Genomic DNA, 112,315 nt, shown 5'->3' on the forward strand with positions numbered 1-112,315 from the left:
TTGGCGAAAGCGGGGGTCGCGAGCATTGCGGCGCTCATCCCGGCGAGTAGCATCAACTTCGTCATACACACCTCCTGTTGGGGCTGTGTCGCTAGGGACGAATGCGCGCGGACACTTTGATCGCGCGCAATAAAGTCGGCTAAGTAAATCTCCGGATGGCCACCATTGGCGGCATGATCGATTAGGGGACCAACACGATATGCATATGATCGACCCCCAATCGCGCGACGCCTCGCTCGACTTCGAACTCGCGTTGTTCGTGGAAGGCGCGACCGACCGCGCGCTCTTTCTGACGTCGCCCGATGGCATAATCGCAAGTTGGAATCATGGCGCCGAACTGTTGACGGGATGGCAAGCGGACGAGGTCAAGGGCCGATCGGTGGCGCTCCTCTATACGCAGCAGGACGTTGCGGCTGGCCGGCCGATGAGCGATCGGGCTGCCGCGGCGGCGGCCTCTGCCCCTCGGCGGATGGAGGCATGGCGCATCCGCAAGGACGGGTCCGAATTCCTCGCCGACGTCACCATCTTCGCGCTGCGCAACAAAGATGGATCGATCAGGAGCTTCGGTCAGAGCGTTCATGACATCACCGCGCGCAAGGCGATCGAACAGGGCCTCGCCGAGCGGGAGATGCACGTCCGGTCGATCCTGGCGACGGTGCCGAGCGCGATGGTGGTGATCGACGAGATGGGGGTGATCGTGTCGTTCAGCGCCGCTGCGGAGCGGCTGTTCGGCTATACTGAGGCAGAGGTTGCCGGCCGCAACGTCAGCATGCTCATGCCCAATCCGGATCATGACCGGCACGACGACTATATCGCGCGCTACAAGGCGACCGGTGAGCGCCGCATCATCGGCATCGGACGGATCGTCGTTGGGCAGCGTAGCGACGGCAGCTCGTTTCCGATGGAATTGTCGGTCGGCGAGGCCAATGCCGACGGGCACCGCATCTTCACCGGGTTCATCCGCGATCTGACCGCCGAACAGGAGGCGGAGCTCAGGCTCAAGGAACTGCAATCCGAGCTGATTCACGTGTCGCGGGTCAGTGCGATGGGGACGATGGCGTCGACTTTGGCACACGAGCTCAACCAGCCGCTGACCGCGATCGCCAATTACATGGAGGCAGCCTGCGAGCTGCTCGACCGGCACGATCAGACGAACGAAGAGTTCGTCAGAGAGGCGGTCGAGGAAGCCGCGAAGGAAGCGCTCCGCGCCGGCCAGATCGTGCGGCGCCTACGCGATTTCGTGGCGCGGGGCGAAGTCGCGCAGCATATCGAAAACCTTCCCGCGATGATCGAGGACGCCAGCCGGCTGGCATTGGCGGGCGCGCGCGAGCGCGGCGTCCGCGCCTTCTTCAAACTGGATCCGAGAGCGAGCGAAGCCTTTGTCGACCGCGTCCAGATCCAACAGGTGCTGGTGAACCTGATCCGCAACGGCGTGGACGCGATCGCCGATCGCGCCGTTCGCGACATCACGGTGTCGACCGTCTCCGAGCCCAATGGCATGATCCGCGTGTCGGTCGCCGACACCGGCGGCGGACTCGATCCGGCGCTCGCGCCCCAATTGTTCCAGGCGTTCGCGAGCACCAAGGAAAGCGGGATGGGCCTGGGGCTGTCGATCTGCCGCACGATCGTGGAAGCGCATGGCGGTCGCATCTGGGCAGAAGACAATGTCGGGGGCGGCACTATATTCCATTTCACCATCCAGAGCGGGGAACCCGAAGATGAGTGACAGACGGCTGGTTCATATCGTCGATGACGAAGACGCGATCCGCCGTTCAGCGAGCTTCATGCTGCGTACCTCCGGCTTCGATACGCGCACCTATCAGTCGGGCGTCGAGTTCCTGAAGGAAGCCAAGCACGCCGACCCCGGCTGCGTGCTGCTCGATGTCCGCATGCCCGGTATGGACGGGCTGGAAGTGCAGCGCGAATTGAACGAGCACGGCATCGTGCTCCCGGTGATCGTGTTGACCGGCCACGGCGACATCTCGATCGCTGTGCAGGCAATGAAGGCGGGTGCGGTCGACTTCCTCGAAAAGCCGTTCGAAAAAAACCAGCTGATGGTCGCGCTCGATGCGGGTTTCGCCAAACTGGAACGGCGCGAAGACGCCACCACGACCGCGCACGACGCCGAAGTCAGGATCGCCGCGCTGACCGCGCGCGAGCAGGAGGTCCTGCAGGGGTTGGCGCGGGGGCATCCCAACAAGACGATTGCCTATGATTTGGGCATTTCGCCGCGCACGGTCGAGGTGCATCGCGCCAATCTGATGACCAAGCTGGAGGTGCGCAGTCTGTCGGAAGCGCTGCGCATCGCGTTCGCAGCGGGCCTGGAGAGCTGATCTTCGGATCATTACGTAACGACGCACCTGAACGGCCGTGCGACGAGAGCGTCATGAGCAATGGCGCACTCCCACAACCAGACCCAGCGGTCGAAGCCCAGCGTGTCGTATTGTTGATCGAAGACGACGAGGCCGTCCGCCGCTCGCTGCAGATGCTGCTCCATTGGCGCGGCTATGATGTGCGCTCGTTCGCCGGCGCCGCTCCCGTGCTCGAAGGCAATATGATGGACGATGCCGACGTGCTGATCGCCGACTATCGTCTTCCGGACGGCGACGGGATCAGCGTGCTGCGTGCGCTTCGCCGGGCGGACTGGAAAGGCAAAGCGATTCTGATCACCGCCTTCCCTTCACCGACGCTGGCCGAAGCGGCGCGCGCCGCCGGATTCGACGCGGTGCTCGAAAAGCCGCTGCGCCAACACGAACTCATCCGAGTGCTGGCAGGTTAACGCCATGTCGGCCGTTGCGCTCGCTTGGCCCGACACGCGGAGCCGTGCCGTCCCGGCGCCGGAATCGGGTTGCGCGCAATGCGCCGGCCGGCAGCAATCGATCTGCGCCGACCTGCCGCCGGACGTCCTGGGCGAGATGGCACGCATCGGGCGCGTGCGCCGATTGCGGCGCGGGGAGGTGCTGTCGTGGGAAGGCGACGAGACCTATGACGTCGGCAATGTGCGCGACGGCGCGCTCAAGCTCACCGCTTCGCTGCGCGACGGACGCGAGCAGATTCTGGGCGTTGCCTGGCCCGGTTCCTTCGTCGGTGAATTGTTTGCCGACCAATGGACCCATCGCGCGACCGCTTTGGCCAGCACGACGGTCTGCGTCTACCGGCGCGCGGATCTGCATGCCTTGGCTGTCTGCTATCCCGAGATCGCCACATCACTCTTGCGGCGATTCTCGAACGACCTGGACACCGCGCGACGATCGATCCTTTCACTAGGCCGCAAGACTGCCGAAGAACGTGTCGCATCACTGCTGGTCGATATGCGTCGATCAACGCCATGCGATATGACCGGGGCTACCCCCATGTCGCTCAACCGCCAGCAAATGGCCGACCTGCTCGGCCTGACGATCGAGACGGTGAGCCGGAAAATCCGCCGGTTCGAACGGGCTGGCATCATCCAGCTCGTCGGGACCCGTCTGTTCCAGGTGCTCGACGATGTCGGACTGGCCCGATTGGCCGCCTGAAGAATGATCTAAATCCGGGAATCTACGCATCGTCGCGGACGCCGGGCAGGTGCAGAGTCGCCGGCATGACCTGGTACACCATCCGCCTCGACCTCGCCCGCAGCCAAGCCTTTCCCGACGGATCGGCGGCGCATTGCTATCTCCTCCGCGCTCCGCTTTGCGATGACGGAACCATCGACGCTGCGGCGATGCGCGCTCACCCCGATCGGACGACCATATTGCGATCCTGGCCGGACGAGCCTGAGCGGAACGGGTATCTGATCCACAACGGCGCGAGCTGGCGTTTTTCCTATGCTCCGGGCGACGCCGACGACGAACCGATCTTCCACCTCGAAACGCATCCGCTCGCTGTCGGGGCCTATTTGACGGTGCGCGAGCAGGACGGCGAGGATCTCTGTTTCAAAGTGACGCGACGCGACGAGATTTCCCTTCCAGCCTGAGGATGATGCCATGACCGGAACGATGTTGGCGGTGCTGGATGACGTCGAGAGTGGCGCCGGGTTCGTCCGCACCATTTTGGCCCAGGCGGAGCGCATGGATGCGCGCCTGGTCGTCTATCTGCTGACGCCCGGGCCGCTCGCCGCGCCCGATCTCGCGCCGTTTGGCGTATTGTATCTCCCCGACCAGATTCTGCAGGCCGATTCCGAGAAGCAGGTCGAAAAGCTTCGCGCCATGCTGGGTGGAACGACGGTCGACGTCGACATACGCGGTATGTTCGACGATGTTGCCTGGCTCGCCGGCGACGTTCGACGGGCGCGACCAATTTCCGACCTGTCCGTCGTCGGTTCGCACGAGACCTGGGCAATCCCTTATCTGCACCGCCGCGTCACCGAAATGCTCGCGCTAGCCTCGGGCGGTCCATTGCTCATCCTGCCACCGGGGCGCTCGCTGACCACGGTCAATCATGCGGTTCTGGGCTGGAAATCCTGCCCCGAAGCCGTTCGCGCGCTCCACGATCTGGTGGGCCTGCTCGCGCCGGGCGCTCGCGTCGATGTGGTAAGCTGCGGCGACCGGCCGGCGAGCGAGGATGACCCGCATGGGCACGGAGCGGTTGCTGCTTATCTCGGCTATCGTGGGTTCGAAGTGGGATCGGTGTGGCTGGAACGGCGTCACGATGTCGCCGAACAACTCCAGACCCATGCCCTCGAACTGGGGGCCGATCTGCTCGCTGCCGGCGCGTTCGCGCACAGCCGACTGCACGAACTGGTGTTCGGCGGCGTCACCGCCGGGCTGATCAACCAGACACGGATCCCCGTCCTGCTGTCGCGATAGCGATGCCCGACCCCGCTCAATCGCTGCTGTCCCTCGGCTATGCCGGGGCGATCGGCCTGCTGGTCGGCCTGGAAAGGGGCTGGACCGGGCGCGATGCCGATGATGGTCACCGTGTGGCAGGCATCCGGACTTTCGGGTTGCTGGGGATTGCAGGCGGCGCGGCCGCGCTCGTCACCGGACCGATCGGGGTAGCGCTCGTGTTGTTGTGCGGCATCGTGCTGATCGTCGGCTATACGCGCCAGGCGCGGGCACGCGACGGTCAGAGCGCGACCAGCGCGATCGCCGGTCTGCTCGTCCTGGGCCTGGGTGCGCTGGCGGCTTCCGGCCAGCCCGAGGCGGCGTTGGCCGCTGCCGCTGTCGTCATGTTCCTCCTGTCGTCGCGCCAGCGGCTTCACAAATTAGTCGGCGATCTTACTGCTCAGGAGATGCGCGCGGCAGCGGAGTTTGCCATCGTCGCGCTGGTCCTGTTCCCGCTTGCGCCCGATCGCGGCATGGGACCGTTCGGCGCGATCAATCCGCATCGTCTGCTGCTCGTCGTGGTGCTGGTGAGCGGCATTTCGTTCGCCGCCTATCTTGCCGGCCACCATGTTTCGCGCGGGAAAGGCCCGATGCTGACCGCAGCCGTCGGGGCGCTGGTATCGTCGACCGCGGTAACCGCCGCTCTTGCCCGGCGGATGCGGAGCAATCTCGGTGAAACGGGTCCCCTCAGGGTCTCCTTGCTGATCGCCTCGATCGTCGGCGGGCTGCGTGTCCTGGTGCTGATTGCCGTTCTGGCGCCGGCTGCGTTCGCCAATTCTGCCTATGCGATACTGCCCGGCCTGGCGGTACTCGCCGCGGCGGCGGTTTGGGCGGGCAAGGGCGGTGTACCCGCCGGCGAGGAATGGACGCCTGTCGGCAACCCGCTCGAACTCGGCGCGGCGGTGACCTTCGCCGCGATCGCCGCGGTCGCGACGCTTGGCGCGCGACTGGCATCGTCCGCGTTTGGCTCGTCCGGCTCGCTGATCGTGTATACCGCGACCGGCATGGCCGATGTGGATGCCGCGATTCTCGCTTTCTCGTCATTGACGGTCGGTGAGCAGGCGATGTTGGCGACCCCGGCATTGGCCGCGCCCGTCGCCGCCAACATGCTGTTGAAGGCAGTCGTCACCATTGTCCTGTCGCGCAATCGGGCTGGCGCGGTGGCGGCGTTATCGCTCTTCGCCTGCGCCGCGGTCATCGTGTTCGCGGCGACCGTCATCTGGTTTCGCGCCTGATCGATGCATGAGGCGACGACGTCGCTTCAGCCGCCGCCTGTTCCCAGGACGAACATGTTGTCGAGCCACCGCTCGCGCTTGGCCGCATTCTGTTCAACGGCGCCGTATAGAATGTGATGCACCGGCCCGATCCCGACGAACTTCAGGATGTTGCGCTCGAGGCTTTTCACGCTGTGCGAGCGGAACCACAGGGCATAGAAGGCGGCCGGCATTCCCATCGTCACGACCACCGTGGCCGACTTGCCGCGTAACAGGCCGCCGCCCAGCGATCCCTGGTCATTCAGCGCGAATCCCGGCCGCATGACCTGTTCCAGGAACGCCTTGAGCAGCGCCGGCACGTCGCCGAGCCAGAGCGGATAGAAGAAGACGATATGGTTGGCCCAGGCGATCGACGCCTGGGCATCGGCGATCGCTGGCGAGGGCTGTTGCTTCGCCCATTCCTCCCTCGATCGCAGGATCGGGATCTCCGTCGTTGCCAGATCGATCCGGCGTACCTCATGCTCCCAGGCAAGGGCGCCCTTGGCATAGCGGTCCGCCAGCGCATGGATCAGCCTGGCCCGATCGGGATCGGGATGACCGTCAATCACCAGGATGCGGCGCTTCATTCGGCCGGTTCCATCTCCGCCGCGTCAGGCTGCCGCAACGTGCGGCGCAGCAATACTTCCGATCCAAGATCGGTGCCCGGCACCGGCACGAAGCCCGCTTCGCGTTCGAGCGTCAATGCGGCCCGGTTTTCGCAGCTCTCGACCGCCTCGATCGCGCCGATACCCTCGGCCTCGGCGTAGCGGACGACGTGCTCGACCAGGGTCCAGCTGACGCCCTTGCCCTTGAAATCGCTGCGGACCGAAACCGCCAGTTCGGCGCGTTCGCGATCCGGATCGCACGCCAGCAGCGCCGACGCGATCGCGGTGCCGTCGGGGGCGAAGGCCAGGAAGTGCATCGTCCGCCAGTAATCGATCTGGGTCATCGCCACGAGCCGGTCGCGGCCGACATCGCGCAGGCCAGTCAGGAAACGGAACCGCAAATCGTCGGTGGTGACATGGTGGAAGAGATCGGCCAGCGCTTCCTCGTCGTCGGGCAGGACCGGCCGCACGTGCATCGTCACGCCGTCGCGCGTCGTCAAATCGGCGGTCCATTCCATCGGCGCCGGCCGGATGACGAGCCGCGAACCGGTGTCGTCGAGCGACAGGCCGATCCGGGCGTCGAGCGCGATCGCGCCATGTTCGTCGACGAGCAGTGGATTGATGTCGAGCTCGGCGATTTCGGGCAGGTCGATGACCAGGGCCGACACCGCATTGAGCACACGCAAGACGGCGTCGATGTCGACCGCGGGCACGTCGCGATAGGCGCCGAGCAGGGTCGCCACGCGCGTTCCTTCGATCATTTCCCCGGCCAGCACGCTGTCGAGCGGGGGCAGCCCGAAGGCGACGTCGCGTGTCATCTGGACCGCCTTGCCGCCGGCGCCGAAGGCGATCACCGGCCCGAAGGTCGGATCGCGCGCGACGCCGATCAGCAATTCGCGGCCCGATGGGGAATTGACCATGGTCTCGATCTCGAATCCGGTGATCGACGCTTCAGGATGCTCGTGTCCCAACCGGGTCGCCATATCCGCCGCGACGCGCTGCGCGTCTTCGACGGTGGCGACGTTGAGCGCGACACCGCCGACATCGGACTTGTGCGGTAATTGCGGGGAGACCACCTTCACAGCATAAGGCGGCGGAAGGTCGGCGCAGACGCGGGCGATGGTATCGCAGTCGCGGGCGAGCATGCCTTGGACCACCGGAATGCCATAAGCGCCGAGCACGGCTTTGGCCTCGGTTGCCGAAAGTTGCTGGCGGCCCGCATTGCGGGCCCCGACGATGACGGCACGCGCCCGGGCGCGATCGCTGGCAGGGACGAGCTGGTGCGCCGGCGCGCGCATCAGCGCTTCGCGGACGGCGCTGGCCTTGGCAAGATAACCGAAAGCGCGGACGGCATCGTCCAGATTGTCGAAGACGGGAATGCCGGCGGCGTCGAACAGCGTCCGCGGCGCTTCGGCATTGCGTGGCCCCATCCAGCAAGCGATCAGCGGCTTGGCGGCGCCCGCGTCGGCCCGTGCGGCGATCACGCCCCTGGCGATCTCTTCGCCTGTCGCAACCGCGGTGGGGCAATGGATGATCAGTGCCGCATCGACCGCCGGATCGGCGAGGACCGCGCGCGTGGCGGCGGAGAAACGCTCGGCCCGCGCGTCGCCGACGACATCGATCGGGTTGGCGCGTGACCATCCCGCCGGCAGGTCGGGGTCGAGCGCGGCTATCGTATCGGCGGACAACGCCGCCAGGCTGGCACCGACACCGGGCAATGCATCGGCCGCGAGCACGCCCGCGCCGCCGCCATTCGAAACGATCGCCAGCCGATCACCGTAAGGCGGACGGTAGCGTGACAGGATCTGCGCCGCGTCGAACAACTCGCCCAGCGTGTCCACCAGGATGATGCCCGCGCGGCGGAAGGCGGCGGCATAGACGTCGTAGGACCCGGTCAACGCGCCGGTATGTGAGAATGCCGCCTTGCCCGCAGCCGCGGTCCGGCCGGCCTTGATCGCGATCACTGGTTTGATGCGCGACGCGGCGCGCGCCGCCGACATGAACTTGGCCGGGTTGGTGACCTGTTCGACATAGAGCAGGATGGCGTCGGTGTGCGGGTCTGCCGCGTAGAAGTCGATCAGGTCGCCGAGGTCGACATCGGCCATGTCGCCCAGCGATACCACGCCCGAAAAGCCGACACGGCGGTCGGCCGCCCAATCGAGCATCGCCGTGATGAGCGCGCCGCTCTGCGACAGGAAAGCGAGCCGTCCGGCGGTCGCATTGCGCGGCGCGAACGAGGCATTGAGCCCGGCATGCGGTAACAGCAATCCCAGGCAATTGGGCCCGATCAGGCGAACGTCGTGCGGCCGCGCGGCGTCGAGCATCGCCTGGCGCGCGGTGGCGTCGTGGGGGACGGACGAAATGACGGTCACGACCCGCGTGCCGATCGTTCCCAATTGATCGATGATGGCGGGGATGGTCGCGGCGGGCGTAACGACGATGGCAAGATCGGGCTTGCGCGGCAGGTCGGCGATCGACGCCACCCACCAGACGTCATCCAGCTCGACCTTGTCTGGGTTCACCGCGAACACCGTTCCGGCGAAACCGCCGTCGATGATATTCTCCAGCACGCGCGTGCCGAGCGAGCCGGCCTTGCTCGATCCGCCGATGACGGCGATCGATTGCGGGTGGTTGAGTGCGTCGAGATGTCGGATCGTCATGGTGCAATTTCCGCCCAAAGCCAGAGTATCGGGCGGACTGTGCCGGGCGGATCAATCGATCTCCATCCGTATTGCCCCGGATGCCGGCCGACCCGTTCTACGGGTTACTACGCATTTGGATTCGACCGGAATTCGCACATGTCACGCCGGCACGGGGAGAGCGGATTTGCTGTACCAAAAACTATTCACCCAGGCGATCGACCGGCTGCATGCCGAAGGGCGGTATCGCGTGTTCATCGACATATTGCGCAACAAGGGGGCCTTCCCCAATGCGCGGTGTTTTGCCGGGCATAACGGACCGATGCCGATCACGGTGTGGTGCTCGAACGATTATCTGGCGATGGGCCAGCACCCCAAGGTGATCGCGGCGATGGAAGAAGCGCTGCACGATGTCGGCGCCGGCTCGGGCGGCACGCGCAACATCGGCGGCAACACACATTACCATGTCGATCTCGAGGGCGAGCTGGCCGACTTGCATGGCAAGGAAGGCGCGCTGCTGTTCACCTCGGGCTATGTCTCGAACGAGGCGACCTTGGCGACGCTCGGCAAGATCCTGCCTGGCTGCATCATCTTCTCGGACGAGCTCAACCACGCCTCGATGATCGCCGGCATCCGCAATTCGGGCTGCGACAAGCGGGTGTTCCGCCACAATGACCTTGCGCATCTCGAGGAACTGCTCGCCGCCGAAGACCCCAACGCGCCCAAGCTGATCGCGTTCGAGAGCGTCTATTCGATGGAAGGCGATATCGCCCCGCTGGCGGCGATCTGCGACCTGGCCGACAAATACAATGCGCTGACCTATCTCGACGAGGTCCATGCCGTCGGCATGTACGGACCGCGCGGTGGCGGCATTTCGGAGCGCGACCAGGTCGCCGACCGGATCACGATCATCGAAGGCACGCTGGGCAAGGCGTTCGGGGTGATGGGCGGCTATATCGCGGCCGACCAGACGATCATCGATGTCATCCGCAGCTATGCGCCGGGCTTCATCTTCACGACCTCGCTGTCGCCGGTGCTGGTTGCCGGCGTGCTGGCGAGCGTGCGCCACCTCAAGGCCTCGACCGCCGAGCGCGACGGCCAACAGGCATCGGCCAGGATGCTCAAGGCGATGCTGGCCGAAGCGGGGCTGCCGGTGCTGCCAGGCGACACGCATATCGTGCCGCTGATGGTCGGCGACCCGGTCAAGGCGAAGCGGATCAGCGACATCCTGCTCGCCGAATACGGCGTCTATGTTCAGCCGATCAACTACCCGACCGTGCCGCGCGGCACCGAGCGTCTTCGCTTCACGCCCGGCCCCGCACATGACGAAGCGATGATGCGCGATCTCACCAAGGCACTGGTCGACATCTGGAACCGGCTCGAACTGGAAAGTGCCGTTCGCCTCGCGGCGTAATGGCGATCAGCAATCGGGACAGTCTTCGCCGTCGCTGGCCAGCTTCCGGCTGCAAACCGCGTGGCACCCCGTAGGCGATTCCTCGCGCGGGGCTTTTTTGCGATCGAGCAGGATGGCGATGCGGTGACTGCTATCGCCGCAGATCGACAGCGTCAGAACCTGTGAAGGCGGGCAGCAGGCAATAGCCAGCGCCAGCCGAGTAACCGCTGCAATCCCCATCCAGGCCGCCGCGCCCTCAATCATCCCGATCATCCTCGATCAGAATACGCATGGAGGCGCCGTCGAGATCCTCGAACTGGCCATCGCGAACCGCCCAGAAGAAGGCCGCGAGACCAGCGAGGCCGAGGCCAAGCGCGAATGGGATGAGCAACAGGATGCCGTTCATCGTACCGCGCCCCTCAACCGCAGCGCATTGGCGACGACCAACAGCGACGATCCCGACATCGCTGCCGCGGCAATCAACGGCGTCACGTGCCCCAGGATGGCGAGCGGCACGGCGATCGCATTGTAGCCGATCGCCAGCGCGAAGTTCTGGCGCACGACCGACATTGTCCGCCGCGCGGCCGCGATCGCCAGGGGGACGGGCATCAACCGGTCACCGAGAAAGACGATATCGGCAGCGAGCGTGCCGACATCGCTCGCGCTTCCCGGGGCCATCGCGACATCCGCGCTCTTGAGCGCCGGACCGTCGTTGAGCCCGTCGCCGACCATCAGGACGTGGTGCCCCGCAGCTTGAAGCTTGCCGACGTGATCATATTTGTCGCCCGGCGACATCCGCGCCTGGGCGGCGACGCCGAGCGTCGCGGCGAGTTCCGCGACAGCGGCGGGCGTGTCGCCTGACAACATCTCCACGGTCAGTCGCGAACGATGCAGGCGCGCGATCGCCTCCGCCGCATCGGGCCGGGTTTCGTCCCTCAGCACGACCATGCGGGGTGGCTGTTCTCCGACGCGATAGGCGATGGCGGTGCGATCATAGTTCAGTTCGCTGTCCTGGGCGATCCAGTCGGGCCGCCCCAGCCGGCAGCGGACCCCGGCGATTTCCCCTTCGAGCCCCAATCCGGCCTGTTCGATCAGATAGGCGGAGGGCAGCGCCACCGCGCCGGCTCGTTGCGCCGCCGCCGCGATGGCGCGCGACATCGGGTGCGTGCTGCCGCGTGCCAGGGTGTACAGGATCGACAAGGTGGCGACGTCGTCAGGCATGCCGCTGACTGGAGCGAAGCGTCCCAGCGTCGTCGTTCCGGTCTTGTCGAGCAGCACGGTATCGACGCGCGACAGGCGCTCGATCGCACTGCCGTCCTTGACCAGCATGCCCGCACGCATCAGCGCACCCGAGGCGACGACATGTGCGATCGGCACCGCCAGCCCCAGCGCGCACGGGCAAGTGATGATGAGCACGGCGACCCCGATCGTCGCCGCGTGATGAACGCCGGCACCGGCGATCAGCCAGCCGAGGAAACTGAGCGCAGCCAGCGTATGGACCGCGGGTGCATAAAGGCGCGATGCGCGATCGGCGATCCGTACATAGCGCGATTTGACCTGGTGCGCCGTTTCCATCAGCCGCGCGATATCCGCAATCGCCGTATCGTCGCCCGTTCGTGTCACACGGATTACCAGCGGGGCGGCGACATTGATCGTGCCGGCGAGAACCTCGCCATCGGCCTCCACCGGGTCGGGCGCGCTTTCGCCCGTCACCAGCGATCGATCGACCAGGCTGGTGCCGGTCTCGACGATCCCGTCGACCGGGATCCGCTCCCCGGCGGCGACGAGCACGCGGTCGCCGGGGCGCAGATCGGCGATCGGCCGCCGCGAGGACGATCCATCGACAGCAAGGACCAGCGCGTCGGCGGGAACCTGGTGCAGCAAGGCCGCGACGCTGTCGCGGGCGCGGGCGCGCATGACGCTGTCGAGAAAGCGCCCCGCGAGCAGGAAGAACAGCAGCATGACCGCGCCGTCGAAATAGGCATGCTCGCCGCCGGTGGCGGTCTCGTACACGCTCATCAACGTGGTCAGCACGACGCCGATCGAGATCGGCACATCCATGTTGGTGCGGCCGCGGCGCAACGCGCTCCACGCATTGATGAAGAAGGGCCGGCCGGCAAAGCCTACCGCCGGGATCGCGATCAGCGCGGACAGCCAATGGAACAGGCCGCGCGTCGTGTCGTCGGCGCCCGACCAGACCGATACCGACAACAGCATGATATTCATCGCCGCGAACCCGGCCACGCCGAGCGCGAGCAACAGCCGGCGGCGTTCGCCGTCCTCGCTTGCGCTTTCGGCGGCAGCGAACGGATGCGCCCGAAAACCCATCCCCTCGACCGTGCGGACCAGCGTCGCCGCATCGATTGCCGGAACATGGGCGACACGCAGCCGATGCGTCGAGAGATTCATCCGGGCTGTCGCGATCCCGGGCAGGGCATGCAGGCCGCCCTCGATCTTGGCGATGCACGAGGCGCAATGCACGCCCTCGACGGTCAGATCGGTCGTCGCCAGACTATCGTCGCGGCGGATGACGACCGGCGCGTTCATACCCTGATCTCATCGTCGAACGCGGCCTTCTCGGCGCCGGTATCGACCTCGATGCGCACCAGCCACCGGCCATGCGGCAAGCGGTCGACCGAGCGGTACATCCCGTCCCCGATTGACCGCAGACGAACCTTCCGCTGCGCAACCAACCCGACGGGATGGTTGGCGACGATGCTGACCATCGCGCCCTCGACTGGCCGGCCGGCGCGCGACAGGCGCAGTGAGATCGTCCCGGCGGAATCGGCGGTCGGCGCGGCTTGCCACCCCTGGCGCTCCTGCTGGCGGCCCTCTGCCAGCCAGCGATTGTAATGCGTCGTCGCGACATAGGAATTATCGACGACCAAGCCGCCAAACGTGCGGATCGCGTCGCTGGCCATCACCATGTTGACCGCGATCACCACGCCGAAAAAGCCGATCATGATCGCCAGCATGTGCCAGCCGGTAAAGCGTGCGGTCATCATCTACTCCGGGCGTTCGAAGACACTGGACACGGACGCGACGCCGCCTTCGCGATCGAGCGCACGCGCGGTGAAGGTGATCGGCGTATGCTCTTCCTCGGCTGCGGGCGCGGCCACGAACAGCGGCACTTTGGCAACCTGATCGGCCGGGACGGTCAGGCGGATCGTGCGGGTGGCGGCCTCGCGTGACCCTTGTTCGGTCCAGATCACGGCATCGACTCCCTGCAGATGCAGTTCGACGCTGCGCGGGCGACCTTCCATATTGCGCACGTTGATCGAATAGCTGTTGCGGATGCTGCCGTCCGACAGCCGCACCCACATCGGATTGCGGTTCTGCAGCGCCTCGACCGTCAGCCGCGTGCGCGTGCCGAGCGAGAAGAGCATGGCGAGCCCGACCGCCGACCAGGCGGTGAGATAGATCAGCGTGCGCGGCCGCAACAGCCGGCGCAGCGGCGGCAATGCCGGCTTGCCCGCGGTCTCGAGCTGCGCATCGACCTCCGTCGTATAGCCGATCAGCCGCGGTGGTCGTCCGACCCGCTTCATCACGTCGTCGCACGCGTCGATGCACAGGCCGCAAGTGATGCAGCCGATCTGCGGGCCTTCGCGGATGTCGATCCCGGTCGGGCAGACCGCGACACAGGCATTGCAGTCGATGCAATCGCCGATCCGCGACGCACCGGTCGCGAGGTCGGCCAGTACGATATTGCCGTCGCGCGCTTCAGCAGCACGCTTCACGCCATGGCTACGCGGTTCGCCGCGCCAACTCTTGTAAGTCACCGCGAGCGTGCGCTCGTCCATCATCGCGCCCTGGATACGCGGCCACGGACACATATAGATGCATACCTGCTCGCGCATCAGGCCACCCAACGTGAAGGTGGTGAAGGTCAGGACCCCGATCGTCGCATAAGCGACGAATGGCGCGGCGCCGTCGAGGAGTTCGCGGGCGAGGGTAGGCGCATCGGTGAAGTAGAAGACCCAGGCGCCACCCGTCGAAACGGCAATCGCCAGCCACAGGACGATCTTGCTCGTCCGCTTGGCGATCTTGGCTGGTCCCCAAGGCGCGCGATCGAGGCGGATCTGCGCGTTGCGGTCCCCCTCGATCATGCGCTCGACATGCACGAACAGATCGGTCCAGACCGTCTGAGGGCAGGCATAGCCGCACCAAGCGCGGCCGACCGCCGAGGTCACCAGGAACAGTCCGATCGCCGCCATGATCAGCAACCCGGCCACATAATAGAATTCGTGCGGCCAGATCTCGATCGAGAACATGTAGAACCGACGATGCGCCAGGTCGATCAGCACCGCCTGATCGGGAGCGTAGGGCCCGCGGCCCCAGCGCAGCCACGGCGTGACGTAATAGATGACCAGCGCGACCGCCATCACCGCCCATTTCAATCGGCGGAACGTCCCGTCGATCTTCTTGGGAAACACCTTGCGGCGCGCGGCGAAGAAATGTTCCTCGCCCTTGGTCAGGTCGCGTGGGTCCGACATCTCACTTGGCCGCGACGGTCGTGGCCGGTGCCGCGGCTGGGAGCGCTTCGCCGCCACCGAGCGAGTGGACATAGACCGCAAGCATCTTCAGCGTGATCGGGTCGAGCTTCTTTCCCCAGGCCGGCATGATCCCGTAGCGCGCGTTGGTCACCGTTTGGGTCAGGCTGTCGCGATCGCCGCCATAGAGCCAGATCTTGTCGGTCAGGTTCGGCGCGCCGAAGTCGCGGTTTCCCTGGCCATTGGCGCCATGACACGCCGCGCAATTGTTGGCGAAGATCGTGCCGCCACGCTTGGCCGACGGGCTCATCGCTTCCTGGTGCGAGATGAAGCGCACATAGGAAACGGCATCCTGAACCTCTTCGGGCTTGAGGATCTCGTCCTTGCCGAACGCCGGCATCTGCGACATGCGCGTGCTGTCGTCGCCCGGGAACCGTACGCCGTCGAGCAGGGTCCGCTGGATCGACTTGATGTCGCCGCCCCACAACCAATCGTCGTCGTTCAAATTGGGATAGCCCTTGCTGCCCGCGGCGCCCGATCCGTGGCACGCCGAACAATTGATGCGAAACGCCGCGCGGCCACCGTCGATCGCCGCGTGCATCAAGGTCGGGTTCTTCTCGATTTCCTCGATCGGCAGACGATCGATCGCCGCGAGCGTGGACGCCTTGGCCTTTTGATCGGCGGCGAGTTCCGCCTCCAGCTGGCCCTTGCTGGTCCAGCCCAGCACGCCCGGCGTACCGCGCGTCAAGAGCGGCCAGGCCGGATAGGCGATGCAATAACCGATCGCGAAGACGATGGTCGCGTACAGGATATACAGCCACCACCGCGGCATCGGCGTGTCGAGTTCTTCGATCCCGTCCCATTCGTGACCGACAGTCGGGGTGCCGGTCGCCTGGTCGATGCGGCCTTTCTCAGACATCGGCCTGATCCTCTTCGAAAATGCTGGTGGCGGCGCGGCGCGTGGCCGCACTCGAATTCGGGCGGAAGGCCCAGCCGACAAAGCAGAGGAAGGCCACGCTCATCAGCACGAGCCCCCAAGAGTCGGCGAATTCGCGGAGCGCATTATAGCTCATCGTGCCTGCTCCCGTGCCGCCGCCTTCTTGAAGTCGACCTGGGTGCCGAGCATCTGGAGATAGCCGACAAGCGCATCCATCTCGGTCAGCCGGCCGGGATTGCCGTCGTAATCGCGCGATTGCGCGCCGGGATAGCGCTTGGCGAGTTCGGCCTTGTCGCCGTCGCCGAAGTCGCCCTGGGTCAGGACGTCGGCGACCGCTTTCTTGACGTCGTCGTCGCTGTACGGAACCCCGACGTCGCGCAACGCGGTCAGGTCGCGGTCGATATTGGGCAGCTTCAAATCGCGCTCGGCGAGGAAGGCATAACCCGGCATGATCGATTCCGGCACGACCGAACGCGGATCGGTCAGATGCTGGCGGTGCCATTCGTCCGAATAGCGTCCGCCGACGCGGGCCAGATCGGGGCCGGTGCGCTCAGATCCCCATAGAAACGGGTGGTCGTACATGCTCTCCGACGCCAGGCTGTAATGGCCATAGCGTTCGACCTCGTCGCGAAACGGGCGGATCATCTGGCTGTGGCAGAGCGAGCAGCCTTCCCGGATGTAGATGTTGCGCCCAGTGAGCTCGAGCGGGGTGTACGGCCGCACGCCGTCGACCTTGGGCACCGTCTCCTTGATCCAGAACAACGGCGCGATTTCGACGATGCCGCCGATCGCGACGACGAGCAAAGAGAGCACCAGCAGCAACATCACGTTGCGTTCGACGACCTTATGCTTCTGAAGGAATGAAATGGCCATTGCTGCTTACTCGGCGGCAAGAGGAAGAGGAGCGGCGGTGGCACCGTCGGCGGGCGTCCGGACCACCGGACGGTCGCTGGCCGGGTCGAACGCGGCATCGGCGAGTGGGGCTTCGCTGCGCAGCTTGCCCGCGATGGTCATCCAGATGTTCCAGACCATGAACAGCGCGCCGACGAAGTAGAGCAGGCCACCGGCGGTACGGATCACGTAATATGGATGCAGCGCGGCGACGACTTCGGCGAACGAGTAGACGAGATAGCCGTCCTGGCCATATTCGCGCCACATCAGGCCCTGGGTGATACCGGCGACCCACATCGACGAGGCGTAGAGGACGATCCCCAGCGTCGCGCACCAGAAGTGCCAATTGACCATGCGCAGCGAGTAGAGCCGCTCGCGACCCCACAAGCGCGGCGTCATGTAATAGAGCGCGCCGAAGGTGATCATGCCGTTCCAGCCGAGCGCGCCCGAATGGACATGGCCGATGGTCCAGTTGGTGTAGTGCGACAGCGAGTTGACGCTCTTGATCGACATCATCGGGCCTTCGAAGGTCGACATGCCGTAGAAGGCGAGCGCGAAGACCATCATGCGGATGATCGGGTCGGTGCGGATCTTGTCCCAGGCGCCGTTGAGCGTCATCAGGCCGTTGATCATGCCGCCCCAGCTCGGCATCCACAGCATCACCGAGAACACCATGCCGAGCGTCTGCGCCCAGTCGGGCAGCGCGGTATAGTGAAGGTGGTGCGGACCCGCCCAGATGTAGAGGAAGATCAGCGACCAGAAGTGAACGATCGACAGGCGATAGCTGTAGATCGGCCGCTCGGCCTGTTTGGGCACGAAATAATACATCATGCCGAGGAAGCCGGCGGTCAGGAAGAAGCCGACCGCGTTATGGCCGTACCACCATTGCGTCAGCGCATCCTGAACCCCGGAAAAGGCCGAATAGGATTTCGATCCCAGCCATGACGGCGGCACCGAGATGTTGTTGACCAGGTGCAACATCGCCACGGTGATGATGAAGCCGAGATAGAACCAGTTGGCGACGTAGATGTGCGGTTCCGACCGCTTCACGATCGTGCCGACGAAGACGATCAGATAGCTGACCCAGACAATCGTCAGCCAGATGTCGACATACCATTCGGGCTCGGCATATTCGCGGCCCTCGGTGATGCCCAACATATAGCCGGTCGCCGCCAGGACGATGAACAGCTGGTATCCCCAGAACACGAAGCGGGCGAGGGCGGGTGCGAACAGCCGCGCGCGGCACGTCCGCTGCACGACATAGAAACTGGTCGCGATCAGCGCGTTGCCGCCGAATGCGAAGATGACCGCAGAGGTGTGGAGCGGACGCAGGCGCCCGAAGGAGGTATATTCGATGCCGAGATTGAAGATCGGCCATGAAAGCTGCGATGCGATCAGGATGCCGACCAGAAATCCGGCGACGCCCCAGAAGACGGTCGCGATGACGCCCCAGCGTATCACGTCGTCATAATAACGGTCGGGACGTACCGCTTCCGGCGCGCGCCCGATCTGCCGCAGCGTATAGAAAGCCGCGATCGTCGCCGCGGCGGCGGAGATCATCATGTGCACGGCAAAGCCGGTATCGGCCGCAAAGCCCGCTGCGCTCACGCACAGGAACATCAATAGGAGCCAACCCCCGGCTCTGGTCACGACGTCGTCCAAATCGACCCCCCGAAAAGCGTTGTCACCCCGGTTCATGGGGGTGGCGGCGGCTTAGCCGGGGGGATCGGCGCGGCTCTATGCGTAGTTTCCCCAAGGCCTTGCCGGCGCGATGGGCCGGTGGTCGTCAATGCCGGCGAATTCCTTGACCACGATCAAATCCAGGCCGTGGAGCAGGGGTTTATGGGTTTTTGTGACGAGGCGGCAGAGGGGGCAATCGGGTCGCCTCGTCACTTTCCATCAGCCGAGGCACGACCCGTCATGCAGACCGACGAAATGCTCACCACGCCGTTCTGGCGCCGATCCCACTATCTTGATCGCATGACGTTGCGCGATCTCGCCGGCGCCTATTTCCGTCATTACGCGATCGTCACCTATCTGCTGCTGGCGGCGGCGATGCTGGGCCTGTACGGCTACCGGCCGGCCTCGCCGATCCAGACCGCCGCGGCGATCGCGCTGGTCGTCCTGGCCTATCCGCTGGTCTGGTATTCGCTCCATCGCTGGGTGCTGCACAGCAACTGGATGTTCAAGGTCCCGTTCCTGGCCGCGGCATGGAAGCGCATCCATTATGACCACCACCAGGATCCCAATCACCTGGAGGTGCTGTTCGGCGCGCTCTACACGACGCTGCCGACCTTATTGCTGGTCGCGGCATTGCCCGGGTGGCTGATTGGCGGGACGGGCGGGGCTGCCGCCGGGTTTGCCGCCGGCCTGCTCGTTACCTGCTTCTACGAATTCGCGCATTGTATCCAGCACCTGTCCTACAAGCCGCGGCTGCGGTTTCTCGCGGTTATGAAGGCGCGCCATCTCGAGCATCATTTCCACGACGAACGCGGCAATTTCGGCATCACCAATTTCGTCTGGGATCACCTGTGCGGGACCTATTACACGCGGCCGCAACGTCCCGCCAAAAGCGCCACGGTTTTCAATCTCGGCTATGACGACGGGATGGCCCGCCGCTATCCCTGGGTCGCGCGCCGGTCGGGCGGCGTCGCTGCCGGCCATCCGCGATATCGGGCCGGCGCGTATGACTGAGCCATGGCCGATGCTCGACCGATGGTTCGCCGACGCCGCGGCAACCGATCCAGCCTTCTACAACGCCGCCGTCCTGGCGACAGCGGACCGAACGGGTCCGTAATTCCCCGAATATCGCGGTCGCAGCCGGCGCAATAGGGTGAGCGCCGGCTATTTCGCGGGGACGGCGATGAAGAATATCCTGGTATTGATCCATGACGACCCGGGGCAGGAGGCGCGCCTCCAGCTGGCATTGGATGTGACGAGGATGTTCAACGGGCACCTGATGTGCCTGGACGTCGCAATTCCTTCGATCGCGCTCGCGGACGAGGCATTCGGCGGTGGGGTCGGCGCGATCCTGCTGGCCGAAGAGGTCACCCATGAGGCCGCCAATCGCACCCGATTGGAACAGCGGCTGAAGATCGAAGGCGTTTCCTGGGAATGGGCTGACGCGACGGGCCGGGTTGCCCCCAGCCTGCGCGCTGCGAGCCAGTTTGCGGACCTGATCGTCGTCAACCGGCGGCTGGACGATTTCCCGAGTTCGGACATGCGCGCCGTCGCCGGCGAAGTGATCGCGCGATCGGGCAAACCCGTATTCGCCGTTCCGGAGAGTCTGCGCCGATTCCGGCCAGCCTGTGCCATGATCGCCTGGAACGGATCGACCGGCTCGATGGCGGCGGTGCGGCACGCGCTTCCTCTTTTACAGCACGCCGACCGCGTGTTCCTGACCGAAGTGGAAGGGCGCGGTGAAGGGTCCGCCGAGGCTGCGGCCAGCTATTTGTCGCGATACGACGTGCATGTCCGCGTCGAGCGACTGGCGCCCGAAAACGGCGACATCGGCCGCACGTTGATCAGCCGCGCAGTAAGACACGACGCAGGCTATATGATTGCCGGCGGATTCGGGCACTCGCGGTTGACGGAAGCGCTGTTCGGCGGCGTCACTCGCGACTTGCTCACGCACGCTCCATGTCCCGTGTTCATGGCGCACTGACGGTAATCATATCCTGCGCGCGAGCATCGTCCTTGACCGGAGAGAGCGCAAAGGAAAGCAGCGGGAGCGATAGCGCATAGGCATATTGCGTGAGCGAGACGCCGATGTTGAACGGGAACCAGATAGTGGGAACCCCAAGCCGGGAAAGCTCATTGATGAACAGCGCTACAGCGACCACCGCCATCGTTGTCAGTGCTAGCAATCTGCGTTCGCCGCGCGCGATGATCCGCACCGCAATCACCACGAACAGGACGGCGAAGACGGCGCGTCCAACGGCGACCAATGCATCTGCATGTGTAATCGCTCCGACGACTCTTACCACCCAGGCGGCTATACCGGTCAGCAAGACGATCCGCCTATCGCGGCCGTCCGCCCAGTCGTTCCAGGCAGCCGTCCATGCCAGCATGGCGAGTGGCGAGAGCAGAATGGCGTTCTGCCGATCCAGTGTCGAAATACCGATCAGGTCGGTCCAGGAGGCGACCGCGTTTCCCAGCCTGAGGCAAGCAGTCGCAACGAGGGCGATCGATAACCACCGGGCAAAGCCTGGCCTGGCCATCGAGGGAGCCACGACGAGCGCGATCCCGGCGAGCAGGAACATCATGATCGGCAGCGCGATTTCGACGATGTAGCCGGCAATGGTTCGATGCCATTGGGCATTGTACAATGTGTCGCCGAACGAGGCCGCGGCCAGAGTGGGCACGCTCCTGAGTCCACCGCTCTGATTGTCCCGACCAAGTCCCGGTTGCATGAAGGTCCTGATCGCCAGCAACGCGGAATGCTCGCTCGCCGATGGCGGAAGCTTGACCAGGAACGGCCGGGCACCGACCACTTTCGGATCATGGCCCAGCCTGCCGATGCCGCCGATCGGCTTGCCATTCCAGAACATCTCATAACCGTCATCGACCATCGTCGGGCCAAGCAACGCCAAGTCGCCCTGCGCGGGCAAGGCGACGCGGCGGCGATACCAGCCATAACCCTCAAGATCGGGATGGCCGCGCGCGTGCCAACCGGCGAGATAGCCGGGAAGGCCGACGTCGAAATCGTGATTGCTCGGTAGCGAAACCAGGTCGATCCGATCCCAGTTGCGATCGTCGGTCCGCGGGTCGGCCCATCGTGGATCGTCGCCCGCGTGGAAGCGCCACGACCCGTCCAGCACCCTCGCCGGGCCAACCGGATCGGGCCGGCCGCCGATCGCGAGCATTGCGACGACCGAGAGCAGCATCACCAGACAGAGAGAGCAGAACCAGAACCGCAGCCGCTGAGACAATTCGCTTCCCCTACAAGCTGCCCGAACGAAGGTGCATTTGGAAACTGGAGCAGGTAGACCTGACTGCACCAGTTAAGTGTGTTTCACTGGTGCAGTCAACGGAGTGCAGGTTGGATGGCCATTTCCTCTCCCCGTCCGGTTTCCGCGATCCGCCTGGATGGCGGCCGCTTGTCCATCGATTTCGCCAACACGATCCACGACCGGTTCGCGGCGGACGTGGAGGATTATATCGCGACCCCCGAACGCTATGTGGAATGGGCCAGGCGCTCGGGCGCGATCGCTGCCGACGAGGCGATGGAGGTGTCGCGACTGGAGGGAGAGGGCGAACGTCTCCTGGCGGAGGTTCGCTCGCTGCGGGACGCCGCTTATCTGCTCTTGTCCGCCTGCATCGACGGGGTCTCTCTTCCCAAAGACCCGCTGCTCGTTGCAAATCACTGGCTGCTACGAGCGCGCCAGAGCCAGTCGCTGGAGGAAAACGGGCTCCTATTTCTGCACGCGGACCCGGCGGATTTCCGGCTTCCGCTCAAGCGGATCGCCCTGGACGTCGTGGATACGCTCGCAGAGGCGCGCGCCGGCAAGTTCACGCTCAAACATTGTGCGAACCGGAGCTCTTGCGGGTGGATATTCGCGGATACCAGCAAGAACGGACGACGGCGGTGGTGCGCGATGCAAACCTGCGGGACCGCCAGCAAAACCGAGACTCGCCGGAACAAGGGCTAAGGCCTGCGACACGCCGCAAGCAGGAACCAAGCAGCTGGAATGAGCAGAGCCGGATCATAACTCCGGGTTATCGGCGCAAGACGTAATTGCGATTGATTCCTCGCCCCCGCTCACGGACGTTGCAGTGCCCGGTCAGCAATAAGACCGAGAGCAAAATAACATCAGGGGAAAATCATGGGGCCTCATTCGTGTTCCAATGCCGCACGTCTGCGCTACGCGTACCTTGCTGGTTGCGCCGCGATCTTGCTGGTATCTCCGCCCGCATTTGCCGCGAGCGCCAATAACGAGGCGCCGACCGGACAGGAAACGCCCCCTGTTACTCAGCCGAGTGACGACCAACCACAAAAGGACATAGTCGTCACCGGTTCGCTGGTCCGCAGCACCGGTTTCACCGCACCGACGCCGGTCACGGTGATCGATGCCGACGCCTTGGCGCGGGTCTCCGCGCCCAATGTCGCCGACGCGATCAACCAGATGCCGGCGCTGCGTCCCTCGCTCACCCCGACCAGCGCGGTGAACGCCGGCGGCGGCACGCAGATCGGCGGTAACTATCTCGACCTGCGCGGTCTCGGCTATGCCCGTACTCTGGTGCTGCTCGATGGCCGGCGCTACGTGCCGTCCAACCCGACCGGCGCGGTCAACCTCAACAACATTCCCCAGGCGTTGATCGATCGCGTCGACATTGTGACGGGCGGGGCCTCCGCCGCCTATGGCGCCGATGCCGTGGCCGGTGTCGTCAATCTGCAGACCAAGGCGAAGCTGGAAGGCCTCAAGGCGACGCTCCAGGCCGGCGAGGCGGGAGCGGGCGATTATCGCAACGTGCTGATCTCGGCAGCGGCCGGATTGAAGCTGACCGACAGCATGCATCTGGTACTAGCCGGCGAATATTCCGACAATTCCGGTATCGCCCGCTTGGCCGCGCGGCGCTGGGCCGCGGCCGGCGCCGGTCTGCTCGCCAACCCCAATGCCGGCAATGGCGGGCTCGGCACGCCGAGCCAACCGCGTCAGTTTCTCGTTACCAGCGGTCTGCGCAACAGCAATTCCACGGCCAATGGCGTGATCACCGGCGTGACCTTCCGGCCCGGGTCCGGCTCGCCGATCAACACCATCACCGGCCTGCCATCCTATTTGAAAGGCGTGCAGTTCAACGATGCCGGCCAGGCGGTACCGTTCTCGCTCGGAACCTTGACGACCTCGGGTACGATGCTCGGCGGGGACGGCGTGAACGGCATGGCCGACCAGGTCGGGGCGACGCCGATCACGCGCTATACCGCTTATGGCAAGCTGAGCGGCGACGTCGCGCCCGGTTGGACGGCGTTTATCGAGAGCTCCTACAGCCATTTCCATTCGCTGCAGGACGGTATCCCCTCGACCTTCAGCTACACGATCGCGGCGGACAATTTCTATTTGCCGACCGATCTGGCCGCGACGCTGGCGGCCAACAAGGTGTCCGCCATCACCGTCAACAAGCTCGCCGATCAGAATGCGCGGACGCTGACCAGCTACAATACCGACGTCTATCAGATCACGCTGGGCGTGCATGGCGATCTCGGCAAGAGCTGGTCGTTCGACGGCTATTACGGCCACGGCCGCAACTACAACGACAATATCAGCCGGAACAACCGCATCCTGGCCAATTACGCTTTGGCGATCGATGCCGTGGCCGATCCGGCGCATCCGGGCTCGGCGATTTGCCGATCCACTCTGACCAAGCCGGGCAACGGCTGCATCCCGCTCAACATCATGGGCAAGGTCGATCCCAACAATCCGGCATTGGGCTACGTCAACGGCGTCGCCGAAACGATCAACGACATCGAGCAGGACGAGCTTTCGCTCACGCTGCGCGGCGAACCCTTCTCGACCTGGGCCGGCCCGGTGTCGCTGGCCGTGGGCGGCGAATATCGCAGTCAGTCGCTAAGGGTGAATTTCGACAGCGCCTCGCGGGCAGGCGCCTATTCCGCTCCTGCGCTTCCTTATTCCGGCAGCGTCGACGTCAAGGAAGCATTCGGCGAGCTGCTGATTCCGTTGCTGGCCGATTCACCTTTCGGCAAGAGGCTGAGTGTCGACGTTGCCGGGCGCATCACCAACTATACGACTTCGGGAACGGTCGAGACCTGGAAGGCGGGCGTCGATTACGCGATCAACAAGTCGATCCGCCTGCGCGCGACCGAATCCCGCGACATTCGCGCGCCCAACCTGACCGAATTGTATCAGAAGAGCGGCAGTTCCTTCCTGACCGTCACCGATCTCGACCCGCGCTATCTCGGGCAGAGCTATCTGGTCACGGCGCTGACCGCGGGCAATCTGAACCTGAAGCCGGAAGTCGCCAGGACCTTCACCGGCGGCGTGGTGCTGACGCCGAGCTTCGTTCCGCGGCTGAGCATCTCGGTCGACTATTACAATATCGACATCAAGAAGGCGATCATCCAGCTGACGCCGGCGACGATCGTCCAGCAATGCTTCACCACCAACACGGCGGCTTGCCAATATATCACCCGGGACAATAGCGGCCTGATCACCACGGTGTTCAGCGGCCCGACCAATCTCGCTTATGCCAAGACTCGCGGTATCGACGTTGAGATGAGCTACGTCCTGCCGGTCGGCAGCGATCGCGTCGTCTTTCAGGGGCTGGTCAATTATCTGATCAAGACCGAGACCTATGACGGGACCGTCCACGTCCGATTGGATGACAGCGTGGTCCAGCCGACCGTCGCCGGCATGGGCGGCAACCCGCGATGGAAGGCGAACGCCAATGTCAGCTACATCGCCGGCGACTGGCGTCTGAGCGCCACCGCGCGCTATGTCGGCGGCGGTTTCATCGACCGCACCCTGACCGCCAGCAATATCGACAAGCTGACCGTCAACGGGCGGCTCTATGCCGACCTGTCGGGTGAAGTGACGATCTTCCGCCCGCGTGGCGCGGGCAGCAAGGTCGCGCTGTTCGCCGCCGTCCAGAACCTGTTCGACAATGATCCGCCGATCACCGGCGCCGGCGGCTATGGCACGACGCGCGCGCTGTACGACACGATCGGCCGCCAATTCATGGGTGGGCTCCGCGTGAAATATTGAGGCTGATTGCCGAAAAAAGGGGAGGGTAGCGTGACTCGGATTGGATATCTGCCGCTGGTCGCGCTCATCGCGATGTCACTGATGGCGCCCGCGGCAACGTCCGCCACGCCGGCCGAGCCGACGGCGGAGAAGGCGGCCGCGGTCAAAGCCGCGCTGGCCGTGCCCGCCACCTCGGCCGCCCCCGGCTGCGCGGTCGGGCTGTTTCGCGGCGGCAAGACCGAATTGCAGGTCAATGACGGCTATGCCGATGTTGCCACCGGACGCCGGATCGACGCCGACACGCAATTCTATGCCGCCTCGGTCTCCAAGCAATTCACCGTCGCCGCGCTGATGCAATTGGTCGTCGCCGGCAAGGTGCGGCTCGACGCTGATGTCCATCGCTACCTACCTGATTTGCCGTCCTATTCCGATCCGCTGACGATCCAGAATTTGTTGAACATGACGAGCGGCGTGCGCGATTCCCTCGTCCTGCTGCAGCTCGACGGGATCGAACCGCTTTCCCGCGCGACCCGGGCGCAGGCGCTGGCCGAGGTGTTTCAGCAACGCGATACCAAATTCAAGCCCGGCACCGCCTATGATTATACCAATGGCGGCTATCTGCTGCTGTCCGAAGTGGTCGAACGCGTCTCCGGCGAAAATTTCGAGACTTATGTCGATGCGCATGTGTTGAAGCCACTCGGCATGACCCGCAGCTTCGTCATGCTGGGCAGTCGCACGTCGGACGCCAATGCCGCGCGGGGCTATACCATGCCCGGCGGCAAGGCGGTGCTGACCGACGAATTTCCGTTGTTCGGCGGGAGTGGCGGGTTGATCACGACGATCAACGATCTCGCCAAATGGTATGCCGATATCGACGGCGGACATAAGGTCTGGACCCCCGAGGTCACGCGGCTGATGACCATGCCGGGGCGGTTCACCGATGGCAGCCCGGTGCGCGACCACGGCCAAGGGCCCGTCTATGGCAATGCCCTGCTGATCGGTCCGCACTGGTTCCACCACACCGGTTCCGCGGGAGGATTCAAGACCCTGTTCGGCTATAATCGCGAGCAACGCTTCGGCGTGGCGCTGCTGTGCAACAATGGCGACTATAACCCCGACAAAGTGGCCGATGCCGTGCTTGCCGCCTATGATGGAAGCGTGCCGCGCGTGAGCGAAGGCGCACCGCCTTCATCGCTCAACGGCAGCTACGGCAATCCCAACCTCAAGGCGGTCTATTCCATCGCCCTCACCGAAGCCGGCGGCACACTGACCATCACCGATCGCACCGGCAAGCCGCGCGCGCCGCAATCGCTGACGGCGACCGGGCCCGGCCAATATAAGGGCCCGGGCTACACGCTGAGTTTCGACGACAATGCCAGAGGCTTCACCCTGACTATCCCGCGCGTGGTTCTGCACTTCACCAGATTACCCTGAGGCAATGTTGTCCAGCGAGTCGACGGCTCGCCAAGCAGGCGAACCGACCGCGCCACGGCTTGTCTAGCCCGGCTCAGCCGGTAAAGGCGGTGCGATGAGCACCGAGCTACCCAAGACCTTCGACCCTGCGGAAATCGAGACGCGCTGGTATGCGCATTGGGAGGAGAGCGGGCAGTTCCGCCCCGATCGCCCCGGCGCCGAGCCCTGGACGATCGTCAATCCGCCGCCCAACGTGACGGGTTCGCTGCATATCGGTCACGCGCTCGACAATACGTTGCAGGATGTGCTGGTCCGTCATGCCCGTCTCAAGGGCAAGGATGCCTTGTGGGTGGTCGGCACTGACCATGCCGGTATCGCGACGCAGATGGTGGTTGAGCGCCAGATGGCCGAGCGCCAGCAGAAGCGCACCGATTTCACCCGCGAGGAATTCGTCGCCAAGGTGTGGGAATGGAAGGCCGAAAGCGGCGGCGAGATCACGCAGCAGCTGCGCCGGCTCGGCTGTTCGATGGATTGGGCCAACGAGCGCTTCACGATGGACGAGGGCTTTTCCAAGGCCGTCCTCAAGGTGTTCGTCGACCTCTACAATCAGGGCCTGATCTATCGCGACAAAAGGCTGGTGAATTGGGACCCGGGTCTCGGTACCGCGATCAGCGACCTCGAGGTCGAGACCAAGGAGGTCAAGGGCAGCTTCTGGCAGATCCGCTATCCGCTGGCGGATGGGTCGGGATCGATCACCGTCGCAACGACGCGGCCGGAGACGATGCTCGCCGACATGGCGGTCGCGGTGCATCCCGAGGATGAGCGCTACAAGGCGATGATCGGCAAGCAGGTGAAGCTGCCGATCACCGGCCGCCTGATCCCGGTGATCGGCGACGAGCATGCCGATCCGACGCTCGGTACCGGCGCGGTGAAGATCACGCCGGGGCACGATTTCAACGATTTCGAAGTGGGCAAGCGCGCCGGGTTCAAGGCGGGCGAGATGCTCAACATGCTCGATGCCAAGGCGCAGGTTCAGCAGACCGCCGACGGGCTGATCCCCGACGACCTGCTCGGCATCGACCGCTTCTGGGCGCGCAAGCTGGTGGTCGAGCGGCTGAAGGAAGGCGGCTTCCTGGTCCCGCACATCGACAAGGACGGCGTCGAGCATGACGCCGAGCCGCGCACGATCCAGACGCCTTATGGCGACCGCTCGGGCGACGTGATCGAGCCGTGGCTGACCGACCAATGGTATGTCGATGCCGAGACGTTGGCGAAGGCGCCGATCGAGGCGGTCCAGTCGGGCGCGATCAAGATCGTGCCGAAGAGTTGGGAGAAGACGTTCTTCAATTGGATGGAGAACATCCAGCCGTGGTGCGTCAGCCGGCAATTGTGGTGGGGGCATCGGATTCCGGCGTGGTTCGCCGACGATGGACGCATATTAGTTGCCCAAGATGAGCAGGCGGCTTTGCTGCAAGCGATTGGGGGCGATAACGCCGGGCTCGACCTGATGGGAGGGTCGGCGATCGTTGTGGAGGATGAGCGCGCCGCGCAGGCGCTGCGCGAGACGCTGGCCGACGATGATAAGACGCTTATCCTGTGGCAGGACCCCGACGTCCTCGACACCTGGTTCTCCTCCGCGCTCTGGCCCTTCGCGACGATGGGCTGGCCCGAGGACGCCGATCCAAAGCTCCACGGCCGCTATCCTAACGACGTGCTGATCTCCGGCTTCGACATCCTGTTCTTCTGGGACGCGCGGATGATGATGCAGGGGATGCATTTCATGAAGGACGTGCCGTTCCGCACGCTCTATTTGCATGGCCTGGTGCGCGCCGCCGACGGGCAGAAGATGTCTAAGTCGAAGGGCAATGTCGTCAATCCGCTCGGGCTGATCGATCAATATGGTGCCGACGCGCTGCGCTTCTTCATGGCGGCGATGGAAAGCCAGGGCCGCGACATCAAGATGGATGAGAAGCGGGTCGAGGGCTATCGCAACTTCGCGACCAAGCTGTGGAACGCCGCGCGCTTCTGCCAGTCGAACGGCATCGGCGCGTCCAAGACGCTCGAGGCGCCCGAAGCGACGCTAGCGGTCAACAAATGGATCATCGGCGAGACGATCCAGACGGTGCAGGCGGTCGACCTGGCCCTGGCGGACTATCGTTTCGACGGTGCCGCCAACGCGATCTACCAATTCGCCTGGAGCCGGTTCTGCGACTGGTATCTCGAACTGATCAAGCCGGTCTCTAGCGGCGACGAACGCGGCGCGATCGACGACGAGAGCAAGGCGGTCGCCGGCTGGGTGCTCGACCAGATCCTGGTCATGCTCCATCCATTCATGCCGTTCGTGACCGAAGAGCTTTGGTCGAAGCTCGGCGCGCGCGACGACGACCTGATCGTCGCCAAATGGCCGATCGCCGATGCGCGCGCGATCGATCCCGAAGCGGGCAAGGAGATCGACTGGCTGATCCGGCTGGTCAGCGAAGTGCGGTCGAGCCGCACCGAACTCAACGTGCCGCCAGGCGCGCGGCTTCCCGTCTATCTTCGCGATGCCTCGGCCGAGACGCAGGCGCGGTTCGAGCGTCTGGCGCCGGCGATCGCACGGCTCGCGCGGATCGATCGCGCGGAGGGCGAGGCGTCGGGCGGGGCGGCGCAGGTCGTGGTGGACGAGGCGACCTTCGTTCTGCCGCTCGAGGGCGTTATCGACCTCGCCGCCGAACGCGCCCGCCTGACCAAGGCGATCGAAGCGGCGGCTAAGGAGCGTGACAGTCTGGCCGGTCGGCTCAACAATCCGAGTTTCGTCGAGCGCGCCAAACCCGAGGCGGTGGAGAAGGCGCGGGCGGATCATGCCGAGAAATCGGCCGAGGCCGAGCGGCTGACGGCGGCGCTGGCGCGGCTGGGTTAGCCACACTTACAACGTCACCCCGGCCTTGTGCCGGGGTCCACTCCTCCTCTTGCGCAGGCAGGAGTTGTGGCACGGTGGATGCCGGGACAAGCCCGGCATGACGAAGTGACTGCCGACTCCGGGCGAATGCCACTCGCCGCCCAATAACGCCAAGGAACATCTCTCCCGCGAACGGATTATGTTGCGCCTTGGGCTAGGCGAACCGGCGCCCATTCCCTATCGAACCGCACGACAGCGAAACGACCAGCGAATCCGGCCGTCCGGGCCGAAGAAAGGCAATCCACCGTGGCGCAGCCGCCGCAACAGCCTCAGCACCGGGGGCCGGGAGGCCGACGCGATCTGACCGTCGGACCGATCGGCTCGACCTTGCTGGCGTTCGCGCTGCCGACGCTGGCGTCGAACATCCTCCAGTCGCTCAACGGCTCGATCAACTCGATCTGGGTGGGGCGTTTCCTCGGCGAAAGCGCGCTCGCGGCGACCTCCAACGCCAATATCATCATGTTCCTGATGTTCTCCGCCGTGTTCGGCTTCGGCATGGCGGCGACGATCCTGATCGGCCAGTCGGTCGGGCGCCACGATATCGAGGGCGCGCGGCGCGCGTTCGGATCCGCGGTCGGGCTGGTGATCGGCGGTGCGGTCGCGATCTCGATCCTCGGCTGGCTGTTCGCGCCGCAGATATTGCGGCTGCTGGCGACGCCGGGCGAGGCGCAGAACATGGCGCGCGATTATCTGCGCGTGATTTTCCTCGGCCTGCCTTTCTCGATGCTCGGCGTGCTCATCTCGATGAGCCTGCGTGGCACCGGCGATTCGGTAACGCCGCTCTGGTTCATGGGGTTGAGCGTCGCGATCGACAGCAGCTTCAACCCGCTGTTGATCGACGGCATCGGCCCATTCCCTAAGATGGGGATCGCTGGGTCGGCGACGGCGACGTTACTCGCTGGGATCGTGTCGTCGGCGGGCATGCTCATCTATGTCTATTGGCGCGACCTGCCGATCCGCCTGCGCGGCCACGAACTGCGCTATCTGATCCCCGAAACGGCGCTGGTGAAGACGATTCTCGCCAAGGGTCTGCCGATGGGCGCGCAGATGCTGGTTATGTCGACCGCCGGTCTCACGATGATCGGCCTCGTCAACCGCCACGGCGTGGAAACCGCTGCCGCTTATGCGGTGTCGCAGCAGCTGTGGACCTATATCCAGATGCCGGCGATGGCGATCGGCGTCGCGGTCAGCTCGATGGCGGCGCAGAATATCGGCGCGGGCAAATGGGAGCGGGTCAACGCGATCACGCGCTCGGGCATCGTCTACAACACGATCATCACTTTGGTCGTCATCACCGCGATCATCCTCTTCGACCGTCAGGTGATGACCCTGTTCGTCGGCAGCGGCAGCCCGGCGATTCCGATCGCGCGGCATATCCAGCTGATCTCGAGCTGGACCTTCGTGATGTTCGGCGCGACGATGGTGTTGTTTTCGACCGTGCGCGCCAACGGCGCGACGGTGCCGCCGCTGATCATCCTGGCGGTCGCTTTCTATCCGGTTCGTCTCGGCTTCGCGATCTACGGCCAGCGATTGATCGGTCCCGATGCGCTCTGGTACGCCTTTCCCCTCGGTTCGCTCGTCTCGCTGGTGTTGGCGGCCTGGTATTATCGCAACGGGCGTTGGCGCGACCAGCTGTTGATCGTCCCGCCAGAACCCGAAGGCGAGGAACATGCCCACGCCACGGGCGAGCCGGCCGGGCGGTTGCATCCGACCGGCTAACCTGTCGCTCCGCCCTCTTGCGCGGCGCGGCACGGGGGCTCAAATGCGCCGTCATGAGCCATTATCCCACGATCCGTCTCCGCCGCCCTCGCGCCTCGGCGTGGAGCCGTCGAATGCATGCCGAAACGACCCTGACTGCCGCCGACCTGATCTGGCCGCTGTTCATCGCCGAAGGGCAGGGGGTCGAGGAACCGATCGCCAGCCTGCCCGGCGTATCGCGCTGGTCGGTCGACGGCATTGTTGCGCGCGCGAAGGAAGCGCGTGACCTCGGTATCCCGTGCATCGCGCTCTTCCCCAACACGCAACCCGATCGCCGCACCGACGACGGCAAGGAAGCGCTCAATCCCGACAATCTGATGTGCCGCGCGATCCGCGCGCTCAAGGACGCGGTGCCCGATATCGGTGTGCTGACCGACGTCGCTCTCGATCCCTATACCAGCCATGGGCATGACGGCCTGCTCGACGATAGCGGCTATGTGCTCAACGACGCCACGGCGGACGTGCTCGTTGGTCAGGCGCTCAATCAGGCCGCGGCGGGTGCCGATATCATCGCGCCGTCGGACATGATGGACGGCCGTGTCGGCCTGATCCGCGAAGCGCTCGAGGCCGCTGGCCATGTCAACGTCCAGATCATGTCCTACGCCGCAAAATACGCCAGCGGCTTCTACGGCCCGTTCCGCGACGCGGTCGGCTCGCGTGGGCTGCTCAAGGGCGACAAGAAGACCTATCAGATGGACCCGGCCAATGCCGAGGAAGCGCTGCGCGAAGTCGCGCTCGACCTGGCCGAGGGTGCCGACAGCGTGATGGTCAAGCCGGGTCTACCCTATCTAGACATCATATTGCGTGTGAAGGACCGCTTCGAAGTGCCTGTATTCGCTTATCAGGTGTCGGGCGAATATGCGATGCTGGAGGCGGCCGTCGCGGCCGGAGCGGCCGAACGCGACGCGGTGGTGCTGGAGACGCTGATGGCATTCAAGCGGGCCGGCTGTTCCGGCGTGCTGACCTATCACGCGCTCCACGCGGCCAAGCTGCTGGCAAAATGATCGAGACGGCTCGCCTGATCCTCCGCCCGTGGCGCGAGGACGACAAACCTGCGTTCGACGCGATCATCAACACGCCGGCGATGATGAAGCATTTCGGCGGGGTCGCGCCGCGCGAGCGGATCGACACGCTGATCGACAGCCAAATCGCTAAGCAAGACGCCGATGGCCATTGCATGTGGGCGGTCGAGACCAGGGCGGATGGCGCGTTGGCGGGAATTTGCGGGCTCAGACTGGGCGGGCATCCCGATACGCCGGTCGACGGCATGTACGAACTCGGCTGGCGGATTGCCGAGAAGCATTGGGGGCAGGGCATCGCGCGCGAAGCGGCTGAGGCGAGCCGCGACTGGGGCTGGGCGAATACGCCGGCCGAGACGATCGCGGCGTGGACCAATCCCGACAACGCGCCGTCCTGGGGGCTGATGATCCGGATCGGCATGACGCGCCGTCCCGAGCTCGACTTCCGGCATCCGCGCTATCTCGATAATGACGACGTGATCGGCGACATGATCGTCTACGCGATCGATCGACCGCGATGAGCGCGATCGAGACCGAACGACTAATCCTGCGCGGCTGGCGCGAGAGCGACGTCGCGCCGTTCCATGCCATGTGCAACGATCCGGAGGTCATGCGCTATCTCGGACCGCCGCTGAGCCGCGAGGATGCCGAAGCAGCCGCGGCCCGCCAGAACGGGTTCATCGCCAGCCATGGCTATTGCTTCTGGGCGGTCGAGCGAAGAGCCGATGGCGCGTTTCTCGGCTTTTGCGGCCTCAAGCCTGGACCCGAGGGCACGCCGCTCTTCCACCAGGTCGAGATCGGCTGGCGGCTCGCGCGGGACGCCTGGGGCCGGGGCTATGCGCGCGAAGCGGCCGAGGCGGCGATCGCCTGGGGTTGGGCGAACACCGATGCCCCCGGTATCGCGGCGATGACGAATATTGAGAATGTGCGCAGCTGGGGCCTGATGGAGCGGCTCGGCATGATGCGCGATCATGCCGCCGATTTCGACCATCCGGCGGTGCCGATCGACGATCCGTTAAGGCCGCACATCGTCTACCGGATAGCGCGGCCTTAGTCCCACAGCGTGCCGTTGAGGCGCTCGACCACATAATCTGCACCCGATTCCGAAAGGTGTTGTTGGTCAATGAAGAACGGAATCTCTCCGTCATTGGTTCGGCACCGATCATTGGGGCACAACAGATCGCGCAGTTGCGCGAAACGAACGCCGCGGACGGCGTGAGCGCTCTCTGCGACGATCGCATTGCCGCGATCGACCAGCGGGTCGAAGAAGCGATCGTCGACTGATCCGTCCATCTCGCTCAGCCCCGGCGTCGTGTAGCCCTCGATGAGCCCGCGCAACGGCAGCGCTTGCGCCCAGACATGGCGCGCCGGGTCGAATCGCAGCCAAGGCACGTCCCCCAGCAGAACGACCTTCTTGCCGGCGTCACGGAGGCGAGTCAGCGTTCGGCCGAGCGCCGAGCGCAGTTCGATGTCGCTTGAGCTGTCCGTATTCGTCCCGTTGGCGGGTATCACCCCATCGCCGATGGCAATGGCACGAGCGCTGAAAGGCGACTGCCAGAATGCCGTCAGGACGACGATCTTGATGCGGGGATCCCGGGCCGCCTTTTCGATCGCGGCAATGTTGAAATCAGCGCAGGCCCGCGATGCGCCGGGATGCTCGCGCAGCCTGAGAGTCGCGCCGAGCAACGGTGGGCAGGAACCCGCCGTCATCTGGATCAGCCCGTAACCGTGCGCACGGGCATCCTCGCGCAGCGCGTCGCCGAGCGACGATGCATGGCTATCGCCAAGCAATGCGACAAGCGGGCCATTGCCGGGCGGCGCGCAGAATGGGCTGGGGTTCGGGCGATCGACGCCATAGCCGGTCAGGCAAGAGCTCCTGCTCTTGGTCAGGATTCTCTCTATGCGCCGTGACGATGCGCCGGTTCGGTCGGGAATGCCGCCGGACAGCGCGATACCACCGAACAGCGCGAGACTCGCCGCAAGCGCGATGCCGTAGCGCCGCAGGGTGGCCGGATTGGTGCGGCCATGCCGGGGGTGGCGCCAAGGCCGTTCGATCCAACGCCAGCAGCAATAGGCAGGAACGATCGACCCGATCGCCGTTGCCGCCAGCAGCAGCGGCGGTACCGGACCAGCAGCGGCGACGCGGAGGAAGGCGAGCGGCGGCCAGTGCCAGAGGTACCAGGAATAGGAGATGAGCCCGATCGCGACCAGCGGGCGGCTGCCGAGCAGGTGGCGGTTGATGCCGCTTTCGGGTGCCGCAATCATCATCGCCGTACCGAGGGTCGGCAGGAGCGCGGCATAGCCCGGAAAGCGCACCTGTTCGTCGAACAACCGCAAAGACGCGGCGATCGCCACCAGCCCGGCAACGGCGATCCATTGCTGTACGGCAGCCGGGAGCCGGAAGCCCGCGCGGTGGGCGATCGCCAGCGAGACGCCGATACCGAGCTCCCACGCACGCGTCGGCAATAGGTAGAAGGACGCGACCGGCTCGATCGGTGTCGCCAGCAGGCCGAGCAAAAGCGATAGGCCCGTAATGGCGAGCACCGCCCATAACGTGCTTCGGACGCTCCATCGGCGAAGCACCAGTAACAATGGCGGCAGGAGCAGATAGAATTGTTCTTCGATGCCGAGCGACCAGGTCATCAGGAACGGCTCGAGCACCGCGCTTGGCGTGAAATAATCGGTTGTGTGGAAGAACCAGAAATTGGAGATGCCGAGCAACGCGGCGACCGCCGAGATCGCGAACCGCGCAAGTTCGCTCGGCCCCAGGATCAGCACTCCCGATCCCAGCGTCGCCAACGACACGGCGATGAGCGCCGGCAGGATGCGCCGGGCGCGCCGGGCGTAAAAGGCGGCAAAGCTGAATCGGTGATCGGCGATCTCGTGATGGACGATTCCGCCGATGAGAAATCCCGAGATGACGAAAAATATATCGACGCCGGCGAACCCGCCGGGCAGCCAGCCGAGGCCGGCGTGAAAGAGCACGACGGAGGTAACGGCAATCGCGCGCAGCCCATCGATATCTGGACGATAGCCGGCACGCGCTCCGGCCAGAGCCGATCGGTCCGCAATTTGCCCGGTCGCCATATCCATCGCCGCGATCTAGGCGATAGAAGTTGAAAGAAGCTGAAATCCGATAAGCTTAGCGATCAAACTTTGATTGCAAGGTTGGATTATTGATGTTCTCCTTATGTTCCAGCGCAGTGCGTTGGACGGATCCCAGAGGAGAATTGCATGCAAATCAATGGCCCCAGCCAAATCGTTTTTCCGGACGGTTCGGCACAGCAGAGCTTGGCGCTGACTACCAGCGGCACTACCGGTACCGTCGGCTTCAGCGTCACTGAAATCCCTGCGCAGGTTGCTTCGGTGCGCCTGTCGGCCACCGCTTCACCGCTGGCTGTCGGCGCCGCGCTAACGCCAGCGCAGGCCGGAGCACTTGTCGTAACCCGTACCGCCAGTGGCGGCACCGGTTACGGCCCGACGATCGACAAGTCGGCGATCGTCGGCGTCCGCTCGCGTGTCTACGCGACCGGCACCGCCGCGCCCGCTTTCACCACCGGCGATTCGACGGCGGTCACCGCGTGCAAGAATGGCAACTATTTCATCCCGGACTTTCCGACGGGCGGCAGCGGCACCTTCACCGTCGACATGCTGTTCGATATCGGTACGGCGATCACGCTAGGTAAGGTGGTCGATACGCTATTGAGCCTGGGGTACACCACGGCGACCAGCGATCAGTGGACCGGCGTCTCTGCCACGACTTTGGTCAGCAGCGATGGCACGACCATATCGGTGCTGAACGCGCTGACGATCACCGCCGACAGCACCAATCCATTCAACCAGAAGAAGCTGAATGCGACTGTCACCGGCGCATTGTCGGGCCGCTGGGTCGGTGTGCGGCTGACCGCTGTCTCGCCGAGCCGCTACCCTTGCGTGTTCGGCGGCCTTGGCGTGCAGGCAAGCACCGGGTCGGGCTCGACCTTCACGCCATTGCCGTCGCCGGTCTATTTCGGCGTTACCGCGACCGACAGCGGGTCGGGATCGGGTGCGCTCATCGACCAGTCGTCGATCGTTGGCGTACGTACGCGCGTCTTTGCCAGTGGGACGACCGCGCCGTCTTTCACGATTGGCGACGCCAACGCCGTGACCGCATGCAAGGACGGCAACTACTTCATCCCCGGCCTGCCGACGAGCGGCACTGGAACCTATACGATCGACGTGTTGCTGGACATCGGCACCGCAATCACGCTGGCCAGTGTCGCTGACACGAAGGCCAGTTTGGGCTACACCACGGCGACGACCGATCAATGGACCGGAGTCACCGCCAACGCGATCGCAAGCAGCGACGGCACGACATTGTCGGTGCTCAATGCCCTGGCGATCACCGCGGACAGCGCCAGTCCGCTCAACCAGAAGAAGTTGAACGCGACCGTCTCCGGTGCACCGACCGGTCGCTGGGTCGGATTCCGCCTGCTTGGCGTGTCGCCCAGCCGTTATCCGTGCGTATTCGCCGCGTTGGGCGTGCATCCGGCCAGCGGCAGCGGATCGTCCGCCACCTATCGCGTGCCGATCGGCGACACATCGACCGATTTCGGCTCCACTCCGCCGCCGACTGGTAATCCGGTGGTCTATGGCGATCCGGGCACGCGTTTCCCGCTCGGCATCTATCTTCCGTCCCCGGCGGCGAGTTATGCACTGACGATCCCCGTCGGGCTGTCGCTCGTTGTGCGCTCGACCAGCCCGACGACCATCACCGTAGGTTCCGCCTATAGCCTCACCAGCGCCACCGGGCCGTTTGCTCCCACCCAGACCGCAGGGGGTGCGAGCAGCGTATCGCTGCAGATTGTGGGCAGCGGCAAAAGCTTCGACGGCACCAACCTTAACCTATCGGCCGGCACCTATCTCGCCTCTCCAGCGCTCGGGCTGAGCTTCGCGAGCAGCAGCGACGCGAGCAAAAGCCAGACGCCGCCGGCCTTCACCCTGTCGTTCAAGGGGGTCATCCCGACCGACAAGAACGTCATCGCCGCGGTCTACGAATATGGCGAAGGCGGCATCGTGCTACTCGGCAACTGGGCGACCAACAACGTCATCGTCCGGATCGAGCGCGACGGCACCGTCGAGGAGTTCGAGAGCCCGAGTGTGTTCTCGAACACCGCGGTCGAGGACGTAGCGGTGCGTTATGTCGACAATGCCTCGGGGGCAGGCGGGACCATCAGCTTCCTCCGTGCCGGGACACAGGTGGGGACGGCGCAGACAACGACGATCAAGCCGCGTGTCGTCCCTGACGCTCCGCTGGAAAGCAACGCGCTATCGGGCAACACTGCCGGCGGCGGTGCGCTCAAGGTGCAAAAACTCGGCGTCACCGTTGATCTTCCCTCGCAGAGCGAAAGCTTCACGCCGGTTTCGGCGGGCAACGTGACCGCCACGCAGTTGCAGAACCTCTATATCGATGCGCTGGCGGTAATGGCGCCGCAAAGTGCGCGGACGGTGACCTATCAACCGACGGGTGGATCGGTCCAAGCACTGGATGTGGTCATCGGCCCCCTGACGGTGCCGGCAGGCGCTCCGTATCGAGCAGTGCTCGAGGACTGGTCGAGCGGCTCGGCTGTCAGCCATGCCAACGTGCTCGTCATGACCAGACCGGTCAGGCAGAATTGCGTGTTCGAGGATGCGCAATTGGGGGCGGTTCCGCCATGGATCGAGTGTCTGCCGCAAGGCGCGGTACCGGTGATCGGCGGCATCGCCTATTATTGCGAAGCCGTGCGCATCGGGAGCTACGCGACCTTCCAGTTCGGCTATGACTGGACGACCGCGACGATGCCCAACAACCCGTTCGGCGATCCCAGTGGCAAGAACAGCTACATGGTGCCGCACAAATGGCGAATCGAAGATTCCTCAGGCAATCTGCTCGGCAAGGTCGAAAGGCCCGATGGCGGCCCGCTGAACGGCACTGACATCCCGAGAATCTTCGCCGGCAGCTATGACGGCAACGGTGTGGCGATCACTAACGCCACCGATAGATGGTATCCGCACGGCACGGTCCGCGCGGCGGTGATCTGGCGCTCGGCAACGCCGACGGCACAGAGCCAATCATTCATCAACGCCAATCTGCCGCGGTACGACATCACCGTGCCGTATGCGTCGCACACCCATTTCTCCAACAATGGCGGGGACATGCGCTTGTGGAGCGACGGACAGGCCAACGGGTTTGGCAATACGCGCGTCATGCCGTGGCAACCGACCACTTATGCTGCCCTGGTACCGCAGGCGGGTGTCACGCAGGATCCGTACAAGGCGTCGCTCTACGCCGACGTGTCGCTCGCGTCGGTGGCATCGACGTGGCTTAAATATACGCCGTTCAATCAAGCCGGCCGCAGCCCGGTGACGGGGCCGGGCGGTGCTCGTGACGATCGCGCCGGCATCGCCGAGCCCGTTGCCCAATATATGTACGACGTGACCGCCACGCGGCCGCACGACGGCACGCTGTTCGCCGCGATCGCGCTGGATTATTGTTCGAGTTACGCCAGCGATCCCTATCATTGTTTCGAAGGCGGGCGATGTGTGCCCCTGTTCAAGGGGCCCAACGCTAATCGTACGATCACCCTGCGGAATCACTATTATGGTGCGGGTGACGGCGCGACGCCGCCGGAAAGGGCCTATTACATCCAGGGCGGCCAGCCTTATGTGTTCGCGACGCAATACAGTCCGTTACGGGTCACGGTGCCCTATGCCGGTTCTGCGGCGGACAAGCCCTATTTCGGGACGAACGAAATCGATTCGCTGCATGCGCATCAGTTCCCGCACTGGGGCTCGTTGCTCTGGAAAACGCCCGAATTCGCGTTCCTTGGGCACAAACTCTGGGATCAGACCCGTCTCTATCTGAACGTAATCATCAACGAATCGTCGGCCCAGCGCTGGGCGGTACGCGATGGTGCGTGGTCGTTCCTCCATGCCGCATTGGCGTGGAAGACGGCATCGGCGAATTCCGACCGGCTCTATAGTCGGGCCGAGGTGATGGCATTTGCTGTCGCCGATTTCGAAGCGTTCAGCGACATGCACAAGACGGCCACGCCCGGCTTCGACCATCCGCCGGCCAACCTGTTCACCGGCGGCGCAATTGATCCGGTCAAAGTCGCCTATGCCGGTGCGAGCAAGTTCGGCATCATCATCCCGATCAACGACGACTATGGCCAGCACGATTTCTATGCGGGCTACTGGCTAAGCGCGCTGGGAATCGGCGAGAAGCTGGGCTTCAATGCCGCGTTGCGCAGTGCATCCGCGAAGGCAGGGGCCGTGCTCGACTGGCTGATCGCCCAGCATCGCAAGCGGATCGTCGGGCGCATCAACTCGGCACCGCGTGCCAATCTGGCCGACAACAATTATCTGTTCGTGTTATGGAAGACGGCGTCGATCAACGCCGCGAGCGGGAATGTTGCCAGCCTGCCGCAAACCTTTGCCGCAGTCGCGACGCAGAACGGCAATGCGCCGAGTTGGGATTATTCGACCGCCAACGGCGTCACGGATATCCGAGATGGCCAGGCGACCGACCAGCTGCTGGCCGGCCCGTCAATCCTGAAGAACCAATTGGCGCAGACGGGCACCGATCTCGACTCGGCGCTCACCACTGTCACCGGTTGGCGCAACCAGAAGAAAAGCGAGCAGTTGGCGCTGGGCTCCAACGCAGGGCAGAGCTGGTTCCGATATCTGAATGCGATGAACAATCCAGCCATAAGCTGAACTGAATGACGGCGCTCAGTGGCTGAGCGCCGTCACCCTCCGTCCGTTTCGGCTCATTTCTCGCCGAGGATCGCCTTGATCACGGCGATCTTCTTCTGCTGAGTTTCCATCTGTGTCTGCGCCTTGGCGCGCGCGTCGTCCAGCGCTGGATAGGGGGGATCGCCGGCCACGCCGCGCTCGCTGGCCAATTGGTCGAGATCGCTGACCGCCCCCAGCGTATCGACGCGGAGCGAATCGAGATCGGCGAGCGCCGATTCGGCGCGCACCCATTCGTTGCTGCCCACCGCCTGCGCGGCCGGGCTGCGCGCGGCGCTCTCCGCGGTGGCGGCGCTGGCGGCAAACGCCGCGTCCGACGCGCCCAGCTTGGCGGCGATCGCCGCGATCTTCTTGTCGAGTTCGGAATCCGGGGCTGCGACTGGCGTCACCACTTCCGGCTCGGCGTCCGAGCGCGATTCGATCGGCCGTAACGCGAGCGACGGATAGGTGCCCGGTGGTTCCGTGCAGCCGACCAGCCCGAGGGTAAGGAGTATCGCGATCCGCTTTGACATGACGCTGCTCTAGGCGGCGAAAAACTATGGCGCAACGCACTTGCGCTTCCCGAAACACCCCTCTATGTGCCGCGTCTCCCAGGCGCCCGTAGCTCAGCTGGATAGAGCATCAGACTACGAATCTGAGGGTCGGACGTTCGAATCGTTCCGGGCGCGCCATTTCCATTCACAGGCACAAATGCCTATCGCCGCCGCCTCTATACCAGAGGCGGCGGTTCGCGTTCTGCGCCAGCTCGCCGCGCATTGTCGTGGGGCGACGGCAGCTGTACCGGCCGGCGGCACCTGCCGCTCGCAGACCCACATCCGGAATTACGACGATGATGATGAAACTCTTCTTCAGTCGAAATCCAAATCCGCGGCTTGCGGTCGCGGTCGCACGCTACCTGAATTCGGCGATCGACTTTGAATATGCTTCGCCGTTCGCGCCGGGCGAATCCGAGAAGTTCCGGGCTTTGAATCCGAACCTTTCCCTGCCCATTTTCGTGGGCGGCGAACGGGTCCTCTGGGAAGCGGACGCCATAGCATGCCGGCTTTCGCGTGACGCAGCGTCGGACTTCTGGCGCACAGGCGATGACGAGCCGGAAATGATCCGTTGGCTGAGCTGGGGAAAAGAGCATTTCATGCGGGCGTGCGATATGGTCCATTTCGAGCGTGGAACGAAGCAGCGTTACGCCCTCGGACCGATCGACGCCGAAAAGGTTGCGGAAGGGCTGGCGCGTTTCCACGACGCTGCCACCATCCTTGAAAGCGAACTCGCGGCGCGAGAGTGGCTTGTCGGGGAATCGGTTTCCTACGCCGACTTCCGAATGGCCGCCTTTCTGCCGTTCAACGACGTCGCTTGTCTGCCCATCGACGAGTATCCGCGATTGGCCGGTGGTATGATCAACTCGAACATATCGAGGCATGGCGGGAGCCCTTCCGGGGATTGGATGCTCCCGGCCTGCCACCAATAACACCACCGCGATAGCGCTCGACTAGCACTCGGAGGGAAGTGCTCTCGCAATGGGTGTCGAATAGCGAACTGACGCTGCTTGCCGCCGATGCCGATGTCAGTCGCAATGCCGATGGCTGGAATGTCGCAGCCGCCAATTGGCGATATGCGCCCAGGCGAGGCACAGGCTGCCGAGGATCGTCACCGGTGTCTCCCAACGCCCGCCGAGCAGGAACAGCGCGCCGGTCGCGAGCAGAATCAGCCCTGCTGCGCCAATCATCAAGGGATGGGCCCGTCGATGATGGTGCCGGCCGGTAAACAGGGCCAGCGCCGAGGTCGGAACGGCGAAGGCCAGGACCCAGACGTGGAAACTCTCGGGAATGGGAAGGAACGACGATAGAGCGGGCAGGGCAGCCAGCAAGAGCGGCAGGCCGATACAATGGATCAGGCACAGCGCCGACGCACCGACCGCGGCGCGCTCCACCCAGTCGATACCTGGCGCCCCCGCGGCGGGTTGTCGGTGGGACATGCGATTCTCCAATGTCGATGCGCCTTTGACGATGTTGGTCGGGAAGGCTCGCGGCTAGCGGCCACCACGGGCGCGCCGCGGCGGCTGGCCAACCCCAGCGGGGCGCGCCACCGGCACGCCCCGATCCGTGCTCAGAACTTCTTGCTGATGCCGGCGAAGAATCCGCGCCGCGCGCCATATTGCGGCGCGCCGACGCCGACCCCCGATCCGTCGCGGATCAGGTAGCTCTTGTCGAACAGGTTCACGACGTCGAAGCGGATCGACAGCCCTTTGAGCACGCCCGGCCCTTCGAGATTCTGCGCGATCCCGATATTGGCGGTGACGTAGGAGGGCAGCTTGCCGCCATTGGGGACGATTCCCGCAGGATCCTCCGCGCGCAGGCCGTCGCCGTAGAGGAAGTCCACCGCCGGAACGAGCGTGCCGATCCCGTCATGGATCGTGACGCTGGCGCCGCCCGACGCCGTCCAATTCTGCGAATGGTCGGTGAAGATATAATGGTTGGAGATGTAGGCGAGTTCGTCCGGCGCGAAGAAATATTGGCTCGAGACGATGTTGCGTCCCTTCTCTTCGCCGCGCGCAACGTTGGCGTAGAGATCGACCGGCCCCTTGGTGTAATTGGCGCTGAGTTCGACGCCCCAGGCATAGCCCTTGGCGTAGTTGAACGGCGACAGCACCAGCGACGTGCCGAACTGCCCCTCGTCGAGCAGGTTGCGCTTGATCTTGTAATAAGCGTCGAGCCCGATCTTGAGGCCCGGCAGCAGCTTCTGCTCCAGTCCGGCATCGAAATAATGTTCGCGCTCGGCACGGACCGGATCGGCGGTCGCGATCTCGGGTTCCTTGGTCGTGCCGTTGAACAGCGCCAGCGTCGGTGCCGCGATCAGTTCCTGCGGCGGCGGCGTGAAGTTGCGCGCATAGCCGAGATGGAAGGTGGTGCCGTCGCTTGGCTTCCAGACCAGATTGACGCGTGGGCTGACCTGTTGCTCGCGGGTATAGGCCCGCACTGCGTCGAAGCGGACGCCATAGTTGAGCGTCAGCCTTGGAGTCAGCGACCATTCGTCCTGGAGATAGATGCCATAAAGCTGGCCGTTGCGGCCGCCCTTGTCGGTGATCGTGATCGGCACGTCGGAGGTCTGGTTGCCGTCTCCGTCGACGGGGAACACGCGCGAGGTCACCAGCGACCGCGTCCGCTCGTTCTGGACGAACAGCCCGAAGCGCAGCATGTGCGTGTCGGATAACTTGTAGCTTCCATCGGCCTGGACCCCAGCGGTCAGGCTCGACAGGCGCGACCGATCGGCGACGCCGGTGAAGATGAGGTCGCCGCCCTGCGGATCGGGCGTGAAGCGGGTCTGCGAATAACGCACGAACGGCGCGACCTGAAAATTGAGCGCCCCGCCGGCATATTGGTAGGCGAGCACGCCATAATGTGTGATCTCGCGCTGGTTCTGGTCGAGCTTGGCCGAATCGAAAGACGACTGCCCATTGAGAATGAAGGCTGGCGTCTGGCCCGGGTTGTTGGGAATCTGGAAATAGCCGATCGACGTGCCGCCGAACGCGGTGATGCGGCTGGTCGAGGAGACGATGTCCGAAACATAGGCGAACGCCCGGTACTGACGCGTGCGGTCGTGGATCGCGTCGCGCGTCGCAATCGGGTTTTCGACGCCAAGATCGTTCTGCAAATAGCTGCCCGAGGCGAAATAGCTCAGCGATCCATCCGATCCGTGAATCGACGCGCTGGGATTGAGCGTGTTCCGGCTGCCGCCGTAAAAGCCGACATCGCCGCCATTGTTGAACCCGCCCGTGCCGGTCTTGAGGCTGACCACGCCCGACGTGCGATAGCCATATTGCGCCGGCAAGGTACCGGTGATGAGCTCGACCGAGTCGGCGATCCGGGGGTCGAAGGTCTGGCCGAAGCCGGAGATGCTTTCCGGCACGATCACGCCATTCAGCCGGTATTGCAGGTTACCATGCTCGTTGCGGACGTGCACCGCGCCATAGCTGTCGAGTGTCACGCCCGGAGCCTGCGACAGGATCTGGACCAGGCTGACGTTGACGCCGCCGGGCTGCTTGGCGAGCATCGCCTTGTCGACCGTATAGGCGCTGGCGCCGAGCGATGGCAGGATGGCGTCGCGCGCGGCGTCGAGCCGCTGCGCGGTGATCACGATGTCTCCCGGCTGAGCCGACGACGTTGGGGTGGGGGCAGGGGCAGGGGCAGCCGGTGACGGGTTGGCCGGCGCGTCCTGGGCCGAGGCAAGTGCGGGAAACAGCGCGACGGATGCCGCGCCCAGCAGGAAGAGATGTCGCATTCTAATAAACTCCGGGAACCTTGGTCGCGGATTCACGGTGGAATCCGCGGGACGCGACCGGGCACGGTGCCGTGCCTTCGCGTCGCGGCGATACAGTCAGGCCTGGAGTTGGATCGGGGGTGCGCGGCTATGCCAGCCGAGCGAGCGCCGTTGGAGGATCAGCCCGAACGCTAGCCCGGCGACGAGCCAGACGAGCATTGGTTGGGGCGCCGGCAGGACGATCGGCGCCGGCGGCAGATAGGCGGCGCTTTGCGCGATTTCCCGGCAGATCGGACAATTTGCCGGGGAATCGAAGGGGGAGTTTCTGTCCGACGAGGACGCCGCGGCGACATTTGTCCCACCAGCGGCGGTCGAGATCGGTGCGCTGGCGAAATGGTTGTGGGTCTGCGCAACGAAGCTCTGCCACGAAAAGGCCAGCAGCATGGCCAGCAGCACGGCGACCCAGCCAGCACCCAGCCGCCGCCCCGAACGGGGCGGGCGCGACGTGCTGCCGATGCGCCTTGCTTTAGTCGCCATAGTCTCCGGCCGGTCGTTCGACGAACGGGTTGCGGCCGCCCTGCTATGTTGCATTGTTACATGAATCAAGCCCGTTTCGTTGCGGTGCACCATTCCGCTGGGTTATAACCGTGGCGCAACGGTGATGAACCGGGCGTTTGCGTGCGCATGGTTTCGCGCTACGCCGCTAGCCATGATCGACGACGACAAGAGGATCGCCGCCGAGGCCGCGGTCGCCGAGGTTCGTAACGGCATGCTGGTCGGCATCGGTACCGGATCGACCGTGGCGTTTGCGATCGGCGCGATCGCCGCGCGCCTGCCCGAGCTGCGCAAGACGATATTTTTCGCCACGTCGATCGCTACCGAACAGGCGGCGCGCGATGTCGGCATTCCGATCGGGCGATTCGCGCTCGCGGCCCGACTCGACCTGACGATCGACGGCGCCGATGAGATCGACCCCGCATTGCGCGTCATCAAGGGCGCGGGCGGCGCGTTGCTGCGCGAAAAGATCGTCGCCGAGGCGTCCGAGCGGATGGTGGTGATCGCCGATTCGTCGAAACGGGTCGATCGACTAGGCGCCGCGCCGCTGCCGGTCGAGGTGTTGCCCTTCGCCCGCAGCTTCGTCGCGGCCCGCTTGGCGGCGCTGGGAGCAGAACCTATCCTGCGTATGGCAGACGAAGGCGCGTGGCGCAGCGATCAGGGCAATGTCATTTTCGACTGCCATTTCGCGTCGTTCCCGGACCCCGCTGGCCTCGCGGCAGCGTTGCAGGCGATCCCGGGCGTGATGGGACATGGCCTGTTCCTGCGCGAAATCGACGCCGCCTATGTCGCCGATGGGGGAACCGTTACGAAAATGGAACGCAATACCACCTGACGGGTGGCAAGCGCGCAAGGCTCCCCATATAGGGCGTGGAAATGGCGCAACCGCGATGCGGCCTGCGCGTTCGTCCACCCGAAGCGGGAGCCTGAAAGAGAATGTCCGATACCCAGACCGCCGACGTGGATCAGCTCAAAGAGGATGGCTCGATCGAGCGCCTGACCATCGACACGATCCGCACGCTGTCGATGGACGCAGTGCAAAAGGCCAATTCGGGGCATCCCGGCACGCCGATGGCGCTGGCGCCGGTTGGTTACACGCTCTGGTCGCAATTCCTTCGCTACGATCCGTCGACGCCGACCTGGGCCAATCGCGACCGGTTCGTGCTGTCGGTCGGCCACGCTTCGATGCTGCTCTATTCGCTGATCCACCTCGCCGGGATCGAGGAAGTCGACGGCACGGGAAAGAAGACCGGTAAGGAAGCGGTCAGCCTCAACGATATCGAGAATTTCCGTCAGCTCGGCTCGAAGACGCCGGGCCATCCCGAATATCGTCACACTACCGGCGTCGAGACCACGACCGGTCCGTTGGGGCAGGGCTGCGGCAATTCGGTCGGCATGGCGATCGCCGAGCGCTGGCTCGCGGCGCGCTATAACAAGGACGGGTTCACGCTGTTCGATCACGACGTCTATGCCTTGTGCGGCGACGGCGACATGATGGAAGGTGTCTCGGCCGAGGCGGCGTCGATCGCCGGGCACCTCAAGCTCTCCAACCTCTGCTGGATCTACGATTCGAACCACATCTCGATCGAGGGCGACACCGCGCTCGCCTTCGACGAGGACGTCGGCAAGCGCTTCGAAGCCTATGGCTGGAACGTCATCCACGTGAATGACGCTAATGATTGCGCGGCAATGGCGCAGGCGCTGGCGGCGTTCCGCAACACCGACGACCGCCCAACCTTCATTGTCGTCCACTCGGTGATTGGCTGGGGGTCGCCGCGCGCCGGCAGCGAAAAGGCGCATGGCGAGCCGCTCGGCGTTGACAACGTCAAGGCCACCAAGGAGGCCTATGGCTGGCCGCAAAAGGACTTCTATGTCCCCGACGGCGTCGAGAAACATTTCAACCAGGCGATTGCCGGCCGCGGCCGCCCGCTGCGCGAGGAATGGGAAGCGAGCTTCGTCAAGTATAAATCGGCTTATCCCGATCTCGGCAAGGAACTCGACCTGATCCTGTCGGACCGGCTACCCGATGGCTGGGATGCCGACATCCCGACTTTCGACGCCGACGAAAAAGGTCTCGCGACCCGCGATTCGAGCGGCAAGGTGCTCAACGCGATCGTTCCCAAGGTGCCGTGGCTGCTCGGTGGCTCGGCCGACCTTGCACCGTCGACCAAGACCGACATCAAGAACGCACCGTCGTTCGAGCCGGACAATTACGGCGGCACCAATTTCCATTTCGGCGTGCGCGAACACGGCATGGGCGCGGTGGTCAACGGCATGTCGCTGTCGCATCTGCGCGCTTACGGTTCGACCTTCTTCGTGTTCCTCGATTACATGCGCCCGCCGGTGCGCCTGTCGTCGCTGATGGAATTGGGCTCGATCTGGGTGTTCACCCACGATTCGATCGGCGTCGGTGAGGACGGCCCGACTCACCAGCCGATCGAGCAATTGGCGATGCTCCGCGCGACGCCGGGGATAGACACGATTCGCCCTGGCGACGCCAATGAGGTTGCCGCGGCGTGGCGCGCGCTGATGACCGATGGCCGGCACCCGACTGCGCTCGTTCTGTCGCGTCAGGCGATGCCGACGCTCGATCGATCGACCTATGCCAGCGCCGACGGCGTTGCGAAGGGCGCCTATGTACTGGCCGACAGCGATGATCCGCAGGTGATCCTGATCGCGAGCGGATCGGAAGTCAGCCTGGTGACCAAAGCCTATGAGCAGCTCATAGCCGAAGGTATCGCGGCGCGCGTCGTGTCGATGCCGAGCTGGTTCAGGTTCGAATTGCAGGATCAGGCGTATCGCGAAAGCGTGCTGCCGTCGGGCGTTACCGCGCGTCTCGCGGTAGAGATGGGCGGCGAAATGGGCTGGGACCGTTATGTCGGCCCGAAGGGTTCGACGATCACCATGTCGACCTTCGGTGCCTCGGCCCCGCTCGCCGGTCTGCAGGACAAGTTCGGGTTCACCGTCGAGAATGTGGTGAAGAGGGCGAAGGAACTGATCGGCAAATAACAGGCCGTCATCCCAGCGAAAGCTGGGATCTCGTGCCGCATGAGACCCCAGCTTTCGCTGGCGTGACGCAGAAGGAAAGACACATGGGACGGATCAACGATCTGGAAAAACTCGGTCAGGCGATCTGGCTCGACTTCATCGACCGCAAGCTGCTCACCGAGGGCGGTTTGAAGAAGCTGGTCGAGGAAGACGGCGTCACCGGCGTGACCTCCAACCCGTCGATCTTCGAGAAGGCGATGGGCCATGGCAATGCCTATGACGCCGAGCTCGCCGAGTTCGACAAGGCCCATCCGGGTGCATCGGCGATGGCACGCTACGAGCATCTCGCGATCGAGGACATCCAGGCGGCCGCCGACACGCTGCGCCCGGTCTATGACCGACTGGGTGGCAAGGACGGCTATGTCAGCCTCGAAGTGTCGCCCTATCTCGCCAACGACACCGATGAGACCGCCGCCGAAGCCGAACGGCTATGGAAAGCGGTCGGCCGGCCCAATCTGATGATCAAGATCCCCGGCACCGCCGCGGGCGTCCCCGCGATCGCGACGTCGATCGACAAGGGCATCAACATCAACGTGACGTTGCTGTTCTCGATCGAGGCATACAAATCGGTCGCGCTGGCGTTCGTCGAGGGTCTCGAGAAACGCGCCGCGCGCGGCGAGCCGATCGACCGCATCGCCAGCGTCGCGAGCTTCTTCGTCAGCCGCATCGACACCAAGATCGACGATGCCATCGACGCGGGAACGGGCGGCGACGAGGCCAAGGCGCTGAAGGGCAAGGTGGCGATCGCCAACGCCAAGGCGGCCTATGCCTGGTATCAGGACTTCACCCAGTCGGACCGCTGGCAGGCGCTCGCCGCCAAGGGTGCGATGCCGCAGCGACTGCTCTGGGCGTCGACCGGTACCAAGAACGCCGATTATTCGGATGTGCTCTATCTCGATACGCTGATCGGCCGCGACACGGTCAACACGGTGCCGCCCAAGACGCTCGACGCGTTCCGCGATCACGGCACCGCCGCCGAGACGCTGACCCAGGATCTGGACGGCGCGAGGCATGTGCTGGCTGAGGCCGAACGGCTCGGGCTCGACCTGCAAGGCGTGACCGAAACTTTGGTCGAGGAAGGCGTCGCCTCCTTCTCCAAGGCGTTCGACGACCTGCTCGGCGCGATCGCCGCGAAGCATCCCGTCGAAGCGACCTGATTTCACCCTCATCATGCCGGGCTTGTCCCGGCATCCAACGGGCCTCACGCGATATCGCCCGTGGATAGTTGGACCCCGGCACAAGGTCGGAGTGACGCAGGAATAGATCAGCGCTTCAGGAGTTTCACATGAAAATCGGAATCATCGGCCTCGGCCGCATGGGCGGCAATATCGCGCGGCGGCTGATGCGCGGCAATCACGAGACCGTCGTCTATGATCGCGCGCCCGAAGCCGTGAAAGAGATCGTCGCCGATGGCGGTATCGGCGCCGGGTCGCTGGAGGAGATGGCGGGCAAGCTCGACAGCCCGCGCATTTTCTGGGTGATGTTGCCGGCGGGCGCGCCGACCGAGACGACGATCGAGACGCTGACCGGGCTCTGTTCGCCGGGCGACATCATCATCGACGGCGGCAATACCTTCTACAAGGACGATATCCGCCGCGCGAAGGCGCTGGCCGAGAAGGGACTGAAATATGTCGACGTCGGCACCTCGGGCGGTGTCTGGGGTCTGGAACGCGGCTATTGCATGATGATCGGTGGCGATGACGACGTCATGCGCCATCTCGATCCGATCTTCGACACGCTCGCCCCCGGTCTCGGCACGATCCCGCGCACGCCCAACCGGATGGCGCAGGAAGGCGAGGATCCGCGCGCGGAGAAGGGCTATATCCATGCCGGCCCCGCCGGTGCTGGGCATTTCGTCAAGATGGTCCATAACGGCATCGAATACGGCCTGATGCAGGCTTATGCCGAGGGCTTCGACATCCTCAAGAGCAAGGTTTCCGACCAATTGCCCGAGGATGAGCGTTTCGATCTCAACCTCACCGACATCGCCGAGGTATGGCGCCGCGGATCGGTGATCTCGTCCTGGCTGCTCGATCTGTGCGCACAGGCCTTGGCCAAGGACCAGGCGCTCGATCAATTTTCCGGCCGCGTTGCGGATTCGGGCGAGGGGCATTGGACGATCGAGGCGGCGATGGAAGAAGCGGTGCCCGCGCACGTGCTCACCGCGGCGCTGTTCGCGCGCTATCGCAGCCGCGTCGAGCACACCTATGGCGACAAATTGCTGTCGGCGATGCGCTTCGGGTTCGGCGGGCATGTGGAGATGCCGCAGTGACGCAAGCCGATCCGGCGGTCCGGCTGGTCATTTCGGATGTCGACGGCACGCTGGTGCGCAAGGACAAGTCACTCAGTCCGCAGGTCATCGCCGCGGTGCATCGCCTGCGTGAGGCGGGCGTCGCTTTCACCCTGATCAGCGCGCGTCCGGTGTCGGGCGTGTTGCCGCTGATCGCGCCGCTGGGGATCGATATCCCCCTGGCGGCGATCAACGGCGGCATCGTCTTCCGCCCGGACGGCAGCGTGATCACCAGGCATGGTATAGACCCCGAGGTCGTGCGCGGCATGTTCGCGTTGGCCGAGGGTGTCGCGGTCGATCGCTGGGTGTTCGCCGATGGTCACTGGTATGCCTCCAGCCTCGCGGGCGTCCATGTCGATCATGAGCGTGTCGCCTCGAACCAGCAGCCGATCCTGCGCGACGATTTCAGCGACCTTTACGATCGCGCCGACAAGATAACCTTCGTTAGCGACGATCCGCCGGTGCTAAAGGATCTCGCCGCTCGCGGCGTTGCGCAATTCGGCGCGCGCGCGACGATCGGGCAGAGCCAGACCTATTATCTCGATGTCACCGACACTCACGCCAACAAGGGCGATGGCGTGACGGAGCTCGCCGCTATCCTGGGCGTCGATCTCGCGCACGTCGCGGTGTTCGGTGATATGGACAATGACGTCGCCATGTTCGCGCGCGCCGGCATGTCGGTGGCGATGGGACAAGCGCCGGACACGGTGAAGGCCGCCGCCGATTTCGTCTCGTCGAGCAACGAGCAAGATGGCGTGGCGCATGCGATCGACGCGTTCGTGCTGGCGCGGGCGGCGGCATGAAGAAGCTGGTCGCGTTCGACCTCGACGGCACATTGGCGCTCAGCAAACAGCCGCTCGACGAGGATATGGCGGGACGGATCGCGGATCTGCTCGACGTCTGTCTGGTCGACATCATCTCGGGCGGCGACTGGCCGCAGTTCGAAAAGCAGGTCGTGTCGCGGCTACCGGAGCGGGCCAAGCTCGAGAACCTATTCATTCAGCCGACCACCGGGACCAAGCTCTATCGCTGGTCGGGCGAATGGAAGCCTGTCTATGCCGAATTGTTCTCTGACGGTGAGCGCCGTCAGATCGAGACGGCGCTCGACGACGCCGTCAAGGCCGAGGGTCTCGACGAGGGGCAGACCTGGGGCGACCGGATCGAGGATCGCGGCAGCCAGATCACGTTTTCTGGTTTGGGCCAGGACGCTCCTTTGGTCGCGAAGAACGCCTGGGATGCCGATCGCTCGAAGCGTGAAGCGCTGCAGAAAAGGCTGCGCGCCGCACTGCCCGATCTGTCGATCAATATCGGCGGATCGACCTCGATCGACATCACGCGCCAAGGTGTCGACAAGCAATATGGCTTGAAGAAATTGCTGCCGGTCGCCGGTGTCGATGCGAGTGAAGTGCTGTTCGTCGGTGACGCGATCTATCCGGGCGGTAACGATTACCCGGCCAAGGAAATGGGGCTCGATACGATCAAGGTCGATGAGATCGAGCAGACGCGGCTGGTGATTTCGACTGTCGCGACGGTGCTGAAGAGCTGAGTTTGGGGAGGGGCTGACGCCAGCCGTTACCCCCATCGTCATCCCGGCCTTGTGCCGGGATCCACCGCGCCATCCTCCCGATTAGGAGTTGTTGCACGATGGATGCCGGGACGAGCCCGGCATGACGATGGTCAGTTAATCGCGCAATGCGCTCTCCACCGCGTCATGGAACAGGCGAATCCCGCCCTCCATGCTCCCCAAGGTCAGCTGGTCGATCGCGCCCGACATCAGCCCTTCCTGGCACAGCGCCGCCGCGCGGAAATCCTCCGATCCGAACACCCCGCCGTCGAGCAAATTCCAGCTCTTCTCCCAATGCGCCAGCGCCTTGTCGGTGGCGGGCGCCTCGGGGATCAGCATAAAATCCTCGACCAGCACGCGGTCGACGCCGCGCGGCATCAAGGTCATCAGGTTCATGTAATCGGGGCTGACCACCAGCACCGTCGCCGGGAACATCTGATAGGTATAAGTGATCGCGCGGCGCAGGGTCGGCCAATCCTCCGCCGCGCAGTCGTCCGCCGACACGTCGCGACCGACCGCCGAGCGTTGGTGCGCGCCGATCATGTCGCCTGAGGCGACGCCATCCTTGAAGAACGGACCGATCGTCGCGGCATGGAGGCGCTGGACGTGATAGCTTTCCAGGAAGGCATCCATGATCTGTTTCCAGTTTGCCGCGACATCGTGGGTGCGGCGGCGGAACAGATATTGGCCGGCGAGATTGAAGGCGTCGAAATCATGACCTAGCGTCTCGGGCTCGGCGAAATCGGCGCCTTTGTCGAACGCGAACCAGATCAGACCGCCCGCTTCGCAGGTCGGTAGGCGGCGCAGACCGAACTCGCTTTTGTCGAGACCGGGAAAGGCGTCGGTGCGCGGCAGCGCGAGCAGCGCGCCGTCGAGTGCATACGTCCAGGCATGATAGGGACAGACCAGGCGCGCGGCACAGACCGGCTCCTGGCCCTCGACCAGCCGCGTGCCGCGATGGCGGCAGACGTTCATGAAGACGTGCGCCTTACCTTCACGGTCGCGCGTGATCAGCAGCGGCTTGCCATAGCCGTCATGCGGGACCGCCATGCCGGGGTCGGGCAGCAGCGCGGACGGCGCGATTACCAGCGGGCGCTTGGCGAAGATCGCCGCCCGTTCGGCCTCATACCTGGCCGGATCGGTATAGGCGGCGGCGTCGACATGGGTGATTCCGCCACCGCGCCGCTCGCCACCTTCGGCCAGTTTCTTCGCCAGCGCGAGCTGCCCCGCGGTCGGAGCGATCCTGGTCGCCACGTTCATGGGCTTCCTCTCCCGATTTTTGTGTTTAGTGTCTGCTTTAAGAGCATGGGGAGCAAGCCTGAATGAGCGGTACCGTGGTGACACGTCCCAAGGGGTGGCGGCTGTTCGTCGCTGCGCTTCGGACGCGCAAGTCGGCGTCGATGCTCGCGCTCGGCTTTTCGTCGGGGCTGCCCAATGCGCTGCTGATCGGGACGCTGACCGCCTGGCTGGGCGAGGTCGGGATCAAGATGGCGACGATTGGCGTGCTGTCGTGGATCGGCCTGACCTATGCCTTCAAATTCCTGTGGTCGCCTCTCGTCGATCGCCTGCAATTGCCAGTGCTCGGCAAGCTCGGGCGGCGCAAAAGCTGGATCGTGTTGTGCCAGACGCTGATGATCGTCGCTTTGTTGGGGATCGTCGTCACCGATCCTGCGCAGCAGATCGGCATTTTCGCGATGTTCGCCTTTCTCGGCTCGCTGGGCTCCGCGACGCAGGACATCGCGATCGACGGCTGGCGCATCGACGTGGCGGACGAGGATGCGCCGGTCGAATTGCTGTCGGCGGTCAACCAGCTCGGCTATCGCACGGCCAGCATCGTCGGCGGCGCGATTGCGCTCTACATGGCCGCGCGAATGTCATGGCCGACCGTCTATCTGGTGATGGCGGTGATCATGGGGCTAATGCTGCTGATCACGCTCGGCGCTCCCGATACCAAACGTGTGCCGAGCGAGGCAGTACAGGCGCTGTCCGAGCCGGGCGAGATCAGGCCGCGGACGCGTGCGATCGCATTGCTCGTCGTCGGAATCAGTTGGGTCTGGGCGATTGGCTCGCTGATCGGCTTCATGGTCTCGATGCTCGCCGACACGCCGCCGGGAGCAACCAAGCCGTCCCCGGCCGACTTCCTCAAATATCATGGTCCGGCGATCGTGATCGCGACTGTGCTCGTGCCGCTCGCCGTCGCCGCCATCCTCAACTGGCTGAAGACGCAGGGACGCCAGGTCCAGGCCGAGCGAGACACCACGGTTTCCGCATCGAGGACGGCCGCGAACCATCTCTATGGCGCGTTGATCGCGCCGCTCGCCGATCTCGTCGCGCGGCTCGGCTGGGGCGTGCTGATCGTGATCGGGCTGATCCTGACCTATGCGCTTTGCTACAATGTCTGGGGATCGTTCGCTTATCCGTTCTATCTGGAATTCATGCATTATTCGAAGGACGAGGTGGCCTTCGCATCGAAGATTTTCGGCATTATCATGTCGATCATCGGCGTCAGCCTGGGCGGCTATCTGTTCGCCAAGATCGGACGATTCCCCACCGTGCTGATCGGGGCGATCCTGCCGATCTTCGGCAATTTTCTGTATGCCGACCTCGCTGACGGATCGCCGCATATCGACCCCGTATTGCATTTCCTCCGGCTCGATTCGCTGGCAGTCGCACTAGGCAGCGACGAGCGGATGGCGCGCTTGCTGCTGACGATCAGCTACGAGAATATCTCGACCGGCCTGGCGCTGGCTGCGTTCGTCGCGTTCCTGTCGGGTATCGTCAGCAAGAAGTTCGCGGCGGTCCAATATGCGGTGCTGTCGTCGCTGACCTTCCTGATCGGCTCATTGGGCAAGGGCATGGCCGGCGAAATGATCGACAAATACGGCTATGCCGACGTGTTCCGCTATGTCGCCGCTGTCGGCGTGCTGGCGATCCTGTTCGTCCTGCTCGAATGGTGGCGCGCCTCGCAAGTTCCGACGGTGGTGGAGGCCGGCAATACCGGCAAGCCTGCCTGATGCTGTTCCTGATCCTGTCGGGCGGGACGATCGTCTGCCAGATCGCCTGCGTGGTGCATTGCGTGCGCAACAGCCGCAACACGTTCTGGATCTGGCCATTGGTGTTCTTTCCGATGGTCGGCTGCATCGCCTATTTCATCGTCGAAGTGCTGCCCGGCATGCAGGGCAATCGTCATGTCCGCACGATGCGCGCGCAGGCCGCCAAGGCGATCGACCCCGAGCGCGAAGTGCGCTCCGCCCGCGACGCGCTGGGGCTGGCCGATACGATCGCCAATCGCATCCGGCTGGCCGACGCCCTATCGGCAGTCAACCGGCCGGCTGAGGCGATCCCGCTCTACCGTGAAGCGATCGCCGTGCAGCCGCTGCCCGACACGCGCACGGAAACCAAGCTTGCCCGCGCGTTGTTCGAAGAAGGCAAGATCGACGAGGCGCAGCAGGTGATCGACGCGATCGCCAAGCCGTCGGGGCAAAGCGACCGCGACCGCCTCGATCTGCTCCGCGCGCGGATCTACGACCATCTCGAGCGCAAGGACGATGCCCTGGCGATCTATCGCGACATCGTCACACGCATGCCGGGTGAAGAAGCGCGCTGCCGCTATGCCGCACTGCTGATCGAACTCGGCCGCAAGCGCGAGGCGCTGGGCGTGCTGGAGGAAGTCGAGGATCGGATGAAGCGCCTCGATCGCCACCAGCGCCAGGCGGAGGGCGACATGTACCGCTGGGCGACCGACAAATTACGCGAGCTGCGCGCGGCGGGGTAGCGGGCTGCTTGGCCCCTTACAAATTTATTGAATACCGATTGGCAGCCCCGCATCCGCGAACGCCGTGGACAAGGCCGCCGCCGTCGCCACGATCGCATCGGCACGGCGTTGCGCCATCAGGTCAGCGAGCAACAGGCGGGCGGTTTCCGGGCGACGCTCGGCATGGGCGATCGCGGTGATCATCGTCTGCTCCGCCCAGGTCATCCGCGCGCAGCAGCACGGCGCGATCGGAATAGTGGTGGTCGAGGTCGCGGCGAGTTCGGCCATGAAGGCGCGTGCGAGCAATAGCGGCCGACGGAACCCCGCGCCGAATGCGCTCAGAAAGGTGTTCGCGGCGACCGCATCGTTGAGGCCGTGCGCTCCCATGCGACGGATCGCGAGCAGCAGGAGGCGTGCGGCCATTGTTTCCGGCAGGCTGTGCGGCAGGGCTTCGCTGACCAGCGACGCGGGCATTGGGGCAGGGGCCATCGGGCGACTCCATGGTGGGAGCCGCATAGTCGGTAAACCGCTATTGATAGTCAATCGCAATAATGCATCACTCTGGCGCTTCGCCGTTCGCCGCGAGCACTTCGCCTGCCAGATAGAGCGAGCCCAGGATCATCACCGTCACCGGTTTTTTGGCGTCGTCGGCGATCGCTTGCAGTGCCGCCTCCACCGTATCCGCAGATTGCGGCGCCATGCCGATATCGCGGGCGACCGCACCCAGCACTTCCGCGCTGTGGCATTCATGGCCGCCGACTGGAACGGCGTAGAAGCCCTTGGCCAGCCCGGCGAACGGCTGCAGTAACCCTGCGGGATCCTTGTTGGACAGCATGCCCACGATCATGTGCGCACCGTCTGTCTCGCGGTGATCCAGCACTTCGCGCAACGCCGCGGCGACGCTGGCGCCTGCGGCAGCGTTATGGCCGCCGTCGAGCCAGATCTCGCTGCCGGACGGCAATAGGCGCGTCAGCAGGCCGTCGCCGAGCAATTGCATCCGCGCGGGCCAGGTCGCGTGCTCGGCGGCGGCGACGAAAGCGTCGGGTGGGATGGTCAGCGTCTTCTGATGATGGAGCATGGCGATCGCCAGCGCGAGATTGCCCGGCTGGTGCGGCCCGGCCAGCACCGGCAGCGGCGTCTGCACCTTGCCGGCGGCGTCGCGATAGGTGAGCCGGCCGTCGTCCGCCGCCCAGAACCAGTTCCTGCCTTCGGGCGACACGGGCGCGCCGGCGGTGCGCGCGACGGCATTGACCCGCGCTTCGACCGATGGCGGATAACGCATGGTGACGAGCGGCACTTGCGGTTTGGCGATGCCAGCTTTTTCGGCGGCGATATCCTCGATGGTCGTGCCCAGGAATCGTTCGTGGTCGATGCCGAGCTGCGCGATGCCGGTGACGATGGGTTGCGCGATGACATTGGTCGCGTCGAGCCGCCCACCGAGCCCGACCTCGACGATGCTGGCGTCGGCGGGCGTGCGGGCGAAGGCGAGGAATGCCGCTGCGGTCGTGACCTCGAAAAAGCTCGCGCCGATATCGCCGCCGGCGTTGAGCACTTCCTCGAGCAGCGGTGCCAGCTCGGCATCCTCGATCAGCGTGCCGGCGAGCCGGATGCGCTCGTTGAAACGCACGAGATGGGGGCTTGAATAGACATGCGTCGTGTAGCCCGCCGCCTCGATCGCCGCGCGCAGGAAGGCGCAGGTCGATCCCTTGCCGTTGGTGCCGGCGACATGGAGTACCGGCGGCAAGCGTTCGTGCGGATTGCCGATGCGCTCGAGCAATTCGGTGATCCGCTCGAGGCCGAGAATATCGGCACCGGGGGAAAGAGCCCATAATCGGTCGAGCTGGCGCTGCACCGCGGGATCGGAAGAGGTGGCGTGGTCAGGCATCTTAGTTCCCCTCCCATTCATGGGAGGGGCTAGGGGAGGGCGTGTTGGTCACCACGAACGGCACATGCCCTCCCAACTCGCGGTCTGCAACTGGCGGAAATGCGCCCCGCGCATTTCGCAATCATGCCGGGGGCATGATTGACCAGTTGTAGACCGTGAGTTCCCTCCCACAAGCGGGAGGCGAGAATCCGTCACGCCGCCTTACGCTGCCCACCGACATAATCGATCAGCCGCGCCAAGGTCGGGCGCAGTTCCGCACGCGGCGTCACCATGTCGAGCATGCCGTGGTCGAGCAGATATTCGGCGCGCTGGAACCCTTCGGGCAGCTTTTCGCGGATCGTCTGCTCGATCACCCGCTGGCCGGCAAAGCCGATTAACGCGCCGGGCTCCGAAATCTGCACGTCGCCGAGCATCGCATAACTCGCGGTGACGCCGCCGGTGGTCGGGTCGGTCAGCACGACGATATACGGCAAGCCGACATCATGGAGCATCTGGATCGCAACCGTGGCGCGCGGCATCTGCATCAGGCTCAATATGCCTTCCTGCATCCGCGCGCCGCCCGCCGCAGTGAAGATGATATAGGGTGCGCCTTCGCTGATCGCCGCCTCGACGCCGCGGACGAACGCCTCGCCCACCGCGAGCCCCATCGATCCGCCCATGAAGGCGAAATCCTGGACGCCGACCACGGCCTTGCGGCCCTCGATCGTCCCGGTCGCGTTGATCAGCGCGTCGCTCTCTCCGGTCGCGGCGCGCGCCGCCTTGATGCGGTCGGTATATTTCTTCTGATCGCGGAACTTGAGCGGGTCATCCTGAACCTTGGGCGGAGTCAGCGTCGCGAACGAACCGGCGTCGAAAATCTGCGCGAACCGCACCTCTGGCCCAATCCGCTCGTGAAACGCGCAATTGGGACAGACGTAGAGATTGTCGGCCAGTTCCTTGGCGAACACCATCTGCCCGCACCCCTTGCACTTGTGCCAGAGGTTGTCGGGGCTTTCCTTCTTGGGGATGACGTACGACAGCGCGTTGCGGACGTTGGTCAGCCAGCTCATGCCATTTCCTTTCTGGCGGCGCGGATCGCGCCAGCGAGACTCGCGATATAAGCGCGCACAGGCTCGGCCGCATCCTTGCCATGCTGCCCGACCAGTTCGACGATCGCCGAGCCGACCACGACGCCATCGGCGACCCGCGCTATCGCGGCGGCCTGATCGGGGGTACGGACGCCGAAGCCGACCGCCACGGGCAGCTTGGTGGCGGCCTTGAGGCGCGCCACGGCTTCCTCGATCGAGGCCTGCACCGCCTGTTGCTTGCCGGTGATGCCTGCGACCGAGACGTAATAGAGGAAGCCGCTGGCGCCTTCGAGCACGGTCGGCAGTCGCGCGGCGTCGGTCGTCGGGGTAGCGAGGCGGATCAGGTCGACGCCGTTGCCGCGTAGCGCCGGCCCGAGCGAATCGTCTTCCTCGGGCGGGATGTCGACACAGATCACGCCATCGACACCGGCTTCCTTGGCGCGCTCGGCGAACCAATCGGCGCCGCGCCGCGTCATCGGATTGGCATAGCCCATCAGGACGAGCGGGACGGTCGGATGACGCTCACGGAACGCCGTCGCGATGGCGAGGATGTCCGCCGTCGTTGTGCCCGCCGCGAGGCTCCGCAAATTCGCTGCCTGAATAGCGGGGCCGTCCGCCATCGGATCTGTGAATGGCATACCGAGCTCGATCACGTCGGCGCCGCCCTCGACGAGGGCGTCGAGGATCGGCCCGGTCGCGAACCGACCGGGGTCGCCGGCGGTGACGAAGGCGACGAGGGCGGGATGGCCCTTGGCAAAGGCTTGGGAGAGGCGGGTCATATCGTGGTCCGCTTGTCGCGTCGGCGCAGGGCGATCAGGTCGATGAATATAGCGAACGGCGATCCAATGATGATCGCAACCATCTGCTCCCAATGCCATCTTTCGAATGCCATTCCGTGCCACGCTAAATTGGCTAACGCCGTACCCCCGCAGAACAGCGCGGCGAAACGGAGGCGTTGACGAAACGCTTCTGAAAGCGATGCGGGGGGTTCGTATCCCGTGATGACCGCAATAGCGTAAGGAACCCCAACGACGAGCAAGAAGAAGAGGATCGCGAGGGCGGTCATTGGGTCGATCATATCTTCACTCCCAGCGCTTCGGCGACGGTGAAGATGTCCTTGTCGCCACGCCCGCACAGGTTCGCCAAGATGATCTGATTCTCGTTCATTTCCCGCGCCTTCTTGGTCACAGCTGCGATCGCATGTGAGGGTTCGAGCGCGGGAATGATGCCTTCGGTCCGACAGAGAAGCTGGAAGGCGTCGAGCGCTTCCTCGTCGGTTGCCGAGGTATAATCGACCCGGCCGATTTCCTTGAGCCATGCGTGCTCGGGACCGATGCCCGGATAGTCGAGCCCTGCCGAGATCGAATGCGCCTCGGCGATCTGGCCGTCATCATCCTGGAGGAGATAGGTACGGTTGCCGTGAAGGATGCCGGGGAATCCACCGGCCAGGCTCGCGGCATGCTTGCGCTCGAGTCCTTCGCCCGCCGCCTCGACACCGAGCATGCGCACGTCGGGATCGTCGAGGAACGGATGGAACAGCCCGATCGCGTTCGATCCGCCGCCGATCGCCGCAACCAGCAGGTCGGGCAGACGGCCGATCCGCGACAGCATTTGCGCGCGCGCTTCCTTGCCGATCACGCTCTGAAAATCGCGAACCAGCTCGGGATAAGGATGCGGACCCGCTGCGGTGCCGATGATGTAGAAGGTGTCGTGGACGTTCGCGACCCAGTCGCGCAGCGCCTCGTTCATCGCGTCCTTGAGCGTGTTGGCACCGCTGGTGACGGGGATCACCTCGGCGCCGAGCAACTTCATCCGGAACACATTGGGCTGCTGCCGCTCGACGTCCTTGGCGCCCATATAGATGACGCAGGGCAGGCCGAAGCGCGCGCAGACGGTGGCGGTGGCGACACCGTGCTGGCCGGCACCGGTTTCGGCGATGATCCGCGTCTTGCCCATGCGGCGCGCGAGCAGAATCTGGCCGATGCAATTGTTGATCTTGTGCGCGCCGGTATGGTTGAGCTCGTCGCGCTTGAACCACACTTGCGCACCCTTGCCTGGCTCCGACCCGGCGCGGATCGCAGCGGTCAGCCGTTCGGCGAAATAGAGTGGGCTGGGCCGGCCGACATAATGTTCGAGCAGGTCGTCGAATTCCTGCGCGAACGCGGGGTCGACCTGCGCCGCGCGATATTCGCGTTCGAGGTCGAGGATCAGCGGCATCAGCGTCTCGGCGACGAAGCGGCCGCCGAACGCGCCGAAATGCCCGCGATCGTCGGGTTGGGTACGATACGAATTCGACAAAAGATCAGGGTCAGACATTACCGTTATTTCCTCGTCACAACATTAGGTCCAATCGCTTCGAACAGCGATCAGCGCCATCGTTGCGGGATGCGCAGGGCAGGGAGGATCGGCATCAGCATTGCGCCACCGCTTTAAGGAACGCGGCGATCTTGTCCACATCCTTGACGCCGGGCGCGGATTCGACCCCGGAGGAAACGTCGACCATGCGGGCGCCCGTGATAGTGACAGCCGGAACCACGTTTTCCGGCGTAAGGCCTCCAGCGAGCGCCCACGGACTCGAATGGCGATGTCCCTGCAGCATGGTCCAATCAAAGCGCAATCCCATGCCGCCTGGCAGCATTGCGTCATCCGGCGTTTTGGCGTCGTAGAGCACGCGGTCGACAGGGATGCTGGCATAGCGCTTGGCTTCGTCGATATCGGCGGCCCGCCTGACAGAGATAGCCGGCCAGACCGAATAGCCGCGCGCGTCCAGCTCTGCGACGCGAAGGAAATCCGTCGAGTGGAGCTGGATTGCCCACAGATTCGCGGCCTCCGTGGCGCGCGCGATCAGATCGTCATCGGGATCGACGAACACCCCGACCTTTCCGATACCGTCGGGAACACGGGCTGCCAGCGCGCGCGCTTGGTCGAACGTAACGTTGCGTGGCGAACGCTCGAAGAACACGAACCCAACATGACTCGCCCCGCCGGCAATCGCGGCGTCGAGCGTTTCGGGCGTGCTGAGGCCGCAGATCTTGGCGGTAACGCGGGACATGGCGGCGCTATAGACGCGGTGAGGGGCGGATGACCATGGGAGTGGCTTGACGCGAACGGACGGCGATGAGGAATTCAGCCGAGCGGCTTTTCCAACACCACCATGTGAAGCGGCGGATCGACCACGATTGGAAAATCGCGCGTGCCGACCTGCGCGTAGCCCCGGCGCTCGTAGAAGGCGATCAACTCGGCGCGCCGATCGATCACCGTCATTTCGATCCGGTCGGCAGAAAATTCCCGGTGCGCGGCCGCTTCGGCCGCGGCGATCAATTGTTTGCCATAGCCGCCGGTCTGCAATAGCGGATCGACGCACAGTAGCCCGAGATAGGCGAGTCCGCCGCCCGAATTGGCGACGCGGACGCAGCCGACCATGCGATCATCATCGAACCCGACCAGCAAGCGTTCCGCCGGATCGGCGATCATCGCCTCCAGTTCGCCGACGCCGATCCGCTCGCCGTCGAGCAGGTCAGCCTCATGCGTCCAGCCGGCGCGCGCATCGTCGCCGCGATAGGCGCGCTGAATCAGCGGTTGAAGCGTGGCGAGATCGTCGCGTCGCGCGACGCGAACCGATAAATCGGACATGACAAGAACCTAAAGCGTCGCGCCGATCTCGCGCGCGGCGAGGTCGGGATCCTCGGCGGCAGTGATCGGCCGGCCCACCACCAGAATCGAGGCGCCGGCGTCCATCGCGGCGCGCGGCGTCACCACGCGCTTCTGGTCGCCTATCGCACCGTTGGCGGGGCGAACGCCCGGCACGACGAAGAAGCCCTTGGGCCACAATTTGTGTGCCGCCCGGACTTCCTCGCCCGAACACACGATGCCGTCGACCCCGGCGTCCATCGCCAGTTCGGTCAGCCGTAGCACCTGGTCGTGCGACGACCCGTCGACGCCGGTGGCGCGCAAGTCGTTCTCGTCCAGGCTGGTCAGCATCGTTACCGCGACGACCTTGGTATTGCTCGGCGCGGCGGCTTTGGCATCCTCCAGCATCGAGCGGCCGCCGCTGGCATGGACGGTCAGCACCGCTGGCTCGAGCCCGCGCAGTGCCTGGATCGCCTTGCCGACGGTGTTGGGAATGTCGTGTAGCTTGAGGTCGAGAAAGATCGGCAGGCCCAGCTCGTGCATTTCCAGCACGCCATGGCGGCCATTGGCCATGAAGAATTCGAGGCCTAGCTTGATCCCGCCGACATGGTGGCGGACCCGCGTGGCGATCGCCTTCGCCTTGTCGATATCGGGTGTGTCGAGCGCGACGTAGACGCGGCTGGTCATGGCGTCAGCTCGAGCGGCGGCTGTTTGGGCGGCTTGGGCGGTGCCGGCGGCGTGGTCGCGGCGATCGGCGCGGCAAGCACCGGACCGGGATCGGCGCCCATCGGCACTACCGGTTTCAGATCGGCGATCACGCGCTCGGCGGTCGTCAGCCGCTGCGTCAGGCGCCAGCGGATCGTCCGGTAATAGAGCCAGGTCGGGACCACTCCGGCGAGAAACATGAACAACATCATGAAGGGAAGGTTCACTTCCGCGACCAACCCACCCCACAGGTTGATCGTCACCCAGCTCCAATTGCCATAGGTGAAGATCGCCGCGACGAAGCTGATCAGGCACCAGAAAAGGATCTTGAGGAATTGCATGGAGCGGGACGCTAGCGGGGCCGGTCAAGTTTGGCCAGACTTCCCGGCAATCCTCCCCATAAGCGATGGGGAGGGCCGGAGCTGTCCGCCGAGCCTCAGCGAATCGGCGAGTTCGGGTCGAGCCGCATATCCAGATACTTGTCCACGCTGCCCATCAGCTCGCCCATCTCATGTTCGAAGAAATGGTTGGCCTTGGGAATCGTGTCGTGGTGAATCGTGATGTGCTTCTGGGTGCGCAATTTATCGACCAGCTTCTGGACGGCGATCGGGGTCACGACCTCGTCATTCTCGCCCTGGATGATGATGCCCGAGGCGGGGCAGGGGGCGAGGAACGTGAAGTCGAACATGTTCGCCGGCGGCGCGATCGAGATGAAGCCGCGGATTTCCGGGCGGCGCATCAGCAACTGCATGCCGATCCACGCGCCGAACCCGAACCCGGCGACCCAGGTGGTCGAGGCTTCGGCATGGAAGCTTTGCACCCAGTCAAGAGCCGAGGCGGCGTCGCTCAGCTCGCCGATGCCATTGTCGAACACGCCCTGGCTCTTGCCGACGCCGCGGAAATTGAAGCGCAAGGTCGCGAATCCGCGCCGCTGGAACGTCTTGTAGAGCTCGATCACGATGCGGTTGTTCATCGTGCCGCCCGACATCGGGTGGGGATGCAGGATCATCGCGACCGGTGCGCGCGGCTTGGGCGCGGGGGCGAAACGACCTTCGAGGCGGCCCTCGGGGCCGGGGAAAATGACTTCGGGCATCGTGTCCTGTTCTTTTAGCCGCAGAGGCGCCGGTGTGGCGCTAAAGGTTGCGCGCTATATAGGCAGCAGGCCCCAACACGCAATTGGAACGAGTCGGACCCATCGTGAGCCAGCGCATCTATCTCGATCATGCCGCGACCACGCCGCTGCTGGCCGCCGTGCGCGAGGCGATGGCGGAGGGGTATGCGCGCTGGGCCAATCCGTCATCGCCGCATGCCGAAGGGCGCGCGGCCAAGGCGATGCTGGAGAAGGCGCGGACGCAAATCGCGGCGGCCTATGGCTGGCCGGGCGAAGTGCTGTTCACCAGCGGATCGAGCGAGGCGCTGGCGATCGCGTTGACTCGCTCGGCAGTGACGCGCCGATTGGCGAGCGCGGTCGAGCATGATGCGGTGCTTCGCGCGGCCTATGACATCGCGCTGGTTCCGGTGGATTCGGCCGGGCTGGTCGATCGCGCCGCGTTGGACGGCGCGATGGCGAGTGAAGGGCGCGCGGTCGTCGCGATCCAATGGGCCAATAGCGAGACCGGAATCCGCCAGCCGGTCGCCGAGCTGGCCGAGCAGGTCCATGCTACCGGCCATCTGCTGCTGGTCGATGCCGCCCAGATGCCGGTCGGTGCCGATCGCGCGGTGGCGCTGCACGCCGATTTCGTCGCGCTGTCGGCACATAAGCGCGGCGGACCGATCGGCGTCGGCGCGCTGCTGGTTCGCGACCTCGCGACGCTCGATCCGACCGGTGGGCAGGAGCGGGGATATCGGCCCGGGACGGAGAACATGCCCGGCATAATCGGCTATGCGGCAGCGCTCGCCGAGCCCGAGGACATTGCCGGGTACCGAGCATTGCGCGCCCATTTGGACGAGGAGATCAAGGCGTCGGGCGGCGAGCCGGTCCTGGCCGGCGCGCTGCGCCACCCGGCGATCGGCTCGTACCGCATGCCCGGCGTCGCCGCCACGACCCAGCTGATTCGTTTCGACATGGCCGGGATCGCGGTGTCGGCGGGGAGCGCCTGCGCGAGCGGCAGCATGAAGCCGAGCCATGTGCTGTCGGCGATGGGCTGGGACATGCAGGCGTCCCAGGAAGTGGTAAGGGTCAGTTTCGGACGATCGACCACGCGCGCCGAGCTCGACGCCTTTGTCGCGACGTGGCGCGAGATCGCGGCGTCGCTGGCGCGCGCGGCATGATCTATCTCGATTACCAGGCGACCACGCCGCTCGCGCCCGAGGCGCTGGAGGCGATGCTGCCCTGGCTGCGCGACCAGCATGCCAATCCGCATTCGGCGCATGGTCCGGGACGGGCGGCTAAGGCCGCGATTGAAGTTGCGCGGGCGCAGGTTGCCGCGTTGCTGCCGGCCGGCGGAACCGTCAGTTTCACCGGCGGCGCGACCGAGGCGCTCAACTGGGCGATCAAGGGTGTCGGTGGTCCGATCGTGACCGTCGCCACCGAACATGCCGCCGTGCTTGATACCGTAGAGGCCGTGGGGGACGCGGTGGTGTTGTCGGTTGGACATGACGGCCTGGTCGACCTGGAGGTGGCGCGCGCGACGATCCGGCCAGGCGTGAAGCTGGTCGCGGCGATGCTGGTCAATAACGAGATCGGGGTGGTCCAGCCGATCGCGGAGTTGGCGGCGCTGGCGCACCAGGTGGGCGCTTTGTTCCTGTGCGATGCCGTGCAGGGCTACGGCCGCGTGGCGATTCCGGAGGGCTGCGATCTGATCGCGCTGTCGGCGCACAAGATTCACGGACCCAAGGGCATTGGCGCGCTGTGGATACGCGAGGGTATCGATCTGGCGCCGCTGCTCCATGGCGGCGGGCAGGAAGCGGCGGGGCGTTCGGGCACGCTCAGCCCGGCTCTGTGCGCGGGGTTCGGCGCGGCGGCGGCGCTGATGGCGGCGCGATGCGACCGGGACGCGGCTCATGTCGAGAGGTTATGGTCGGTAGGGCGGGCTGCCCTGAGCGCAGAATGGATCGTCAATGGGTCGATCGAGCACCGCTATCATGGCAATCTCAACATTCGGCGTGATGGGCTGGACGTGGCGCGGCTGATGTCAGATCTGCGCGACATCGCCTTTTCGGCGGGGTCGGCTTGCGCCAGCGGATCGGGAAGACCGAGCCATGTGCTCGAGGCGATCGGATTGAGCGATGCGCAGGCCCGCAACAGCGTCCGGATCGGTTTCGGGCGCTATACGACCGAGGAGGAATTGGTGACCGCGCTAGAGCGCATCGACGCAGCAGCCCGCGCGCAGAGAATCGCAGCATGACGAAGGTGATTTTCATCGAGCGCGATGGCGCCACGCGCGAAGTCGAGGCGCGGCCGGGCGATCGCCTGCTCGACCTGGCGCAAAATGCCGGCGAGCCGCTCGAAGGAACCTGCGAAGGTCAGATGGCCTGTTCGACTTGTCATGTGATCGTCGATGCCCAGGATTTCGCGAAATTGCCTCCCGCCGTCGAGGAGGAAGAAGACATGCTCGATCTTGCTGCTGGGGCCACGCGATACAGCCGACTCGCGTGCCAGATCTGGCTGAACGACACGCTCGAAACGCTGACCGTGCGCATCCCCTCCGAAGCCAAGAACATGCAGGGACGCTGACCTAAATTCTTAATGTCTTACAGTGACTAAGCATTATTTCGTTCGTGGAACGGCCGCTGCATGTTAGGCGTTTGGACGCGCCGGGGGGCGAAAAAAGCATGGAGAGATACGCCATGAAATTTCTCGCTGTAGTTGCTGCTGGAATTCTTGCCGCCTCCGCCCTCACACCGGTTGCTCCCGCCAGTGCGGCGCCTGCGCCGCAGCGCTGGGGCCACGGACATCATGGATGGAAGTGGAAGAAGGTGTGCACGGTGCGCTGGAACCATGGCCGCAAGGTGCGCGTGTGCCGCAAGGTACGCGTCCGGTGGTAGAAGCGGCACTCTAATGGCTTGAAAGCGCCGCCCGATCCCGCCATATGCGCGGCGGGAGTCGGGCGGACGCAATCGTCGCCAACCCGGTCAGGTCCGGAAGGAAGCAGCCGTAACGATTTCGTTGCGGGTCGTTCCGGCTCCCACCTGCCTCCATTGATATTATGGCCTGTCCACCTGCGTGACGGCGCGACACTTGGTCGCTTACCACGTGTCGGCGCGGACCGTTTTAGTATCGGCAGCGATCGCATCCGAAATGGATCAGGATCGACGCACCGGGGCGCTCCAATCCGATACGGAACGCGATAGCGCTTTCGTGCATTTCGACAGTGCCTCTGACCCACAAGGCAAGGAGTCCTGTATGCGTATCACTCGAATGTTCGCCGTCCTGCTGGCCGTTGCCGGCGTATCGGCGATTAATCCGGCTTCGGCCGAAACGTCGCTGACGCGGTCGACGACGATCGCCGCGCCGATCGCGGCACCCTCCGGCACCACCGCTACCGCGGACCAGTATCGCGATCGCGGCCGCCACAATGGCTGGCGCAACGGCAATCGCGGTTGGCGCGGCGACCGCGGCTGGCGGGGCCGCGGCTATGGCTATCGCGGCGGTTACGGCTATCGCGGCCGCGGTTATTACGGTCCGCGTTATGCCTATGGCCGGCCATATCGTTGGCGCGGACCGCGTCTCGCATGCCGCACGTCGTGGCGCTGGGGCCGGCCGCACCGCGTGTGCTTCCGCCGCTGGTAACAGGCTTCGACAATCGGGCTCGCCGTGCCTAGATAAGGGTCGATGTCCGACTCTTTCGATCTCGGCGAGCCGCCGCAGCCCAAGGAAACCGCGTACCGCGTGCTCGCGCGCAAGTACCGGCCGCAGAATTTCGATCAGCTGATCGGCCAGGACGCGATGGTCCAGACGCTGGGCAATGCGATCCGGCGCGGGCGGTTGGCGCACGCCTTCCTGCTGACCGGCGTGCGCGGAGTCGGCAAGACGTCGACCGCGCGCCTGATCGCCAAGGCGCTCAATTGCATCGGCCCTGACGGACAGGGCGGCCCTACGATCGATCCGTGCGGCGTCTGCGATCCCTGCGTGTCGATTGCCGAGGGTCGCAATATCGACGTGATCGAGATGGACGCGGCCAGCCATACCGGCGTCGACGACATGCGCGCGGTGATCGACGCGGCGCGGCTCGCCGCGTTCGGCGCGCGGTTCAAGATCTACATCATCGACGAAGTCCATATGCTGTCGAAGAATGCGTTCAATGCGCTTCTGAAGACATTGGAAGAACCCCCTGAACATGTGAAGTTTCTGCTGGCGACGACCGAGGTGCAGAAGGTGCCGGTGACGGTCCTGTCGCGATGCCAGCGATTCGATCTCAGGCGCATTCCCGCGGACAAATTGGCGGCGCATTTCGCCCACATCGTCGAGTTGGAGAGCGCGGAAGCGGAGCCCGAGGCATTGGCGCTGATCGCGCGCGCCGCGGACGGATCGGCGCGCGATGGCCTGTCGATCCTCGACCAGGCGATCGCGCATGCCGGCATGGAAGGCGGCGGCGTCACGGCGCCTGCCGTGCGTGCGATGCTCGGCCTGTCCGATCGCGCCGCGATTCGCGACTTGTTCGCGCTGTTGCTCGACAGCGACGCGCCCGGCGCGCTCGCGGCGTTGCGCCGGCAATATGATCTCGGCGTCGATCCGCAATCGGTGCTGCGTGGCCTGCTCGAAACCGTGCATGCGGTCACCCTGGCCAAGCTGGGCGGCGATGCCGATCCGGCGCAATCGGCGGAGGAACGCGACGCCTATCAGGGCTGGGCGCGGCTGCTGTCCTTTCCGGCGCTCCATCGATTGTGGCAATTGATGCTCAAGGGGTATGAGGAAGTTGCGCGCGCCGCGTTGCCGATCGAGGCCGGCGAAATGGCGTTGCTCCGCGTCGTCCATGCCTCCAGCCTGCCAGACCCTGGCGAACTCGCGCGTCAGATCGCGGCGGGCTCCGCACCATCGATCGCACCGCCCTCGACGAGCGCCGCTCCGTCCTCCGCTCCAGCCACGGTCCAGGCGCTGCCCGCCAGTTTCGATGCGATGGTCGAACTGGTCCGCGCCAATGGCGGCGGCGCATTGCTGTCGCACCTGACCGCCAATGCCCGGGTGGTACGCTATGAGGCGCCCGAACTGGTGCTCAGCACCTCGCGGCCCTTGCCCGCCGACTTGCCGACGACCCTTGCCGCACGGTTGGGCGAACTGACCGGCGCGAAATGGAAAGTGACGACCGAGGACGCCGAGGGCGAGGCAACGCTTGCCGAACGCCGCAAGGCCGAGGAAGAGGCCGAACGCGCCGCGGTCATGGAAACCCCCATCGTGAAGGCAGCGTTGGAGACTTTCCCCGACGCGGTGCTCGAACGCATCAACAAGGAAGCACTGGGATGAAGAGTCTCGAAGACATTATGGCCATGGCGCAGAACGTCCAGGCCGAACTGGCCAAGGCGCAGGACGGGCTCGACCAGATCGAGGTCGAAGGCGCGTCAGGCGGCGGCATGGTCAAGGTGAAGGCGTCGGCCAAGGGTCGGATCATCGGCGTCGACATCGATCCATCGCTGCTCCAGCCGTCGGAAAAGCAGATGCTGGAAGATCTGATCGTCGCCGCGTTCAACGACGCGCGGGCGAAGGCGGATGCGGCATCGAACGCGGAAATGGCCAAGATGACGCAAGGCCTGCCGCTGCCGCCGGGGTTCAAGCTGCCGTTCTGAGCCGATCGGAGCGGGCTGCCGCCACGGACCCAGCTGTGGCTCGGATGCGTTTTCCCGATCATGACGCCAAGCGGAATAGAAGGATTCGTCACCCGGGAAGTGACGACCGATCGCGGCATGGTCTTCTGCTACCAAGGCGGGAGCGGCCCCCCGGTTCTGCTCCTCCACGGCTTTCCGGAAACGAGCCTGATGTGGCACCGCATCGCGCCATTGCTGGCGAGCGATTTCGCCATCGTGGCAGCCGATCTGCCGGGCTATGGCCGCAGTGATTGCCCGGTCGATGGCGAAGGCCATAGCGCGATGTCCAAGCGGGCGCTTGCCGCGACTCTCGTCGAGGCGATGAAGGCGCTGGGGCATGAAGCCTTCGCGATCATCGGCCATGATCGTGGCGGCCGCGTCGCTTATCGCGCGGCACTGGATCATCCCGACAGAGTGACCGCCGTCGCGGTGCTCGACGTCATCCCCACCTACGAGGTCTGGGAAAGGGCCGATGCGCGGCTCGCTTTGTCCTTCTGGCCGTTCTCCCTGCTCGCTCAACCCGCTCCCTTGCCTGAGCGGCTGTTGCTTGCAGCGCCGGAGGCGATCATCGACAATGCCTTGTCCCAATGGGGTTCCCCGCCCGAGACTTTTCCGTCGTGGTTGCGCGAAGCCTATGTCGCTGCACTCAGCGATCCCGCCCACGTCCATGCGATCTGCGAGGAATATCGAGCCGCGGCCGGGATCGATCGCGACATCGATCGTGCCGACCTGGAAACGGGGCGCCGCATTCGATGTCCGTTACTGGCATTGTGGAGCGACAAGGGCGGATTGGCCACCTGGTACGACGACGCCGGTGGGCCACTCGGCATTTGGCGCCGTTGGGCGGAGGACGTTCGCGGACACGCCGTATCGGGCGGACACTTCTTTCCCGAGGAACAATCTGAGGCGACTGCACGCGCTCTAAGCGCGTTCCTGAGCGACCGCGCTACGGACCATTAAGCGGCGGTTACCTTGGTCCGTTCCGGAGGGGCAGGTCTCTCCGCGCTACCGCACGCAGCTGTCGAGCCCGTTGCCGCGCACGACATTGACGTACTTCGCCAGCGCATTGCCATGACGGCGCACGAAGCCGCGCGGATCGATCGCGGCGCGCTTCTTGGGGAGCGGCAGGACCGCCGCGATCCGTCCAGCCTCGGTTGATGACATGCGTGATGCGTCGTGGCCGAAATAGCGGATCGACCCGGCATTGGCACCATAGGTGCCGATTCCCGTCTCGGCGACGTTGAGATAGACCTCCATGATGCGTCGCTTGCCCCACAGATGTTCGATCAGGAAGGTGAACCACGCCTCGAACCCCTTGCGGACGTAGCCGCCGCTTTGGATGAGGAAGACATTCTTGGCGGTCTGCTGGCTGATCGTCGATCCGCCGCGGATGCGGCCGCCTTTCTGGTTGCGCTGATAAGCCTGGCGCAGCGCACCGAAATCGAACCCGTCGTGCAGGCAGAAGCGCGCATCCTCCCCGGCGATCGCGGCGCGCGGCATGTTGGGATCCATGCGGTCGATCGACATCCACTGTTTGGTGATCAACTGACCATGCAGCACATCACCCAGCATCGTGAAGGTGAAAGGCGGATTGATGAAGCGGTAGATGCCGACCCACAGCACGCTGACGACCACGAAGGCGAGCGCACCTTTCCAGATCCAGCTGAACAGGCGGCGGAGGAAAGGGCGGCGGGGTTTGGCTCTGGCGGGCATGGAGTCGGGATCGGCCTGTGTCGTCGCGATATCGGTCGGGTTGGGCGAGGGCGCCGTCATCAACGGCATGCTTGCCACTATCCGCGGTCGGCGGTCGGCGGCAAGAGCTTCTTCGGCGGCGGCGATGCCGGTCTCGTAGGCGCCATGCGCGGTCGAGAAATCGCTCGCCGAACAAGCCTCGCCGGCAAAGAAGATGCGGTCGTCGTGCGGCTGGGCAAGCACGCGGCGCTGGCCGGATTGCCCGATCCGGGCATGCGAATAGCTGCCGCGAATGAAGCGTTCGGCGCGCCAGCGCGTCCGCGCGAGCGGCTGGAGCCGCAACCGCCAGTCGTTGCCGAGCAGGCGGGCGAGTTCGCCGATCGCAAAATCGGCGGCGCCGAGGTCGCTTTCGCGCTCGATCGCCTCGGCGCAATCGCCGCCGAAGAATGCCTCGACCACTGGGCGACCGAGATAGCCGATCTGATAGCTTGCGGTGCACGCATTGCGCGGATTGCCGATCAGATGCGCATTGTGCGGATAATCGTCGCCGCGAATGCCGAGGAAGATCTTGTCGGCCAGCCCGAGCGGGAGTGCGACGGCGGCCTCGCGCTTGGCATCGATCGGCGGGTCGAATGCCAGGTCGCCATCGGCGATGATCGGGGTCGGCACCGCGACGATCACGCGGTCGGCCTCGATTAGCCCGTGCGGCGTCACGAGGCGCATGCGCGGGCCGCGATGGTCGATCAGCGAAACGGGACAATCGAGCCGGACGGGCAGGCGCTTGCCATGAGCGGCGATGAGCGTGCCATAGCCCTCGACCAGCCGCCAATTGTCGTCGCCCGCGGCGTCTTCATACGCCGCCCAGTCGTGCAGCGAGACGGCGCCGAGGTTGGCACCATTGGCATAGCCCGAAATCGCGTCGATCAGCGGGCGCCACGGATTGTCGGGCGGGATGAAGTCCGACAGCGGCCGGTCGGGGCCGCTGCGATAGGCCAAAGCGCGCTCGCTGAATTGCTGATATGCAGCCTGGAACGCGTCCTGATCGGCGGCGGGGAAACCGAGATCGCGCCATTGTTCGCGCCAGTGCGCGGGCGTGCGGTCAATCTGGAACCCCTCGGCGAGCGCGATCCGCGTCCAGGGGTTGCGGTCGGCCGAATGCAGCCAGGAACAGCCAAGATCGAGCGTTTCGCGACCGACGCGGACGCTATGCGCCCGCCCGCCGATCCGCCCGCTTGATTCGAGCAACAATGTATCGGCGCCCGAATCGACAAGGCGCCGCGCGGCAGCGATGCCGGCGGCGCCTCCTCCGATGACGACGAACTTGCTGCTCATCCGCCCTGTATAGGGCGAATCGTACGGCGGTCAGCCCGCAACGCGAGCGCAGGGCGTCAGAATTTCAGGCCGGCGACATTGAAGGTCATCTGAATGTTGCCACGCTGGAACACCTCAGCCTCGATCATAACCTTTTTGGCGGCCTTCAGCTTGCTGACAATCCGCGAACCCGGATTGATGAACGCAGTACCAAATTCATCGCCCACCGCTCCGGTGCAGCCGAACCGTTCGATTGGGCCATCGTCGAATTTGACAGACACCTGTTTGCTAGTGAGCGAATTACAGGTGAACTGCAGATTGGGGTTGATGATAACGACGTCGTATCCCTTGGCGGCAGTTTGAACCTGTAACGAGGTGGTTTGTTCGTCCGTACCGAGAACGTTCTGATATTTCTCTTCGCTTCGCGTGGCAGCGTACTTCGTCGATGTGCCCCGCATCGCATCCTTGTTCTCGCCATAGGTCCAGGGTGACGCAGGCGCCGCCGCCGCGCTCTGGCTGTTGCCATCGGCAGCAGAGCCGGAATCGACCGTTGCCGTCGACGTCGATTTGGTCTGGCTTGGCGCCAAGCTCGAGATACCGATGATGGCGCCCAGGATCGGCAGGCCGATGAAGATCGCTGCCCCGGTCGCAATGGCGCGGCCCCGCGTGGCATACATTGGCAGAGACGATGACGGCCGAATGATGAACCAGATCGATGCGACGGTTCCGACAAGCCAGATAATTGTAATTAGCGTACCCATGCTACCCCTCCGTTATTCAAGGGGAATATTCTTCAGTACAGGGAACGCGTCAAGAACATCGATCGATTTTGGCGCAATCGCCCCGGCCGCCGCGCACCGCGGCAGCCGGGGGTTGGACAATCAAGCCGCGATCAGCCGCTTTTCGCCGGCCAGCCGCATCATTACCTTCTGCAGCTTCTCGAACGCGCGGACCTCGATCTGGCGAACGCGCTCACGCGACACGCCATAGACCTGGCTCAGCTCTTCGAGTGTCTTGGGGTCGTCGGTCAGCCGGCGCTCGGTCAGGATGTGACGCTCACGCTCGTTCAGGCCGTCCATCGCTTCGGTCAGCAGGCTGTGGCGGACATCCGCCTCCTGCGCTTCGGCGACGACCGAATCCTGCAACGGTGCATCGTCCTGCAGCCAATCCTGCCACTGACCCTCACCATCCTCACGCATCGAGACGTTGAGCGACGTGTCGCCGCCCATCGCCATGCGACGGTTCATCGACGTGACCTCGTCCTCGGTGACGCCGAGATCCTTGGCGATCTTGGCGACATTCTCGGGGCTCAGGTCGCCGTCCTCGAACGCGTCGAGCTTCGACTTCATCCGGCGCAGGTTGAAGAACAGCTTCTTCTGCGCGGCGGTGGTGCCCATCTTGACCAGGCTCCACGAGCGCAGGATGAATTCCTGGATCGAGGCGCGGATCCACCACATCGCATAAGTGGCGAGACGGAAGCCGCGATCGGGCTCGAACTTCTTCACGCCCTGCATCAGGCCGATATTGCCTTCGCTGATCAGTTCCGAGACGGGCAAGCCGTAGCCGCGATAGCCCATCGCGATCTTGGCCACGAGACGCAGGTGCGAAGTGACGAGCTGCGCCGCCGCCTCGGTATCGCCATGCTCCGAAAAGCGCTTGGCGAGCATATATTCCTGCTCCGGGGTCAGGATCGGGAACTTCTTGATCTCGGCCAGATAGCGGTTGAGGCTTGCCTCTCCACCGAGAGCAGGAATCGTCGCGGGGACGTTGCTGCGATTTGCCATGACCTAGTCTCCCTTACCTTTCAGCCGGCCTGCCCCTTCAAAAGGCGGCATGCCGCACTGCAACAAAACTCAATCGCTGAGTGTATCGAAGAGTTCCCGCATGTCCGCTGGGATTTCGCTATCGAACGACAAAGCGTTTCTTGTGATGGGGTGGATGAACCCGAGATGCGCCGCGTGCAACGCCTGGCGGCGGAAATTCAGGGTTTCCAAAACCTTCCTGTGAACCTGTTTTGTTCTACCATAAACCGGGTCTCCAATCAAGGGGTGACCGATCGACGCCATGTGCACGCGCACCTGATGGGTGCGGCCGGTCTCGAGCTTGCACTCGACCAGATCGGCCTCATGCAAGCTCTTGAGCTTGCGCCAATGCGTCACCGCGCGCTTGCCGGTACGAACGATCGCGACCTTCTTGCGGTTCTGTGGACTGCGCGCCAGCGGGGCGTCAATCGTGCCGCTGGCGGTCGTCAGGTGACCCGAGACCAATGCGCGATAGCGTCGATCGATCGAATGGTCGGCGAACTGCTTGGCGAGGCCTTCATGGGCGCGATCGGTCTTGGCCGCGACCATCAGCCCCGACGTGTCCTTGTCGATGCGATGGACGATCCCGGGCCGCGCGACGCCGCCGATCCCCGACAGGCTGCCACCGCAATGATGGAGCAGGGCATTGACCAACGTGCCGTCGAAATTGCCGGCCGCGGGATGGACGACAAGCCCGGCAGGCTTGTTGATCACGATCAGATGCTCGTCCTCGAACGCGATTTCCAGGGGAATGTCCTGGGCTTCGTTATGCGCGGGCCGGGGAACGGGCACGGTGACGGTGAAGGTTTCGCCACCAAGGAGCTTGCGGGCGGGATCGCGCATCAGGGCGCCCGACGGATCGGTGACCGCGCCCGACGAGATGAGCGCCTTCAGCCGCTCGCGTGACAATGTGGGCACGGCATCTGCCAGCGCCCGATCGAGCCGCCAGCCTTTGGCCGCGCCCGAAACCACTGCTTCGATGATGGAAACCCCCGGAACCATTCGTGTAGGGAGATGGGAATGAGGTTGGAAATTTCAAGGGAGGCGCTCGCCGGGGTCCGGGCTGCGGCCGCTGGCGCGCATCCTAACGAGGCGTGCGGGCTGCTGTTCGGTGATGCGGACCGGATCACCGGCTGGCAGGGAACGCAAAATGTCGCCGAGCGTCCGGACATTGAATTCGAGATCGATCCAGCCGCGCTTTTTACAGCGCTTCGCGCCGAGCGGGCGGGCGGGCCGCGATTGATCGGCTATTGGCATTCACATCCGAACGGGGTGGTAAAACCGTCACGGCGTGACGCTGAGATGGCGGATATCGACGGCAAGATTTGGGTCATCGTCGCCGGCGACGATGTAGCGGCATGGCTAGCTGTCGAGGAGCCGGTCTATAGCTGGGCCGAGCATTCAGTTGAGCAGCGTGACGGGCAGTGTGTGGCGATACCGACCGTGAGCCATACAATCAGGGGCTTCCAGCACGTCCCAATGGCGACTGGCGAGGTGCGACACCTGATCCCCCGTGACAAGACCGACGAGGACATGGTGCCGCTGATCGCCGCTGCGGGCTATCCCGCAATCGCGCCGATCCTAGATGATTTGATGCGCTGGACCGCCGATGGCAATTGGCCAGTCGCGGGCCCATTGATCGACTATCTGGCGACAATTGGCGAACCGATGCTAGAACCGGTCCGCCGGGTGCTGCGCGGTGATGATGGCGGGCACAAATGGATGTGCATGCGCTTTATCGTCCGTCGGTTGCCGCGGTCAGCTCAGCTTGAGTTGACGAATGATCTGCGCATTCTTGCCGAAGACCCGAGCCAAGATGATTTGCTCGAAGAGGCGGATGTCGAGGCGCGCGAAATCTTGGCCGGACTTGCCGAATCGAGCGCTTAGCAGGTTGCGGGTCGCGTCTCCCTACGCCAGAAGACAGGCAACGATAGGAAAGAAACGTCCGTAATGACCATGACCTCGGTCGATTTCGCCAGCTTGCTCTGCTCGCGTTTGTGCCATGACCTGCTCAGCCCGGTGGGTGCGCTCAATAACGGGCTCGAATTGCTCGCCGACGAGCATGACCCGGAAATGCGTGCGCGTTGCCTCGAATTGCTCAACGAAAGCGCTCGGGCGTCGGCCAACAAGCTCAAATTCTTCCGCCTCGCGTTCGGCGCGGCGGGCGGTTTCGGCGAAAAGGTCGATACGCGGGAGACGCGCTCGGCGATCGAAGGGTTGTTCGGCGACAATGCCAAGCTGACGATCGGCTGGATGGTCGAGGAAGCGACCTTGCCCAAGCCCGCGACCAAGGTGCTGCTCAACCTCGCGCTGATCGCCGGCGACGCCCTGGTGCGCGGTGGGCAACTCGATATCGGCGCCGAGGAGAATGCGGGCAATATCGAGATCGTGGTGCGCGCCGAAGGGCCGCGGCTGGTGCTCGATCAGGAATTGCGCACGACGTTGCTCGGCGAACAGGGCGACACGGCCATCACGCCACGCGCCGCAGCGGCCTATCTGATCCATTCGTTGGTCAGCGAGGGTGACGGTAGTGTGCAGATCTCCGAGCCCGATGCTCCGGTGTTGCTGTTCGGCGTGACAATTCGCGCCGGGTAAACGTCTCTTTTACCACTGCTCGTCCAAGGTCGAACCGCGCATCATGCTCGGGGACCCATGGACGACCTGCTCCAGGAATTCATTGCCGAAACGCGCGAGACGCTAGACGCGCTCTCGGGCGAGATCGTCGCGTGGGAAGCCGACCCGGCCGACCGTGCGCGGCTCGATGCCATTTTCCGTTTCGTCCACACGGTGAAGGGAAGCTGCGGCTTTCTCGACCTGCCGCGCCTGGCGCGCCTGAGTCACGCCGCGGAGGACGTGCTGGCCGCTGTACGGTCGGGCGAGCGGAGCCCCGACCAGAAATTGGTTACCGCGGTGCTGGCGATCGTCGACCGGATCGGCGAGATCGTCGAGGCGATCGATGCCGGTGCCGCGCTCGACGATAGTGGCGAAGAATTGCTGATCGCGGCGCTCAATGCGGGCGCCGAAGCGGCGGCTCCCGCCGCGCAACAGGCACCCACCGGCCAGCGCGTCGCCAATCGCAGCGTGCGGCTGTCGACCGATCTGCTCGACCGCATGATGTCGGGCATGTCGGACATGGTATTGGCGCGCAACGAACTTGCGCGCCGCATGCGCGACCAGAATGTCGATCCGACGATCGAAGCCGCGCTCGACCGCCTGTCGCTGACCGTGGCGGAGATGCGTGATACCGTGACGCGGACGCGTATGCAAAAGGTCGACGCCTTGTTCTCGGCCTTGCCGCGCATGGTCCGCGACACTGCGGCCGAAGTCGGCAAATCGGTGCAGCTCCAGATCGAGGGATCCGACGTCGAACTCGATCGCGAGATGATCGAGATGATGCGCGATCCGCTCGTCCACATCATCCGCAATTCGATCGACCACGGCATCGAAAGCGCCGCGGAACGCCGCGCGCTCGGCAAACGCGAAGTCGGCCGACTGGTCGTTTCGGCGCGCCAGTCGGGTAATCAGATCATCCTCGAAGTCGCCGATGACGGCCGCGGGATCGATACCGATCGGCTGGTTCAGAAACTCACGTCGTCGGGCCAATCGCGCGGCCGCGATCTGTCGATGCTGAGCGAGCGCGCCAAGCTCGACCTGATCTTCGAACCCGGACTGTCGACCAAGGACGAAGTTACCGCGATTTCCGGCCGGGGCGTCGGGATGGACGTCGTCCGCGCCAATATCGAACAGATCGGCGGACGAATCGATCTGGTCAACGCCAAGGACCGCGGACTGCGGATCCTGATCCACGTGCCGCTGACATTGTCGATCATCCCTGCGATCGTCATCGGCATCGCCGGCCAGCGTTTTGCGGTCACGCGCCAGGCGATCGAGGAAATCGTCCATGTCTCCGGTGATGCGATCCGCGTCGATCTGCTGGGCGATACGCCGGCGGCGACGGTGCGCGATCGCCGTATGCCGCTGGTCGATCTCGCAGCGTTGCTCGGCCTGCGCGCCATCGATCCGATGTCGGTCGACATGCTGGCGATCATCAGTGCCAGCGGCGGCAGTTTCGCGGTCGCAGTCGATTCGGTGCTCGATCACGAGGAATTGGTGATCAAGCCCGCGTCGCCGGCAGTGATGGCGACAGGCATCTATGCCGGCCAGACCTTGCCCGACAGCGGCTCGCCGATGCTGTTGCTCGATTGCGCCGGGGTCGCCGCGGCCGCCGGGATCAATTTTACCCGCGATACGGCGGTCGAAGAAGAGGAGGCGATCGAGCCCGAGGCGGTCCTGGCCGACGCGCTGTTGTTCGACGACCTCGATGGCCGCCGCCGCGCGGTGCCGTTGGCAATTATCGACCGTGTCGAAACCGTCGACGCGTCCAATGTGCGGTTCAGCGGTGGCCGGATGCGCTTGTTGGTCGACGATCGCATCGTGCCGCTTGCCGCGCTCGGCGAGATCGAAGGCCATGCCCAACTCGCCGTGCTGAGGATCAAGGATGGCGATGCCGAAATCGCCTATGCGATTGCCGAACCGGTCGACATCGTCGCCATTCCGACCGACATCTCCCCGTCGGCGCAGCCTGGGCCAATCCTGGGGGTCGTTGTGATCGGCGACGAACAGGTGGAACTGATCGATCCGCAATGGCTGCTCGGTCCCGATGCCCTGGATATCGTCCGGGCGGGCGCGCCGCTCTGCCTGATCGACAGCCAGTCGGACAGCTGGATCGCGACTTTCCTGAAGCCGGTGCTCGAACAAGCAGGATATCGTGTTTCGACCAAGGCGAGCGCGGACGAACAGCCGGCGGTGATCCTGACCACCGATGCCGCTCCGGCCGCGGCACGCGACGGCCGCGTGCTTCGTCTCAGCAATGATCGGTGCGATACCGGCGGCGACGATCGAGTCTATCGCTATGACCGCGCCGGATTGCTCGCCGCCGTCGCCAAACGGGTGAATGTGGCATGAGCGAACAGCTTTTCCTGATCGCGCATATCGCCGGCCGCGGAGTCGCGATCGATTCGGCGCAAGTCGAGTCGGTGGTCGATATTGGCGCGGTCATCCCGACGCCGCGCGCCGCGCCGCACATTCGCGGGCTGGCCGCGCTGCGCAGCCGGGTGGTGACGGTCATCGACACGCATGCCGCGCTCGGCCTGCCCAAGCTCGCGATCGCCGGATCGCGCGCGGTTATCACGGTGGTCGACGGGCATCATTATGCCGTGCTGGTCGACAGCCTGGAGGATGTCGCGCCGTTCGTCGCCGCGCCGCTGCCGCCGGGGATCGGGCTCGACGCCGGATGGCGCCAGGCCGGTTGCGGCGCGATCGAGCGCGATGGCGAGCCGATTCTGGCGATCGATCTCACCGCGCTGGTCCACGGACCATCAAACGACGCGAATGCAATCAATTAACCGGGTGATCACGGTTTGGCGGGTAAGCCCTTCGATGGGCCTAGTAACGGGGTGTTTCGGTCATGAAGACGTGTCTGGTTGTCGATGATTCCAAGGTGATCCGCAAGGTCGCCCGCCATATCCTCGAGACGTTGAATTTCGAGGTGAGCGAGGCTGCCGACGGTAAGGAGGCGCTGGACAGCTGCATGGCGTCGGTCCCCGACGTGATCCTGCTCGACTGGAACATGCCGGTGATGAGCGGGATGGATTTCCTGCGTGCGCTCCGCGACACCGCGCTATCGAGCCGGCCCAAGGTGGTGTTCTGCACCACCGAGAACGGCATGGCCTATATCCGCGCCGCGATCGAAGCGGGTGCCGACGAATATGTGATGAAGCCATTCGATCGCGAAACGCTGGAATCGAAGCTCCAAATCGTCGGCCTGGCATAAGCGCACCGGTGCCGTGGTGGCGAGCAAGCCTTTTCCCGATTTCGAAGCGCCGCCCTCGGTCCTGATCGTCGACGATTCGGTCGTTGCACGCGCTGTGATCGCGCGAGCGATCGACGGCGGCGACCGTTTCCTGGTGGCTGGCGCGGTACAGGACGTCAAGGCGGCGCTGGCGTTCCTGGCGCGGCATCGCGTCGACGTGATCCTGCTCGACATCGAAATGCCGGGGGTCGATGGCCTGACCGCCTTGCCCGACCTGATCGCGGCGGGGCAGGGCGCCCGCGTGCTGATCGTGTCCTCTGCGTGCGCCGATGGCGCCGCGTCGACGGTCCAGGCATTGGCGCTGGGCGCGGCGGATACGCTGGTCAAACCCGAAGTCGGCGCCTTTGCCGGGCGCTTCGGTGATCAACTCAACGAACGGCTCGTCCGACTGGTCGAGGCTGATGAGGTCGTGGCGCCGCGGACGCCGGCAGCGGCCAGCGCGCCGGGGAACGACTATGATATCGTCGCGATCGGCGCCTCGACCGGGGGCATCCACGCGCTCAGCCAATTGCTCCGGGCAATCCCCGCCGAGTTCCGCTTGCCGATCCTGATCACCCAGCACCTGCCCGAATCGTTCATGCCCTATTTCGCCGCGCAGGTCGCGGTGCTGGCCAATAGACCATGCGAAGTGGCGGAGGACCGCGTCCGCGTGCGTCCCGGCCGCATCCTGATCGCGCCGGGTCGCGCGCATATGCGCTGCGTGGCGATGGGCGATGGCGTGGCGATCCGTCTATCGACCGCGGCATCAGTCAGTGGCTGTCTGCCGTCGGTCGACCCGATGCTGCAATCGGTGGCTGAGGTGTATGGCGCGCGCGCGCTCGGCGTGATGCTGAGCGGGATGGGCCGCGATGGCGCCATCGGGGCTGGGCAGTTGTCCGCCGCCGGTGGCAGTGTCGTCGTCCAGGATCGTGCGTCCTCGGTGGTCTGGGGTATGCCCGGTGCCGTGGTTGCCGGTGGAGTCGCCGACGCGATCCTGCCGCCGGACGAGATCGGCCAATTGATCGCGCGCCGTCGGCGGCCTTCATGCTGACCCCGCGCCCCGCCGGCGCGGTCGCGGAATTCATCGCGCTGCTAGAGGCGCGCACCGGGCAGCAGATGGGCGCCAACCGTAACTGGCGCATCGAAACCGCGCTGAAGCCAGTGATGCGTGATACGGGTCACGATACGCTGGAGAAGCTTGCCGAAGCGACCCGGGCGGATCGCGGCGGACCGCTCGCCGACCGCGTGGTCGACGAATTGCTCAACCAGGAGAGCTCGTTCTTCCGCGACGCAGCGGTGTTCGACATCGTCGAGCAGGCGGTGTCGGCGATCCCCGATACGCGCCGCCCGCGAATCTGGTCGGCGGGCTGCTCGACCGGGCAGGAGCCGCTCAGCCTGGCGATGCTGTTCGCCGAAAAGCTCGATCATCAAATGCCCGAGATCCTGGCCACCGATGTCTCCGAATCGGCGCTGCATAAGGCGCGCGCTGGGCGTTACACCCAGTTCGAAATCCAGCGCGGCCTGCCGATCCGCCGGATGATGCAATGGTTCGATTCGGTCGACGGCGACTGGATCGCCAATCCGGGGCTGACCCGGATGGTCTCGTTCCGCCGGATGAACCTGGTCGCCGACTCGCTGCCGATCGGCCGATTCGATGTCATCCTGTGCCGCAACGTGCTGTTGTATTTCTCGCTCGACATGCGCCGCGCGGTCCTCGGTCGGCTCGCGCAAGTGCTGCGGCCCGATGGGGTATTGGTGCTTGGCGCCGGCGAGACCGTGATCGGCCAGACCGACGCGTTCCGTCCCAGCCAGCGCTATCGTGGACTGTACGAGCCGAACTGGGCCGCCGCCGCGGCTGCTTGATTCCGGAAGCAGCGGGACGGTTTACTTTCGCCGCGCTTCGCCGCAATCCAGCGGGCGTGAGCATCGTCGAAACCCCGTCGCCCAATTTCAACGAGCGGCAGCTGCCGGTTTCGATGATCGTGCTGCATTATACCGGCATGCAAAGCGCGGAGGCCGCGCTGGCGCGGCTGACCGATCCGGCAGCCGAAGTATCGGCGCATTATCTGATCGACGAGGATGGCACGATTCATCGCCTGGTGGCCGAGGACAAGCGTGCCTGGCACGCCGGGCAATCGCATTGGCGCGGGATCACCGACGTCAATTCGGCATCGATCGGGATCGAATTGGTCAATCCCGGCCACGAATTCGGCTATCGCGAGTTCGCGCCTGCGCAGATCGAGGCGCTGGTCCCGCTGCTGGCCGAGATCAAGGATCGCTACGAGATCACCCGCGGCAACATTGTCGGTCACTCCGACATCGCGCCGACCAGGAAGCAGGATCCCGGCGAGCTTTTCCCCTGGGCCCAGCTGGCGCGCTTGCGTCTCGCGCTGCCGCGCCCAACCAAGAATCTGATGGACCCGTTGTGGACCGACGCCGGCTTCCTGCTCGCGCTCGAACGCTTCGGCTACGAAGTCACCGACAAGCTCGCCGCCGTCGTGGCGTTTCAGCGCCGCTTCCGCCCCGAACTGATCGACGGCGAGATTGACGGCGAGTGCCGCTGCCTGTTGCTGGCGCTGCTGCTGCCCAAGCCGCAAGGGGATGAGTAAGCGATCGATCGAGCGCGTGCTCGACGAGTACGCCACCGCAACGACCGGTTCGTTCGTCGAACGGTCCGAAGCGGTATCCAGCGAAAAGCTGCTCGGACCGTTCCTCGATATGTTTCCACCGCCGCCCGCGCGCATCGTCGATATCGCCGCTGGCACCGGCCGGGATGCGGCGTGGCTCAGCCAGCAGGGATATGAAGTGACCGCGGTGGAACCCGTCGCGGCGCTGCGCGCGGTCGGGATGAACCTGCACTCGACCGACAGGATCAACTGGTGCGACGGCATGCTGCCGGACCTTGCCATTTCGCCGCCACCGGCGCGCGGATTCGATGTCACTCTCCTATCCGCGGTGTGGCAGCATCTCGACGATCGCGATCGTGCGCGATCGATGCCCAATATCGCCGATCTGACGGTGGCTGGAGGCCTGATCCTGATCTCGCTGCGACAGGGGCCGAGCACGCCGAGCCAGACCCTGCACGAGGCATCCGTGCCTGCGACCGTCGATCTGGCGAGCGCGAACGGCTTGCAGATGGAACGCGAAGTGCGGATCGAATCGATGCAGGCGGCGGATCGTGCCGCGGGCATTTATTGGACGTGGCTGGCCTTTCGGCGATTGGCGCGCTAGGCCGCGCCTGCCAGAGGGTCGGGCGGCCGCGTGGATGCTTGCATCCCCGAGGAAAGTCCGGGCTCCGCGGAACGACGGTGGCGGGTAACGCCCGCCGGGGGTGACCCCAGGGAAAGTGCCACAGAGAGCAGACCGCCAACCCGGTTCGCCGGGAGGTAAGGGTGAAAGGGTGCGGCAAGAGCGCACCGCGCTTCTGGTAACAGCGGCGGCATGGCAAACCCCACCGGGAGCAAGACCGAATAGGGGCGGCACATGGGTGTGTTCCCACCCGTCGCCCGGGTTGGTTGCTTGAGGCGGCGCGCAAGCGTCGTCCTAGAGGAATGGTCGCCCATCCGCGCAAGCGGTGGACAGAACCCGGCTTACAGACCCTCTGGCGCTCATGCACGGCGATTAGCGGAAGCTAATCGCCGGCACGCGAAGCGTGCGCATGAGCGCGGCCGGCCTCGCACAGCGAGGACCGACGGCATGCGATTTACTCGCATGCCGCGACACCCGCATTTGTACGGAACGCTCAATTTCCAACCTATGCCGGTGGCAATCCGCGGCGCGTCTGCCTATGTCGCGCACATGGCGCGTCCGACCCGATCCGATAACTGGGGTTTCCCCCGCTGGGGCAGCTACGGCTCGACGCGCGAGGCGACGCGGGTGCGGATGTGCGACCGCCATGGGTGCGATCAGCCCGGCAATTGCCCGGCGCCCAAATCGCCCAATAGCCCCGAGCGCTGGTATTTCTGCCAGGACCATGCCGCCGAGTATAATCGCGGCTGGAATTATTTTGAGGGCTTGAGCGCGGAAGAAGCCGCCGAGCGTGAGGCGGCCGAGACGCGCACGGCGAACGGTTATGCCGAGGCACGGCATTATGGTTGGGGCGGATCGGGCGACGGCAGCCGATCGCGCGACGAAATGCGCGCGCTCGACGTGCTCGAACTCGATTCGGACGCCGATTTCGATGCCGTCCGTGCCGCATGGCGCAAGCTAGCCAAGGAATGGCACCCGGACGTGCGCCAAGGGGACGAGGAAGCGGCAAAGCGCTTTCAGGCGATCCAGGCTGCCTATGACGTCTTGCGTGCCGCCGAGGAAAACCGCGCGTGGCGACCGACGAGCTAGTTACCCCCCAACTCGGCGCGCTGGGTCGGGGGATCGCGAGTCGCTGGTCGGGGGCGATCCTGGTCTGCTCGAAATGTTCCAAGAAGCTCGACGGCGGGTTTGGGCGCAAGGGCAGGACCAGTCTCGGCAAAGCGTTGCGCAAACGTTTTGGGCTCAAAAAGGGACGCAAATCGCCGGTGGGGCTGATCGAGGTCAAATGCCTGGGCGTCTGTCCCAAAGGCGCAGTGACGCTGGTCGATACCAGCCGTCCTGGCACGTGGCGGCTGGTGCCCGCCAGCGCCGATGTCGAGGCGATCGGCCGCGACCTCGGACTCGAGCCGGGGGCTCAGGCGCCGCGCCGCGCCATCACGTCGAGATAGGTCTGCAGCACCTTTTCGTTGACCGGACCCCAGACATAGGCCTGTGCCTTGGCATGTCCCGATGCGCCGGCCGAGGCGCGTAGCGAATCGTCCTCGATCAGCCGCTGGATCGCGTCGGCATAGGCGTTGACGTCGCGCGGCGGGACGAGAAATCCGTTGACGCCCTCTTCGACCAGATCGACCGCGCCGGTGGCGCGCGCGGCGACCACCGCGACCCCCGCTGCCATCGCTTCCGAGGTGACATTGCCGAACGTCTCGGTGACGGAAGGGTTGAAGAACACGTCCATCCCCGCCACCGCGCGGCCGAGATCGTCACCGCTCTGGAAACCGGCGAACACCGCGCCGGGCACGCGATCGGCGAACCAGTCGCGCGCCGGGCCGTCGCCGACCACCAGCACCTTGTGACGGATGCCGCGGCGGGCCAGTTCGTTGACCACGTCGGCGAAGATGTCGAGGCCCTTTTCGAGCACCAGCCGGCCGAGAAAGCCGACCGCCACTTCGTCATCGGCGATGCCCAGCGAGCGGCGCCAGGCGAGGTCGCGCCGGCCGGGATTGAAACGCTCGTGATTAACGCCGCGCGACCAGATGCTGACCGGGACCGTCACGCCCCATGACTTGATCAGATCGGCGACCGAGGGCGAGGGCACGACCACTTCGTCGACCCGATTGTAGAAACGCTTCAGCATGCCGATCAGCAACGGCTCGACGAAGCCGATGCGATAATAACGCGGATAGGTTTCGAACCGCGTGTGGAAAGAGGCGACCGAGGCGAGGTTGTTCCGTCGCGCCCAAGTCACCGCGCGGTGACCAAGGATCTCCGGCGCGGATACGTGGACGAGGTTGGGGGCGAACGCCTCCAGATCGGCGCGCACTTTTTTCGGCAAGCCACGGGCCAATTTATACTCCGCGCGGCCGGCCGGCATCGGGATTGCCGGCACGCTCACCAGGTCTCCGGTCGGCGGAAAGGCGGGCTCGTCGACGGTCGGCGAATAGACGCGCACCTTCACCCCGCGATCGAGCAAATGCCCGACCAGCAGATTGAGCGCCTGATTGGCGCCGTCCCGCGTGTAATTGTAGTTACCGCTGAACAGCGCGACACGAAGATCGCCTGGTTGCATCCAACGCCCATAGCGGTGCGCGGGCGGCTTGCCTATCTACTCCCCAGACCCAAGCCCAGGGAGATGCCGTGTGGCCGATCTGTCGTCCTTTCCGATCACCAAGAAGTGGCCTGCGGCCGATCCGAATGTCCTCCAATATTACGGCCTGCCAACGCCCAACGGGGTGAAGGTGACGATCATGCTCGAAGAAATCGGGCTGCCTTATGAGGCGCATCTGGTCGATTTCGCGACCGACGATCAAAAGTCGCCCGAGTTCGAGAGCCTCAATCCCAACGGCAAGATCCCCGCGATCATCGATCCAGATGGACCCGGCGGCAAACCGATGGGGCTGTTCGAAACCGGCGCGATCCTGCTCTATCTCGCCGACAAGAGCGGCAAGTTCATCCCCGCCGACGCCGCTGCGCGGTGGGAGACGATCGCCTGGTTGATGTGGCAGATGGGCGGCGTCGGACCGATGTTCGGCCAGCTCGGCTTCTTCAACAAATTCGCCGGCAAGGACTATGAGGACAAGCGTCCGCGCGACCGCTACGTGGCGGAAAGCAAGCGGCTGCTCGGCGTGCTCGACGGACGGCTGGATGGCCGCACCTGGATCATGGGCGACGAGTACACGATCGCCGATATCGCGACCTTGGGCTGGGTGCGGAACCTGATCGGCTTCTACGAAGCGCGCGACCTCGTCGAGTTCGACACGTTCAAGAATGTCACGGCGTGGCTGGAGCGTGGCCTGGCGCGACCGGCGGTGCAGAAGGGGCTGACGACCCCGGCGCGGCCGGCGAGCTGATCAAACTCCCCTCCCGCTTGCGGGAGGGGCTGGGGGAGGGCATGTCGATCTGGATCGCCTCGGGCTGACACGTCCCTCCCCTAACCCCTCCCGCGAGCGGGAGGGGAATTGGGATGTTCCCTAATCGTTCCGTTTCGGATAAGTGTCCCGCATGGCCAAACCCCAGAAGCGTTACGTCTGTCAGGCTTGCGGATCGGTCGCGACCCGGTGGCAGGGGCAGTGCGTCGATTGCAGCGAATGGAACACGTTGGTCGAGGAGGTCGGCGGCAATGTCACGCCGTTCCAGGCCAAGCATAATCTGCAATCGGGCGGTCGGGCGATCGCGCTGATCGGGCTCGATGCCGAAGTGACGCTGCCCGATCGCCTGGTGACGGGGATCGCCGAACTCGATCGTGCGCTGGGTGGCGGATTCGTCGAAGGATCGGCGACCTTGATCGGCGGCGATCCGGGGATCGGCAAGTCGACGCTGTTGCTCCAGGCGGCGGCGTGTCTGGCGCGGCGCGGCGAGCGTGTCGTCTATGTGTCGGGTGAGGAAGCGGCCGATCAGGTGCGGCTGCGCGCGCGCCGCCTCGGCTTGGGCGACGCTCCGGTCGAACTGGGCGCCGCGACATCGACTCGCGATATCCTGACGACCCTGGGGCAGGGGCCGCGGCCGGCCTTGTTGGTGATCGATTCGATCCAGACGATGCATTCGGACTTGATCGAGGGCGCGCCGGGGACGGTCAGCCAGGTGCGCGCGTCGGCGCAGGAATTGATTCGTTTCGCCAAGGAACGCGGCAGCGCGGTAGTGCTGGTCGGGCATGTCACCAAGGATGGCAGCATCGCCGGCCCGCGCGTGCTCGAGCACATGGTCGACACCGTGCTCAGCTTCGAGGGCGAGCGCAGCCACCAATATCGCATCCTGCGCGCGATCAAGAACCGTTTCGGTGGGACGGACGAGATCGGTGTATTTTCGATGGAGACGTCGGGCCTGAACGAGGTCGCCAACCCGTCGGCCTTGTTCCTGACCCATCGCGAGGACGGAATGACCGGCGCGACCGTCTTCCCCGCGCTGGAGGGCACGCGCCCGGTCCTGGTCGAGATCCAGGCGCTGGTCGTCCGGCTCGCTTCGGGCGCGACGCCGCGGCGCGCGGTGGTCGGCTGGGATTCGGGCCGGCTGGCGATGATCCTGGCAGTGCTCGAGGCGCGGTGCGGGCTCAGCTTCTCGACCTGCGAAGTCTATCTCAACATTGCCGGCGGTTATCGCGTGCAGGATCCGGCGGCGGACCTTGCCGTCGCGGCGGCGTTGATCTCGGCCCTGAGCGAGCGGCCGGTGCCGGCCGATGCGGTCGCGTTCGGCGAGATCGCGCTGTCGGGCGAAGTCCGCCCGGTCGCGCATGCGCCGCTCAGGATGAAGGAGGCAGCCAAGCTGGGGTTCGACCGCGCGCTGGGGCCCGCATCGACCAAGAGCGAGAGCGGAATCAAGATCAGTGGTTTCCGCACGCTCGGTCAACTCGTTGACCATATGCTGGGTCGGGGCTAGCTGTCGGACCGGGTATGGGGCTGACTGGATTAGATATCGCCGTCCTTCTGGGCGTTGGCGCAGCCGCGGCGCTCGGCTGGTGGCGCGGTTTCGTGACCGAGGTTCTGTCGCTGCTCGCCTGGGTGCTCGTGGTGTTCGCGCTGAAGGCGCTGCACACGCCCGCGACCGCCGCATTGGCCGGTATTGTCGGGACGAGTTCGGGCGCCGCTATCCTCGCCTTCGCGTTGATCGCGGGAATTGCCTATTTCGGCGGGCGGATGCTCGCGCGTGCCATGGGCCAGCGCACCAAGCAATCGATCCTGGGGCCGCTCGACCGCGCGATGGGATTCGGGTTCGGCGCGCTCAAGGGCCTGATTCTCGCCAGCCTCGCCTTCCTGCTGCTGGTCTTGGTCTACGATACGATCGACGGCGGCCCGAAGCTGCGCCCGGCCTGGCTGACCAAGTCCCGCACCTATCCGTTGCTCAATGCGACCAGCGCGTTCGTCGCCGACTTCGTCGCCAAGCGGCGCAAGGGGCAGCCGATGTTCGGCAGCGACAATGCGAGCGACACCACCGCCAACGCCGACGATGCAGCGGAGCCGGGTAATACGGGCGGTGCCATCGTCACCAACAAGGCCGGCAAGGCGGGGCCGCATCGTTCACATTCTGCGCGCTAATTGGGCCGAAGGGGTCGCGCTTTTCGTTACGCTCGCCTACATGGCCGTCAGGATGAACGCGCCGCTCTACAACACTGAAATCCTGCGGCTCGCGGCGTCGATTCCGCATCATCGGCGCCTCGCCGATCCGATGGGATCGAGCGAGAAACGCTCTCCGATCTGCGGCAGCCGCGTGACCGTCGACGTCAATCTGGCCGCTGGTCGCGTCAGTGAGGTCGGGGTGCTGGTGCGTGCCTGCGCGCTGGGCCAAGCCTCGTCCTCGCTACTTGCCGCCAATATCCTCGGCAAGAGCCCGGCCGAACTCGCAACGGCGCGCGACGAGCTGACGGCATGGCTGGCGGGAGAAGGCCCGGCGCCGGGCTGGCCCGATCTCGACATCTTCACCCCCGCGCTGACGGTCACCGCGCGCCATCCCTCGATTCGCCTGGCGTTCGAGGCGGCGGCGGAAGCGGCGGCGATCGCGGCCGCTTCGACCACCGGAAACGACTCCTGATGCACGGCGCATCGATGCTCCGCGACGGCGTCGTCATGCTCGGCGTCGGGATGGTGTTCGTTCTGTTGTTCCGCCGTCTCGGCCTGGGCGCGACTTTAGGCTTCCTCGTCGCCGGCGCGTTGATCGGACCACAAGCGCTCAATTTGATCGGGGACGCCCAAGGGAAGATCAGCGTCGCCGAGCTCGGCATCACGCTGCTGCTGTTCATCGTCGGGCTCGAACTCAATTTGTCGCGCCTGTGGAAGATGAAGCAGGACATTTTCGCGATCGGCCTGATCCAGGTGCTGACCTGCGGTCTGGCGATCACTTTGATCGTCCACGGCATCGCCGGCTTTTCATGGCAGGCCGCTTTGGTCCTCGGCCTGCCGCTAGCCCTGTCGTCGACCGCGCAGGTGCTGCCGATGCTGCAATCGGCCGGGCGGTTGCGCACCCCGTTCGGCGAACGCGCCTTCGCGGTCCTGCTGTTCCAGGACTTGTCGATCGTCCCGCTGATCACGCTGGTGACGATCCTGTCGCGCAACCCGGCGGATCAGCAGGGGCCGCCGGGCTATCTGCTGTTCATTTACACTGTGCTGGCGATTACCGGGCTGGTGCTGGCGGGCCGGTATCTGTTGCGGCCCTTGTTCCGAGTGATCGGCAATCTCGGCGAGCGCGAGATGTTCGTCTTCGCCGCCTTGTTCACGGTCACCGCATCGGCGGCGGTGATGGAATATCTGCATTTGTCGACTGCCCTGGGCGCGTTCGTCGCGGGCGTAATGCTGGCCGATTCGCCGTATCGCCATGAGCTGGAAGCGGACGTCGAGCCGTTCCGCTCGATCCTGCTCGGGCTGTTCTTCCTGGCGGTCGGCATGTTGCTCGATCTCCAGGTGATTGCCGATCGCCCGTTCTTCGTCATCGGTATGGCGCTGGCGCTAATCGCGACCAAGGCGGCGATCATCTTCGCGATCGGCATGGCGTTCCGCATGAACTGGCGCGGGGCGTTGGCGCTCGGCCTGTTGCTCAGCCAGGGCGGCGAGTTCGGCTTCGTCTTATTCGCGCAGGCGCAACGCGCGTTCCTGATCGAGCCCGCGGCGGTCAGCGTCTTCAGCGCGGTGGTCACCTTGTCGATGGCGACGACGCCGTTCCTGATGATGGTGACCGCGCGATTCCGCGAGGCGCCCCAGGTCACGGGCGATCGCGAGGGGCCGCGCGCCGACGGCGCCAACGCGCTGGTCGTGGGTTATGGACGGTTCGGCCAGACCGTGTCGCAGATGCTGATCGCCGCCGGCGTACCGGTGACGCTGATCGATACCGATATCGAGATGATCGACGTCGCCGCCGATTTCGGCGCCAAAGTCTATTATGGCGATGGGACCCGGCTCGACCTGCTGCGCCAGGCCGGTGCGAGCGAGGCCGAGCTGATCCTGTTCTGTATCGACGGCGACCAGCTCGACGGCGATTTGATCGAGGGCGTGCATGAAGCTTTTCCCAAGGCAGCGATCTTCGCACGCACCTATGACCGCCGCGCGCTGATCAAACTCAAAGGCTCGCCGATCGCCGGTGTTGTGCGTGAAGTAATGGAATCGGCGATCAAGATGGGCCGCATGGCGATGGCGGCGATCGACATCGATCCGGCCGAAGCCGAGCGCGCCGAGGACATGTATCGTGCCCGCGACAAGGAACGACTGAAGGCGCAATATGAAACCGGCGACGTGCGCGCCGCGCGCGACCGCATCATCACGAGCGACGAGCGCGAGGAGATTTTCGCCGCGACTCGCCGCGAGCTTGCGGTCGACGCCGACGCCGCGTCAGAGCCGGTGGGTGCCGAGGAATTGGGACGAGGGCAGGAACCATGAACTGGATCGCGATCCTGGCTGCGTTGTCGGGTGCATTGGCGGTCGGTGCGGGCGCTTTCGGCGCCCATGGCGCCTCCGGGCAGGCGGCCGAATGGCTCAAGACCGGCGGGCAATATCAGCTGATCCACGCCGTAGCCGCACTGGTCGCGTTGAAGATGGCGGCGAAAGGTCCGGCGGCATTGTTCGTAATCGGCGGGCTAATCTTTGCCGGGACGCTCTACCTGATGGCGCTGGGCGCTCCGCGCTGGTTCGGTGCGATCACGCCGATCGGCGGGCTGGCCCTGATTGCGGGCTGGCTATGGTTGGCGTGGAGCGTTGCGCGCAGCGGCATGTGATACCGCTCGTCGTGCGGCCTATCTCTAATGCGGCATATCCCTATGGGCGCTCAATCGTCATGCCGGGCTCGTCCCGGCATCCACTGCGCAGCAATACCCATCGGCAATTGGGTTTACGGCACGGTGGATGCCGGGACGAGCCCGGCATGACGGTAAGCCTGATCGTACAACTCATCTATCGCCGCGTGTCGATCTTCGGCGATGGAGCGGGTGGCGCATAAACGGGGCGAAGTCGCCCCTGACGATCGCGGTACAGATAGCGATCCCCGTCTTCGTCGATCGCATGGGGCGAGATGCGATCGGGCGCCGTTGCGAAATGGTCGGCGATCGCCTCAGCCTCGCGGTCGGAACGCCGGCCGCGGCGGACCCAGATGATACCGATCCACACCAGCACTGGTCCGGTCACGATGATCGGCACGATCTGTATTGCCGTCGCCAGCACGTTCCAGCCGTTGCAATCGCTGGCGCACCGCCCGGCCAGCCAGTCGAACAACGCCTGGAGTTCGATTGGTCCGGCAACGCGAATGATCATCAAGACCATCGCCGGCAGATAGACCACGCACCCGAGCGTCAGCAGCGCGATGCGAACGAGGTGCTTTCTGCTCACTGCTCGGCGTCGAGGAATGCCTCGACGTCGGCAAGGTCGACCGAATGGTCGAGATAGGTTCGTCCGATTCCGTGCGCGAGCAGGAAGGGCAGGGTGCCAGCGTCCATCTTCTTGTCGTGGCGCATATGGTCGACCAATGTCGCGCCGCTTGCGGTTATTCCTGCGGCCTTGATCCCGTCGGGCAGGCCGACCGCGCGCAGATGGGCGGCGACGCGCCCGGCATCCTGGCTCGGGCAAAGTCCGCGCCGTGCCGAATAGGCGAAGGCCAGCGCCATGCCCGCTGCGACGCCTTCGCCATGGAGCAGGCGGTCGGAAAACCCCGTCTCCGCTTCCAGCGCATGGCCGAACGTATGGCCAAGATTGAGTAAGGCGCGCTTGCCGGTCGTCTCGCGTTCGTCCTCGGCGACGATCCGCGCCTTGGCACCGACCGAATGCGCGATGGCATGTTCGCGCGCCTCTGGGTCGCCGGCAAGCAGCTTTTCGCCATTCGCCTCGCACCATTCGAAGAAGGCGAAATCGTCGATCAGGCCGTATTTGACCACCTCGGCATAGCCGGCTCGGGTCTCGCGTGTGGGCAAGGTGTCGAGAACGTCGGGATCGATCAGCACCAATCCGGGCTGGTGGAACGCGCCGATCAGATTCTTGCCGGCGTGCGTGTTGATCGCGGTCTTGCCGCCGACCGAACTGTCGACCTGGGAAAGCAAGGTGGTCGGTATCTGGACGAAGCCGCAGCCGCGCTTGACGATCGAACAGGCAAACCCGACCAGATCGCCAATCACGCCACCGCCCAGCGCAATGACATGATCGCCGCGCTCGACGCCGTGCGCGAGCAATTGGTCGGTCACTGCCTCAAGTTGCATCCAGCTTTTGGTCGCTTCCCCGGGGGGTAGCACGATCGCTTCGCTCGCGATGCCGGCGGCGGCGAGCGTGGCCTGCAGCGTGGCGAGATGCGGCGCGACATTGGCGTCACTGACGATCGCCATCGACCTGCCGCGCGACAGCGGCTTCAAATGTTCGGCGGCGCGGCCGAGCAGTCCGCGCTCGATCACGATGTCGTAGCTGCGCGAACCGAGCGAAACGGGAACGATGGTCACAGGCCGAGGGCTTTCAGGATGGCGTTGACGGCCGATTCGTGCGGCGCTTGGTCGCTGGCGATGCGAATCGGTGCCTGCGCATAGATCGGATTGCGCACGGCGGCGAGTTCGTCGAGCACCTCGCGCGGGTTGCGGTTGCGCAGCAAGGGGCGTGTGTCGCGGCGGCCGACGCGTTCGGCTAGGATCCGCGTCGGAGCGTCGAGCCAGATCGCGATCGATTGATCGAGGATCAGCGCGCGCGTCTCGTCGTTGATGAACGCGCCGCCGCCGGTGGCGATCACCTTGGGTTTGCCGTCGACCAAGCGGGCGATCACGCGGCGCTCGCCGTCGCGGAAATACGCTTCACCGAATTTTTCGAAAATTTCGCTGACGGACATGCCCGCGGCTTCCTCGATCTCGGTATCGGCGTCGGCGAAGGGCAAATGCAGCCGCGCCGCGAGGCGGCGGCCGACGGTCGACTTGCCGACGCCCATCAACCCGACGAGCACGATCGGCTTGCCGGTCCAGGAAAGAAAGGGAGGAGCGCTTTGCAACATGGGTTTGGGGGCTATACAGCGCACCGCACGCTCGGGCACAAGCGCCGAGCCGGGCGGCGTGCCGGTTTGAACGCCGAAAGACTGTAGAGGTTATTGTCGCATGTCGCGAATGTTGGTGGTGCTGATCGTCGTGCTGGTGCTGTTGGTGGGCGGAATGTTCTTCTTGTCGAGCCGAGCGCACGACACGCAGCAGACCCGGGTGGAAAAGGCTGTCTCGCTTGCGAATCTCCAAGGCTAGCGCCGGCGCGTCAGCGCTGGCGATAGCGCTGCTCGCCGCGGGCGGCGTCGCGCTCGCGCAGAAAAAGCCCGAATCGATCCTGCCGCCAGGGTTCGACCAGCCGGTCGCGCCTGCTCCCGCGCCGCGCCCATCGCCGCGCGCCTCGACTCCCGCGCCGACACCGGCGCCCGCGCCCGCGCCGACGACGGCTCCCGCTGTGGGCGCCGCACCGACGGCCAGCCCGGCCGCTCCGGCGATGCCATTACCCACGCCTGCTGCCACCGATCCGGTGACCGGGCTGCCGATCGCGGCGCCGACGCCGACCGCGACCCCTGGCCCAGTGCGTTACACCTTGCCTGAATCGTCGCGCCGCAATCTGGCGATGATCGGCATCCTGCCGACCGCCGAGCGGATGATGGATCCCGCCGCGTTCGGTAATGCCGATGGCCGGTACATCGAGCGGCTGATGCGCGACACGCGCGCGCCGATCGCCTCGCGTTGGGTGTCGATCGCCCTGCGCCGGCTGTTGCTGCAGCCGATCAGTACACCGCGCAACGTCAACGGCGCCGATTTCGCGGCCGAGCGTGCCTGGCTGTTGCTGCGGATGGGCGAATCGGTCGGCGCGCGCGCGATGGTTCAGTCGGTCGACCCGCAGGATTACACGCCCAAACTCTATCAGGTCGCGATGCAGGCCGCGTTGGCGACCGGCGATGTCGGTGCGATGTGTCCCTTGGCCAATGATGCGATCAAGGTGTCGAGCGAGCCGAGCTGGGTGCTGGCGCGCGCGATGTGCGCTTCTCTATCCTCGACGCCGAGCCAGGCGACGCCGCTGATGAACCAGGCCAAGCGCGTCGCCGCGGGTATTGATCTGGCATTGGCGCAGAAGATCGCCGGGCGCGGGTCGAGCAAGGGCGACGTGGTGATCGAATGGGACGGCGTCAGCAATATCAATACGTGGCGCTACGGACTTGCGATGGCTGCGGGCGAAAAAATTCCCGACGCGCTGTTTGAGGGGACCGGCCCGCAGATGCGCTATTGGCAAGTGTTGGCGCCTCAGGAAACGCCGGTCGAACGGTCGCAATTTGCCGATCAGGCGGCTGCCCAGGGTGTCCTCTCCAACCTCGCCTTGGTCGATCTCTACGGTCTGATCGATGCGGGCGACGATCAGGGCAATCCGGCCAACGGCGTCGCCAGCGATTTGCGCACCGCCTATACGGGCGGATCGCGCGATGCCCGGCTCGGCGCGCTGCGTGGGCTATGGGGCCAGAATGTTGACGGCCTGGCGGGCTATGGCCGGCTGGTGCTGACGGCGCGCGCGGCAAAACGCATTCCGGTCGCAGCCAAGACCGATGGCAGCGATCAGCTGGTCGCCTCGATGCTCAGCGCCGGGCTCGATCGCTCGGCGGCGCGCTGGCGTGGCGCGGTGGCGCGTGGCAGCCTGGGCTGGGCGCTGATCCTGGTGTCCAATCCCGACAATAACGCACGATACGGATCGGGAGAGGTCGGCGCGTTTTCGGGCGACGCCGACAAGCAGCGAATGTTCGCGGCCGGGTTGGCTGGGCTCGCCAGGCTCGATCCAGCGGTGGCGCAAAGCTATGGGGCCGATGTGCAGGGGGACAACAAATGGACCCGCGCGATCGACCGTGCCGCGGCGGAAGGCCGCCCTGGTGAGGTGTTAGTGCTGAGCGCTGTCGGGCTGCAGACGCCGGATTGGCGCGGCGTATCGCCCGCGGCCTTGTTCCATATCGTCAATGCGTTGCGGGTCGTGGGTCTGGGAAGCACCGCGCGGATGGTTGCGGCCGAGGCCGTGACGCGGGCCTGATGGCCGCCATCGGCCTTGATGACCGTGCGCTGATCGAGCGCTTTCTCGAGATGCTGGTGGCGGAAGTCGGCGCCGCCAGGAACACCGTTGCTGCCTATGCCAGCGACTTGCGGCTGGCCTCCGAGGCCCTGGACGGACGATTGGTCTCCGCGGAGGTCAAGGACGTCGAACGGCTGGGCAACGGCTGGCGCGATCTTTCGCACGCGACGGTCGCGCGCAAGGCGGCGGCGCTGCGTCGGTTCTTCGCCTTCCTGGCCGATGAGGGCCACCGCGCCGACGACCCTGGCGCCGCCTTGCCGCGACCCGGCGCGCGGCGGCCGCTGCCCAAGGTGCTGAGTCACCAGGATATCGACCGGCTGTTCGCCGCGATCGCCGAGCGGCAAGCGCGAATGCCGCCGGATCCCAACGACCTGCGCCTCTCGGCCTTGATCGAATTGCTTTACGGGTCCGGACTGCGCGCGACCGAACTCGTCTCGCTGCCGCGCAACGCCATCCAGCCCGATCGGCCCTATATCATCCTCAAGGGCAAAGGCGGGCGCGAGCGGCTGGCGCCGGTTTCCGATCGCGCGCGTGCGGCCGTAGCGGCGTGGCGCGCGCATGTCGCGAGCGACCGGCCGTGGTTGTTTCCCTCCGGCAAGACGCATCTGTCGCGCATCCGCCTCTATCAATTGATCAAGGCGCTCGCCGCCGATGCGGGCATCCCGCCTGATCGCGTCAGCCCGCACGTGCTGCGCCACGCCTTCGCCACTCATCTGCTCGAAGGCGGCGCCGACCTGCGCGCGCTCCAGGCGATGCTCGGTCACGCCGATATCGCGACGACCGAAATCTACACGCATGTCGACAGCAAACGGCTGATCGAGCTGGTCAACACTCGCCACCCGCTCGTTGACGTTGCCCCGAGGCGGCCTTAACCCGCCCGGCCATGGCTACCTTCCTTGATTTCGAAAAGCCGATCGCTGAGTTGCAGGGTCGGATCGATGAACTTCGCGATACCGCTTCGGACGGCGCGATCGACATCGATTCCGAGGTCAAGCGGCTGCAGACCAAGTCCGACGCCTTGCTCAAGGCGACCTATGCCAAGCTCACCCCGTGGCAGAAGACGCAGGTCGCGCGCCACCAGGATCGCCCGCATTTCGGGGATTATATCGCCGGCCTGTTCGAGGATTTCATGCCGCTGGCCGGCGATCGCGCCTTCGCCGACGATCAGGCGATTCTAGGCGGTTTCGCCACCTTCCGTGGGCAGAAGGTAATGGTGATCGGCCACGAAAAGGGCGACGACACCGCCAGCAGGCTCAAGCACAATTTCGGCATGGGCAAGCCAGAAGGCTATCGCAAGGCGATCCGCCTGATGGAACTCGCCGACCGGTTCGGGCTGCCGGTGCTGACTTTGGTCGACACGTCGGGTGCCTTTCCCGGCGTCCAGGCCGAGGAGCGCGGCCAGGCCGAAGCCATTGCGCGCTCGACCGAGGCATGCCTGAAGCTCGGCGTGCCGATGATCGCGGCGGTGGTCGGGGAAGGCGGATCGGGCGGCGCGATCGCGCTCGCTGCGGGCAATCGCGTGCTGATGTTCGAACACGCGGTCTATTCGGTGATCTCACCCGAAGGCTGCGCGTCGATTCTGTGGCGCACCGCCGACAAGGCGCCCGACGCCGCCGAGGCGATGAAGGTCACCGCGCAGGATTTGAAGGGGCTGGGCGTGATCGACACGATCGTGTCCGAGCCGTTAGGCGGCGCGCATCGCGATCCAGACAAGGCGATTGCGGCGCTGGGCGACGCGATGGCGGACGCGCTGGGCGGGTTGCACAATCTCGGTCCGGACGATCTGCGGCGCGATCGCCGTGACAAATTCCTGGCGATGGGCCGACTCTAAGACTCCGCCTCTCCCGCGCGCGGGAGAGGGAGGGGCCCGCCGCCGAAGGCGGTGGGAGGGTGAGGGTCTTCTTTCTTCTTTTGTGGTTGCGAACCGCCTGGAAGAAGAAAGAAGACCCTCACCCGGCCCCTCCCGCAAGCGGGAGAGGAGTTCATAACAAAGAAAGGGCGGCGGAACCGAAGTTCCGCCGCCCCTCTTTTCAGCTGTAAGCGTTGGAGCTTACGAAGCCTTCATGTTCGAAGACACGTTGGTGAACGTGGTCTTCAGCTGGTTGCCCAGGCCCTGCATCGCGGCAATCGCAGCGACAGCGATGAGCGCGGCGATCAGGCCGTACTCGATGGCGGTGGCACCCTTCTTGTTGGTGAAAATCTTGCGAACGGTCTTCATATCCGGTCTCCAGTGGTTCGAACTACTTCAGTCACCCGGCTGAACCAGGATATGCCCCCGTCCAGCAGTCCGAATCAGTAGGCCAGGGCGGTTGAGAAAAGCTTAAAGCCGGAATGAAATGTTCCGGATGTCCGAATTAATGTGGGTTCTGGACCTTGTCGGCCACATTATTCCACATGCCGGTTGTCGTGCTGGCCAGCCCTTGCAAAGCGGCGAGCATCGTCAGGACGACCAGCGACAGGATCAGTCCGTACTCGACGGCGGTCGCGCCTCTTCGACTCCTGGCCAGTTGGCGTAGGACATGGATCATCGCTTTTTTTGCCGCGTACGGCTCCCCAATCTACGTATGATGGTAGGCACGTTTCGTTAACGAATGACCAACGGCGCGGAGGGACGGCACCAAAATGGACTTATTGCCCGTGGTTGCCGTCGCGCTGACCGATGCTCAGGGGCGCGTGCTGATCGCCCAGCGTCCGTTCGACAAGGAGCATGCCGGTTTATGGGAATTTCCCGGCGGCAAGATCGAGCCCGGCGAGTCGCCAGAGGCGGCGCTGGTCCGCGAATTGCGTGAGGAACTGGGCGTTACGGTCGTGGCAGAGCAGCTCGAACCGCTGACGTTCAGCAGCGCCGGTCGGGGAGCGCGCCATCTGCTCCTGCTGCTTTACCGTTGCACAGCCTGGCAAGGTGAGGCGCGCGCGCTAGACGCCGCGGCGATCCGGTGGGTGCTGCCAGCCGCGCTGGCGGATTATGATATGCCGCCAGCGGACCGCCCGTTCGTGTCAGTCCTTGCGGCCGAGCGCGGCGGCTAGTGAGACGGTGGCACTGCCGCGCCGCGCTGGCTTGGGCTGGTCGGGCGAGGGAGCCCAGCCGGTCAGGAAGATCAGGTCGAACCGCTCCGCCGTGCGGCCGTCGGGATCGGCGCGCTCGCCAAACGCTCCGGCGGCGGCGGCCAGCGTGGCCCGAGCGAGCGGCACGCGGCCCCGCAGCACGTTGGTCGCCGCCATGCCGCGCAGATCGCCGATCAGCCGGAACAGGTCGGGATAGCGGACGCTGAGCGTTTCGCTGTCCGCGACCGGCAAAGCGAAGCCGGCTCGGACCAGCAGGTCGCCGGCCGACCGCACGTCGATCATCGGATGAAAGCGGGCGGCGGGACGATCGGCCTCTGCCTGCAGGAAGCTGGCACGCATTGTTGGCAGCGATGTGCCGCCGATGAACGCGCCGAGGAACAAGCCGTCGGGCTTAAGCGCGCGGCGGATCTGGGCCAGCGCGCCGGGCACGTCATTGATATTGTCGAGGACGCCCGCCGAAACGACCAGGTCGAAGCTCTCCGGATCGACTGGCAACAAATCCTCATCCGCCTGGATGCCGCCCGCCTGCGCGGCGAACAGGCGCCCCGCATCGATCCGCGTCACCGCGCTGTTCGGCGGCGGCACGAATGCTCCATCGAAGCAACCGAGATCGAGCACGCGACTGAAGCTGCGCTTTACGCCATTCAACCGTTCAGCAATGCCGTCGAGCATCGCCTCGCGCAGGAAAGCGTGGCTGGCATAGACCGGCGCGGCACGATCTCGGTGGAGGCGCCGTGCCGCGCGATCGAAGATTTCGGGGGAGTCCATCGGCCGCGCTTGTGCCGCCGCGGCGACCGCGCGACAAGAGCGGGATGGGGGTCAAAGAGGTCTTCGCAGATACCGTGTCGCTGGCGCTGCCGCCGCGCTGTCCGGGTTGCGGCGCGGTGGTGAGGGGCGACCACAATTTCTGCGCGGCGTGCTGGGATTCGCTCGATTTCCTCGGCGAACCGTGGTGCGCGACGTGCTGCGCGCCGTTCGAGGTCGACCGCGGGCCCGACGCGCAATGCGGAGCGTGCCTCGCCAAGCCACCAGCGCATGCCGGCGCGCGCGCCGCGGTCGCTTATGGCCCGGTGGCAAAGACCGTCGCGTTACGGCTCAAATATGGCGGCCGGCTCGCCTTCGCGACAACGGCGGCGCGGCTGATGGCGCGACACATGCCTAAGGACGCGACCCTGTTGGTGCCGGTTCCGCTGCATCGCTGGCGGTTATGGGGCAGGGGGTTCAACCAGGCCGCGCTGATCGCCGACGCCTTGTCGGCGGCAAGCGGCGTCCCGCATGATCCGTTGTTGTTGCGCCGCCCGAAGCGAACGCCCGCACTGCGCGGAATGAACCCCCGCCAGCGTCGCGCCGCGGTTCGCGCCGCATTCACTGTCGAACGCCGGATAGAGGAGGGGCACGTCATATTGGTCGATGATGTCTATACTAGCGGCGCGACCGCCGACGCCTGCACGCGCGCGCTGCTCAAGGCGGGTGCCGGCAAGGTCACCGTTCTGTGTTGGGCTCGGGTGCTCGGCGACACGTCCGATTGACAAGCCGCGCAGCGCTCTCCACCTCTCTCGGACTATGGCCAAGGTAGAAGTCTACACCAAGGCGTGGTGCCCTTATTGCGTGCGAGCGATGAAGTTGCTCGAATCGAAGGGCATCGAGCCGATCGAATATGATGTCACGATGGGTGGCCCCAAAAAGGCCGAGATGATCGACCGCTCCGATGGTCGCATGACGATGCCCCAGATATTCATCGACGGAAAGCATATCGGTGGGTCGGACGATCTTGCCGCGCTCGACGCGCGCGGAGGGCTCGACCCGCTGCTCGCGACATGACCTCCGCAGGAAAAATCGCCGTTCTTCAGATGACGAGCGGGATCGATCTCGCCGCGAATCGGGCGACGATGGTCGATGCGGTCGCGACCGCCGCGGCGGGTGGCGCGACGATGCTGTTCACGCCGGAAGTGTCCGGACTGGTCGACCGAAATCGCGAGCGTGCGGCGCCGAACCTGTTCAGTGAGGCGGACGACCCCGTGCTGGCGGCGATGCGCATGGCGGCTGCCGATCGCGGCATCTGGGTGCATATCGGGTCGCTGCTGATCCGCCGCGACGACGGCAAGCTGGCCAATCGCGGCTTCGTGATCGATGCGGCGGGCGAGATCCGAGCCCGATACGACAAGCTTCATATGTTCGACGTCGACCTGCCGACCGGCGAGAGCTGGCGCGAATCCGCATCCTATACGCCGGGCGAGGGTGCCGTGGTGGTGACGACGCCGGTCGGCCGCCTGGGCATGTCGATCTGTTATGACATGCGCTTTCCCGATCTCTATCGCGCGCTGACCAACGCCGGGGCGACGATCCTTGCGATGCCCGCGGCGTTCACCCGACCCACCGGCGCGGCGCATTGGCATGTGCTGCTGCGCGCGCGCGCGATCGAGGGCGCCTGTTTCGTCGTCGCCGCCGCGCAAACCGGCGTGCACGAGGATGGCCGCGCGACTTATGGCCATTCGCTCGTGATCGATCCCTGGGGAGAAGTGCTGCTCGACATGGGCGAGGCGCCTGGACTGGGCTTTGCCGAAATCGATCCGGCCTTGCAGGAAGACGTGCGGGCACGCGTCCCCGCGCTCAAGCACCGGCGTTCGATTCCCGAGGTGGTGCGGGCATGATCGTGTTCGACCTCAAATGCGGCGCCGGCCACGTGTTCGAGGCCTGGTTCGGCTCGTCGTCGGACTATGACGATCAGCGAGCGCGTGGCCTGGTCAGCTGTCCGATGTGTGGCAATAGCGGGATCGAAAAGGCAGTGATGGCGCCCAATGTCGCTGCCAAGGGCAATCGCCAGGCCGAAGCCACCCCCGCCGCAGTGAAGGCGGCGATGGCGACGTTGGCCAAGGCACAGCAACAGGCGCTCGCCAATTCCGAATGGGTTGGCACCGCCTTCGCCTCGCGAGCCCGGGCGATGCATTCGGGCGAGGAAGACCATGCGGCGATCCATGGCCAGGCCTCGATCGAAGAGGCCAAGGCGCTCGCCGACGACGGCGTCCCGGTCGCGCCCTTGCCCTTTCCGGTCGTCCCGCCCGAAGCCTGCAATTGACCCGTTCACTCGCGCTCGGTACCAGACCGGGCGTGGTTCCGTAGCTCAGCTGGACAGAGCGCCACTTTCCTAAAGTGGGCGTCGGGGGTTCGAGTCCCTCCGGGACCACCAATCACTTTCGAGTTCGGTTTGTGAGGCTCTGCAGGTTTGCCGATGGTCTGAACAATCAGACGACTCAGTTGTGGACGTGTACCGCAAACGGCATGTCGGGAGCCGATATATGAGAATGGTCTTGTGCTTGCTGCTTGGCCTGATCGCGATGTTCTTCGCATTTATCGGTACAACGATGCCATTGAGGCTCCCCGCGCAGGCTGCGAACGACCGGGCGTACTACGAGCAGTTCAAAGATGCGGCAGCCTCGATTGAAAAAAATCAGCAGGTACCTGCGGAGGAGGTCCTTCGTAGGATTCAGCCGTTCCAAAGCTACCCTTATATTCAATCGTCACCCACGATACCTCTCGATTGTAACCCGTCGTTTAGGAAGGCTCCGACTGACCGCCTGATACTGTCGTTTTGGCGCGGCGAGTGGACGGAGTGCTATGCGATACCCTCAGGACGAACTACCTTGCCCATGAGTGTTTCGGCATATCTGCTATCCGGTCTGGGCATCAGTCTTGCCCTTTACTGGTTGTTTGCTGTGGCCGCGGCTTGGGGAGCGATTCGCTTGCGCCCAAGAAGAAGCGGTTAAATGTTGCCTAGGCCGAACGGCAGCTAAGACCCGAACTCGGACATTCACCAGGGCGAAAAGGTTTGGCCACGTTTCGGGGGTTATCCCGGCGCAATCGTCCGAAGACAAGCCATGCTGGCTACGGCCGCTGCCGCTGCGCGAGCCCGCGCTTCCAGCGCGATCGCAATTCGCCGGGGCGCGCGGGATAGCGTTCGTCGAGAAACTGCGCGGCGACGATGCGGTCGGTGCGGAAGTGGCGGAAATCCTGGCGCAGTTCGCACCAGGCGGCGATCACCCGCGCCTGGTCGAAGAAACCGATGATGACGGGCCAGATCACCCGATCGCTGACCGCTCCGCGTTCGTCACGATAGTCGATGCGGATCTTGCGGCCCTCGCGGATCCAGCTGCGGGCAATTCCCAGGTCGATCGCGTCGGGCGCGGCCTTTGATCGCGGCGGCGTGCCGATCGAGGGATCGGCGATGAATGGCCGCAGTCGCTCGGGCACTACGGAGGTTATCTTGGCGATCAAGTCGCGCGCGGCTGCTGCCAGCGCCGGGTCGCCGCGTCCGGCCACCCATTGCGCGCCGAGCACGGCCGCCTCGATCTCGTCGGGCGTGAGCATCAGTGGCGGCATGTCGAATGCGTCGTCGAGGATGTAGCCGAAACCGGCTTCGCCGCGGATCGGCACGCGCTGGCCGATCAGGTCGGCGACGTCGCGATAGATCGTTCGGACAGAGACTTCGATCTCGGCCGCGATGTCCTGCGCGGTGATCGGGCGTGATGACCGCCGCAGGATCTGGATGATCTGGAACAGCCGATCGGCACGACGCATGACGAAATCTACACCCCCCACTTCCTACTGACAGGATGCTGTCAGGAGGGTGCACTTACAAGCCTTTTCATCGGGCGCGGCGATTTGGCCGCTGCTTCGAAGCGAAGGAGCCGCCGTTATGATTACTCTCTACCACGCCCCGCAATCGCGATCGTCGCGCATGATCTGGCTGCTCGAGGAATTGGGCGTGCCCTATGAGATCCGCCCGGTATCGATCTTTCGGCCGATGACCGGCGAAGGCGTTGGCGATCCCGCCAATCCGCACCCCGACAAGCGCGTGCCCGCGATCGAGCATGACGGTGCATTGGTCGCCGAATCGGTCGCGATCCTGCAATATCTCACCGATGCTTTTCCGAACGCCGGGCTCGGACCGCGTATCGGGACGCCGGAACGCGGCGCTTACCTCACCTGGCTCGCCTGGTATGCCGCCGAAATGGAGCCGGCGATGTTCGCCGCCATGCTGGGCGAACTGGTCGGCGCGCCACGCAAGCAGCGCAGCTATGATGCTGTCCTCGCCAGGCTGGAGCGAGCGCTCGCCAACGGCCCTTACGTGATGGGCAATGATTTCTCGGGTGCGGACTTGCTGATCGGCAGCGCGCTGGCTTTCGCTCGCCACGCTTTCCCGCCGAATGCGGCTATCGACGCCTATATCGAACGCTGTCAGGCACGACCGGCGGCGGAGCGGGCCGGGCTGCTGGACGATGCGTCGGGCATTCAGATCGTGATGACGGCGGAGCCTGTCGCGGCCTGAACGCCTTGCCGACAGCAAAAAGGGCGTCGCACGGTCTCCCGCGCGGCGCCCTTCAGGTCTTTCCGACTTACGCCTTGACGTGCTTCGAGATGTACTTGTTCATCTCAAACATCGTGCACTTGTCGGTGCCGAACACCTTCTTCAGCTTGTCGTCGGCCAGAATCTCACGCTTGTTGGCGGGATTCTGAAGGTTGTTCTTCTTGATGTGGTCCCACACCTTGCTGATCACCTGGCTGCGCGGCAGCGGCGCCGTCCCCACGATCGCGCCCAGCTCGGGCGACGGGGTGACGGGCGCGTGAATTCCGCCGGTCTTGGGTGCAGTAGCCATTGCATTCCTTCCTGTTCATTTGGCCGGTGTTCCGGCCCCAGACTCGTTACGCCTCATGGAGCGCGCGCCTCTTGTGCGCTGCCTTTTTGCGCTTGTCACGCCTTAGGATAGAGCGCGGAGCGACTTTTGACGCCGATATGACATGACCACGATCGGCAGGGCGCTGGTTTGCGCAGGCTCGGCGTGGCGATGAGGGGTGCCGGTGCCAGATCCCGGAACGCGCGATAGCCGGTGTCTGGTGCCGTCCCCACACATCATTTCCCGATCCTCCTAACCGCCCGCACGGCGGCCCGCGCGCGGCCAGCGCATACGGTCGTCGAATTCAGGGTATGCTGAAGGTTGCCCCCGCCGCCCGAGCGGTTAGAAGCGGGCGCGACAATTAGGGAGCCGATACCGATGAAGACCCGCGCCGCCGTCGCATTCGAAGCGAAGAAACCGCTGGAGATTGTCGAGGTCGACCTGGACGGTCCCAAAGCGGGCGAAGTGCTGGTCGAGATCATGGCGACCGGCATCTGCCACACCGACGCTTACACGCTAGATGGTCTTGATTCTGAAGGGATTTTTCCGTCGATTCTCGGTCACGAAGGCGCCGGCATCGTGCGCGAGGTCGGCCCTGGCGTGACCAGCGTGAAGCCCGGCGACCACGTCATTCCGCTGTACACGCCCGAATGCCGGCAGTGCAAAAGCTGCCTGTCGGGCAAGACCAACCTGTGCACGGCGATCCGCGCGACCCAGGGCAAGGGGCTGATGCCCGACGGCACGACGCGCTTTTCGTATAAGGGGCAGCCGATCTTTCATTATATGGGTTGCTCTACCTTTTCGAATTTCACGGTGCTGCCCGAGATCGCCGTGGCGAAGATTCGCGAGGACGCGCCGTTCCAGACGAGCTGCTACATTGGCTGCGGCGTGACCACCGGCGTGGGCGCCGTGGTGAAGACGGCGAAGGTCCAGGCGGGTGACAATGTAATCGTGTTCGGATTGGGTGGAATCGGCCTCAATGTCATCCAGGGCGCCAAAATGGTCGGCGCGGACAAGATTATCGGCGTCGATCTCAACGACTCGAAAGAGGAATGGGGGCGGCGATTCGGCATGACCGACTTCGTCAATCCGAAGAAAGTGGAGGGCGACCTGGTCGCGCACCTGGTCGCGATGACCGATGGCGGTGCCGATTATACGTTCGATGCGACCGGCAATACCGACGTCATGCGCGTCGCGCTCGAGGCGTGCCATCGCGGCTGGGGCACCAGCATCATCATCGGCGTGGCTGAGGCCGGCAAGGAAATCTCGACGCGTCCATTCCAGTTGGTCACCGGACGCAACTGGCGCGGCACCGCGTTCGGCGGCGCCAAGGGCCGCACCGACGTGCCCAAGATCGTCGACTGGTACATGCAGGGCAAGATCGCGATCGATCCGATGATCACCCACGTGCTCAAGCTCGACGAGATCAACAAGGGGTTCGACCTGATGCATGCGGGCGAGAGCATCCGCAGCGTCGTGGTCTTTTAAAAAAAACATATTCATCTGGGGAGGATAACGCCATGTTTTCGCACATGATGGTCGGCAGCAACGACCTCGATCGATCGAAGAAATTCTACGACGCGCTGTTCGGCGCGGTCGGTGGGAAAGAGGCCATCGTCGATCCCAAGGGCCGGCTGATGTATTTGCACAATGGCGGCATCTTCATGGTCACCGCGCCGATCGACGGCGCGCCCGCTTGCCACGCCAATGGCGGTACGATCGGCTTCGCGATGGAAACGCCCGAACAGGCGGATGCTTGGCATGCCGCTGGCGTCGCCAATGGCGGCGTCGCGATCGAGGAGGATCCTGGCGTTCGCGAAGGGGCCGGTATGAAATTGTACCTCGCCTATCTGCGCGATCCGGACGGCAACAAGCTGTGCGGGCTTCACCGGCTGGGCTGAGCAAGTGTCGCTGACCGTCAAATCGACCAATCGCGCCTTCGGTGGCGTCCAGGGCGTGTATGAACACGCCTCGGCCGCCACCGGCACGCCGATGACCTTTTCGGTGTTCGTGCCGGAGCATGAGGCAGGCGCGCGGCTACCGGTGCTCTGGTATCTGTCGGGGCTGACCTGCACGCACGCCAATGTCACCGAAAAGGGCGAGTTTCGCCGCGCCTGCGCCGAACATGGCGTGATTTTCATCGCCCCCGACACCAGCCCGCGCGGCGATGATGTGCCCGATGACGAGGCTTATGATTTCGGCAAGGGCGCCGGCTTCTATGTCGACGCGACCGAGGCGCCCTGGTCGACCAATTTCCGGATGCGATCCTATATCGAGGACGAACTCCCGGCGCTGATCGCCGCCGAGTTCGCTATGGCCGACATGGCGCGCCAAGGCATCACCGGCCATTCGATGGGCGGACACGGCGCGCTGACGATCGCCTTGCGCAACACGGGGCGCTTCCGCAGCGTCTCGGCCTTCTCGCCGATCGTGTCGCCGCTTCATTGCCCCTGGGGTGCAAAGGCGCTGGGCGGTTATCTCGGTGCCGATCGCGCCGATTGGCGGCCCTATGATGCCTGTGCGCTAATCGACGACGGCGCGCGCGTGTCAGACATCCTGGTCGATCAGGGCGATGCCGACGCGTTTCTCGCCGACCAGCTCAAACCCGAATTGCTGGCGGACGCCTGCCATCGCGCCGGGATCGACCTGACGCTGCGGATGCAGGTGGGCTATGATCACAGTTATTACTTCATCTCGACCTTCATGGCCGATCATATCGCCTGGCACGCCGCCCGGCTGGGCTAAGCCTTTCCGGCGAAGCAGATTGCCGTCGGGTCGGCAGCGACGACGGCGCGTCTGTTCGCGGTTCCTCGGTCACGACGGCGATCGGGCAAGAAAAAGGCTCCGGGGGTGGACCCCGGAGCCTTTGGAGTGCGAGGCTGGCGCCTCCGTCCTCAGAACTTGAAGCCCGCGGCGAGGCCGTAACGGCGCGGTTCGAGCGTGAAGGCGTTGGTGAACAGGCCCGACGACTGGTCGGTCACGTAGAGGCCGGTGATCGCGTTGTTGTCGGCCAGGTTCTGGACGAACGCGCGGACGTAGAATTTGTCGCTCGGCCCGTTCAGCTGAACCTGGGCATTGATCACCTCATAGCCCTGGATGCGGTTGACGTTGTTGTTGAAGATGCTGCCGTAATAGCCGCCGGTATAGGCCAGGTCGACGCGCGGAGTGATGTTCCAGTCGTTGCCGAGTTGACCGGTCCACTGAATGCCCGCCGAGAATTTGTAGTGCGGCGATTGCGGCAGCTCGTTGCCCTTGATGTTCACCGCCACGCCCGACGGCAGCACGGTTACCGGCGCCGCGGTGGCGGCGGCAAAGCCAGTCAGAAGGTCGCAGACGCTGAACGCACCGGTCGTATTGGTGCCGGGGATCGGCGTCGTGCCCTGGAAGTTGCCCGGCTGGGCCGGGATGCCCTGGGCCGCAAAGGCGCCGGCGTTGATCGCCGAGTTCGCCGCGTTGACGAAACCATTCGAGATCGCTGCGTTGCCCGAATTCGATACCACGGCGCAGTTCGAACCGTTGGTGACATCCTTGATGATCACCGCGTCGGCGCGGCCGCCCGACGGATCCTGCGGGTTGCTGAGGAACTTGTCGTTGGAAACCTTGGTGTGCAGGTAGCTCGCCGTCAGGTTGATCAGCACCGAATTGCTCGGCTTGATGATCGCTTCCGCCTCGGCGCCGTAGATATCGGCGTCGACATTGTCGTTGACCGAGGTGCGCGCGACGATGCGGCTCAGCTGGAGCTGCTTGTACTGGTAATAGAAAGCAGTGAGGTTGAGGCGGAGCGTGCCGCCCAGGAAGGTATTTTTCGACCCGATTTCGAACGCGTTGACCGTTTCCGGCCCGAAGGTCAGCGGGACGCTGAACCCAGCCGCCAGCGACGGATTGAGGCCGCCCGATTTATAGCCGCGCGAATAGGATGCGTAGAGCAGGTTGCGCGAGGTGATCTGCCAATCGAGGACCGCGCGGCCGGTCAGGCGCCCGAAGCTGACATTGTTGATTGCCAGTGGCTGGTTGCCCGCGCGTGCAGGATCGGCGTCGTAACAGGCAAAGCCCGGCGCCGAATAGGCGCTCGCCGCGCCCACTGGAACCGGGCAGTTCAGCAGGTTGGTGCGCGACTGATAGTCCTTCTCGTCATGGTTGTAGCGCAGACCGCCGGTCAGCTTCACCTTGCTGCTGAAGTTCACATAGGCTTCCCCAAAGAAGCCGTAGCTCTTCAGATGGTAGAATTCGGAGTCGTTGCGATAGAACGGCGTGCCGAGCACATTGCCGGCTCCCCCGCCGAGCAGACCCGCCGCATAGTCGAGCGCGAACGAGTTCACATAATAGCTGTTGTCAGTGACCTTATAGTCGAGATAGCCGGCACCGGCCAGGAAGTTGAACGGCCCGTCGAGCTTCGACGAGATGATACCTTCTGCGAACCATTGTTTGCCGCGCGCGGTCGAACGGTCGAAGTCGAGGCTGGTCGAAGCGCAGACCTTGTGACCGCTATAGACGCCGGTGCCGGTCGGTTCGGCAAGCGACTGGCAAAGAGTCGAGGTGTTGCCGTTGGGCAGCAGGATGTTGCGGATCGCCAAGTAACCCGGGCCTAGGAGGCCGGCGCCAGCGGCTGCGTTGAAGAGGTTGAGGCCGGGGTTGGTCGCGTAGGAGCGCTCGATGCCGACGTTATAGTCGACCGACGAGTCGGTCATGCCTTCGGTATAGCCGCCATCCAGCTTGAACAGCGCCTTTCCGAAATCCTGCGAGAAGTTGACCAGGACCTGCTTCTCATTGGTTTTGAACGTCGGCAGCGAGTCGATGTTGACCGTGCGCATGTCGGCCGGGTTGACGTAGCCGGTGTAGCTGTCGCCGTCCGAACCATAGACACTGCCCAGCGCGAAACCGGCGAGCGGCGCGGTCGAGGTGCGCAGCCTGAGGAACTGGCTCGACGTCAGTACCGAGGCTAAAGTCGCGTCGCCATTGACCTGCTCGAACCCGAGCCGGTCGGGCAAGCAGCCCAGCACGCCGGTCGGGTCGCGATGGCAGAGTTGTTTCTGGATGCGCGAGCGATCGTCGTTTTCCTTGAAATAATGGGCGACGATGTCGAGCGTCGTGTTCGCGGTCGGCTGGAAGCGCAGCGATACACGGACGTCATACTGGTCGCGGCCATCGATGTTGCTGTTCGTGGCCAGGTTCTTGGTGAAACCATCGCGGTTCAGGTAGTAACCCGCGACGCGGACACCGAAGATGTCGCCCAACGGTATGTTGAGCATGCCTTTGACGCGGACGCTGTTGTAATTGCCATATTCGACATCGCCCGAGGCGTGGATGCCCGACAGATCGGGCTTGGCAGTGATGAAATTGATCACGCCACCAGTCGCGTTGCGGCCGAACAGCGTGCCCTGCGGTCCGCGCAGCACTTCGATGCGCTCGACGTCGAAATATTCGTTCTGGAAGATCGGCGAGCCGAGCACTGGCACATCGTTCACATGGATCGCGGTCGCGGCGTCGCAGGTGACGCCGACGCAGAGGTCGCCGATGCCGCGGATGTTGAACGACGATGACGAGGTGAAGTTGCCCTTGGTGAAGGTAATGTTCGGCAGCGTCAGCTGAAGATCGCTCGTCGTGTTGATCTGCTGTTCTCTCAGCGCCTCGGCGCTGAACGCCGACACCGCGATCGGCACGGTCTGCAGCGTCTCGGACTGGCGCTGGGCAGTGATGACGATGTCGGCGATCTGGTCCTGATCGTCAGCCTGCGGCGCAGCGACCGGCGCTGCGGGTGTGGGTGCATTTTGCGCCATGGCCGGCGTGGCTGCGATCAGCGCGATAGCCGACGCGGCAAGCAGTTCGAATTTCTTCATGGTACATCCCCTCATGCATTCGCCCCGATCTTATGCCGGTTGGCGTGGTTTCCGACGAACTGGCAAGAGCCTAGGTAGCTTGGTCTTGCGGCGTCAATGGGCTTCGGGCACGGAAAACGGCGGGTTTCCTAGTCTGTTGCTTAAAAGAAACAGTATGGACCATACCCAAGGCTCGATTTTACGGCCCTGCCGTAACGTCACCCAGGTTTGAAAGACCGGATCGACAACCATGAATGACCATGACGATGATTTGAATGACGGCGATCTGGTGGCGGCCGCGCCGAAAATTCCGGTGCCTGACGAGGTGGCCGACGCGGTTCGCACCCTGATTCGCTGGGCCGGCGACAAACCCGATCGCGAAGGGCTGCTCGATACGCCGTTGCGCGTGGCGCGCGCGTGGAAGGAATATTGCGCAGGATACCAGGACGATCCCGCCTTGCATCTGAAGCGCGTGTTCGAGGAAGTCGGCGGCTATGACGACATCGTTTTGCTGAAGGACATTCCGTTCCAATCGCATTGCGAGCACCACATGGCGCCGATCATCGGCAAGGCGCATATCGCTTACCTGCCCAAGAACCATGTCGTGGGCATTTCCAAGCTGGCGCGCGTCCTGCACGGCTTCGCGCGGCGGCTGCAGGTTCAGGAACGGCTGACTGCCGAAGTCGCCGACTGCATCTGGGACAATCTGAAACCTCAGGGCGTCGCCGTGGTGATCGAGGCGAGCCATGCCTGCATGACCGCGCGCGGCGTCCGCACACCCGGCGTATCGATGGTGACCAGCCGGATGATGGGCGTGTTCCGCGATGATGAACGTAGCCGTCGCGAGATTCTGGCGCTGATGGACATGCAGGGCAGGGCGTGATCCGCACGGTCCTCGTCACCGGCGGCTCCCGGCGGATCGGGGCAGCGATCGTCCGCGCGCTGGCGGCGGCGGGGCACCGCGTGGTGATCCACCACCATCATCCGCACGACGAAGATGCCGTGTCGCTGGCGCAGGAACTCGATCCGTCGGGCGACCGCGTCGCGACGGTGGTCGGGGACCTCGCCGCGCCCGATGCCGCCTCGGCGATCCTCCGCGCCGCGCGCAACGCGACGGGCGGGCCGATCGACGGGTTGGTCAATTGCGCGTCGGTGTTCGAGTTCGACCGGCCGCCGCATTTCGATCCTGCCTTGCTGGCCCGGCTGACCGCGGTGAACCTCGCAGCCCCCGCGGCGCTGGCCTGTGC

Annotated in this window: 111 protein-coding genes, 2 tRNA genes, 2 other RNA genes and 1 pseudogene (2 of these 116 running past the window's edge); 71 read left to right on the top strand and 45 right to left on the bottom strand. The window is 64.8% G+C overall.

The genetic code is table 11. From position 1 onward, the window contains the following. A protein-coding gene (locus tag AC1DRD_RS06225; RefSeq protein ID WP_478040742.1) for an OmpW/AlkL family protein crosses the window boundary here: on the bottom strand, positions 1–65 show its start. The gene continues 583 nt to the left of window position 1, outside the view; only the first 65 of its 648 coding nucleotides appear in the window; the start codon lies at positions 63–65; the stop codon falls past the left edge of the window. A gap of 140 nt (positions 66–205) precedes the next feature. On the opposite strand from AC1DRD_RS06225, the gene AC1DRD_RS06230 reads away from it, so the two are divergent. From AC1DRD_RS06230 to AC1DRD_RS06260, 7 genes are all read left to right on the top strand, one after another. After that, entirely contained in the window at positions 206–1,726 is a 1,521-nt protein-coding gene (locus tag AC1DRD_RS06230; RefSeq protein WP_478031813.1) for a PAS domain-containing sensor histidine kinase, read from the top strand. Next, positions 1,719–2,333 carry a response regulator transcription factor gene (locus AC1DRD_RS06235; RefSeq protein ID WP_478031814.1) on the top strand — a complete coding sequence of 205 codons (615 nt, stop codon included), beginning with the start codon at positions 1,719–1,721 and terminating at the stop codon, positions 2,331–2,333. Before AC1DRD_RS06230 ends, AC1DRD_RS06235 begins: the two co-directional genes overlap by 8 nt. 53 nt (positions 2,334–2,386) lie before the next feature. Beyond that, entirely contained in the window at positions 2,387–2,779 is a 393-nt protein-coding gene (locus tag AC1DRD_RS06240; RefSeq protein ID WP_478031815.1) for a response regulator, read from the top strand. A 4-nt stretch (positions 2,780–2,783) separates the two neighbouring features. After that, entirely contained in the window at positions 2,784–3,515 is a 732-nt protein-coding gene (locus AC1DRD_RS06245) for a Crp/Fnr family transcriptional regulator (protein WP_478040743.1), read from the top strand. Between the two features lie 65 nt (positions 3,516–3,580). Further along, positions 3,581–3,955 carry a hypothetical protein gene (locus AC1DRD_RS06250; RefSeq protein WP_478040744.1) on the top strand — a complete coding sequence of 125 codons (375 nt, stop codon included), beginning with the start codon at positions 3,581–3,583 and terminating at the stop codon, positions 3,953–3,955. A gap of 10 nt (positions 3,956–3,965) precedes the next feature. Next, positions 3,966–4,787 carry a universal stress protein gene (locus AC1DRD_RS06255; protein ID WP_478040745.1) on the top strand — a complete coding sequence of 274 codons (822 nt, stop codon included), beginning with the start codon at positions 3,966–3,968 and terminating at the stop codon, positions 4,785–4,787. Positions 4,788–4,789: 2 nt separating this feature from the next. Beyond that, positions 4,790–6,040, top strand: coding sequence for an MgtC/SapB family protein (locus AC1DRD_RS06260; RefSeq protein ID WP_478040746.1), 1,251 nt, complete (start codon positions 4,790–4,792; stop codon positions 6,038–6,040). A gap of 26 nt (positions 6,041–6,066) precedes the next feature. Here the strand turns inward: AC1DRD_RS06260 and AC1DRD_RS06265 are convergent, their stop codons facing one another. Continuing rightward, positions 6,067–6,645: an NAD(P)H-dependent oxidoreductase gene (locus AC1DRD_RS06265; protein WP_478040747.1), complete on the bottom strand. Its 579-nt coding sequence runs from the start codon at positions 6,643–6,645 to the stop codon at positions 6,067–6,069. Continuing rightward, a complete protein-coding gene (locus tag AC1DRD_RS06270) occupies positions 6,642–9,323 on the bottom strand; it encodes a bifunctional acetate--CoA ligase family protein/GNAT family N-acetyltransferase (RefSeq protein WP_478040748.1) in 2,682 nt (893 codons plus the stop codon). The genes AC1DRD_RS06265 and AC1DRD_RS06270 overlap by 4 nt, the downstream gene beginning before the upstream one ends. Positions 9,324–9,489: 166 nt before the next feature. On the opposite strand from AC1DRD_RS06270, the gene hemA reads away from it, so the two are divergent. Beyond that, on the top strand, positions 9,490–10,716 hold the full coding sequence (gene hemA / locus AC1DRD_RS06275) for a 5-aminolevulinate synthase (protein ID WP_478040749.1): 1,227 nt from the start codon (positions 9,490–9,492) through the stop codon (positions 10,714–10,716). A gap of 6 nt (positions 10,717–10,722) precedes the next feature. Here hemA and AC1DRD_RS06280 read toward each other — a convergent pair whose 3' ends face one another. From AC1DRD_RS06280 to ccoN, 9 genes are read right to left on the bottom strand one after another with little or no spacing between them, the layout of a single operon-like run. After that, positions 10,723–10,959: a hypothetical protein gene (locus AC1DRD_RS06280; RefSeq protein ID WP_478040750.1), complete on the bottom strand. Its 237-nt coding sequence runs from the start codon at positions 10,957–10,959 to the stop codon at positions 10,723–10,725. After that, positions 10,952–11,101: a cbb3-type cytochrome oxidase assembly protein CcoS gene (gene ccoS / locus AC1DRD_RS06285; RefSeq protein ID WP_066590482.1), complete on the bottom strand. Its 150-nt coding sequence runs from the start codon at positions 11,099–11,101 to the stop codon at positions 10,952–10,954. Before ccoS ends, AC1DRD_RS06280 begins: the two co-directional genes overlap by 8 nt. Further along, entirely contained in the window at positions 11,098–13,242 is a 2,145-nt protein-coding gene (locus tag AC1DRD_RS06290) for a heavy metal translocating P-type ATPase (protein ID WP_478040751.1), read from the bottom strand. Before AC1DRD_RS06290 ends, ccoS begins: the two co-directional genes overlap by 4 nt. Further along, positions 13,239–13,697 carry a FixH family protein gene (locus AC1DRD_RS06295; protein ID WP_478029900.1) on the bottom strand — a complete coding sequence of 153 codons (459 nt, stop codon included), beginning with the start codon at positions 13,695–13,697 and terminating at the stop codon, positions 13,239–13,241. The genes AC1DRD_RS06290 and AC1DRD_RS06295 overlap by 4 nt, the downstream gene beginning before the upstream one ends. A 3-nt stretch (positions 13,698–13,700) precedes the next feature. Next, complete coding sequence (gene ccoG / locus AC1DRD_RS06300) at positions 13,701–15,188, bottom strand: cytochrome c oxidase accessory protein CcoG (RefSeq protein ID WP_478029901.1); 1,488 nt, start codon at positions 15,186–15,188, stop codon at positions 13,701–13,703. A 1-nt stretch (position 15,189) separates the two neighbouring features. Continuing rightward, positions 15,190–16,104, bottom strand: coding sequence for a cytochrome-c oxidase, cbb3-type subunit III (ccoP, locus tag AC1DRD_RS06305; RefSeq protein WP_478040752.1), 915 nt, complete (start codon positions 16,102–16,104; stop codon positions 15,190–15,192). Beyond that, on the bottom strand, positions 16,097–16,258 hold the full coding sequence (locus tag AC1DRD_RS06310) for a cbb3-type cytochrome c oxidase subunit 3 (RefSeq protein WP_478029903.1): 162 nt from the start codon (positions 16,256–16,258) through the stop codon (positions 16,097–16,099). Before AC1DRD_RS06310 ends, ccoP begins: the two co-directional genes overlap by 8 nt. Then, positions 16,255–16,995 (bottom strand): cytochrome-c oxidase, cbb3-type subunit II, encoded by a 741-nt coding sequence (ccoO, locus tag AC1DRD_RS06315; protein WP_478029904.1) that lies wholly within the window; start codon positions 16,993–16,995, stop codon positions 16,255–16,257. Before ccoO ends, AC1DRD_RS06310 begins: the two co-directional genes overlap by 4 nt. A 6-nt stretch (positions 16,996–17,001) precedes the next feature. After that, a complete protein-coding gene (ccoN, locus tag AC1DRD_RS06320) occupies positions 17,002–18,633 on the bottom strand; it encodes a cytochrome-c oxidase, cbb3-type subunit I (RefSeq protein ID WP_478029905.1) in 1,632 nt (543 codons plus the stop codon). 300 nt (positions 18,634–18,933) lie between these two features. On the opposite strand from ccoN, the gene AC1DRD_RS06325 reads away from it, so the two are divergent. Together AC1DRD_RS06325 and AC1DRD_RS06330 are read left to right on the top strand one after the other, a co-directional pair. Next, entirely contained in the window at positions 18,934–19,707 is a 774-nt protein-coding gene (locus AC1DRD_RS06325) for a sterol desaturase family protein (protein ID WP_478040753.1), read from the top strand. 139 nt (positions 19,708–19,846) lie between these two features. Then, on the top strand, positions 19,847–20,677 hold the full coding sequence (locus AC1DRD_RS06330; RefSeq protein WP_478029906.1) for a universal stress protein: 831 nt from the start codon (positions 19,847–19,849) through the stop codon (positions 20,675–20,677). On the opposite strand, the gene AC1DRD_RS06335 is transcribed toward AC1DRD_RS06330, so the two are convergent. Next, the gene (locus AC1DRD_RS06335; protein ID WP_478040754.1) at positions 20,664–21,944 is read right to left on the bottom strand and encodes a hypothetical protein; all 1,281 of its coding nucleotides are present in this window, start codon (positions 21,942–21,944) and stop codon (positions 20,664–20,666) included. The two genes, AC1DRD_RS06330 and AC1DRD_RS06335, sit on opposite strands and share 14 nt — an antisense overlap. Positions 21,945–22,058: 114 nt before the next feature. Here AC1DRD_RS06335 and AC1DRD_RS06340 point away from each other — a divergent pair, with 114 nt between their 5' ends. From AC1DRD_RS06340 to AC1DRD_RS06375, 8 genes are all read left to right on the top strand, one after another. Then, positions 22,059–22,664, top strand: a complete 606-nt coding sequence (locus tag AC1DRD_RS06340; RefSeq protein WP_478040755.1) for a CGNR zinc finger domain-containing protein — start codon at positions 22,059–22,061, stop codon at positions 22,662–22,664. A 174-nt stretch (positions 22,665–22,838) separates the two neighbouring features. Beyond that, positions 22,839–25,733, top strand: coding sequence for a TonB-dependent receptor plug domain-containing protein (locus AC1DRD_RS06345; RefSeq protein WP_478040756.1), 2,895 nt, complete (start codon positions 22,839–22,841; stop codon positions 25,731–25,733). Positions 25,734–25,763: 30 nt separating this feature from the next. After that, the gene (locus AC1DRD_RS06350; RefSeq protein WP_478040757.1) at positions 25,764–27,146 is read left to right on the top strand and encodes a serine hydrolase domain-containing protein; all 1,383 of its coding nucleotides are present in this window, start codon (positions 25,764–25,766) and stop codon (positions 27,144–27,146) included. A 94-nt stretch (positions 27,147–27,240) separates the two neighbouring features. Further along, positions 27,241–30,024 carry a valine--tRNA ligase gene (locus AC1DRD_RS06355; RefSeq protein WP_478040758.1) on the top strand — a complete coding sequence of 928 codons (2,784 nt, stop codon included), beginning with the start codon at positions 27,241–27,243 and terminating at the stop codon, positions 30,022–30,024. A gap of 285 nt (positions 30,025–30,309) precedes the next feature. After that, positions 30,310–31,782 carry an MATE family efflux transporter gene (locus tag AC1DRD_RS06360; protein WP_478040759.1) on the top strand — a complete coding sequence of 491 codons (1,473 nt, stop codon included), beginning with the start codon at positions 30,310–30,312 and terminating at the stop codon, positions 31,780–31,782. 53 nt (positions 31,783–31,835) lie between these two features. Further along, on the top strand, positions 31,836–32,825 hold the full coding sequence (hemB, locus tag AC1DRD_RS06365) for a porphobilinogen synthase (RefSeq protein ID WP_478040760.1): 990 nt from the start codon (positions 31,836–31,838) through the stop codon (positions 32,823–32,825). Further along, the gene (locus AC1DRD_RS06370) at positions 32,822–33,361 is read left to right on the top strand and encodes a GNAT family N-acetyltransferase (RefSeq protein WP_478040761.1); all 540 of its coding nucleotides are present in this window, start codon (positions 32,822–32,824) and stop codon (positions 33,359–33,361) included. The genes hemB and AC1DRD_RS06370 overlap by 4 nt, the downstream gene beginning before the upstream one ends. Further along, the gene (locus AC1DRD_RS06375) at positions 33,358–33,894 is read left to right on the top strand and encodes a GNAT family N-acetyltransferase (protein ID WP_478040762.1); all 537 of its coding nucleotides are present in this window, start codon (positions 33,358–33,360) and stop codon (positions 33,892–33,894) included. Before AC1DRD_RS06370 ends, AC1DRD_RS06375 begins: the two co-directional genes overlap by 4 nt. Here AC1DRD_RS06375 and AC1DRD_RS06380 read toward each other — a convergent pair. Continuing rightward, positions 33,891–35,927: an acyltransferase family protein gene (locus tag AC1DRD_RS06380; RefSeq protein ID WP_478040763.1), complete on the bottom strand. Its 2,037-nt coding sequence runs from the start codon at positions 35,925–35,927 to the stop codon at positions 33,891–33,893. The two genes, AC1DRD_RS06375 and AC1DRD_RS06380, sit on opposite strands and share 4 nt — an antisense overlap. Positions 35,928–36,074: 147 nt before the next feature. On the opposite strand from AC1DRD_RS06380, the gene AC1DRD_RS06385 reads away from it, so the two are divergent. Continuing rightward, entirely contained in the window at positions 36,075–40,577 is a 4,503-nt protein-coding gene (locus AC1DRD_RS06385) for a hypothetical protein (RefSeq protein WP_478040764.1), read from the top strand. A 53-nt stretch (positions 40,578–40,630) separates the two neighbouring features. On the opposite strand, the gene AC1DRD_RS06390 is transcribed toward AC1DRD_RS06385, so the two are convergent. Then, positions 40,631–41,125 carry a hypothetical protein gene (locus AC1DRD_RS06390; protein WP_478029918.1) on the bottom strand — a complete coding sequence of 165 codons (495 nt, stop codon included), beginning with the start codon at positions 41,123–41,125 and terminating at the stop codon, positions 40,631–40,633. A gap of 82 nt (positions 41,126–41,207) precedes the next feature. On the opposite strand from AC1DRD_RS06390, the gene AC1DRD_RS06395 reads away from it, so the two are divergent. Then, positions 41,208–41,284 (top strand) — tRNA-Arg (locus AC1DRD_RS06395). Between the two features lie 158 nt (positions 41,285–41,442). After that, positions 41,443–42,078, top strand: coding sequence for a glutathione S-transferase family protein (locus tag AC1DRD_RS06400; RefSeq protein ID WP_478040765.1), 636 nt, complete (start codon positions 41,443–41,445; stop codon positions 42,076–42,078). Positions 42,079–42,174: 96 nt separating this feature from the next. Here AC1DRD_RS06400 and AC1DRD_RS06405 read toward each other — a convergent pair whose 3' ends face one another. The 3 genes from AC1DRD_RS06405 to AC1DRD_RS06415 all read right to left on the bottom strand — a co-directional run bounded on the left by AC1DRD_RS06405 (position 42,175) and on the right by AC1DRD_RS06415 (position 45,404). Beyond that, positions 42,175–42,585: a MerC domain-containing protein gene (locus AC1DRD_RS06405; RefSeq protein ID WP_478040766.1), complete on the bottom strand. Its 411-nt coding sequence runs from the start codon at positions 42,583–42,585 to the stop codon at positions 42,175–42,177. A gap of 131 nt (positions 42,586–42,716) precedes the next feature. Further along, on the bottom strand, positions 42,717–44,888 hold the full coding sequence (locus tag AC1DRD_RS06410; RefSeq protein ID WP_478040767.1) for a TonB-dependent receptor: 2,172 nt from the start codon (positions 44,886–44,888) through the stop codon (positions 42,717–42,719). Between the two features lie 96 nt (positions 44,889–44,984). Continuing rightward, positions 44,985–45,404, bottom strand: coding sequence for a DUF2946 family protein (locus AC1DRD_RS06415; RefSeq protein WP_478040768.1), 420 nt, complete (start codon positions 45,402–45,404; stop codon positions 44,985–44,987). Between the two features lie 172 nt (positions 45,405–45,576). Between AC1DRD_RS06415 and rpiA the strand changes: the two genes are divergently transcribed. From rpiA to AC1DRD_RS06445, 6 genes are all read left to right on the top strand, one after another. Beyond that, a complete protein-coding gene (rpiA, locus tag AC1DRD_RS06420) occupies positions 45,577–46,257 on the top strand; it encodes a ribose-5-phosphate isomerase RpiA (RefSeq protein WP_478040769.1) in 681 nt (226 codons plus the stop codon). Positions 46,258–46,358: 101 nt separating this feature from the next. After that, positions 46,359–48,431 (top strand): transketolase, encoded by a 2,073-nt coding sequence (tkt, locus tag AC1DRD_RS06425; RefSeq protein ID WP_478040770.1) that lies wholly within the window; start codon positions 46,359–46,361, stop codon positions 48,429–48,431. An 83-nt stretch (positions 48,432–48,514) separates the two neighbouring features. Continuing rightward, positions 48,515–49,627, top strand: a complete 1,113-nt coding sequence (gene tal / locus AC1DRD_RS06430; RefSeq protein WP_478040771.1) for a transaldolase — start codon at positions 48,515–48,517, stop codon at positions 49,625–49,627. 128 nt (positions 49,628–49,755) lie between these two features. Beyond that, positions 49,756–50,742 carry a phosphogluconate dehydrogenase (NAD(+)-dependent, decarboxylating) gene (gene gnd, locus AC1DRD_RS06435; protein WP_478040772.1) on the top strand — a complete coding sequence of 329 codons (987 nt, stop codon included), beginning with the start codon at positions 49,756–49,758 and terminating at the stop codon, positions 50,740–50,742. Next, positions 50,739–51,563 (top strand): Cof-type HAD-IIB family hydrolase, encoded by an 825-nt coding sequence (locus tag AC1DRD_RS06440; protein WP_478040773.1) that lies wholly within the window; start codon positions 50,739–50,741, stop codon positions 51,561–51,563. Before gnd ends, AC1DRD_RS06440 begins: the two co-directional genes overlap by 4 nt. Next, complete coding sequence (locus AC1DRD_RS06445; protein WP_478040774.1) at positions 51,560–52,306, top strand: HAD-IIB family hydrolase; 747 nt, start codon at positions 51,560–51,562, stop codon at positions 52,304–52,306. The genes AC1DRD_RS06440 and AC1DRD_RS06445 overlap by 4 nt, the downstream gene beginning before the upstream one ends. A gap of 135 nt (positions 52,307–52,441) precedes the next feature. On the opposite strand, the gene AC1DRD_RS06450 is transcribed toward AC1DRD_RS06445, so the two are convergent. After that, positions 52,442–53,584, bottom strand: a complete 1,143-nt coding sequence (locus tag AC1DRD_RS06450; RefSeq protein WP_478040775.1) for an aromatic ring-hydroxylating oxygenase subunit alpha — start codon at positions 53,582–53,584, stop codon at positions 52,442–52,444. Positions 53,585–53,646: 62 nt separating this feature from the next. Here AC1DRD_RS06450 and AC1DRD_RS06455 point away from each other — a divergent pair, with 62 nt between their 5' ends. Both AC1DRD_RS06455 and AC1DRD_RS06460 read left to right on the top strand, forming a co-directional pair. Beyond that, entirely contained in the window at positions 53,647–55,338 is a 1,692-nt protein-coding gene (locus AC1DRD_RS06455; protein WP_478029930.1) for an AmpG family muropeptide MFS transporter, read from the top strand. After that, positions 55,338–56,099 carry a tetratricopeptide repeat protein gene (locus AC1DRD_RS06460; RefSeq protein WP_478029931.1) on the top strand — a complete coding sequence of 254 codons (762 nt, stop codon included), beginning with the start codon at positions 55,338–55,340 and terminating at the stop codon, positions 56,097–56,099. Before AC1DRD_RS06455 ends, AC1DRD_RS06460 begins: the two co-directional genes overlap by 1 nt. Positions 56,100–56,123: 24 nt before the next feature. On the opposite strand, the gene AC1DRD_RS06465 is transcribed toward AC1DRD_RS06460, so the two are convergent. The 11 genes from AC1DRD_RS06465 to AC1DRD_RS06515 form a co-directional block, all read right to left on the bottom strand. Further along, positions 56,124–56,567: a DUF6628 family protein gene (locus AC1DRD_RS06465; protein ID WP_478040776.1), complete on the bottom strand. Its 444-nt coding sequence runs from the start codon at positions 56,565–56,567 to the stop codon at positions 56,124–56,126. 67 nt (positions 56,568–56,634) lie between these two features. Next, complete coding sequence (locus AC1DRD_RS06470) at positions 56,635–57,963, bottom strand: bifunctional folylpolyglutamate synthase/dihydrofolate synthase (RefSeq protein WP_478040777.1); 1,329 nt, start codon at positions 57,961–57,963, stop codon at positions 56,635–56,637. Between the two features lie 191 nt (positions 57,964–58,154). Beyond that, the gene (accD, locus tag AC1DRD_RS06475; protein WP_478029934.1) at positions 58,155–59,012 is read right to left on the bottom strand and encodes an acetyl-CoA carboxylase, carboxyltransferase subunit beta; all 858 of its coding nucleotides are present in this window, start codon (positions 59,010–59,012) and stop codon (positions 58,155–58,157) included. Further along, positions 59,009–59,809 carry a tryptophan synthase subunit alpha gene (gene trpA, locus AC1DRD_RS06480; protein ID WP_478029935.1) on the bottom strand — a complete coding sequence of 267 codons (801 nt, stop codon included), beginning with the start codon at positions 59,807–59,809 and terminating at the stop codon, positions 59,009–59,011. Before trpA ends, accD begins: the two co-directional genes overlap by 4 nt. Next, entirely contained in the window at positions 59,806–60,108 is a 303-nt protein-coding gene (locus AC1DRD_RS06485) for a hypothetical protein (RefSeq protein WP_478040778.1), read from the bottom strand. The genes trpA and AC1DRD_RS06485 overlap by 4 nt, the downstream gene beginning before the upstream one ends. Further along, positions 60,105–61,346, bottom strand: a complete 1,242-nt coding sequence (trpB, locus tag AC1DRD_RS06490) for a tryptophan synthase subunit beta (protein ID WP_478040779.1) — start codon at positions 61,344–61,346, stop codon at positions 60,105–60,107. The genes AC1DRD_RS06485 and trpB overlap by 4 nt, the downstream gene beginning before the upstream one ends. Positions 61,347–61,440: 94 nt before the next feature. Further along, entirely contained in the window at positions 61,441–62,082 is a 642-nt protein-coding gene (locus AC1DRD_RS06495) for a phosphoribosylanthranilate isomerase (protein ID WP_478029938.1), read from the bottom strand. Between the two features lie 74 nt (positions 62,083–62,156). Continuing rightward, entirely contained in the window at positions 62,157–62,663 is a 507-nt protein-coding gene (locus AC1DRD_RS06500; RefSeq protein ID WP_478040780.1) for a GNAT family N-acetyltransferase, read from the bottom strand. 9 nt (positions 62,664–62,672) lie between these two features. Beyond that, a complete protein-coding gene (pyrF, locus tag AC1DRD_RS06505; RefSeq protein ID WP_478029940.1) occupies positions 62,673–63,347 on the bottom strand; it encodes an orotidine-5'-phosphate decarboxylase in 675 nt (224 codons plus the stop codon). After that, positions 63,344–63,706: a hypothetical protein gene (locus AC1DRD_RS06510; RefSeq protein WP_478029941.1), complete on the bottom strand. Its 363-nt coding sequence runs from the start codon at positions 63,704–63,706 to the stop codon at positions 63,344–63,346. Before AC1DRD_RS06510 ends, pyrF begins: the two co-directional genes overlap by 4 nt. Positions 63,707–63,801: 95 nt before the next feature. Beyond that, positions 63,802–64,458 carry an alpha/beta hydrolase gene (locus AC1DRD_RS06515; protein WP_066807358.1) on the bottom strand — a complete coding sequence of 219 codons (657 nt, stop codon included), beginning with the start codon at positions 64,456–64,458 and terminating at the stop codon, positions 63,802–63,804. A gap of 104 nt (positions 64,459–64,562) precedes the next feature. Here AC1DRD_RS06515 and AC1DRD_RS06520 point away from each other — a divergent pair, with 104 nt between their 5' ends. The 8 genes from AC1DRD_RS06520 to AC1DRD_RS06555 all read left to right on the top strand — a co-directional run bounded on the left by AC1DRD_RS06520 (position 64,563) and on the right by AC1DRD_RS06555 (position 71,066). Continuing rightward, positions 64,563–65,636, top strand: coding sequence for a cysteine desulfurase family protein (locus tag AC1DRD_RS06520; RefSeq protein WP_478040781.1), 1,074 nt, complete (start codon positions 64,563–64,565; stop codon positions 65,634–65,636). Next, complete coding sequence (locus tag AC1DRD_RS06525) at positions 65,633–66,712, top strand: cysteine desulfurase family protein (protein WP_478040782.1); 1,080 nt, start codon at positions 65,633–65,635, stop codon at positions 66,710–66,712. Before AC1DRD_RS06520 ends, AC1DRD_RS06525 begins: the two co-directional genes overlap by 4 nt. Then, positions 66,709–67,041 carry a 2Fe-2S iron-sulfur cluster-binding protein gene (locus tag AC1DRD_RS06530; protein WP_478040783.1) on the top strand — a complete coding sequence of 111 codons (333 nt, stop codon included), beginning with the start codon at positions 66,709–66,711 and terminating at the stop codon, positions 67,039–67,041. Before AC1DRD_RS06525 ends, AC1DRD_RS06530 begins: the two co-directional genes overlap by 4 nt. Positions 67,042–67,402: 361 nt before the next feature. Then, positions 67,403–67,500: signal recognition particle sRNA small type (ffs, locus tag AC1DRD_RS06535), an RNA gene on the top strand. 210 nt (positions 67,501–67,710) lie between these two features. Next, positions 67,711–68,097 carry a hypothetical protein gene (locus AC1DRD_RS06540; RefSeq protein WP_478040784.1) on the top strand — a complete coding sequence of 129 codons (387 nt, stop codon included), beginning with the start codon at positions 67,711–67,713 and terminating at the stop codon, positions 68,095–68,097. A 42-nt stretch (positions 68,098–68,139) separates the two neighbouring features. After that, on the top strand, positions 68,140–69,768 hold the full coding sequence (locus AC1DRD_RS06545) for a DNA polymerase III subunit gamma/tau (RefSeq protein WP_478040785.1): 1,629 nt from the start codon (positions 68,140–68,142) through the stop codon (positions 69,766–69,768). Continuing rightward, positions 69,765–70,088: a YbaB/EbfC family nucleoid-associated protein gene (locus tag AC1DRD_RS06550; protein WP_066589895.1), complete on the top strand. Its 324-nt coding sequence runs from the start codon at positions 69,765–69,767 to the stop codon at positions 70,086–70,088. Before AC1DRD_RS06545 ends, AC1DRD_RS06550 begins: the two co-directional genes overlap by 4 nt. Positions 70,089–70,187: 99 nt before the next feature. Next, positions 70,188–71,066: an alpha/beta fold hydrolase gene (locus AC1DRD_RS06555; RefSeq protein WP_478040786.1), complete on the top strand. Its 879-nt coding sequence runs from the start codon at positions 70,188–70,190 to the stop codon at positions 71,064–71,066. A gap of 45 nt (positions 71,067–71,111) precedes the next feature. On the opposite strand, the gene mtgA is transcribed toward AC1DRD_RS06555, so the two are convergent. The 5 genes and pseudogenes from mtgA to AC1DRD_RS06580 all read right to left on the bottom strand — a co-directional run bounded on the left by mtgA (position 71,112) and on the right by AC1DRD_RS06580 (position 75,913). Beyond that, on the bottom strand, positions 71,112–71,819 hold the full coding sequence (mtgA, locus tag AC1DRD_RS06560) for a monofunctional biosynthetic peptidoglycan transglycosylase (protein WP_478030458.1): 708 nt from the start codon (positions 71,817–71,819) through the stop codon (positions 71,112–71,114). 117 nt (positions 71,820–71,936) lie between these two features. Then, a pseudogene (locus AC1DRD_RS06565) lies at positions 71,937–73,130 on the bottom strand (flavin monoamine oxidase family protein); the annotation flags it as partial. Between the two features lie 56 nt (positions 73,131–73,186). Continuing rightward, a complete protein-coding gene (locus AC1DRD_RS06570; RefSeq protein WP_478040787.1) occupies positions 73,187–73,870 on the bottom strand; it encodes a hypothetical protein in 684 nt (227 codons plus the stop codon). A 120-nt stretch (positions 73,871–73,990) separates the two neighbouring features. Then, positions 73,991–74,893, bottom strand: a complete 903-nt coding sequence (rpoH, locus tag AC1DRD_RS06575; protein ID WP_066809596.1) for an RNA polymerase sigma factor RpoH — start codon at positions 74,891–74,893, stop codon at positions 73,991–73,993. A 69-nt stretch (positions 74,894–74,962) separates the two neighbouring features. After that, complete coding sequence (locus tag AC1DRD_RS06580; protein WP_478040788.1) at positions 74,963–75,913, bottom strand: RluA family pseudouridine synthase; 951 nt, start codon at positions 75,911–75,913, stop codon at positions 74,963–74,965. A gap of 18 nt (positions 75,914–75,931) precedes the next feature. On the opposite strand from AC1DRD_RS06580, the gene AC1DRD_RS06585 reads away from it, so the two are divergent. The 12 genes from AC1DRD_RS06585 to AC1DRD_RS06640 all read left to right on the top strand — a co-directional run bounded on the left by AC1DRD_RS06585 (position 75,932) and on the right by AC1DRD_RS06640 (position 85,459). Continuing rightward, complete coding sequence (locus AC1DRD_RS06585; RefSeq protein ID WP_478040789.1) at positions 75,932–76,798, top strand: DUF5071 domain-containing protein; 867 nt, start codon at positions 75,932–75,934, stop codon at positions 76,796–76,798. Positions 76,799–76,861: 63 nt separating this feature from the next. Further along, positions 76,862–77,506, top strand: coding sequence for a histidine phosphotransferase family protein (locus tag AC1DRD_RS06590; RefSeq protein WP_478029951.1), 645 nt, complete (start codon positions 76,862–76,864; stop codon positions 77,504–77,506). 57 nt (positions 77,507–77,563) lie between these two features. Further along, the gene (locus AC1DRD_RS06595; RefSeq protein ID WP_478040790.1) at positions 77,564–79,876 is read left to right on the top strand and encodes a chemotaxis protein CheA; all 2,313 of its coding nucleotides are present in this window, start codon (positions 77,564–77,566) and stop codon (positions 79,874–79,876) included. After that, a complete protein-coding gene (locus tag AC1DRD_RS06600; protein ID WP_478040791.1) occupies positions 79,873–80,316 on the top strand; it encodes a chemotaxis protein CheW in 444 nt (147 codons plus the stop codon). Before AC1DRD_RS06595 ends, AC1DRD_RS06600 begins: the two co-directional genes overlap by 4 nt. A gap of 62 nt (positions 80,317–80,378) precedes the next feature. Next, the gene (locus AC1DRD_RS06605) at positions 80,379–80,744 is read left to right on the top strand and encodes a response regulator (RefSeq protein WP_066589882.1); all 366 of its coding nucleotides are present in this window, start codon (positions 80,379–80,381) and stop codon (positions 80,742–80,744) included. Positions 80,745–80,760: 16 nt separating this feature from the next. Beyond that, the gene (locus AC1DRD_RS06610) at positions 80,761–81,813 is read left to right on the top strand and encodes a chemotaxis protein CheB (RefSeq protein ID WP_478040792.1); all 1,053 of its coding nucleotides are present in this window, start codon (positions 80,761–80,763) and stop codon (positions 81,811–81,813) included. Next, a complete protein-coding gene (locus AC1DRD_RS06615) occupies positions 81,807–82,625 on the top strand; it encodes a CheR family methyltransferase (protein WP_478029955.1) in 819 nt (272 codons plus the stop codon). Before AC1DRD_RS06610 ends, AC1DRD_RS06615 begins: the two co-directional genes overlap by 7 nt. A 56-nt stretch (positions 82,626–82,681) precedes the next feature. Next, on the top strand, positions 82,682–83,371 hold the full coding sequence (locus tag AC1DRD_RS06620; RefSeq protein WP_478040793.1) for an N-acetylmuramoyl-L-alanine amidase: 690 nt from the start codon (positions 82,682–82,684) through the stop codon (positions 83,369–83,371). Further along, entirely contained in the window at positions 83,364–83,993 is a 630-nt protein-coding gene (locus AC1DRD_RS06625) for a class I SAM-dependent methyltransferase (protein WP_478040794.1), read from the top strand. The genes AC1DRD_RS06620 and AC1DRD_RS06625 overlap by 8 nt, the downstream gene beginning before the upstream one ends. Before the next feature lie 10 nt (positions 83,994–84,003). Further along, an RNA gene (gene rnpB, locus AC1DRD_RS06630) (RNase P RNA component class A) lies at positions 84,004–84,371 on the top strand. Between the two features lie 189 nt (positions 84,372–84,560). Further along, entirely contained in the window at positions 84,561–85,100 is a 540-nt protein-coding gene (locus AC1DRD_RS06635) for a J domain-containing protein (RefSeq protein ID WP_478030459.1), read from the top strand. Then, a complete protein-coding gene (locus tag AC1DRD_RS06640) occupies positions 85,082–85,459 on the top strand; it encodes a (2Fe-2S) ferredoxin domain-containing protein (protein ID WP_478040795.1) in 378 nt (125 codons plus the stop codon). The genes AC1DRD_RS06635 and AC1DRD_RS06640 overlap by 19 nt, the downstream gene beginning before the upstream one ends. On the opposite strand, the gene AC1DRD_RS06645 is transcribed toward AC1DRD_RS06640, so the two are convergent. Beyond that, a complete protein-coding gene (locus tag AC1DRD_RS06645) occupies positions 85,426–86,577 on the bottom strand; it encodes a glycosyltransferase family 4 protein (RefSeq protein ID WP_478040796.1) in 1,152 nt (383 codons plus the stop codon). The genes AC1DRD_RS06640 and AC1DRD_RS06645 overlap by 34 nt on opposite strands. 70 nt (positions 86,578–86,647) lie before the next feature. On the opposite strand from AC1DRD_RS06645, the gene AC1DRD_RS06650 reads away from it, so the two are divergent. The 6 genes from AC1DRD_RS06650 to AC1DRD_RS06675 all read left to right on the top strand — a co-directional run bounded on the left by AC1DRD_RS06650 (position 86,648) and on the right by AC1DRD_RS06675 (position 92,199). Further along, positions 86,648–87,358: a glutathione binding-like protein gene (locus tag AC1DRD_RS06650; RefSeq protein WP_478040797.1), complete on the top strand. Its 711-nt coding sequence runs from the start codon at positions 86,648–86,650 to the stop codon at positions 87,356–87,358. A 151-nt stretch (positions 87,359–87,509) separates the two neighbouring features. Further along, a complete protein-coding gene (gene radA / locus AC1DRD_RS06655) occupies positions 87,510–88,880 on the top strand; it encodes a DNA repair protein RadA (protein WP_478029961.1) in 1,371 nt (456 codons plus the stop codon). A gap of 14 nt (positions 88,881–88,894) precedes the next feature. After that, entirely contained in the window at positions 88,895–89,536 is a 642-nt protein-coding gene (locus AC1DRD_RS06660; RefSeq protein ID WP_478040798.1) for a CvpA family protein, read from the top strand. A gap of 52 nt (positions 89,537–89,588) precedes the next feature. Then, complete coding sequence (locus AC1DRD_RS06665; RefSeq protein WP_478041203.1) at positions 89,589–90,029, top strand: iron-sulfur cluster assembly scaffold protein; 441 nt, start codon at positions 89,589–89,591, stop codon at positions 90,027–90,029. Further along, positions 90,029–91,864, top strand: a complete 1,836-nt coding sequence (locus AC1DRD_RS06670) for a cation:proton antiporter domain-containing protein (RefSeq protein ID WP_478029963.1) — start codon at positions 90,029–90,031, stop codon at positions 91,862–91,864. The genes AC1DRD_RS06665 and AC1DRD_RS06670 overlap by 1 nt, the downstream gene beginning before the upstream one ends. Continuing rightward, on the top strand, positions 91,861–92,199 hold the full coding sequence (locus AC1DRD_RS06675) for a DUF423 domain-containing protein (RefSeq protein ID WP_478029964.1): 339 nt from the start codon (positions 91,861–91,863) through the stop codon (positions 92,197–92,199). Before AC1DRD_RS06670 ends, AC1DRD_RS06675 begins: the two co-directional genes overlap by 4 nt. Before the next feature lie 175 nt (positions 92,200–92,374). Here the strand turns inward: AC1DRD_RS06675 and AC1DRD_RS06680 are convergent, their stop codons facing one another. The 3 genes from AC1DRD_RS06680 to AC1DRD_RS06690 are packed head-to-tail and all read right to left on the bottom strand — an operon-like array spanning position 92,375 to position 94,436. Then, positions 92,375–92,806: a hypothetical protein gene (locus AC1DRD_RS06680; protein ID WP_478040799.1), complete on the bottom strand. Its 432-nt coding sequence runs from the start codon at positions 92,804–92,806 to the stop codon at positions 92,375–92,377. Continuing rightward, on the bottom strand, positions 92,803–93,900 hold the full coding sequence (aroB, locus tag AC1DRD_RS06685; protein WP_478040800.1) for a 3-dehydroquinate synthase: 1,098 nt from the start codon (positions 93,898–93,900) through the stop codon (positions 92,803–92,805). Before aroB ends, AC1DRD_RS06680 begins: the two co-directional genes overlap by 4 nt. Beyond that, positions 93,897–94,436 carry a shikimate kinase gene (locus tag AC1DRD_RS06690; RefSeq protein ID WP_478029967.1) on the bottom strand — a complete coding sequence of 180 codons (540 nt, stop codon included), beginning with the start codon at positions 94,434–94,436 and terminating at the stop codon, positions 93,897–93,899. The genes aroB and AC1DRD_RS06690 overlap by 4 nt, the downstream gene beginning before the upstream one ends. A gap of 109 nt (positions 94,437–94,545) precedes the next feature. Here AC1DRD_RS06690 and AC1DRD_RS06695 point away from each other — a divergent pair, with 109 nt between their 5' ends. The 4 genes from AC1DRD_RS06695 to AC1DRD_RS06710 are packed head-to-tail and all read left to right on the top strand — an operon-like array spanning position 94,546 to position 98,345. Further along, positions 94,546–94,674, top strand: a complete 129-nt coding sequence (locus AC1DRD_RS06695) for a hypothetical protein (protein ID WP_478040801.1) — start codon at positions 94,546–94,548, stop codon at positions 94,672–94,674. After that, positions 94,655–96,475 carry a hypothetical protein gene (locus AC1DRD_RS06700; RefSeq protein ID WP_478040802.1) on the top strand — a complete coding sequence of 607 codons (1,821 nt, stop codon included), beginning with the start codon at positions 94,655–94,657 and terminating at the stop codon, positions 96,473–96,475. Before AC1DRD_RS06695 ends, AC1DRD_RS06700 begins: the two co-directional genes overlap by 20 nt. Then, positions 96,475–97,386 carry a tyrosine-type recombinase/integrase gene (locus AC1DRD_RS06705; RefSeq protein WP_478029970.1) on the top strand — a complete coding sequence of 304 codons (912 nt, stop codon included), beginning with the start codon at positions 96,475–96,477 and terminating at the stop codon, positions 97,384–97,386. Before AC1DRD_RS06700 ends, AC1DRD_RS06705 begins: the two co-directional genes overlap by 1 nt. Before the next feature lie 11 nt (positions 97,387–97,397). Then, the gene (locus AC1DRD_RS06710; protein WP_478029971.1) at positions 97,398–98,345 is read left to right on the top strand and encodes an acetyl-CoA carboxylase carboxyltransferase subunit alpha; all 948 of its coding nucleotides are present in this window, start codon (positions 97,398–97,400) and stop codon (positions 98,343–98,345) included. A 219-nt stretch (positions 98,346–98,564) separates the two neighbouring features. On the opposite strand, the gene AC1DRD_RS06715 is transcribed toward AC1DRD_RS06710, so the two are convergent. After that, positions 98,565–98,732, bottom strand: coding sequence for a Flp family type IVb pilin (locus AC1DRD_RS06715; protein WP_066590201.1), 168 nt, complete (start codon positions 98,730–98,732; stop codon positions 98,565–98,567). Positions 98,733–98,868: 136 nt separating this feature from the next. Further along, complete coding sequence (locus tag AC1DRD_RS06720) at positions 98,869–99,042, bottom strand: Flp family type IVb pilin (RefSeq protein WP_478029972.1); 174 nt, start codon at positions 99,040–99,042, stop codon at positions 98,869–98,871. Between the two features lie 94 nt (positions 99,043–99,136). Between AC1DRD_RS06720 and AC1DRD_RS06725 the strand changes: the two genes are divergently transcribed. Then, positions 99,137–99,541: a (deoxy)nucleoside triphosphate pyrophosphohydrolase gene (locus AC1DRD_RS06725; RefSeq protein WP_478029973.1), complete on the top strand. Its 405-nt coding sequence runs from the start codon at positions 99,137–99,139 to the stop codon at positions 99,539–99,541. Here AC1DRD_RS06725 and AC1DRD_RS06730 read toward each other — a convergent pair. Then, positions 99,512–100,348 (bottom strand): methyltransferase domain-containing protein, encoded by an 837-nt coding sequence (locus AC1DRD_RS06730; RefSeq protein WP_478040803.1) that lies wholly within the window; start codon positions 100,346–100,348, stop codon positions 99,512–99,514. The two genes, AC1DRD_RS06725 and AC1DRD_RS06730, sit on opposite strands and share 30 nt — an antisense overlap. A gap of 44 nt (positions 100,349–100,392) precedes the next feature. On the opposite strand from AC1DRD_RS06730, the gene AC1DRD_RS06735 reads away from it, so the two are divergent. The 5 genes from AC1DRD_RS06735 (at position 100,393) to AC1DRD_RS06755 (ending at position 102,767) form a co-directional block, all read left to right on the top strand. Further along, complete coding sequence (locus AC1DRD_RS06735; protein ID WP_478040804.1) at positions 100,393–101,109, top strand: ComF family protein; 717 nt, start codon at positions 100,393–100,395, stop codon at positions 101,107–101,109. Between the two features lie 34 nt (positions 101,110–101,143). Further along, positions 101,144–101,401, top strand: a complete 258-nt coding sequence (gene grxC, locus AC1DRD_RS06740) for a glutaredoxin 3 (RefSeq protein WP_478040805.1) — start codon at positions 101,144–101,146, stop codon at positions 101,399–101,401. Positions 101,402–101,430: 29 nt separating this feature from the next. Then, positions 101,431–102,231, top strand: coding sequence for a carbon-nitrogen hydrolase family protein (locus AC1DRD_RS06745; protein WP_478040806.1), 801 nt, complete (start codon positions 101,431–101,433; stop codon positions 102,229–102,231). Next, entirely contained in the window at positions 102,228–102,656 is a 429-nt protein-coding gene (locus AC1DRD_RS06750) for a DUF1178 family protein (RefSeq protein WP_478040807.1), read from the top strand. The genes AC1DRD_RS06745 and AC1DRD_RS06750 overlap by 4 nt, the downstream gene beginning before the upstream one ends. A 34-nt stretch (positions 102,657–102,690) precedes the next feature. Then, positions 102,691–102,767: transfer RNA gene (locus AC1DRD_RS06755), tRNA-Arg, on the top strand. Between the two features lie 695 nt (positions 102,768–103,462). Here AC1DRD_RS06755 and AC1DRD_RS06760 read toward each other — a convergent pair. After that, positions 103,463–104,155 carry a helix-turn-helix transcriptional regulator gene (locus AC1DRD_RS06760; RefSeq protein ID WP_478040808.1) on the bottom strand — a complete coding sequence of 231 codons (693 nt, stop codon included), beginning with the start codon at positions 104,153–104,155 and terminating at the stop codon, positions 103,463–103,465. A gap of 118 nt (positions 104,156–104,273) precedes the next feature. On the opposite strand from AC1DRD_RS06760, the gene AC1DRD_RS06765 reads away from it, so the two are divergent. Continuing rightward, positions 104,274–104,906, top strand: a complete 633-nt coding sequence (locus tag AC1DRD_RS06765) for a glutathione S-transferase family protein (protein WP_478029980.1) — start codon at positions 104,274–104,276, stop codon at positions 104,904–104,906. Between the two features lie 67 nt (positions 104,907–104,973). On the opposite strand, the gene AC1DRD_RS06770 is transcribed toward AC1DRD_RS06765, so the two are convergent. Next, positions 104,974–105,234, bottom strand: a complete 261-nt coding sequence (locus AC1DRD_RS06770; RefSeq protein WP_478029981.1) for an SWIB/MDM2 domain-containing protein — start codon at positions 105,232–105,234, stop codon at positions 104,974–104,976. A 396-nt stretch (positions 105,235–105,630) separates the two neighbouring features. On the opposite strand from AC1DRD_RS06770, the gene AC1DRD_RS06775 reads away from it, so the two are divergent. The 3 genes from AC1DRD_RS06775 to fghA are packed head-to-tail and all read left to right on the top strand — an operon-like array spanning position 105,631 to position 107,997. Then, positions 105,631–106,740 (top strand): S-(hydroxymethyl)glutathione dehydrogenase/class III alcohol dehydrogenase, encoded by a 1,110-nt coding sequence (locus AC1DRD_RS06775; protein WP_478040809.1) that lies wholly within the window; start codon positions 105,631–105,633, stop codon positions 106,738–106,740. Between the two features lie 32 nt (positions 106,741–106,772). Then, positions 106,773–107,153, top strand: a complete 381-nt coding sequence (locus AC1DRD_RS06780) for a VOC family protein (RefSeq protein ID WP_478029983.1) — start codon at positions 106,773–106,775, stop codon at positions 107,151–107,153. Between the two features lie 10 nt (positions 107,154–107,163). Continuing rightward, positions 107,164–107,997, top strand: a complete 834-nt coding sequence (gene fghA / locus AC1DRD_RS06785) for an S-formylglutathione hydrolase (protein ID WP_478041204.1) — start codon at positions 107,164–107,166, stop codon at positions 107,995–107,997. Between the two features lie 149 nt (positions 107,998–108,146). Here fghA and AC1DRD_RS06790 read toward each other — a convergent pair whose 3' ends face one another. After that, a complete protein-coding gene (locus AC1DRD_RS06790; RefSeq protein WP_478040810.1) occupies positions 108,147–111,089 on the bottom strand; it encodes a TonB-dependent receptor in 2,943 nt (980 codons plus the stop codon). A gap of 229 nt (positions 111,090–111,318) precedes the next feature. Here AC1DRD_RS06790 and folE point away from each other — a divergent pair, with 229 nt between their 5' ends. Both folE and AC1DRD_RS06800 read left to right on the top strand, forming a co-directional pair. Further along, positions 111,319–111,951 carry a GTP cyclohydrolase I FolE gene (gene folE, locus AC1DRD_RS06795; protein WP_478029986.1) on the top strand — a complete coding sequence of 211 codons (633 nt, stop codon included), beginning with the start codon at positions 111,319–111,321 and terminating at the stop codon, positions 111,949–111,951. After that, positions 111,948–112,315, top strand: partial view of an SDR family oxidoreductase gene (locus tag AC1DRD_RS06800; RefSeq protein WP_478040811.1) — the 5' end (the start) only. Its footprint extends 406 nt past the window's final position; the window shows 368 of its 774 coding nt (coding positions 1–368); its start codon is at positions 111,948–111,950; its stop codon lies beyond the right edge, outside the window. Before folE ends, AC1DRD_RS06800 begins: the two co-directional genes overlap by 4 nt.

Source organism: Sphingomonas sp. P4_G2 (genome assembly GCF_056401155.1).

Coding starts and splice junctions, on each gene's coding strand:
- AC1DRD_RS06545 (WP_478040785.1), top strand. CDS start 68,140: ATGTCCGACTCTTTCGATCTCGGCGAGCCGCCGCAGCCCAAGGAAACC.
- AC1DRD_RS06635 (WP_478030459.1), top strand. CDS start 84,561: ATGGCGCGTCCGACCCGATCCGATAACTGGGGTTTCCCCCGCTGGGGC.
- ccoG (WP_478029901.1), bottom strand. CDS start 15,188: ATGTCGGACCCACGCGACCTGACCAAGGGCGAGGAACATTTCTTCGCC.
- AC1DRD_RS06390 (WP_478029918.1), bottom strand. CDS start 41,125: ATGTCAAAGCGGATCGCGATACTCCTTACCCTCGGGCTGGTCGGCTGC.
- AC1DRD_RS06570 (WP_478040787.1), bottom strand. CDS start 73,870: ATGGGTACGCTAATTACAATTATCTGGCTTGTCGGAACCGTCGCATCG.
- AC1DRD_RS06270 (WP_478040748.1), bottom strand. CDS start 9,323: ATGACGATCCGACATCTCGACGCACTCAACCACCCGCAATCGATCGCC.
- AC1DRD_RS06770 (WP_478029981.1), bottom strand. CDS start 105,234: ATGGCTACTGCACCCAAGACCGGCGGAATTCACGCGCCCGTCACCCCG.
- AC1DRD_RS06625 (WP_478040794.1), top strand. CDS start 83,364: ATGAGTAAGCGATCGATCGAGCGCGTGCTCGACGAGTACGCCACCGCA.
- trpA (WP_478029935.1), bottom strand. CDS start 59,809: ATGACCCGCCTCTCCCAAGCCTTTGCCAAGGGCCATCCCGCCCTCGTC.
- AC1DRD_RS06355 (WP_478040758.1), top strand. CDS start 27,241: ATGAGCACCGAGCTACCCAAGACCTTCGACCCTGCGGAAATCGAGACG.
- AC1DRD_RS06600 (WP_478040791.1), top strand. CDS start 79,873: ATGAGCGAACAGCTTTTCCTGATCGCGCATATCGCCGGCCGCGGAGTC.
- AC1DRD_RS06580 (WP_478040788.1), bottom strand. CDS start 75,913: ATGGTTCCGGGGGTTTCCATCATCGAAGCAGTGGTTTCGGGCGCGGCC.
- AC1DRD_RS06230 (WP_478031813.1), top strand. CDS start 206: ATGATCGACCCCCAATCGCGCGACGCCTCGCTCGACTTCGAACTCGCG.
- rpoH (WP_066809596.1), bottom strand. CDS start 74,893: ATGGCAAATCGCAGCAACGTCCCCGCGACGATTCCTGCTCTCGGTGGA.
- ccoP (WP_478040752.1), bottom strand. CDS start 16,104: ATGTCTGAGAAAGGCCGCATCGACCAGGCGACCGGCACCCCGACTGTC.
- AC1DRD_RS06530 (WP_478040783.1), top strand. CDS start 66,709: ATGACGAAGGTGATTTTCATCGAGCGCGATGGCGCCACGCGCGAAGTC.
- AC1DRD_RS06670 (WP_478029963.1), top strand. CDS start 90,029: ATGCACGGCGCATCGATGCTCCGCGACGGCGTCGTCATGCTCGGCGTC.
- AC1DRD_RS06735 (WP_478040804.1), top strand. CDS start 100,393: ATGGGGGTCAAAGAGGTCTTCGCAGATACCGTGTCGCTGGCGCTGCCG.
- AC1DRD_RS06345 (WP_478040756.1), top strand. CDS start 22,839: ATGGGGCCTCATTCGTGTTCCAATGCCGCACGTCTGCGCTACGCGTAC.
- AC1DRD_RS06510 (WP_478029941.1), bottom strand. CDS start 63,706: ATGCAATTCCTCAAGATCCTTTTCTGGTGCCTGATCAGCTTCGTCGCG.
- AC1DRD_RS06595 (WP_478040790.1), top strand. CDS start 77,564: ATGGACGACCTGCTCCAGGAATTCATTGCCGAAACGCGCGAGACGCTA.
- AC1DRD_RS06450 (WP_478040775.1), bottom strand. CDS start 53,584: ATGAACGTGGCGACCAGGATCGCTCCGACCGCGGGGCAGCTCGCGCTG.
- AC1DRD_RS06375 (WP_478040762.1), top strand. CDS start 33,358: ATGAGCGCGATCGAGACCGAACGACTAATCCTGCGCGGCTGGCGCGAG.
- AC1DRD_RS06690 (WP_478029967.1), bottom strand. CDS start 94,436: ATGTTGCAAAGCGCTCCTCCCTTTCTTTCCTGGACCGGCAAGCCGATC.
- AC1DRD_RS06235 (WP_478031814.1), top strand. CDS start 1,719: ATGAGTGACAGACGGCTGGTTCATATCGTCGATGACGAAGACGCGATC.
- AC1DRD_RS06400 (WP_478040765.1), top strand. CDS start 41,443: ATGATGATGAAACTCTTCTTCAGTCGAAATCCAAATCCGCGGCTTGCG.
- AC1DRD_RS06585 (WP_478040789.1), top strand. CDS start 75,932: ATGAGGTTGGAAATTTCAAGGGAGGCGCTCGCCGGGGTCCGGGCTGCG.
- ccoS (WP_066590482.1), bottom strand. CDS start 11,101: ATGAACGGCATCCTGTTGCTCATCCCATTCGCGCTTGGCCTCGGCCTC.
- AC1DRD_RS06310 (WP_478029903.1), bottom strand. CDS start 16,258: ATGAGCTATAATGCGCTCCGCGAATTCGCCGACTCTTGGGGGCTCGTG.
- AC1DRD_RS06750 (WP_478040807.1), top strand. CDS start 102,228: ATGATCGTGTTCGACCTCAAATGCGGCGCCGGCCACGTGTTCGAGGCC.
- AC1DRD_RS06710 (WP_478029971.1), top strand. CDS start 97,398: ATGGCTACCTTCCTTGATTTCGAAAAGCCGATCGCTGAGTTGCAGGGT.
- AC1DRD_RS06515 (WP_066807358.1), bottom strand. CDS start 64,458: ATGCCCGAAGTCATTTTCCCCGGCCCCGAGGGCCGCCTCGAAGGTCGT.
- AC1DRD_RS06340 (WP_478040755.1), top strand. CDS start 22,059: ATGGCCATTTCCTCTCCCCGTCCGGTTTCCGCGATCCGCCTGGATGGC.
- AC1DRD_RS06255 (WP_478040745.1), top strand. CDS start 3,966: ATGACCGGAACGATGTTGGCGGTGCTGGATGACGTCGAGAGTGGCGCC.
- AC1DRD_RS06280 (WP_478040750.1), bottom strand. CDS start 10,959: ATGATTGAGGGCGCGGCGGCCTGGATGGGGATTGCAGCGGTTACTCGG.
- AC1DRD_RS06240 (WP_478031815.1), top strand. CDS start 2,387: ATGAGCAATGGCGCACTCCCACAACCAGACCCAGCGGTCGAAGCCCAG.
- AC1DRD_RS06695 (WP_478040801.1), top strand. CDS start 94,546: ATGTTGGTGGTGCTGATCGTCGTGCTGGTGCTGTTGGTGGGCGGAATG.
- AC1DRD_RS06415 (WP_478040768.1), bottom strand. CDS start 45,404: ATGGCGACTAAAGCAAGGCGCATCGGCAGCACGTCGCGCCCGCCCCGT.
- AC1DRD_RS06730 (WP_478040803.1), bottom strand. CDS start 100,348: ATGGACTCCCCCGAAATCTTCGATCGCGCGGCACGGCGCCTCCACCGA.
- AC1DRD_RS06295 (WP_478029900.1), bottom strand. CDS start 13,697: ATGACCGCACGCTTTACCGGCTGGCACATGCTGGCGATCATGATCGGC.
- AC1DRD_RS06705 (WP_478029970.1), top strand. CDS start 96,475: ATGGCCGCCATCGGCCTTGATGACCGTGCGCTGATCGAGCGCTTTCTC.
- AC1DRD_RS06780 (WP_478029983.1), top strand. CDS start 106,773: ATGTTTTCGCACATGATGGTCGGCAGCAACGACCTCGATCGATCGAAG.
- AC1DRD_RS06265 (WP_478040747.1), bottom strand. CDS start 6,645: ATGAAGCGCCGCATCCTGGTGATTGACGGTCATCCCGATCCCGATCGG.
- AC1DRD_RS06405 (WP_478040766.1), bottom strand. CDS start 42,585: ATGTCCCACCGACAACCCGCCGCGGGGGCGCCAGGTATCGACTGGGTG.
- AC1DRD_RS06760 (WP_478040808.1), bottom strand. CDS start 104,155: ATGCGTCGTGCCGATCGGCTGTTCCAGATCATCCAGATCCTGCGGCGG.
- AC1DRD_RS06485 (WP_478040778.1), bottom strand. CDS start 60,108: ATGATCGACCCAATGACCGCCCTCGCGATCCTCTTCTTCTTGCTCGTC.
- AC1DRD_RS06385 (WP_478040764.1), top strand. CDS start 36,075: ATGCAAATCAATGGCCCCAGCCAAATCGTTTTTCCGGACGGTTCGGCA.
- AC1DRD_RS06790 (WP_478040810.1), bottom strand. CDS start 111,089: ATGAAGAAATTCGAACTGCTTGCCGCGTCGGCTATCGCGCTGATCGCA.
- AC1DRD_RS06605 (WP_066589882.1), top strand. CDS start 80,379: ATGAAGACGTGTCTGGTTGTCGATGATTCCAAGGTGATCCGCAAGGTC.
- radA (WP_478029961.1), top strand. CDS start 87,510: ATGGCCAAACCCCAGAAGCGTTACGTCTGTCAGGCTTGCGGATCGGTC.
- AC1DRD_RS06660 (WP_478040798.1), top strand. CDS start 88,895: ATGGGGCTGACTGGATTAGATATCGCCGTCCTTCTGGGCGTTGGCGCA.
- tkt (WP_478040770.1), top strand. CDS start 46,359: ATGTCCGATACCCAGACCGCCGACGTGGATCAGCTCAAAGAGGATGGC.
- AC1DRD_RS06370 (WP_478040761.1), top strand. CDS start 32,822: ATGATCGAGACGGCTCGCCTGATCCTCCGCCCGTGGCGCGAGGACGAC.
- folE (WP_478029986.1), top strand. CDS start 111,319: ATGAATGACCATGACGATGATTTGAATGACGGCGATCTGGTGGCGGCC.
- pyrF (WP_478029940.1), bottom strand. CDS start 63,347: ATGACCAGCCGCGTCTACGTCGCGCTCGACACACCCGATATCGACAAG.
- AC1DRD_RS06495 (WP_478029938.1), bottom strand. CDS start 62,082: ATGTCCCGCGTTACCGCCAAGATCTGCGGCCTCAGCACGCCCGAAACG.
- ccoO (WP_478029904.1), bottom strand. CDS start 16,995: ATGGCCATTTCATTCCTTCAGAAGCATAAGGTCGTCGAACGCAACGTG.
- hemB (WP_478040760.1), top strand. CDS start 31,836: ATGAGCCATTATCCCACGATCCGTCTCCGCCGCCCTCGCGCCTCGGCG.
- ccoN (WP_478029905.1), bottom strand. CDS start 18,633: ATGTTCCTGTGCGTGAGCGCAGCGGGCTTTGCGGCCGATACCGGCTTT.
- AC1DRD_RS06720 (WP_478029972.1), bottom strand. CDS start 99,042: ATGATCCATGTCCTACGCCAACTGGCCAGGAGTCGAAGAGGCGCGACC.
- AC1DRD_RS06245 (WP_478040743.1), top strand. CDS start 2,784: ATGTCGGCCGTTGCGCTCGCTTGGCCCGACACGCGGAGCCGTGCCGTC.
- AC1DRD_RS06260 (WP_478040746.1), top strand. CDS start 4,790: ATGCCCGACCCCGCTCAATCGCTGCTGTCCCTCGGCTATGCCGGGGCG.
- AC1DRD_RS06725 (WP_478029973.1), top strand. CDS start 99,137: ATGGACTTATTGCCCGTGGTTGCCGTCGCGCTGACCGATGCTCAGGGG.
- grxC (WP_478040805.1), top strand. CDS start 101,144: ATGGCCAAGGTAGAAGTCTACACCAAGGCGTGGTGCCCTTATTGCGTG.
- trpB (WP_478040779.1), bottom strand. CDS start 61,346: ATGTCTGACCCTGATCTTTTGTCGAATTCGTATCGTACCCAACCCGAC.
- AC1DRD_RS06615 (WP_478029955.1), top strand. CDS start 81,807: ATGCTGACCCCGCGCCCCGCCGGCGCGGTCGCGGAATTCATCGCGCTG.
- AC1DRD_RS06445 (WP_478040774.1), top strand. CDS start 51,560: ATGAAGAAGCTGGTCGCGTTCGACCTCGACGGCACATTGGCGCTCAGC.
- AC1DRD_RS06765 (WP_478029980.1), top strand. CDS start 104,274: ATGATTACTCTCTACCACGCCCCGCAATCGCGATCGTCGCGCATGATC.
- AC1DRD_RS06715 (WP_066590201.1), bottom strand. CDS start 98,732: ATGAAGACCGTTCGCAAGATTTTCACCAACAAGAAGGGTGCCACCGCC.
- AC1DRD_RS06410 (WP_478040767.1), bottom strand. CDS start 44,888: ATGCGACATCTCTTCCTGCTGGGCGCGGCATCCGTCGCGCTGTTTCCC.
- mtgA (WP_478030458.1), bottom strand. CDS start 71,819: ATGCCCGCCAGAGCCAAACCCCGCCGCCCTTTCCTCCGCCGCCTGTTC.
- AC1DRD_RS06460 (WP_478029931.1), top strand. CDS start 55,338: ATGCTGTTCCTGATCCTGTCGGGCGGGACGATCGTCTGCCAGATCGCC.
- AC1DRD_RS06775 (WP_478040809.1), top strand. CDS start 105,631: ATGAAGACCCGCGCCGCCGTCGCATTCGAAGCGAAGAAACCGCTGGAG.
- gnd (WP_478040772.1), top strand. CDS start 49,756: ATGAAAATCGGAATCATCGGCCTCGGCCGCATGGGCGGCAATATCGCG.
- AC1DRD_RS06250 (WP_478040744.1), top strand. CDS start 3,581: ATGACCTGGTACACCATCCGCCTCGACCTCGCCCGCAGCCAAGCCTTT.
- AC1DRD_RS06665 (WP_478041203.1), top strand. CDS start 89,589: ATGAACGCGCCGCTCTACAACACTGAAATCCTGCGGCTCGCGGCGTCG.
- tal (WP_478040771.1), top strand. CDS start 48,515: ATGGGACGGATCAACGATCTGGAAAAACTCGGTCAGGCGATCTGGCTC.
- accD (WP_478029934.1), bottom strand. CDS start 59,012: ATGAGCTGGCTGACCAACGTCCGCAACGCGCTGTCGTACGTCATCCCC.
- AC1DRD_RS06745 (WP_478040806.1), top strand. CDS start 101,431: ATGACGAGCGGGATCGATCTCGCCGCGAATCGGGCGACGATGGTCGAT.
- AC1DRD_RS06455 (WP_478029930.1), top strand. CDS start 53,647: ATGAGCGGTACCGTGGTGACACGTCCCAAGGGGTGGCGGCTGTTCGTC.
- AC1DRD_RS06500 (WP_478040780.1), bottom strand. CDS start 62,663: ATGTCCGATTTATCGGTTCGCGTCGCGCGACGCGACGATCTCGCCACG.
- AC1DRD_RS06540 (WP_478040784.1), top strand. CDS start 67,711: ATGCGTATCACTCGAATGTTCGCCGTCCTGCTGGCCGTTGCCGGCGTA.
- AC1DRD_RS06470 (WP_478040777.1), bottom strand. CDS start 57,963: ATGCCTGACCACGCCACCTCTTCCGATCCCGCGGTGCAGCGCCAGCTC.
- AC1DRD_RS06325 (WP_478040753.1), top strand. CDS start 18,934: ATGCAGACCGACGAAATGCTCACCACGCCGTTCTGGCGCCGATCCCAC.
- AC1DRD_RS06290 (WP_478040751.1), bottom strand. CDS start 13,242: ATGAACGCGCCGGTCGTCATCCGCCGCGACGATAGTCTGGCGACGACC.
- AC1DRD_RS06675 (WP_478029964.1), top strand. CDS start 91,861: ATGAACTGGATCGCGATCCTGGCTGCGTTGTCGGGTGCATTGGCGGTC.
- AC1DRD_RS06590 (WP_478029951.1), top strand. CDS start 76,862: ATGACCATGACCTCGGTCGATTTCGCCAGCTTGCTCTGCTCGCGTTTG.
- AC1DRD_RS06380 (WP_478040763.1), bottom strand. CDS start 35,927: ATGGCGACCGGGCAAATTGCGGACCGATCGGCTCTGGCCGGAGCGCGT.
- AC1DRD_RS06550 (WP_066589895.1), top strand. CDS start 69,765: ATGAAGAGTCTCGAAGACATTATGGCCATGGCGCAGAACGTCCAGGCC.
- AC1DRD_RS06465 (WP_478040776.1), bottom strand. CDS start 56,567: ATGGCCCCTGCCCCAATGCCCGCGTCGCTGGTCAGCGAAGCCCTGCCG.
- AC1DRD_RS06525 (WP_478040782.1), top strand. CDS start 65,633: ATGATCTATCTCGATTACCAGGCGACCACGCCGCTCGCGCCCGAGGCG.
- AC1DRD_RS06645 (WP_478040796.1), bottom strand. CDS start 86,577: ATGCAACCAGGCGATCTTCGTGTCGCGCTGTTCAGCGGTAACTACAAT.
- rpiA (WP_478040769.1), top strand. CDS start 45,577: ATGATCGACGACGACAAGAGGATCGCCGCCGAGGCCGCGGTCGCCGAG.